At 69.3% G+C, this 88,370-nt stretch carries 80 protein-coding genes and 1 pseudogene (1 of these 81 cut by a window edge); 29 read left to right on the top strand and 52 right to left on the bottom strand.

Annotation, left to right across the window (positions count from 1 at the left end):
• Nucleotides 1–313 (top strand): hypothetical protein (locus tag Q9G87_RS23150; protein WP_305918514.1); only part of this gene is annotated, 313 nt, incomplete at its 5' end.
• Between the two features lie 14 nt (nucleotides 314–327).
• Nucleotides 328–540, top strand: a complete 213-nt coding sequence (locus Q9G87_RS23145; RefSeq protein WP_305918513.1) for a M15 family metallopeptidase — start codon at nucleotides 328–330, stop codon at nucleotides 538–540.
• Here the strand turns inward: Q9G87_RS23145 and Q9G87_RS23140 are convergent.
• The 13 genes from Q9G87_RS23140 to Q9G87_RS23080 form a co-directional block, all read right to left on the bottom strand.
• Nucleotides 498–1,367: an STM4011 family radical SAM protein gene (locus tag Q9G87_RS23140; protein ID WP_305918512.1), complete on the bottom strand. Its 870-nt coding sequence runs from the start codon at nucleotides 1,365–1,367 to the stop codon at nucleotides 498–500. The two genes, Q9G87_RS23145 and Q9G87_RS23140, sit on opposite strands and share 43 nt — an antisense overlap.
• Nucleotides 1,361–2,629 (bottom strand): STM4012 family radical SAM protein, encoded by a 1,269-nt coding sequence (locus Q9G87_RS23135; protein ID WP_305918511.1) that lies wholly within the window; start codon nucleotides 2,627–2,629, stop codon nucleotides 1,361–1,363. Before Q9G87_RS23135 ends, Q9G87_RS23140 begins: the two co-directional genes overlap by 7 nt.
• Nucleotides 2,616–3,401: an STM4013/SEN3800 family hydrolase gene (locus tag Q9G87_RS23130; protein WP_305918531.1), complete on the bottom strand. Its 786-nt coding sequence runs from the start codon at nucleotides 3,399–3,401 to the stop codon at nucleotides 2,616–2,618. The genes Q9G87_RS23135 and Q9G87_RS23130 overlap by 14 nt, the downstream gene beginning before the upstream one ends.
• Before the next feature lie 68 nt (nucleotides 3,402–3,469).
• Nucleotides 3,470–4,561, bottom strand: a complete 1,092-nt coding sequence (locus Q9G87_RS23125; RefSeq protein WP_305918510.1) for an STM4014 family protein — start codon at nucleotides 4,559–4,561, stop codon at nucleotides 3,470–3,472.
• Between the two features lies 1 nt (nucleotide 4,562).
• Nucleotides 4,563–5,549 (bottom strand): STM4015 family protein, encoded by a 987-nt coding sequence (locus Q9G87_RS23120; RefSeq protein ID WP_305918509.1) that lies wholly within the window; start codon nucleotides 5,547–5,549, stop codon nucleotides 4,563–4,565.
• The gene (locus Q9G87_RS23115) at nucleotides 5,546–6,532 is read right to left on the bottom strand and encodes an STM4015 family protein (RefSeq protein WP_305918508.1); all 987 of its coding nucleotides are present in this window, start codon (nucleotides 6,530–6,532) and stop codon (nucleotides 5,546–5,548) included. Before Q9G87_RS23115 ends, Q9G87_RS23120 begins: the two co-directional genes overlap by 4 nt.
• Nucleotides 6,533–6,594: 62 nt before the next feature.
• A complete protein-coding gene (efeB, locus tag Q9G87_RS23110) occupies nucleotides 6,595–7,875 on the bottom strand; it encodes an iron uptake transporter deferrochelatase/peroxidase subunit (protein ID WP_305918507.1) in 1,281 nt (426 codons plus the stop codon).
• Nucleotides 7,876–7,891: 16 nt separating this feature from the next.
• Nucleotides 7,892–9,031, bottom strand: coding sequence for an iron uptake system protein EfeO (efeO, locus tag Q9G87_RS23105; protein WP_305918506.1), 1,140 nt, complete (start codon nucleotides 9,029–9,031; stop codon nucleotides 7,892–7,894).
• An 11-nt stretch (nucleotides 9,032–9,042) separates the two neighbouring features.
• On the bottom strand, nucleotides 9,043–9,876 hold the full coding sequence (gene efeU / locus Q9G87_RS23100) for an iron uptake transporter permease EfeU (protein WP_305918505.1): 834 nt from the start codon (nucleotides 9,874–9,876) through the stop codon (nucleotides 9,043–9,045).
• 103 nt (nucleotides 9,877–9,979) lie between these two features.
• On the bottom strand, nucleotides 9,980–11,347 hold the full coding sequence (locus Q9G87_RS23095) for a glycoside hydrolase family 5 protein (protein ID WP_305918504.1): 1,368 nt from the start codon (nucleotides 11,345–11,347) through the stop codon (nucleotides 9,980–9,982).
• 9 nt (nucleotides 11,348–11,356) lie between these two features.
• The gene (locus tag Q9G87_RS23090; RefSeq protein WP_305918503.1) at nucleotides 11,357–12,199 is read right to left on the bottom strand and encodes a carbohydrate ABC transporter permease; all 843 of its coding nucleotides are present in this window, start codon (nucleotides 12,197–12,199) and stop codon (nucleotides 11,357–11,359) included.
• Nucleotides 12,196–13,155 (bottom strand): carbohydrate ABC transporter permease, encoded by a 960-nt coding sequence (locus Q9G87_RS23085; protein ID WP_305918502.1) that lies wholly within the window; start codon nucleotides 13,153–13,155, stop codon nucleotides 12,196–12,198. Before Q9G87_RS23085 ends, Q9G87_RS23090 begins: the two co-directional genes overlap by 4 nt.
• On the bottom strand, nucleotides 13,152–14,438 hold the full coding sequence (locus tag Q9G87_RS23080) for an extracellular solute-binding protein (RefSeq protein ID WP_305918501.1): 1,287 nt from the start codon (nucleotides 14,436–14,438) through the stop codon (nucleotides 13,152–13,154). The genes Q9G87_RS23085 and Q9G87_RS23080 overlap by 4 nt, the downstream gene beginning before the upstream one ends.
• 146 nt (nucleotides 14,439–14,584) lie before the next feature.
• Here Q9G87_RS23080 and Q9G87_RS23075 point away from each other — a divergent pair, with 146 nt between their 5' ends.
• Nucleotides 14,585–15,595 carry a LacI family DNA-binding transcriptional regulator gene (locus Q9G87_RS23075; protein ID WP_305918500.1) on the top strand — a complete coding sequence of 337 codons (1,011 nt, stop codon included), beginning with the start codon at nucleotides 14,585–14,587 and terminating at the stop codon, nucleotides 15,593–15,595.
• Between the two features lie 1,649 nt (nucleotides 15,596–17,244).
• On the opposite strand, the gene Q9G87_RS23070 is transcribed toward Q9G87_RS23075, so the two are convergent.
• Nucleotides 17,245–18,825, bottom strand: coding sequence for a serine/threonine-protein kinase (locus Q9G87_RS23070; RefSeq protein ID WP_305918499.1), 1,581 nt, complete (start codon nucleotides 18,823–18,825; stop codon nucleotides 17,245–17,247).
• 107 nt (nucleotides 18,826–18,932) lie between these two features.
• Between Q9G87_RS23070 and Q9G87_RS23065 the strand changes: the two genes are divergently transcribed.
• Nucleotides 18,933–19,295 (top strand): nucleotide pyrophosphohydrolase, encoded by a 363-nt coding sequence (locus tag Q9G87_RS23065; protein WP_305918498.1) that lies wholly within the window; start codon nucleotides 18,933–18,935, stop codon nucleotides 19,293–19,295.
• A gap of 21 nt (nucleotides 19,296–19,316) precedes the next feature.
• Here the strand turns inward: Q9G87_RS23065 and Q9G87_RS23060 are convergent, their stop codons facing one another.
• The gene (locus Q9G87_RS23060; protein ID WP_305918497.1) at nucleotides 19,317–20,804 is read right to left on the bottom strand and encodes an MFS transporter; all 1,488 of its coding nucleotides are present in this window, start codon (nucleotides 20,802–20,804) and stop codon (nucleotides 19,317–19,319) included.
• Between the two features lie 89 nt (nucleotides 20,805–20,893).
• Between Q9G87_RS23060 and Q9G87_RS23055 the strand changes: the two genes are divergently transcribed.
• Nucleotides 20,894–24,043, top strand: a complete 3,150-nt coding sequence (locus Q9G87_RS23055) for a BTAD domain-containing putative transcriptional regulator (protein ID WP_305918496.1) — start codon at nucleotides 20,894–20,896, stop codon at nucleotides 24,041–24,043.
• Here Q9G87_RS23055 and Q9G87_RS23050 read toward each other — a convergent pair.
• The gene (locus Q9G87_RS23050) at nucleotides 24,012–24,458 is read right to left on the bottom strand and encodes an SRPBCC family protein (protein ID WP_305918495.1); all 447 of its coding nucleotides are present in this window, start codon (nucleotides 24,456–24,458) and stop codon (nucleotides 24,012–24,014) included. The two genes, Q9G87_RS23055 and Q9G87_RS23050, sit on opposite strands and share 32 nt — an antisense overlap.
• A gap of 126 nt (nucleotides 24,459–24,584) precedes the next feature.
• On the opposite strand from Q9G87_RS23050, the gene Q9G87_RS23045 reads away from it, so the two are divergent.
• From Q9G87_RS23045 to Q9G87_RS23035, 3 genes are read left to right on the top strand one after another with little or no spacing between them, the layout of a single operon-like run.
• Nucleotides 24,585–25,844, top strand: coding sequence for a metal-dependent hydrolase family protein (locus Q9G87_RS23045; RefSeq protein ID WP_305918494.1), 1,260 nt, complete (start codon nucleotides 24,585–24,587; stop codon nucleotides 25,842–25,844).
• Between the two features lie 17 nt (nucleotides 25,845–25,861).
• Nucleotides 25,862–26,905, top strand: a complete 1,044-nt coding sequence (locus Q9G87_RS23040; protein WP_305918493.1) for an alpha/beta hydrolase — start codon at nucleotides 25,862–25,864, stop codon at nucleotides 26,903–26,905.
• 9 nt (nucleotides 26,906–26,914) lie between these two features.
• Complete coding sequence (locus tag Q9G87_RS23035) at nucleotides 26,915–27,604, top strand: helix-turn-helix domain-containing protein (protein ID WP_305918492.1); 690 nt, start codon at nucleotides 26,915–26,917, stop codon at nucleotides 27,602–27,604.
• On the opposite strand, the gene Q9G87_RS23030 is transcribed toward Q9G87_RS23035, so the two are convergent.
• Nucleotides 27,588–28,229: an alpha-ketoglutarate-dependent dioxygenase AlkB family protein gene (locus Q9G87_RS23030; RefSeq protein ID WP_305918530.1), complete on the bottom strand. Its 642-nt coding sequence runs from the start codon at nucleotides 28,227–28,229 to the stop codon at nucleotides 27,588–27,590. The two genes, Q9G87_RS23035 and Q9G87_RS23030, sit on opposite strands and share 17 nt — an antisense overlap.
• Before the next feature lie 21 nt (nucleotides 28,230–28,250).
• Complete coding sequence (locus Q9G87_RS23025) at nucleotides 28,251–28,685, bottom strand: hypothetical protein (RefSeq protein ID WP_305918491.1); 435 nt, start codon at nucleotides 28,683–28,685, stop codon at nucleotides 28,251–28,253.
• Nucleotides 28,686–28,849: 164 nt separating this feature from the next.
• Here Q9G87_RS23025 and Q9G87_RS23020 point away from each other — a divergent pair, with 164 nt between their 5' ends.
• Nucleotides 28,850–29,461 (top strand): TIGR03086 family metal-binding protein, encoded by a 612-nt coding sequence (locus Q9G87_RS23020; RefSeq protein ID WP_305918490.1) that lies wholly within the window; start codon nucleotides 28,850–28,852, stop codon nucleotides 29,459–29,461.
• A 179-nt stretch (nucleotides 29,462–29,640) separates the two neighbouring features.
• On the opposite strand, the gene recQ is transcribed toward Q9G87_RS23020, so the two are convergent.
• Together recQ and Q9G87_RS23010 are read right to left on the bottom strand one after the other, a co-directional pair.
• Complete coding sequence (gene recQ, locus Q9G87_RS23015; RefSeq protein WP_305918489.1) at nucleotides 29,641–31,458, bottom strand: DNA helicase RecQ; 1,818 nt, start codon at nucleotides 31,456–31,458, stop codon at nucleotides 29,641–29,643.
• 176 nt (nucleotides 31,459–31,634) lie between these two features.
• Nucleotides 31,635–32,393: an SDR family NAD(P)-dependent oxidoreductase gene (locus Q9G87_RS23010; RefSeq protein WP_305918488.1), complete on the bottom strand. Its 759-nt coding sequence runs from the start codon at nucleotides 32,391–32,393 to the stop codon at nucleotides 31,635–31,637.
• 81 nt (nucleotides 32,394–32,474) lie between these two features.
• Here Q9G87_RS23010 and Q9G87_RS23005 point away from each other — a divergent pair, with 81 nt between their 5' ends.
• The 4 genes from Q9G87_RS23005 to Q9G87_RS22990 all read left to right on the top strand — a co-directional run bounded on the left by Q9G87_RS23005 (nucleotide 32,475) and on the right by Q9G87_RS22990 (nucleotide 35,226).
• Entirely contained in the window at nucleotides 32,475–33,659 is a 1,185-nt protein-coding gene (locus tag Q9G87_RS23005; RefSeq protein ID WP_305918487.1) for an MFS transporter, read from the top strand.
• 56 nt (nucleotides 33,660–33,715) lie between these two features.
• A complete protein-coding gene (locus Q9G87_RS23000) occupies nucleotides 33,716–33,961 on the top strand; it encodes a type B 50S ribosomal protein L31 (RefSeq protein WP_305918486.1) in 246 nt (81 codons plus the stop codon).
• A gap of 3 nt (nucleotides 33,962–33,964) precedes the next feature.
• Nucleotides 33,965–34,912, top strand: coding sequence for a DUF1152 domain-containing protein (locus tag Q9G87_RS22995; RefSeq protein ID WP_305918485.1), 948 nt, complete (start codon nucleotides 33,965–33,967; stop codon nucleotides 34,910–34,912).
• A gap of 74 nt (nucleotides 34,913–34,986) precedes the next feature.
• Nucleotides 34,987–35,226: a DUF3040 domain-containing protein gene (locus Q9G87_RS22990; RefSeq protein WP_305918484.1), complete on the top strand. Its 240-nt coding sequence runs from the start codon at nucleotides 34,987–34,989 to the stop codon at nucleotides 35,224–35,226.
• On the opposite strand, the gene Q9G87_RS22985 is transcribed toward Q9G87_RS22990, so the two are convergent.
• From Q9G87_RS22985 to Q9G87_RS22970, 4 genes are all read right to left on the bottom strand, one after another.
• Nucleotides 35,200–35,454 (bottom strand): DUF6343 family protein, encoded by a 255-nt coding sequence (locus tag Q9G87_RS22985; protein WP_305918483.1) that lies wholly within the window; start codon nucleotides 35,452–35,454, stop codon nucleotides 35,200–35,202. The two genes, Q9G87_RS22990 and Q9G87_RS22985, sit on opposite strands and share 27 nt — an antisense overlap.
• A 13-nt stretch (nucleotides 35,455–35,467) precedes the next feature.
• Nucleotides 35,468–36,172, bottom strand: coding sequence for a maleylpyruvate isomerase family mycothiol-dependent enzyme (locus tag Q9G87_RS22980; protein ID WP_305918482.1), 705 nt, complete (start codon nucleotides 36,170–36,172; stop codon nucleotides 35,468–35,470).
• Between the two features lie 29 nt (nucleotides 36,173–36,201).
• Nucleotides 36,202–36,876: a DUF4344 domain-containing metallopeptidase gene (locus tag Q9G87_RS22975; protein WP_305918481.1), complete on the bottom strand. Its 675-nt coding sequence runs from the start codon at nucleotides 36,874–36,876 to the stop codon at nucleotides 36,202–36,204.
• A gap of 145 nt (nucleotides 36,877–37,021) precedes the next feature.
• Nucleotides 37,022–37,759 carry a hypothetical protein gene (locus tag Q9G87_RS22970; RefSeq protein WP_305918480.1) on the bottom strand — a complete coding sequence of 246 codons (738 nt, stop codon included), beginning with the start codon at nucleotides 37,757–37,759 and terminating at the stop codon, nucleotides 37,022–37,024.
• A 191-nt stretch (nucleotides 37,760–37,950) separates the two neighbouring features.
• Here Q9G87_RS22970 and Q9G87_RS22965 point away from each other — a divergent pair, with 191 nt between their 5' ends.
• Nucleotides 37,951–38,823: a sugar kinase gene (locus Q9G87_RS22965; protein WP_305918479.1), complete on the top strand. Its 873-nt coding sequence runs from the start codon at nucleotides 37,951–37,953 to the stop codon at nucleotides 38,821–38,823.
• A 14-nt stretch (nucleotides 38,824–38,837) separates the two neighbouring features.
• Here the strand turns inward: Q9G87_RS22965 and Q9G87_RS22960 are convergent, their stop codons facing one another.
• The 3 genes from Q9G87_RS22960 to Q9G87_RS22950 all read right to left on the bottom strand — a co-directional run bounded on the left by Q9G87_RS22960 (nucleotide 38,838) and on the right by Q9G87_RS22950 (nucleotide 45,828).
• Nucleotides 38,838–41,492 carry a molybdopterin-dependent oxidoreductase gene (locus Q9G87_RS22960; RefSeq protein ID WP_305918478.1) on the bottom strand — a complete coding sequence of 885 codons (2,655 nt, stop codon included), beginning with the start codon at nucleotides 41,490–41,492 and terminating at the stop codon, nucleotides 38,838–38,840.
• A 5-nt stretch (nucleotides 41,493–41,497) separates the two neighbouring features.
• Nucleotides 41,498–42,343 carry an FAD binding domain-containing protein gene (locus Q9G87_RS22955; protein ID WP_305918477.1) on the bottom strand — a complete coding sequence of 282 codons (846 nt, stop codon included), beginning with the start codon at nucleotides 42,341–42,343 and terminating at the stop codon, nucleotides 41,498–41,500.
• Nucleotides 42,344–42,591: 248 nt separating this feature from the next.
• A complete protein-coding gene (locus Q9G87_RS22950; RefSeq protein WP_305918476.1) occupies nucleotides 42,592–45,828 on the bottom strand; it encodes a discoidin domain-containing protein in 3,237 nt (1,078 codons plus the stop codon).
• A 280-nt stretch (nucleotides 45,829–46,108) separates the two neighbouring features.
• Here Q9G87_RS22950 and Q9G87_RS22945 point away from each other — a divergent pair, with 280 nt between their 5' ends.
• The 5 genes from Q9G87_RS22945 to Q9G87_RS22925 all read left to right on the top strand — a co-directional run bounded on the left by Q9G87_RS22945 (nucleotide 46,109) and on the right by Q9G87_RS22925 (nucleotide 51,882).
• Nucleotides 46,109–47,098, top strand: coding sequence for a LacI family DNA-binding transcriptional regulator (locus Q9G87_RS22945; protein ID WP_305918475.1), 990 nt, complete (start codon nucleotides 46,109–46,111; stop codon nucleotides 47,096–47,098).
• 216 nt (nucleotides 47,099–47,314) lie between these two features.
• Nucleotides 47,315–48,559: an extracellular solute-binding protein gene (locus tag Q9G87_RS22940; RefSeq protein ID WP_305918474.1), complete on the top strand. Its 1,245-nt coding sequence runs from the start codon at nucleotides 47,315–47,317 to the stop codon at nucleotides 48,557–48,559.
• Nucleotides 48,560–48,564: 5 nt separating this feature from the next.
• Nucleotides 48,565–49,431 carry a carbohydrate ABC transporter permease gene (locus Q9G87_RS22935; protein WP_305918473.1) on the top strand — a complete coding sequence of 289 codons (867 nt, stop codon included), beginning with the start codon at nucleotides 48,565–48,567 and terminating at the stop codon, nucleotides 49,429–49,431.
• A complete protein-coding gene (locus tag Q9G87_RS22930; RefSeq protein ID WP_305918472.1) occupies nucleotides 49,428–50,354 on the top strand; it encodes a carbohydrate ABC transporter permease in 927 nt (308 codons plus the stop codon). The genes Q9G87_RS22935 and Q9G87_RS22930 overlap by 4 nt, the downstream gene beginning before the upstream one ends.
• 4 nt (nucleotides 50,355–50,358) lie before the next feature.
• Nucleotides 50,359–51,882 (top strand): glycoside hydrolase family 13 protein, encoded by a 1,524-nt coding sequence (locus Q9G87_RS22925; RefSeq protein WP_305918471.1) that lies wholly within the window; start codon nucleotides 50,359–50,361, stop codon nucleotides 51,880–51,882.
• Here the strand turns inward: Q9G87_RS22925 and Q9G87_RS22920 are convergent.
• The gene (locus Q9G87_RS22920; RefSeq protein ID WP_305918470.1) at nucleotides 51,879–52,757 is read right to left on the bottom strand and encodes a LysR family transcriptional regulator; all 879 of its coding nucleotides are present in this window, start codon (nucleotides 52,755–52,757) and stop codon (nucleotides 51,879–51,881) included. The two genes, Q9G87_RS22925 and Q9G87_RS22920, sit on opposite strands and share 4 nt — an antisense overlap.
• Nucleotides 52,758–52,818: 61 nt before the next feature.
• On the opposite strand from Q9G87_RS22920, the gene Q9G87_RS22915 reads away from it, so the two are divergent.
• The gene (locus Q9G87_RS22915) at nucleotides 52,819–53,580 is read left to right on the top strand and encodes an SDR family NAD(P)-dependent oxidoreductase (RefSeq protein WP_305918469.1); all 762 of its coding nucleotides are present in this window, start codon (nucleotides 52,819–52,821) and stop codon (nucleotides 53,578–53,580) included.
• Here the strand turns inward: Q9G87_RS22915 and Q9G87_RS22910 are convergent, their stop codons facing one another.
• The 9 genes from Q9G87_RS22910 to Q9G87_RS22870 all read right to left on the bottom strand — a co-directional run bounded on the left by Q9G87_RS22910 (nucleotide 53,581) and on the right by Q9G87_RS22870 (nucleotide 64,129).
• Complete coding sequence (locus Q9G87_RS22910) at nucleotides 53,581–54,447, bottom strand: phosphotransferase (protein ID WP_305918468.1); 867 nt, start codon at nucleotides 54,445–54,447, stop codon at nucleotides 53,581–53,583. It abuts the gene before it with no gap.
• Entirely contained in the window at nucleotides 54,444–55,688 is a 1,245-nt protein-coding gene (locus Q9G87_RS22905) for a phospholipase D-like domain-containing protein (RefSeq protein WP_305918467.1), read from the bottom strand. Before Q9G87_RS22905 ends, Q9G87_RS22910 begins: the two co-directional genes overlap by 4 nt.
• 70 nt (nucleotides 55,689–55,758) lie before the next feature.
• Nucleotides 55,759–56,754, bottom strand: a complete 996-nt coding sequence (locus Q9G87_RS22900) for a LacI family DNA-binding transcriptional regulator (protein ID WP_305918466.1) — start codon at nucleotides 56,752–56,754, stop codon at nucleotides 55,759–55,761.
• Between the two features lie 21 nt (nucleotides 56,755–56,775).
• Nucleotides 56,776–58,137 (bottom strand): GH1 family beta-glucosidase, encoded by a 1,362-nt coding sequence (locus tag Q9G87_RS22895; protein WP_305918465.1) that lies wholly within the window; start codon nucleotides 58,135–58,137, stop codon nucleotides 56,776–56,778.
• Nucleotides 58,134–58,937 carry a carbohydrate ABC transporter permease gene (locus Q9G87_RS22890; RefSeq protein WP_305918464.1) on the bottom strand — a complete coding sequence of 268 codons (804 nt, stop codon included), beginning with the start codon at nucleotides 58,935–58,937 and terminating at the stop codon, nucleotides 58,134–58,136. Before Q9G87_RS22890 ends, Q9G87_RS22895 begins: the two co-directional genes overlap by 4 nt.
• Entirely contained in the window at nucleotides 58,934–59,896 is a 963-nt protein-coding gene (locus Q9G87_RS22885; protein ID WP_305918463.1) for a carbohydrate ABC transporter permease, read from the bottom strand. The genes Q9G87_RS22890 and Q9G87_RS22885 overlap by 4 nt, the downstream gene beginning before the upstream one ends.
• Nucleotides 59,893–61,176, bottom strand: a complete 1,284-nt coding sequence (locus Q9G87_RS22880; RefSeq protein WP_305918462.1) for an ABC transporter substrate-binding protein — start codon at nucleotides 61,174–61,176, stop codon at nucleotides 59,893–59,895. The genes Q9G87_RS22885 and Q9G87_RS22880 overlap by 4 nt, the downstream gene beginning before the upstream one ends.
• A gap of 170 nt (nucleotides 61,177–61,346) precedes the next feature.
• Entirely contained in the window at nucleotides 61,347–62,237 is an 891-nt protein-coding gene (locus Q9G87_RS22875) for a serine/threonine-protein kinase (RefSeq protein ID WP_305918461.1), read from the bottom strand.
• A gap of 38 nt (nucleotides 62,238–62,275) precedes the next feature.
• A complete protein-coding gene (locus Q9G87_RS22870) occupies nucleotides 62,276–64,129 on the bottom strand; it encodes an N-6 DNA methylase (RefSeq protein WP_305918460.1) in 1,854 nt (617 codons plus the stop codon).
• A gap of 76 nt (nucleotides 64,130–64,205) precedes the next feature.
• On the opposite strand from Q9G87_RS22870, the gene Q9G87_RS22865 reads away from it, so the two are divergent.
• Together Q9G87_RS22865 and Q9G87_RS22860 are read left to right on the top strand one after the other, a co-directional pair.
• The gene (locus tag Q9G87_RS22865; protein ID WP_305918459.1) at nucleotides 64,206–64,976 is read left to right on the top strand and encodes a PP2C family protein-serine/threonine phosphatase; all 771 of its coding nucleotides are present in this window, start codon (nucleotides 64,206–64,208) and stop codon (nucleotides 64,974–64,976) included.
• A gap of 133 nt (nucleotides 64,977–65,109) precedes the next feature.
• On the top strand, nucleotides 65,110–66,063 hold the full coding sequence (locus Q9G87_RS22860; protein WP_371825810.1) for a CHAP domain-containing protein: 954 nt from the start codon (nucleotides 65,110–65,112) through the stop codon (nucleotides 66,061–66,063).
• Between the two features lie 49 nt (nucleotides 66,064–66,112).
• On the opposite strand, the gene Q9G87_RS22855 is transcribed toward Q9G87_RS22860, so the two are convergent.
• Nucleotides 66,113–67,165: a glucose 1-dehydrogenase gene (locus Q9G87_RS22855; protein ID WP_305918458.1), complete on the bottom strand. Its 1,053-nt coding sequence runs from the start codon at nucleotides 67,163–67,165 to the stop codon at nucleotides 66,113–66,115.
• A gap of 105 nt (nucleotides 67,166–67,270) precedes the next feature.
• Between Q9G87_RS22855 and icmF the strand changes: the two genes are divergently transcribed.
• The 4 genes from icmF to tpx all read left to right on the top strand — a co-directional run bounded on the left by icmF (nucleotide 67,271) and on the right by tpx (nucleotide 75,709).
• The gene (icmF, locus tag Q9G87_RS22850; protein ID WP_305918457.1) at nucleotides 67,271–70,444 is read left to right on the top strand and encodes a fused isobutyryl-CoA mutase/GTPase IcmF; all 3,174 of its coding nucleotides are present in this window, start codon (nucleotides 67,271–67,273) and stop codon (nucleotides 70,442–70,444) included.
• Between the two features lie 77 nt (nucleotides 70,445–70,521).
• The gene (locus Q9G87_RS22845) at nucleotides 70,522–74,073 is read left to right on the top strand and encodes a S8 family peptidase (RefSeq protein WP_305918456.1); all 3,552 of its coding nucleotides are present in this window, start codon (nucleotides 70,522–70,524) and stop codon (nucleotides 74,071–74,073) included.
• 72 nt (nucleotides 74,074–74,145) lie between these two features.
• Nucleotides 74,146–75,156 (top strand): hypothetical protein, encoded by a 1,011-nt coding sequence (locus Q9G87_RS22840; protein ID WP_305918455.1) that lies wholly within the window; start codon nucleotides 74,146–74,148, stop codon nucleotides 75,154–75,156.
• A gap of 52 nt (nucleotides 75,157–75,208) precedes the next feature.
• Nucleotides 75,209–75,709: a thiol peroxidase gene (tpx, locus tag Q9G87_RS22835; RefSeq protein WP_305918454.1), complete on the top strand. Its 501-nt coding sequence runs from the start codon at nucleotides 75,209–75,211 to the stop codon at nucleotides 75,707–75,709.
• A gap of 39 nt (nucleotides 75,710–75,748) precedes the next feature.
• Here tpx and Q9G87_RS22830 read toward each other — a convergent pair whose 3' ends face one another.
• Both Q9G87_RS22830 and Q9G87_RS22825 read right to left on the bottom strand, forming a co-directional pair.
• Nucleotides 75,749–76,636 carry a TIGR03619 family F420-dependent LLM class oxidoreductase gene (locus Q9G87_RS22830; protein WP_305918453.1) on the bottom strand — a complete coding sequence of 296 codons (888 nt, stop codon included), beginning with the start codon at nucleotides 76,634–76,636 and terminating at the stop codon, nucleotides 75,749–75,751.
• Between the two features lie 3 nt (nucleotides 76,637–76,639).
• Nucleotides 76,640–77,434: an SAM-dependent methyltransferase gene (locus tag Q9G87_RS22825; RefSeq protein WP_305918452.1), complete on the bottom strand. Its 795-nt coding sequence runs from the start codon at nucleotides 77,432–77,434 to the stop codon at nucleotides 76,640–76,642.
• Between the two features lie 96 nt (nucleotides 77,435–77,530).
• Between Q9G87_RS22825 and Q9G87_RS22820 the strand changes: the two genes are divergently transcribed.
• A complete protein-coding gene (locus Q9G87_RS22820; protein ID WP_305918451.1) occupies nucleotides 77,531–78,283 on the top strand; it encodes a helical backbone metal receptor in 753 nt (250 codons plus the stop codon).
• 416 nt (nucleotides 78,284–78,699) lie between these two features.
• On the opposite strand, the gene Q9G87_RS22810 is transcribed toward Q9G87_RS22820, so the two are convergent.
• From Q9G87_RS22810 to Q9G87_RS22775, 8 genes are all read right to left on the bottom strand, one after another.
• Nucleotides 78,700–79,230 (bottom strand): hypothetical protein, encoded by a 531-nt coding sequence (locus Q9G87_RS22810; RefSeq protein ID WP_305918450.1) that lies wholly within the window; start codon nucleotides 79,228–79,230, stop codon nucleotides 78,700–78,702.
• Nucleotides 79,227–79,763 carry a MauE/DoxX family redox-associated membrane protein gene (locus tag Q9G87_RS22805; protein ID WP_305918449.1) on the bottom strand — a complete coding sequence of 179 codons (537 nt, stop codon included), beginning with the start codon at nucleotides 79,761–79,763 and terminating at the stop codon, nucleotides 79,227–79,229. Before Q9G87_RS22805 ends, Q9G87_RS22810 begins: the two co-directional genes overlap by 4 nt.
• On the bottom strand, nucleotides 79,754–80,272 hold the full coding sequence (locus tag Q9G87_RS22800; RefSeq protein WP_305918448.1) for a hypothetical protein: 519 nt from the start codon (nucleotides 80,270–80,272) through the stop codon (nucleotides 79,754–79,756). Before Q9G87_RS22800 ends, Q9G87_RS22805 begins: the two co-directional genes overlap by 10 nt.
• 48 nt (nucleotides 80,273–80,320) lie before the next feature.
• Nucleotides 80,321–80,476, bottom strand: coding sequence for a hypothetical protein (locus Q9G87_RS22795; RefSeq protein ID WP_305918447.1), 156 nt, complete (start codon nucleotides 80,474–80,476; stop codon nucleotides 80,321–80,323).
• Nucleotides 80,473–80,949: a hypothetical protein gene (locus Q9G87_RS22790; RefSeq protein WP_305918446.1), complete on the bottom strand. Its 477-nt coding sequence runs from the start codon at nucleotides 80,947–80,949 to the stop codon at nucleotides 80,473–80,475. The genes Q9G87_RS22795 and Q9G87_RS22790 overlap by 4 nt, the downstream gene beginning before the upstream one ends.
• A 5-nt stretch (nucleotides 80,950–80,954) precedes the next feature.
• Entirely contained in the window at nucleotides 80,955–81,482 is a 528-nt protein-coding gene (locus Q9G87_RS22785) for a hypothetical protein (RefSeq protein ID WP_305918445.1), read from the bottom strand.
• A complete protein-coding gene (locus Q9G87_RS22780) occupies nucleotides 81,467–82,144 on the bottom strand; it encodes a hypothetical protein (RefSeq protein WP_305918444.1) in 678 nt (225 codons plus the stop codon). The genes Q9G87_RS22785 and Q9G87_RS22780 overlap by 16 nt, the downstream gene beginning before the upstream one ends.
• Nucleotides 82,145–82,230: 86 nt before the next feature.
• Complete coding sequence (locus Q9G87_RS22775) at nucleotides 82,231–82,968, bottom strand: AfsR/SARP family transcriptional regulator (protein ID WP_305918528.1); 738 nt, start codon at nucleotides 82,966–82,968, stop codon at nucleotides 82,231–82,233.
• Nucleotides 82,969–83,126: 158 nt separating this feature from the next.
• On the opposite strand from Q9G87_RS22775, the pseudogene Q9G87_RS22770 reads away from it, so the two are divergent.
• Nucleotides 83,127–83,276 (top strand): annotated as a pseudogene (locus tag Q9G87_RS22770) (helical backbone metal receptor); the annotation flags it as partial.
• 4 nt (nucleotides 83,277–83,280) lie between these two features.
• Here the strand turns inward: Q9G87_RS22770 and Q9G87_RS22765 are convergent.
• The 4 genes from Q9G87_RS22765 to Q9G87_RS22750 are packed head-to-tail and all read right to left on the bottom strand — an operon-like array spanning nucleotide 83,281 to nucleotide 87,591.
• Nucleotides 83,281–84,429, bottom strand: a complete 1,149-nt coding sequence (locus tag Q9G87_RS22765) for an ROK family transcriptional regulator (RefSeq protein ID WP_305918443.1) — start codon at nucleotides 84,427–84,429, stop codon at nucleotides 83,281–83,283.
• A 3-nt stretch (nucleotides 84,430–84,432) separates the two neighbouring features.
• Complete coding sequence (locus Q9G87_RS22760; RefSeq protein WP_305918442.1) at nucleotides 84,433–85,278, bottom strand: carbohydrate ABC transporter permease; 846 nt, start codon at nucleotides 85,276–85,278, stop codon at nucleotides 84,433–84,435.
• Nucleotides 85,265–86,221, bottom strand: coding sequence for a carbohydrate ABC transporter permease (locus tag Q9G87_RS22755; protein WP_305918441.1), 957 nt, complete (start codon nucleotides 86,219–86,221; stop codon nucleotides 85,265–85,267). The genes Q9G87_RS22760 and Q9G87_RS22755 overlap by 14 nt, the downstream gene beginning before the upstream one ends.
• Nucleotides 86,218–87,591, bottom strand: a complete 1,374-nt coding sequence (locus Q9G87_RS22750) for an ABC transporter substrate-binding protein (RefSeq protein WP_305918440.1) — start codon at nucleotides 87,589–87,591, stop codon at nucleotides 86,218–86,220. Before Q9G87_RS22750 ends, Q9G87_RS22755 begins: the two co-directional genes overlap by 4 nt.
• Before the next feature lie 588 nt (nucleotides 87,592–88,179).
• On the opposite strand from Q9G87_RS22750, the gene Q9G87_RS22745 reads away from it, so the two are divergent.
• On the top strand, nucleotides 88,180–88,370 hold the 5' end (the start) of the coding sequence (locus Q9G87_RS22745; protein WP_305918439.1) for a zinc-binding dehydrogenase. The gene runs 838 nt beyond the window's last position; only the first 191 of its 1,029 coding nucleotides appear in the window; its start codon is at nucleotides 88,180–88,182; its stop codon lies beyond the right edge, outside the window.

Genomic DNA, 88,370 nt, shown 5'->3' with positions numbered 1-88,370 from the left:
GTTCACTGACCTGCTGGCTGTGGATGCCGCGGGCAAGATGCTGCTCTACAGCAACAACTTCGTGCGTGACGATGGTCAGCCGTATACGGGCAGCGCGCCGCGTGAGGTCGGGCATGGTTGGAGTAGTACGACGAGGATCATTCCGGCTGATGTGACCGGTGATGGGTTCACTGACCTGCTGGCTGTGGATGCCGCGGGCAAGATGCTGCTCTACAGCAACAACTTCGTGCGTGACGATGGTCAGCCGTATACGGGCAGCACGCCACGCGAAGTCGGCCACGGCTGGGCCGGCAGCACCCGCATCCTGACCTGACCCCATCCCCGCCTGTGCCGGCCGCCCACCACCCCAGGCGGCCGACACGGGCGGGAGCGGCCAACCGCTGCATCCTGGGTAACGCCCTGGCCTCGGCCGGCTTCGTCAACTACCCCACGGAGTGGTGGCACTGGTCCTTCGGAGAGCGCTACTGGGCGTACATCACCCAGGCCCGCTACGCCCGCTACGGCATCGCGGAGGACCTGACGCTCGCGGCGTCGCGGTGACCCGGGTGCGGGACGCGCTCCAGGATGCCGCCGGCGAAGACGTCGTAGAGCCCGAGCGGCTCTAGGTGGACATATCCGATATGGCAGTCGCAAGCTGCAGCCGGGCAGGGCGGCCGGGGCCGCAACGCCGCGCGGTACGAGCCGTCGTACAGGTTGCCCAGCACCTCCGGGATGAAATGGCAGCGGCGGACCGTGCCGTCGCCGCTGACCGAGATCACGTCGTCCCCTGTGCGGCACGGCAGGCCCGCACTGGGGTGCGCGAACCGGCTGTAGTGGAAGAGGGGGTCGATCTCCGACCAGTCGGCCGCCTCGGCGTCGGTGTAGAGACGGCCCTCCTCGGCGTTGACCCAGAGGTAGGTCTCCGCGGGCAGGTCGGCCCTGAGCCGCCGCGCGTGCGTCAGGTGCGCGGGGTCGCCGACGATGCCCACGCTGTGGCGTACCGGCAGCGAGCGGATCTTGCCGAGGAACCGGTCGTAGGCGACCTGCGTCGGATGGTACGTCACCCACAGGGCCGCCCGGTCCGACGCCTCGGACAACCATGCGGTACGGCAGCTGAGATTCGTCTGAATGGCGACTCTCGTGACGTTCGGCAACCAGGAGAGCTCGACGAGCGCCCGCCTGTACCACGACCTGACCAGCCCTTCGCCCCACGGCGTGAACAGCACCGACACCTCGAACGGCTGCGCGGTCACCCACCCCGCGAACCGCTCCAGCGCCGCCCGGTCGGCCCGCAACTGCTCGGGGGCGTCGCGCCGTTTGGCGAACGGGCAGTAAGCACAGTCGTAGTCGCAGCTGGACAGGGGGCCGCGGTAGAGGATGGTCAGCATGGGGCGTACTCGTCCATGAGCCGCCTCACCTGCGGCGAGAAGAGCGCGGGCCCGATCGCGTCCGAGAAGGCCAGCCCCTCCGCCGTCAGCCGCACCGCGCCCGGATCCACCCGCAGCCACTCCGCGAACCCTTCCAGCGGGAAGTCGGCCAGGACGTCGGTGCAGAACCGGTTCAGGTAGAGCCCCCGCGACAGGCCCTCTGCCTGTAACAACGACTGGATGAGGTGCCGTCGTTTGCGCTCGTCGAGCGACAGCTCGAAGCCCACGTTGGCCACGCCGAACTCCGTCCGTCCCACGTAGTCGTCGATGATGGACCGCACGTGCCGCGCCTCCACGGCGTACTCGAACGAGTAGTGCAGCCGGCTCGTGTACGACCTCGCGCCGCACCCGAGCCCCACCATGCCGTCGGTCTGGCAGCAGTATTCCGTGGCCGTCCCGGCGCTGCCGGGCAAGCGGAACATGCGCATCGACACCTGCTCGTATCCGGCCGCCGCCAGCCGGTCGCGCCCCGCCCGGTAGAGCTCCAGCCGCTGGTCGTCCCAGGCCCGCCCCTGTTTGCCCAGCCCAGTGAGCGGGCGGACGTAGAGGGGGTAGAGGTAGAGCTCCTCGGGCCGCCACGTCAGCGCCGCCTCGATTGAGGCGAGCCACGAGTCCACCGTCTGCCCGTCGATGCCGTAGATCAGGTCGATGTTGAGCACCGGCACACCCGCCGCCCGGATGGTGTCCAGCGCACTCTCCACCTCGGCCCGCTTCTGCGGGCGTACGGCGGCGCGGGCCTCGGCGTCGATGAAGCTCTGCACACCGATGGACACGCGCGTGGTCCCGCGCTCGACCAGTACGGTCAGGCGGTCCGGGGTGGCGGTGGCGGGGGAGGTCTCCACCGACAAGGGGATCCGGGCGAGATCGACGCCCATCGCCCGCTCGGTCAGGTCGAACAGCCGGACCAGCTCGCCCGCGCTGAGGTAGGTCGGTGTTCCGCCGCCGAACGCGGCCGTGGCGAAACCGGTCTGCTCCAGAGCGTCCCGCACCTGCACCGCCTGGCGTTCCAGCGTGTCGAGGTAGGCCGTGACCAGCTCCTCCGGGGCGCCCGTCCGCGTGAACAGGTTGCAGAAGCCGCACCGCATCTCGCAGAACGGGATGTGCACGTAGAGCGCACCCGGCCGTTCGCCCGCCCACACCTCCTTCAGCGGCGGCCGCGGGTCGAGTGGCCGGTATGCGGTCTTGTGCGGATAGGCGTAGACATAGCCCTCATACGGCCGCATGATCCTCCAGTACGAACTGCGCATACGGAACCGTCCAGACCACCTCGTGGCCGATCCGGTGGCCGGTGTGCCCGCCCTCGCCGTACGCCGTGCCGTGGTCCGAGCAGACGATCACCAGGCAAGGGCGGCGCATCAGTCCGTAGAGCCGCCCGATGTGCCGGTCCACGTAGCGCAGGGCCGCGGCGTGGCTCTCCAACGAGTCGCCGGTCGCGCCGGGCAGGTAGAAATGGTTGGGCTGGTGCAGGGCCGACACGTTGACGAACAGGAAGACCTGCTCGTGTACGCGGCGCAGCACCTCGGCGGCCCGGTCGATCTGGTGCTCCAGAGATGCCGGATTCGTCACGCCGAACTCCGGCTCCCAATGGCTCTCGGCGAACAGGCTCGGAAGCGCGGACCCGAGCGGCGTCAGCTTGTTGAAGAAGCCCACGCCGCCCACGCACACCGTGTGGTAACCGGCCCGGGCCAGGCCCGTGGGCAGGTCGGGCGCGTCGAACACCCACGTGCCCGCGGCCGTGGTCTCGCTCCCGGGGAACGTGGCCGCGAACAACCGCGGATGCGGTCCCGGCGTCACCGGCGTCGGCAGGAAACCGGCGAACATGGCGGCGTGCGCGGCGTAGGTGAAGCTTCCCGGGCTGTGCCTGCGCTCCCACGACACGCCCGGCGGCAGGAGGCCGGTCAGCTGACCGGCGGCCGCGAGCTCGGCGGCGACGTCGTAGCGCAGCGTGTCGAGCGTCACCAACAGGATGTCGTGGCTGCCCACAATGGCGTTCATGTAGAGCGGGCCTGTCCGGGAGGACACTGTCGTCCTGTCGAGCGGGCCGGCCTCTTGCCGCGTGCCGGTCATGAGACCCCTGCCGCCGCGGTCGTCGCGTCGGGGGTTGTCGCCCCCGGCAGGATCGCCCGGACCTGCTCGGCATAGGTGTCCCGCCCATTTCCTGAAATATCACCCAAACCAGGCAGCAGGTCCCCGAACGCATTCACCTCCGCCACCATCACCGAGCGCCAATCCGCCCCCACCATGACATCCACTCCCGTGGCGAGGCTGCCGGGAAAACACGCGGCCACCCGCGAACAGACCTCCAGCACCCGCTCCCACAACGCCGGCCGGGCCCGCACCACTTCGAGGTCGCCGCGCTGCCCGCCGAGGTGCAGGTTCGTCATGGGAATGCGGCTCATCCGCACCACCGCGTGGGTCGGAACCCCGGCGACGGTCACCACCCGCAGGTCGAACACCTTCCCGCCGAACGACGCCTTCGGGAACCACCGCTCCACATGCAGTCCGTCCCCGGCCAGGAGGTCGACGACTTGCCGCACCTCGTCATGGGAGGTGTAAGTGCGCACGCGCAGCGAGTTGAACAGCCCGCCCTCTGCCCCCCAGGCCGCCGACGTGACGGCCTGGACGCGGTCACCACGCGCATGAAGCGCGATCACGCCCGACGCCGACGACCCGTGCGCGGGCTTGACGAACACCCGCGCCCACCCCCTCCGTGCCATCTCCGCACGCAGCTCGGCGTACGAGGAGATCGCGAGGGCCGGCGGGACCGGCACTCCCGCGGCCGACAACACGGCGTGGCAGCGCCGTTTGTCGAACATCACGGCGATCTCCCGGACGTCGCCGAGCAGGCGCACGCCCCCGATCGCGGCGACCCGTTCCAGCCCGGCGGTGAAGGCGGCGTACCAGGACGCGCCTCCGCCGACCCGCGCAGGATCCCCGGGCCCGCGCAGCAGCGCGTCGGTCTCGGCGTCCTCGCCCGGCGAGTCCAGCCGCAGCAGCGACCCCTCGGGCACGTGGAGCTCCCGCCCGGTCAGCACGTCCCGCCAGGAGACCACGTATGGCTCAGCCAGCCCCGCGGCCAGCACGGCGTCGCGGAACATCGTCACGCGCCGATGCCCAGGGATCCCCACCACGGCGAGGCGCACACCGCTCAGCACGTCACTCGCTCACCGCGACGAACCGCCACGCACGATCGAAGCTCTCGTTACCGGAGAGCACGACGTCGACTCCCGGAAGGGCCTTGGCCATGCGTTCGATCATGGTGGCCGACAGGTAGTTGTGGTCGAGGTTGAGCCACCGCAGGTGGGTGAGCGGCTGGCCGCTCAGCAGCGACTCGGCCCCGGCGTCGGTGAGCGAGCCCATCGACAGGCTCAGCGACTCCAGCCTGGCCACGATGGGCGCGGGGCCCACGGCGGCGGCAATCTCGTCCTGGAACTCGGCGTTCTGCAGCCGCAGGTGGCGCAGCGCGGGCAGCCGTTCGCCGCTCATGATCGGTGCGAGATCGCCGACGGTCGCATCCCCGCCGTACTGGTCAGAACCGAACCACAGCTCCAACAGCTCCAGCGCGGGCAGATCGCTTCCGGCCACCGCCCGGACGACGTCGCCGCCGAGCCCGCCGGTCTCCATCCGCAACATCCGCAGCGATCCGTGCCGCACCGGATGGAGCCTGAGATCGCTCCCGCCCCGCACTTCCAGACGTTCGAGATTCGGGAACGCCTCCAGAAGCGGCGTGATATCCGCCTGCTGGATCCACGAGATCTCGGACTCCTCCGGAGAGATCGCACCGAGGAAGATCGAGCGCAGCGCGGGCAACCGTGCCGCCTCGGCGGCCAGCCGGGCCACGATGTGGTCGGCGGGGGTCTCGTAGCAATCTTCCCACTGGCCGATGACGAGGGCGGTGACCTGTGTGGTGTCGACGTTGTCGAAGAGCCAGTCGAGGGTCTCGCCGATCTCGTCAGGGGCGTCGTCGTCCCATTCGTTGCCGGTGAGCCGCCACGCCACGGAGCCGCCCGCCGGCTGAGGGCCGTCTTCCTCCTGCCAGGGCGCGTGGGCGATGGGCAACCCGGCGTATTCCTCGTAGTAGCGCTCGTAGTGGCTGGGCAGCTCAGTGAAGTGGATCACGGTCGTCGGTCCGTCGTGCGTCACTCGTCCACCGCCACGTAGCGCCATACCTCGTCGTCGTCCTCGTCTTCGTCGGGCTCCTTTTGATCGGACAGGTCGACCTGCACGCCGGGCAGGGCCTCGGTCACCCGCCGCATCATCTCGTCGCCGAGGTAGTGGTGGTGCAGGTCGAGCCGGCGCAGGTGGGTGAGGGGCTGGCCGGTGAGCAGCGCCTCGGCACCCTGGTCGGTGAGCACGCCCATCGACAGGGCGAGCGTCTCCAGCCTGGCCACGACCGGCGCCGACGCCACGGCGGCGGCGATGTCGTCCTGGATCTCGCTGTCCTGCAGCCCCAGGTGGCGCAGCGCGGGCAGGCGCTCGCCCCGGAGGATCGGGTCGAGGTCGGAGACCGTCGTGGTGCCGCTGTATTCCTCGACGCCGAGCCACAACTCCAGGTGATCGAGCGTGGGCAGGTCACTGCCGGCCACGGCCCGCACGACCGAGCCGTCGAGCCCGCCGGTCTCGACCCGCAACATCCGCAGCGCCGCATGCCGGACGGGGCTCAGACGCAGCCCTGTGCCGCCGCGCACCTCGAAGCGCTCCAGCAGCGGGTATGCCTCCAGGATCGGCGTGACGTCGCTCTGCTGGATCCACGAGATCTCGGAGTAGTCGCTGCTGATCGCGCCGAGGAAGAGTGCGCGCAGCGCCGGCAACCGGGGAGCCTCCCGGACCAGCCGCTCAACGATGGGGGCGGAGGTCTCCGTGTAGCAGTCCGGCCATTCGCCGATGACGATGGTGGTGACACGGGAGGCGTCGGCCCGCTCGAAGAAGGCGTCGAAGGCGTCGAAGGCGTCGCCGACGTTGTCGTAGCTGTCGTCGGGCCACGAGCTCGCGCTGATCCGCCATGCGACCGCGCCGCTGTCGGGCGGCGGCTCACCGGGAGACGAGATGATCTGAGCCACCGGCAGCCCGGCGTAGCGTTCGGCATAGCGGTGCTGATAGCCGAAATATTGGTCGTACTCGATCATGGGTACGTCCTCGGTCGGGGGGTTGACTGTCCTGTCCTACCAGACCCCGCCGACATCTTCGTTCACTCGAAGAGCGTTCTTCCCCAGTAGTCTCCGGCGTCGCGGACGCCGGGCGGGACTGCGAACAATCCGCTCGAAACATGCTTGATGTATTCGTTCAGCGGGTCGATCTTGGCCAGCTTCATCTGCACCGGCACGAACTGCTTACGCGGATCGCGCTGGTAGGCGATGAAGAACAATCCGGCGTCCAGCCGGCCGAGCCCGTCGGAGCCGTCCACAAAGTTGTAGCCGCGCCGCAGCAGGTGGGCGTTGCCGTGGAAGCTCGGATGGGCCAGACGGACGTGGGCGTCGGCCGCGATGACCGGCTGGCCGTCGGGGCCCTTGGCGGCGAAATCCAGGGTGTCGAACTCGGCCTTCCTGCCCAGCGGCGCGCCCTCACCCTTGTCCCTGCCGATGATCTGCTCCTGCTCCAGGAGCGAGGTGCGGTCCCAGGTCTCGATCATCATGCGGATCTTCCTGGTGACCATGTACGTGCCGCCCGCCATCCAGGCGCTGCCGTCCTGCGTGCCCGCCCACAGCTGGTCGCGCAGCAGGTCGGCGTCCTCGAGCTTCAAGTTGTTCGTGCCGTCCTTGAAGCCCATCAGGTTGCGGGGCGTGGTCTGGGCCCGCGAGGTCGACGACGTACGGCCGAAGCCGAGTTGCGACCAGCGGACGGAGACGCGGCCGAAGCCGATCCTGGCCAGGTTGCGGATGGCGTGCACGGCGACCTGGGGGTCGTGGGCGCACGCCTGCACGCAGATGTCGCCGCCGGATATTTCCGGAATGAGCTGCTCTCCCGGAAATTTCGGCAGGTCGGCCAACGCCGCGGGCCGCTTGGCCGCCAAGCCGAAGCGGTCGTCGAAGAGCGACGGTCCGAAACCGATCGTCAGGGTCAGCCCCGACGCCGGCAGCCCGAGGGCTTCGCCCGTGTCGTCGGGCGCGGCCTCCGGCGCGCCGCCCACCGCGCCGAACGAGCCCGCCTCCTTGCCCTGCGTCAGCCGCGCCGCCGCGGCCGTCCACTCCTGCAGCAGGTCGACCAGCTCGGCCCGCTTCTCGGTGGTGACGTCGAACGCCACGAAGTGGAGCCGGTCCTGGGCCGGCGTGACGATGCCCGCCTGGTGCTGCCCATAGAAGGGGTACGGGTCGGAGGTCGAGGAGGCGTGCGCGACGGGCTGTTCGTCGAACAGCGTGCCCGCCGCCACCGCCCCGGCCCCCACGACGGCGGCGCCTGCCGCGCCCAGCCCGAACAGCCCCCTGCGGCTCATCCGCCGCCTGACGGTCTCGTCTTCCGTGGCTTCCGACATCGCGTCCTGCCTCCCGCTACTTCGCGACCACCGGAGCGATCTTGCTGATCGGCTCGCCCAGCGCGTTGATCGCGTCCGACAGCGTCTTCAGCTCGGCCTTGGACAGCTCGTTGTGCAGCTGCCACCCGTCGCCCTTCCGGTGCACCTCGAGTGCCGCCTCCGCCGCCGCGAACTGCTCATCCAGCGTCTTGACCAGGTCAGGAGCCCGCTCCTCGAGCACCGGCCGCAGCGACTGCACGGCCGCCTTGGAGCCCTGGAGGTTGGCCGCGAAGTCCCACAGGTCGGTGTGCGACCAGATGTCCTCCTCGCCGGTGATCTTCCCGGTTGCGACCTCGTCCAGCAGCTCCTTGGCGCCGTTGGCCAGGTTGAGCGGGGTCAGCTCGGCGGCGTTCGCCTTCTCGACGATGGTCTTGACGTCGGCCATCAGCTTGTCGGCCATCGGCCCGGACTTGCTGACGTCCTTGTGGATCCACAGGTCCTTCTCGATCTTGTGGAATCCGGTCCACTCCTCGCCCTCGGCCAGGTCCGCCTCGCGGCCGTCGATGGCGGGGTCGAGGTCGCCGAAGATCTCCGCGACCGGCTCGATGCGCTCCCAGTACGTCCGCGACACCGGGAACAGCGCCTTGGCTTCGTCGATCTTGCCGGCCTTGACCGCGTCCACGAACTCCTGCGTCTTGACCAGCAGCGTGTCACTCTGTGACTTGACGTAGCGCTTGTAGCTGGCCACGGCCTCGGCCAGCTTGGCGTCCGCGGTGAGCTTCTTGTGCTCGCCGGTCACCTTGAGCGGGTTGCGGATGCCCTTGCCGACCATGCCGGGCTTGCACGCGGTCTCGTACGCCCCCGCAGGCAGCTCGGCGATGAGCTCCCTGGTCAGCCCGGGGACGATGTTCTCGACCTCGGCCATGACCCGATCGCCCGGGGCGTAGACGTAGAACTCGGTCACCTTGGCGCCGCCGTTGGTGATCGCGAACGTCGTGGTGCCCGCCGCGACCTCGGAGGCGGCGACCTTGCACTCGGTGTCGGTCGCGGCCACGGCGATCTTCCCGGGCTTGGCGGGCGCCGACGACGAGGCGGGAGCGGGAGCGGCGCCCGAGCCGCAGGCGGTCAGACCGGCCAGGGCGAGCGCGCCGAAGGTGAGCTGGATGACGGTACGCATGATGCTCCTGTTCAGGCCGCGGAGGACGCGGGAGCCGGGGTGCTCTTGCTCCGCTGCGGTCGGAGGAAGAGGAAGAGGGTGGGAACGAGGTACGCGGCCCAGGCCACGACCTCCACGACGCTCGGCTGCGGGGTGATGTTCAACATGCCCGTCAGCAGGGCGGCGTACCAGGAGTCGGCGGGGAGCACGCCGCTGATGTCGAAGGCGTAGGTGCTCAGGCCCGGCAGTACGCCGGCTTCCTGCAGGTCGTGCACGCCGTACTTGAGAATGCCCGCGGCCACCAGGATGAGCAGCAGCCCGGTCCAGGTGAAGAACCGGGTGAGGTTGATCTTGATGGCGCTGACGTAGAGGCCCCAGCCGATGAGGACTGCGGTGATCACCCCCAGCGTGATGCCGATCAACGGCGTCGCGGACGTGGCCGCACCCTGGGCGGAGGCGAAGAAGAGCAGCGCGGTCTCCAGCCCTTCCCTGGCGACGGCCAGGAACGCCATGACGACCACGGCGAACGAGCCCACCTTGAGCGCCTCGGAGAGCTTGCCCCGCAGCTCCCCGGAGAGCGCGCGGGCCGCCCGCCGCATCCAGAAGATCATCCAGGTGACGAACACGACCGCCAGCAGCGAGGTGATCGCCTCGAACAGCTCCTGCCCGGTGTAGTCCAGGCGCGCGGCCGTGAACGTCAGCAGCGCCCCGAACCCGACGGACAACGCGACGGCCACGCCGACGCCGGCCCATACCTGGGGGAGCTTGTCCTTGCGGTCGCTCTTGACGAGAAAAGCGACGAGGACCGAGACGACGAGCGTCGCCTCGAGCCCTTCGCGCAGTCCTATGAGGTAACTGGCGAACACCGTCACTCCCGGATCGCAGAGGTAAGCCTAACCTTAATTAGGGCAGGCGAAGCTTACTCTGAGAACGCGCCCGGAAGCGATAGGCGTGACGGTGTGGGCCTCGTCACCGTGCCAGGTTGTCGGCCAGGAGTTCGAGCAGTGGCTCGCGGCGTATGCACTGCTCCAGCAGGAACGAGTCGGCCAGCGCGATCAGCTCGTCGTCGCCGAGGCCCCGGAAAAGCTCGGCGTACTCGGGCAGCAGCGCCTGCGCGATCAGGATGTGCCTGATCAGGTCGTCGCTCTGGTAGCGAGCACCCCATGGGTACGGATCCCAGCCGGGGAACTCGGTCTCGATCAACTGGTGCAGCGGGGCCAGCACGTCCGCGGACTCCTCCATCGTGGAGCCCCAGCGGTCCGCGCCGAGCCGATGCTTCTTGGCGATGAAGCCGCCGAACCGGTGCACGTACGGCCCCAAGGCGTGCACCAGCCCCTGCAATCCCACGTCCTTGTACGTCCACAACGACCACCCCACGTCCTGGCCGTCGTAGATCTCCAGCTGGTCGCGGAGAATCTGGAGCCGCTGCGTGTCCACCGCCGGGTCCCCGGTGTAGACGGGCCCGAACTCGCCCACCCAGAGCGGCGTGCCGGTCTCGCGCTGGAAGCGGGAGCGCTTGGCGAAGGTCTTCTCCAGCTCCGCCTTGTCGCACCACTCGCCACGCGTGTAGCCGGGGTAGGGGCCGCCGTGGGCGAACCCGGCCAGCGCATAGTCGTGCATGACGAACACCGTGTTCTCGTACATCTCGCGAAATATCGAGAAATCGGTGGAGTACGTGTTGCCGTCCAGGAACAGGATGTGACGCGGGTCCGCGGCCCGGATGGCCTTCACCAGGCGATCGTAGAAAGGCCCGATCACCTTGCCGGACACATCGCCCGGCTCGTTGACCGGGTTGTAGCCGGCCACCCAGTGATTGTCGCGGTAGTGGTCGGCGAGCGCCTCCCACAGGTGCACCGCCCGGTCCTGGAATTGGCGGTGCTGCCAGAACGCGGCCACGTGCGTCGGGTTGTCGGAGTGCCAGTGCTGGTTCTGCGAGCCGGGCAGCGCGTGCAGGTCGATCACGCTGTAGATGCCGTGCGCGCCGAGCAGCCCGATCACGCGGTCCAGGTGGCGGAAGCCGCGCGGGTCGATCTCGAAGGGCCGGTCGTCGGCCTCCCAGTGGTGGTAGTTGACCGGGATGCGCACGCAGTTCATGCCCAGCCCGGCCAGCAGCGCCGCGTCCTGCTCGGTGAAGAAGGAGGTCAGCAGCCGGTCGAAGAACAACTCCGCCCGCTCGTCACCGAGGACGGAGCGTACGGCCTGCCGCATCGAGCTCTCGTTGGCCGGGTAGCCGGTGATGAAGTTCTCCATGTTCATCCAGCCCCCGAGGCCCACCCCGCGAAGCCGTACCGGCGTGTTGTCGTCCGTGACGAGATGGGATCCGGATACGTGAAGCATGTAAAGAGGTCATCCCTTCGTGGCGCCGGCGGTGAGCCCGCCGACCAGGTGACGTTCCGCGAGGGCGTAGAACCCGAGCGCCGGAACCATGGCCAGGACGAGGTAGGCGAGGATGCGGGCGGTGTCGGAGGCGTACTGGCCCTGGAACTGCTGGATGCCGAGCGGGAGCGTCCAGCTGGCCTCCTCGCTGAAGACCACCAGCGGCAGCATGAAGTTGTTCCAGCTGCCCACGATGGCCAGCACGGAGACCGTGGCGATGGCGGGCCGGGCCATCGGCAGCAGGATCCGCCAGAAGAACCCGAAGGGCGTGCAGCCGTCGATGATGGCCGCCTCCTCGATCTCGCCCGGGATGCTCCTGAAGAAGCCGCGCAGGATGATGATGGTCAGCGGCAGGCCGAACGCCGCCTGCGTCAGGATGACGCCGAGCGGGTTGTCCAGCAGGCCGAACGTGCGCAGCAGCACGAAGATCGGCAGGATGGCCACCGCGAACGGGAACATCAGCCCTGCCGTGAACACGGTGAACAGCAGCTCCCTGCCGCGGAAGGCATACCTGGCGAAGATGAATCCCGCCAGCGCCGCCAGCGCGACCGTCAGGACGGTCGTCGCGACCGCGATGAACGTGCTGTTCCACATCTGCAGCCAGAATGAGCCGGAGCCGAGTACGTCGGTGTAGTTGGCGGTCACCCACGTCTCCGGCAGCCCGAACGGGTTGCCCGACAACTCGCTGTTGGCCTTGAACCCGCCGAGGAACGCGTAGATCACTGGGATGAGGATGAACGCGCCCACGACCCACGCGATCGCGTGCATGGGCAGCGTGCCGGTCCTGGCGGGGGCCTTCTTCCGATGGATCATCGGCGGCCTCCGATGTTGGTGGTGGCGCCCTCGAGGTCGCGGCGCATCACGAAACGCTGGTAAATGAGGGCGAAGACGAGGCTGAGCACGAACATCACGACGCTGATCGCGCTCGCGTAGCCGACCTGGGAGCGTTTGAAGCCGTACTCCATCATGGTCACGGCCATCGTCTCGGACGAGTGCGAAGGTCCGCCCCCGGTGAGGATCCAGACGAGGTCGAACAGCTGGATGGTGTAGATGACCGACAGGAAGATGCTGATCCTGATCGTCGGACCGAGCAGCGGCAACGTGATGTGCCTGAACGTCTTCCAGGTGCTCGCGCCGTCGATCTGGGCGGCCTCGATGAGCTCGTTCGGGATGTTCTGCCGGCCCGCCAGATAGATCATCATGTGGAAGCCGAAATATTTCCACGTCATGACCAGGAACAGCGAAGGCATCACGGTGTTGGGGTCGGCCAGCCACTCCGACTCGATCCCGAACACCGACAGCAGCCGGTTCGCCATGCCGGTCCCGGGCGAGAGGATCAGCGAGAACAGCACGCCGGTGATCACTTCGGAGAGCACGTACGGCGCGAAGAACACCACCCGGTACAACGCCCGCCCGCGAATGCGCTGGTTCAGCAGCATCGCGATGGCCAGCGAGAACGGCAGCTGGACGCACACCGAGAACAGCACCAGCACCAGCAGGTGCCACAGGTCCTGAGCGAAAATTTCGGTGCCGAACAACCGGGTGAAGTTGTCGAAGCCGATGAAGTTGGTCGGCAGCCCGCCGAACCCGTTCCACCGGAACGCGCTGGAGTAGCCGGCCACCAGGATCGGGGCCACCACCAGCAGGAGGAACAGCACGAACGCGGGCAGCAGGAACAGGGTGATCGTCAGCCACCTGCCGCGTTTCTTGACGGCAGGGGCGGGGACCGGAAGCTTGACCGCTTCCGGCCCTCGGGTGAGTATCGTCATTCTTCGCTCTTGGCCACTTCGGTGATGTCGGCGCCCACTTCCTCCGGCGTCTTGGTGCCGGCGATCAGTTCGGCCACGCTGTCATTGACCTGCTGGCCGACGGCCGGCGGGTACGCCTGGTCGAGGTAGAGCTGGTAGCCGCCGGCGCTCGCCAGCATGGTCGCCACCTGCTTGAGGTTCGGGTCCTTGACCGCGCTCTCCTCGCCCTTGAGCACCGGCAGCACGCCGCCGGCCTCCACGGCCTTGGAGTGGTTGCCCATCTCGGTCATGAACTTCACGAAGTCCAGGGCCTCCTTGGGGGCGTCCGCCCCCACGACCAGGCCGCCGCCTCCGCCGAACGCGTCCGTGGCCGACCCCTTGCCGCCCTCGACGGCGGGGAAGGGGAAGAAGCCGAGGTCGTCGCCGAGACCCTTGCCGGAGTCCTTCTGAACGGCCGGCGCCCACTGACCCATCAACTCCATGGCGGCCTTGCCGTTGCTCACCGTGGCCGACTGACCGTCAGGGGTCGAGTAGGCCGCGCCGAGGAAGCCCTTCTGGAACGGCTGCAGGTCGGCCAGCGCCTTCACCTGCTGCCCCGCGGCGATGAAGTCGGGCTTGGTGAAGTCCTTGTCCACCGCGGCCTGCTTGAGCGCGTCGAGTCCGGCGATGCGCATGGCGAGGTAGGCCCAGTAGTAGTGCCCGGGCCACTTCTCCTTGCCGGCCAGGGCGATCGGGGTGACGCCCGCCGCCTTGAGCTTCTTGACGTCCTCGAGGAACGCCGCCCAGGTGGCCGGCGGCTCGGTGATGCCAGCCTTCTCGAAAAGTTTCTTGTTGTACCAGAAACCCACCATGCCGATGTCGGTGGGCAGACCGTACGTCTTACCGTCGAGCTGGTACGCGCTGAGTGCCGCGGGCGTGAAGTTCGGCAGGACGTCGGCGACGTCGCCGGTGATGTCCTTGACGAGCCCCGCGTCGATCTGCTGCTTCAACACGCCGCCGCCCCACGAGGCGAAGATGTCGGGCGCCTTGCCCGACTGGGTGAGCGTGGTGAGCTTGGCCTTGTAGGCGTCGTTCTCCAGGACCGTGGCCTTGATGGTGACGTTCGGGTTCTTGGCCTCGAATTCCTTGGCCCGCTGCGCCCACAGCGTCTTGAGGGGCTCGGCGGTCGAGAGGTGCCACCACTCGAGCGTGACCTTCGCCGGCGATCCGCCGCCCTGGCTCGGGGAGGTCGCGGTTCCCCCACCGCCACCACCACAACCGGCTACGAGCACGGCGGTCGCGATCAACACCACACTGCGTTTCATAGGGGTCCTTTCCTCAAGTGACCGGCGAAAGTTTCGTGAACCCCCCGATAATTTCTTTGTCCGGAGCTTAAGTAAACGCCACGTAAAGCGTCAACACCTCGGCCCTGAGCGACGCCAAACCGAAACTTTCGGCTACACTCCCGATCGTGTCAGCGAAGAGGCGGGTCACGATCGCACTGATCGCGGAAGAGGCCGGAGTGTCCATCCCCACGGTCTCCAAGGTCATCAACGGGCGCCCGGAGGTCGCCCCGGCGACCCGCCACAGGGTCGAACGACTACTCCAAGAACACGGCTACCAACGCCGCGTAAGCCAGGACGACACCCCTGCCGGCCTGGTCGACCTGGTCTTCGCCGAGATCGAGTCACCCTGGGCCATGGAGATCGTGCGCGGCGCGGAAAGCGCCGCCCACGAGGCCGGCGCCAGTGTGGTCATCTCGGTCCTGCACACCCACGCCGGTCCGGGACGAGACTGGCTGGAACGGCTGGCCGCCCGCAGGACGGACGGCGTGGTGATCGTCGCCTCCCGCCTGTCCACCGGCATCCAGTCCCAGCTGAGCGCCCGCTCCCTGCCGTTCGCGGTAGTGGACCCGGAAGGCGAGCCGGCCCCGGGCGTGGTCTCGGTGGGGGCGACGAACTGGAACGGCGGCCTGGCCGCCACCCGGCACCTCCTCGAGCTGGGCCACCGCAGAATCGGCATGATCAGCGGCCCCGCCGACATGCTCTGCAGCCAGGCCCGCATCGACGGCTATCGCGCGGCGTTGGAAACGGCCGGCGTGCCCGTCGTCCCCGAGTTGATAAGACGCGGAACGTTCCTGGTGGACTCGGGCCACGATGAAGGCCACGCCCTGCTGTCCCTGCCATCCCCTCCGACGGCCATCTTCGCCGGCAGCGACCTGATGGCGTTCGGCGTCTTCGAGGCGGCCCGGCAGCGAGGGTTGCGCGTGCCCGAGGACCTGAGCGTGGTCGGCTTCGACGACCTGCCCTTGGCGAAGTCGGCCTGGCCGCCTCTGACCACGGTGCGCCAACCGCTGCAGGAGATGGCGGCGCTGGCCACCCGTACGGTGCTGGCGATGGGTCGGGGCGAGGTCCCGGAGACCAAGCGGGTGGAACTGGCCACCGAACTGATCGTCCGCGAGAGCACCGCCAGATACGAGTAGGTTCCCCGCCCTCACCCGCCCGTTGCCCAATTACCACCTCGTGGAGGTACGACGGGTACGCGATGAGGCCCTGATGCTCCTGGAAGGGCATCAGTCTCCGTGTCACCGCCGGGACCTGTACCTGATCGCCGGATGGGCGATGACCTTCATAGCGTGGGCCAGCACAGATCTCGGGCGTGTGGACGCGACCGCCGAGCATGCCCGGGCTGCCTGGCATTTGCAGGTGCGCGCGGTTTTCCCGAGCGCACCCATTGCTCAGCGAGAGCTGGATCCAGCCCAGGTCCTCCCGCGCTCGACGAGAATCAGCTTCCGATCTTCCAACGTGCTCCGTAACAGATCGGCGGGCCGTAACTGTAGATCCTGCCCTTGCTCGAACGAGCAATCAGCGTGTCTCCGGGCTGGGGCTCCGCGCATCGACCAGCGGGAATACTCAAGCTGATTCCTTCACCGGGAGGGAAAGTCGCGAAGGGCTTGACGTCACGGGACCAGCTCACGGTGACAGCGTCCTGCGTGGCGTTGGTGATGTGGAACTGTTCTGCGTCCCTCGATGAACAGGCGGCGGTGATAAGAGTCATGGCGGTGATCAACATGGTCGGCGTACGTCGATGACCACGGGCAGGTGGCACGCACACTGCCGAGTTGCGATCGTTCACGCCGACCTGCCGCACAAGCCAGAGAATCAAGACGGAGGCGCCAACGTGCACACGGTCTAGGGCTTCGTGTTTTGTCGCCCATGTTATCCGCGGTAATTTGGAAGCAGTAATCCTGTGTCTCGAATCCGGTCCAGTAGTAGAAATAGCAAAAGACGCCGCTGTGTCAGGCGCCATGCTTGACAATGAGGTCTGTGAACGCGTCATAACATTGGCAGGTTTCTCTTCGTTCCATCGGCGGGTATTCGGGGAAGGTTGCCTGTCCACGTCCCACCACCCGCCCTTCGCTGTCTCGAACCGTTGCGGTGACCGTCTGCCGCGAGTAGTGGTCGGCGTCTCCCGCAAGGGAGACGACGAGAACCGGGAAGGGAGCGCCGGTAGCGTGGTTTTCGCTGGGAATGACCCAGGAGCCTCGCTGGCAAGATCTGTGCGCGTCGCACAGCTCGTATGTCCTTCCAGCCGCCAGGACCGGCTGGTCTGCCTGCAACTGCACGCGACTTCCTGGGCACGGCCCGCATTCGACCCTGGTTCCGCATGTGGTGAGCAGCACTACCACCCCTAAAATGGAGAGCAGGGAATGCGGACGTGGTGACCGTGCGGCATTCATGGCTTGCTCCCGGCGAGCAATGGGGTTGGCATGCGGATCGACGGTCGTTCCGGACGAGGACGAGCGGATCTCTTGGCTCCACGGGCACGACCGTTGAGAGCACCGTGAGGCTCACGCTACCTGAGGGATGCCGCGTATGCCGAGGCGAACGCGCTCGGCGTGCTCACCGTGACGGACACAGGCCTTGTCCGCATTGTTGTCTTTGGCGGGGGCCCGGACCTGGTGGCCACGTTCGGCCTCCCACCCGTCCACCGGGGCGCTCGCACAGGACCGGCGCCCGGCGCACCGCGTCGGTGTCCAGCGGCGTAGTCATTCGAGAATGAGCCGGATACCGCGACCTCACCGCCGACTGCCGCCGTGAAAACAGTTGAGTCATCTCCGTCGGTGGAAGGTCAGTGGAAGAAGGACCTGCGGGGTTCCTGGCCGTTCACGCGGCCGACGCAACGATAGAAGCGGACCCCGTCCTCGAACTGAGCCTGAGACGGTGGCATGACGTCGGACGACCACCGGGCGGTGGCGATGGTCCTTGCCGTGCCGACCCTGCTGGCGAGCAGGACAGCGCGGCTGCAGACGCGCTTCACCGTCGGATGTTTGGCGAGGTCCTGCTGCACGTAGGTCTCGGCGTCCTTGGGGATGGGGGCGACGGCGAAGGTCTCCCAAGAGTGGGTCTCCTCGCAGCCGAGCCGCCTGGCCTTCGTGTCGCCCACGATGATGACCATGCCGCCCCAGCACTCCGACTCCCGTACGCAAGCCGCGCCGGCGCCGCGCACCTTGGCGGCGGGGCAGTTCTCCGTGTACGTGTCCAGGCCGGTGAAGACGCTGGCCGGCTCCTGCGTGGGCTTTTTGGTCTTTTGCGTGGTCGCAGCCGTGCTGCTGGGCTGGGCCTGTGGGGTCCCGTCCGGCTGCTCGAAGATCTGCGTGTAGATGACTGCTCCGCCGCCTACCACGATGACCAGGGTCAGGGCGGCGGTGATCGCGACCAGGGCCTTGTTGATGCCATGGGGTGCGGGTGGCCGGGTGTCCGGCTGGCTGCCCACAGGCGGGTTGGTGTGCTGGTGCGCGACCCCCGGCCCCTGTGGGGGCATCGGCCGGTTGACGGGCGATGGTACGGAGGGTGTGAACGGCACGGCGGCGTGGGAGCCCGGCGGAGGGGCGGCGTGGCGGCCTGACGACGGGCCCAGCGGGACGGCGGCCAGCGCGTCGCGGAAGGCGGCGGCGCTGGGCGTGCGCTGGCGGGGGTCGCTCGCCAGGGCCTGACGCAGCACGGCGGTCAGTTCGAGTGGTACGCCGGGGATGTCGGGGACCGGGAGGCGGTGCAGGGCCAGGATCATGGCCAGGTTCGGCACACCGCTCTCCGGGAAGCGCGGCGGGCGGCCGGACAGCAGGGCGTAGATGGTGGCCGCCAGGGCGTACACGTCACCGGCCGGGCTCGGCTCGGCCAGTTCGAAAGCTTCGGGCGGCGCGTAGGACGGGGTCAGCGACTCGCGGGTCACGGACGCTTCGGGGCCGGAGGCGGGCATGGTGGCCAGGCCGAAGTCCGACAGGGCCACCTGGCCGTACCGATTGATGAGGATGTTGCCGGGCTTGACGTCGCGGTGCAGGACGCCTTGCGCGTGTGCGGCGGCCAGGGCGTCGGCGATGCGTACGCCGACGTCGCGGGCCTCGGCAGGGCTGAGGCGGCGGCCGGCCAGTGAGCCGCCGGGGCACAGCTCCAGCACCATGTAGGGCCGCCCGTCGGGCAGCAGTCCGGCGTCGTAGACCGGGACGACGTGGGGGTGGCCGGACAGGGCGCCGGCCGACGTGACCTCGCGGAGGAAGCGGCGCCGGTCGCGGTCGGACAGCAGGACCCGGTTGTCGACCTTGAGCGCGACCTCACGGCCCACGGCCGACTGCAGGGCGAGGTACACGACGCCGAAGCCTCCCTGCCCCAGTACGCCCTTGATTTCGTAGCCAGGCACCGATAATTCCGACACGCGCGGAAGCGTACACGCTGTGACTTCCATCGATCTTGTGTTTGAACCGCCCGAGCCGGGAGTGCCCGGGCGGTCGACGTAGGCGGGTCTGGGTAAGGTCGTGCGTCGTGACGACGGAGTTGGAGCACCTTGCCGTACGGTTGCGCGAGTTCGCCCGGGTCAGGGACTGGGAGCAGTTCCACACACCCAAGAACCTCGTGATGGCGCTGGCGGGTGAGGTGGGGGAGCTGGTGGCGGAGTTCCAGTGGCTCACCGCCGACGAGTCGCGGAGTCCGGATCCCGATGCGCTCGCCAGGATGCGTACCGAACTGGGCGATGTGACGCTTTACCTGGTACGGCTGGCCGACGTGCTGGGCGTGGACCTGGTGGAGGCGGCGAAGGCGAAACTCGACGACAACGACCGTCGCTACGATGCCGAGCTCTTCCGGGGGTCGGCAAGGAAGGCACCGCCCTCGGCACGGGATGACTGAGTCCGGCGATGGGCTCAAGGGTCACGCGGCGGTGTCGTGCCGCCGCAGGACCGCGATCGTGGCGACGGCCAGGGCGGCAAAGATGATCGTGCCGACCGCGGCCACCGTGTTGAGTCCGGTGGTGAAGGCGGCGCGGGCCAGGTCGAGCACCTCCGGCAGGTCCCTGGCGGCGGTCACCGCGGCGGTGATGCTCTCGCGGGCCGCCTCCACCGGCAACCGGTCGGGGAGCTCGGCCCGGTAGACGGCGGTGCCCAGGCTGCCCATCGCTGCCACGCCCACCGCGACGCCGAACTCGCCGCTCGTCTCCGACAGCGACGCCGCCGACCCGGCCTTCTCCGGGGGCGCAGCCGTCATCATCACCCCGCTGCCCACGCCCATCGGCAGCGCGATGCCCGCGGAGGCCAGGACGAGGCCGGTCACGACCAGCCCGAGGCCGCCGGAGCTCGCGAGCTCCGGCACCTGCGTGTGCAGGAACAACCCCACGGCGCTCACCGCCAGACCGGCCGCCATCACGTACGCGGCGCCGACGCGGCGCGCGATCGCCGGAGCCAGCGTCAGGGCCACGATCATGGCGATGTTCTGCGGCAGCAGCCACAACCCTGCCTCAAGCGGGGACAGCGCCTGGACGGTCTGCAGGTACTGGGTGGTCATCAGCGTCGTGCCGGCCATGACGATGCCGCTGAGCAGCATGATCCCGAGAGTGGCGGCGAACGGGCGGTTGGCGAACAGGCGCAGGTCGAGCAGCGGGTCCGCGAGGCGGCGCTGGCGGCGGAGGAACATCACGCCGAATGCCGCCCCGGCCGCGATCGCCACCACGGACGTCGGTTGCCAGCCGCTCCTGGCGGCCTCCTTGAGCCCGTACACGACCGGCAGGATCGTCGCCAGCGACAACGCGACGCTGGCCAGGTCGAGACGGCCGGCGTTGGGGTCGCGGTACTCCGGCAGCAGCGTCCGGCCCGCCACCAGCACCAGCACCATGAACGGCACCCCCATCAGGAACGCCGAGCCCCACCAGAAGTGCTCCAGCAGCAGCCCGCCCACCAGCGGGCCGACCGCCATGCCCAGCATGAAGCAGCCGTACCAGAGCCCGATCGCGGTCCCCATTTGCTTGCCGTCCCTGAACATGTTCCTGATCAGCGCCAGCGACGACGGCAGCAGCGTCGCCCCGGCGATCCCGAGCAACGCCCTGGCGGCGATCAGCATCTCGGCGCTCACCGCGTACGCGGCCGGCACCGACGCCGCGCCGAAGGCCGCCGCGCCGATCACGAGAAGCCTGCGGCGGCCGATCCTGTCGCCCAGCGTCCCCATGGTCACCAAGAAGCCGGCCAAAAAGAACGAGTACACGTCCATGATCCACAGTTGCTGCGAGGCGGTGGCGCCGAGGTCGGCGCTGAGGTGCGGAAGTGCCAGGTACAGGACGCTGACGTCGATGGAGAGCAGGAGGGCCACGGAGGCCAGGATGGCCAGGCCGGTCCATTCGCGCCGCCCGGCGAGCGTGGAGGTGTTCATCGGGTTCCCCTTTCCGTTGCCTCCACGGTCCGGTACGGGTCTTCCGATGTTCTTTTCGTGGACTTAAAGCCGCGCATAGGGTGACGAGCATGCGTTTTGGGGTGCTGGGACCGCTGGGTGTGTGGACCGATGCCGGGGAGGTCGTCACGATCCCCGGGCTCAAGGTCCGGGCGCTGCTCGTGGACCTGCTCGTCCACGAAGGTCACCCGGTGTCCGTGGACCGGCTGGTCGACGACCTGTGGGGCGAGGAGCCGCCGGGCAACCCGGCGGGCGCGCTGCAGGTACGCGTTTCGCAGCTGCGCAAGGCGCTCGAGGACGCCGAGCCCGGAGGCAAGAACCTCGTGGTCTCCCGCGCCCCCGGCTACCTGCTGCGCCCCGACCCCGGCGCCCTGGACGCCGAGCGCTTCGCGCATCTGCTGACGCAGGCCGAGGCCGCCGACAGTCCGCGGACGAGGGCCAAGCTGCTGGGCGAGGCGCTGGGCCTGTGGCGGGGACCGGCGTACGCCGACTTCGCCGATGAGGAATACACCAGGTCGGCCATCGTCCGGTTGGAGGAGCAGCGGCTGTCGGCGCTGGAGCAGCACGCCGAGGCGCGGCTGGAGCTGGGCGAGCACGGGTTGCTGGTGGGGGAGCTCGGCGATCTGGTGGCCCGCCATCCGCTCAGGGAGCGGCTGCGTGCCGTGCACATGCGGGCGCTGTACCGGGCGGGACGCCAGAGCGAGGCGCTGGCGAGCTACGGCGAGCTGCGCGAGCGGCTGGCCGACGAGCTCGGCCTCGACCCCGGGCCTGACCTGGTCGCGCTCCACCAGGCGATACTCGGGCAGGATCCGTCGCTCAGCGTGCCCGCCGACCGGCCGCTGACGAACCTGCCCGCCGCGCTCAGCAAGCTGATCGGCAGGGATGAGGCCCTGGCCGAGGTGTGCGCGCTGGTCGGGGAGGAGCGGTTGGTGACGCTCACCGGCAGCGGTGGGGTCGGCAAGACCCGGCTCGCGCTGGAGTCGGCGAACCAGCTGCTGGACGCCTTCGCGGACGGCGCCTGGCTGGTCGAGCTCGACCAGGGGGTTCAGGCAGGGCTGGAGCAGGCGGCGCGCGCCCCGGCGGAGGCGGTCATGACGGCGCTGGACATCAGGGAGGGAGCCGACGCGGCCGACGTGGCGGGTCAGCTCGTCGGCGCGCTCAGGCAGCGCCGCATGCTGCTCGTCCTCGACAACTGCGAGCACGTGGTCGAGGAGGTCGCCGAGCTGGCCGAGCTGCTCCTTCGGGCCTGCCCTGGGCTCCGGATCCTGGCCACCAGCAGGGAGCCGCTGGCCGTGGACGGTGAGGTGTTGTGGAGCGTGCCGCCGCTCGACGTGCCCGCGAGCGCCGACCTGACGGTCATGGCGCGTTCGGAGGCCGTCCGGCTGTTCGTGACCCGCGCCGCGGCCGCCGCCCGCGGCTTCGCGCTGGACGCCGGCAACGCCCAGGCCGTCGCCCAGCTGTGCCGGCGGCTGGACGGCATCCCGCTGGCGCTGGAGCTGGCCGCGACCCGGGTGCGCGCGCTCGGCGTGCACGGCGTGGTGGCCAGGCTGGACGACAGGTTCCGGCTGCTGGCCTCCGGGCAGCGTGGCGCCCCGGCCCGCCAGCAGACGCTGACCGCGGTGATCGACTGGAGCTGGGACCTGCTGTCCGACGAGGAGCGCCGCGTTCTGCGCCGCCTGGCCGCGCACGCCGAGGGGTGCACGCTGGAGGCGGCCGAGTCCGTCTGCGGGGAGCTGGGGCTCGACGTGCTCGACCTGCTGGCCAGGCTCGTCGACCGCTCCCTCGTGGTCGTGGTGGACACCCCCTCGGGGGTCAGGTACCGGCTGCTGGAGTCGGTGTCGGCGTACAGTCTCGCCCGGTTGTCCGACGCGGGCGAGCTCGACCGGGTACGCCTCGCGCACCTGCGTCACTACCTGGCGCTCGCCGAACAGGCCGAGCCGAAGCTGTACGGGCACGAGCAGCGGGGCTGGCTGCTGCGCCTGGACGCCGAGGCGGCCAACATGCGGACCGCGCTCGACACGGCCATCGCCATGAAGGACGCCGACGGTGCGGCCCGGCTGGTGAACGCGCTGACCTGGTACTGGTTCCTGCGCGGCAGGCTGGCCGAGGGCAGACGGTCGCTGGCGGCGGCCCTGTCCGTCGTGGCCGAGCCCTCCGCGCCCAGGGCCAGGGCGGCGGCCTGGCACGCCGGGTTCGCGGTCACGCTCGGCGAGCAGGTCGCGTGGGGGCCCGCGCTGGAGGCCGTCGCGGATCCGGGCGAGCGGGCCAGGGCCGAGATGTTCCTCAGCCTGCACGTCGGGGACATGGCGACGGGGCAGGAGCTGATGCGCCGGGCGCTGACCACGTTCCGGGCGGTCGGCGACCGGTGGGGCGTGGCCGTCGCGCTCACCAGGCAGGCCATGGACGCCTTCACCCAGCGGGACGTCGAGGCGCTGGAACGCCTCGCAGGGGAGAGCGTCCAGTTGTTCACCGAGCTCGGCGACCGCTGGGGCCTGCTGCAGGCCACGGAATGGCAGGCGTCGGTGGCCGAGATGGCCCACGACACCGAGCGGGCCAACCGGCTGTTCGGCGAGGGGCTGCGGATGGCGGAGGACCTCGGCCTGTGGCCCGAGGTCGCCACGCGCACCGCCTGGCTCGGCTGGATCGCGATGCAGAGCGGCGACTACGACCGTGCCATCGAGATCAGCGAGCGGGCCATGAAGCTGGCCGCCGACCAGGGCTACAAGGACGGCGAGACGCAGGCGGAGCTGGGCCTGGCCTACGCCGCGCGCCGGGCGGGGCGGCTGGAGCTGGCCGAGGAACACCTGCTCCGCCTGCTGGAAGGGGTGCCACGCGGCCCGGAGGTCGAGCCCGTCATGTTCCTGCCGGACGTGCTCCTCGAGCTGGGCCACCTGGCGGAGCTGCGCGGCGATCCGGCCGAGGCCCTGGCGCTGCACGCGGAGGCGCTGGCAGCCTCCCAGAAGATCGGCGACCCCAGGTCTGCCGTGTCCGTGGTGGAGGGCGCGGCCTCGGCTTCGGGGGCGACCGAGAAGGCCGCCAGGTTGCTGGGTCTGGCGGCCGCGGCCAGGGAGCATCATCAGACGCCCGCGGGGCCGTGGGAGCTGTCCGAGATCGAGCGGATCTCGGCGCGGGTGCGCGACGCGCTCGGGGCGGAGGCGTTCGAGGCCGCGTACGCCGACGGCGCCGCGCTCAAGCTGGAGGACGCTCCGAAGCTGCTGTGAGGTGCTCGGCCAGGCGGTCGAAGAACTCCATCCAGCCCGTCGGCTCGACGTGCACACCGTGCTGGCGGAAGCGCATCTCGGTCTTGCCGCCCACGTCCGCGAGGTCGATCGTCACCACGGACGCGGGCCCGTCGCCCGGGTCGTCCGGGTCGCCGGTCGTGAACACCAGCCGCACGGGTTTGCGCACCTCGCGGTAGGTGCCGTCCACCGTCACCTCGAACCCCTCGTCGCCGGCCAACGTGGCCCGCCAGAGCCCGCCGGGCCAGGCGTCCAGGGTCAGCCGGCCGACCGGCGTGGCCATCATCCGGGGCCCGAACCATTGGGAGAAGCGCTCCGGCTCGGTCCACGCGGCCCACACCAGGCCGAGCGGCGCGTCGAACACACGCGTGATGACGTGGTCGGCGGTCTGGCTCATCGCTGCCGTCCCTCGTAGAACTGAAATGTCGACGCTCCCAAGGTGCCGGGCCGCCCTTACGATCGCCTTGCCACGGCCTTAAGACTGGGGGCCGGGGGCCGGAGCCCGTGTGGCAGGCTGGGATGCATGCGGATCATTCGCGCCGACAGGGTGCTCACCGGGCGTCCGGGTGAGGTGATCCGGGACGGCGAGGTCGCCGTGGACGGCGCCGAGATCGTCTCCGTGGGACCGCGTGGCAGCGCCGGCGACGCCGGCGAGGTCGTCTCCGTGGGATCGCGCGGCAGCGCCGGCGAGGCCGTCGAGGTCCTCGACCTGCCCGGCCACACGGTGCTTCCCGGCCTGATCGACGCGCACGTGCACCTCGGGTTCGACGCCACTGTCGACCCGGTGACGCGGCACAGCGCCGAGAGCGACCATCACCTGCTGCTGCGCATGGCCGAGAACGCGCGCAAGCTCGTCTCCGCAGGCGTCACCACGGCCCGCGACCTCGGCGGGCGCGGCTTTCTCGACCTGGCGTTACGTGACGCGATCGAGGAGGGCCTGGCCGTCGGCCCGCACCTCCTGGCCGCGACCAGGCCGATCACGATCACCGGCGGCCACTGCTGGTACATGGGCGGCGAGGCCGACGACATGCCCGCCATCCGCCGCGTCGCCAGGGAAAACCTGCGCGCCGGTGCCGACTGCCTGAAGGTGATGGTCTCGGGCGGCCAGATGACACCGGGCGCGCCACCCAGCTGGGTGTGCCAATACAGCACCGAGCACATCCGCGCGATCGTCGAGGAGGCCGCCACGCGCGGCAAGGGCGTCGCCGCGCACGCCCACGCGCACGCCGCGATCCGCAGCGCGGTCGAGGCCGGCGTGGCCACCATCGAGCACTGCTCGTTCTTCACCCCCTCCGGCCACCGCTACGACCCCGAGCTGGCCGACCTGGTCGCGGCCGGCGGCACATACGTCTGCCCCACCGTGCACGGCGTGGTCTGGCGGCTGCGCGACAAATTCGGCTCCGAGATGCTCGACGCCTGGCTGGACGGCGTCGTGGCCATGCGGGCGGCCGGGGTGCGGCTCATCGCGGGCACCGACTCCGGATTCGCCGCGGCGGACGTGGCCAACGACACCGATGCGTACGTGGCCGGGTTGGAGGTGTTCGAGCAGGCCGGATTCGGCACCGCGGAGATCGTCGAGATGGCCACCGTGCGGGCCGCCGACGCCTGCGGGGTCGGCGCGGTGACCGGCACGCTGGAGGCCGGAAAGCGGGCCGACCTCATCGCGGTGCGCGGTGACCCGCTCGAGCGCATCGCCGACCTGCGTAACCTCACACTCGTCCTCGTGTCCGGACGGGCCGTCACCCAGGCGGGCGTGGACACGGTGACCTCGTCCGTCGGCTGAGCCCTGGAGGAAATCCCATGTTGCCCTGGTCCGCCGAGCTGGCCGGCCGTCTCGACCACCACGTGATCGACAGCGCCCTGCTGCGTGACAACCCTCTGGGCGATCCGCACGAGCGGCCGCTGCTGGTGTACGTGCCACCGGGCTACGACGACGCGCCCGAGCGCCGCTACCCCTCCGTCTACGTGCTGCTCGGCTACACCGGCCACGTCACGATGTGGCTGAACCGGGCGCCGTTCCGCCGGCCGTACCCGGAGCTGGCCGACGCCGTGTTCGCGAACGGCGAGGCGCCGCCGGTGATCGTCGTGTACGTGGACGCGTGGACCGCCCTCGGCGGCAGCCAATACGTGGACTCGCCCGCCACCGGCCGCTACCACTCCTACCTGCGTGACGAGGTCGTCCCGTGGGTGGACACGCACTACCGCACGATCCCCGATCGCGCTCATCGCGCGGTCACCGGCAAGTCGAGCGGCGGGTACGGCGCCATGGTGACCGCCATGCTGGCGCCGGACGTGTTCGGCGCCCTCGCCACGCACGCGGGTGACGCATTGTTCGAGGTCAGCTCGCTACCGTCGTTCCCCGGGCTGGCGCGCAGGCTCCGGGACATGTACGACGGCTCGTACGTCAAGTTCCTCGCCGACTTCCGCGGCCGGCTGGCCGGCACCAAGGACGGCGACCTGGAGTTGCTGGAGATGTACGCCTACGCGGCTGCGTATTCGGCCGACGAGGACGGGGCCGTGCACCTGCCCTTCGACGACACCGGCGCGATCGTGCCGGACGTCTGGCGGCGCTGGCTGGACCATGATCCCGTCGTGATGGCCCGCGAGCCGAAGTACGCCGAGGCGTTGCGGTCCATGCGGGCCATCTGGGTGGACGCCGGCAACAAGGACGAATACTTCCTGGACTTCGGCGCGGTCGCGTTCCGCCGGGCGCTCGAGGCGGCCGGCGTACCGGACGAGCGGGTCTATTTCGAGCTCTTCGACGCCGGCCACGGCGGCATCGAATACCGCTACCCGCTCGCCCTCGCCTGGCTCGCCCGCCGCCTGACCCCCTCAGCGGGTTAGGCTTCCCCGGTGGACACAGCGGAATTGAAGAAGCAGGTACGCGAGCTACGCGCCCAGGGCCGCTCCCCGAAGGAGATCGCCCGCGCGCTCAAGGTGCCGCCGTCCGTCGTGGCGCCGCTGGTACGGGAGATCGCCGCGGAGATCACCGAAACCGGCGAACGCGAGGTGGTCGGCTGCTGGATCAACGTCGGCTGGAGCGCCGGGCTCGGCATCGACGAGACACGCGGGTGGGCCGACGAGGCGCCGGAGGCGGGCACGGAAGGCATGGTGAGCGTGCTGGTCGCCCGGCGGCACACCTGGGACAGGGTGACGGTCTGCGGCTACCTGGCCGACGTCTTCTGCCTGGGCGTGAAGAACGCCATCGGCCCCGACGTGATGGACGACCGCGAGCTGCGGCGCTTCCGCGAGTTCTTCTTCGGCGAATACGCCGGCTGGCAGGAGGTGCCGATCGAGCTGGCCAGGCACCTGGTGTACGGGTCCGTGGACTACGCCCGCTCGCTCGGCTTCGAGCCGCACGACGACTTCGCGCCGGCGGCCGACGCGCTGGGCAAGTGGGAGGGCGGCTCGGCGATCACGTTCGGGCGCGACGGCAAACCCTTCTACATGGAGGGGCCGTACGACGATGCCGCCAAGGTGCTGCGGACCCTGCGGCGCAACCTCTCCGACGACGACTTCGACTACGTCACCGGAGGCCGGTGACCCGCATCGTGATGTTGAGCCGGCCGGAGACCAGACCGGTGGCGGGGTCGCCGGTCCCCGGATAGACCTTGGGCACGCCGTGGTAGGCCAGGCGCGAGGGGCCGCCGAACACGAACAGGTCCCCTGAGGCCAACTCCACGTCCCTGTACGGCTTGCCGCGCGTCTCGGTGTTGCCGAAGCGGAACAGGCAGGTGTCGCCGATGCTCAGCGACACCACCGGTGCGTCGGACTTCTCGTCCTTGTCCTGGTGCATGCCCATCTTGGCCTGGCCGTCGTAGAAGTTGATCAACGCGGTGTCGGGCGCGTAGTCGTCGCCGGGCCTGCCGTACGCGTCGGCCAGGGCCCGCCGGCCGAACTCGCCCAGCCAGTCGGGGAAGTCGGCCACCTTGCGGCCGTTCACGTCGTGGGCCAGGCGCGTATAGCGGTACGGCTGCCAGTGCCAGCCCACACATACCGTCTGCACGGACATGACGCCGCCCCCGGGCAGCACCGTGTGGCGGATCGGCACCGGCCCCTTGGCCCATTCCCGGCAAGCCCGGACCAGGCGTTGCTGCTCCTCCAGCGTGAGCCAGCCGGGCAGGTGCACCGCTCCGGGCGCGATCTCCCTCATCGGCAACGGGATCATCACCACCTCAGCGTACGAGGTTCAGCGCACGGGGATCCAGGCGTGCCCGGAGCCGCGCGTGCGGGTCAGCTCGATCTTCCAGCAGCCGCTTTTCGGGAAGACGAAACCCGTGCCCCACTCCTGGCCGGGCCGTTGCCAGGTCGACCCGTCGTGCTGTTGCGGCCCCCACGCGAGCTTGGCCTGCGTGCCGTCCGGGAGCGTGGCTTTGACCTTCAGAGGCCCTTCGCCGGTCATCCGCCACACGATCTTGATCTCCTCGCCGTGGGGGAGCGGCGGCGGGGCCTTGGCGAACAGCAACCCCCACAGCTCGGCGTCCGTGGCCGTCCCCTGCACCTCAGGGAAGCCTTGGCCCAGAAACACCGGGGCCCCGTTGCACCCGGCACCCTGTTCGCCACCGGCGCCGCACCCGGCGACCGTCACCCCGGCCAGGAGCGCCGCCACCACCATCCGTCTCATCGAACCTCCTCTCCCGTACGTACTCCGCACGACCGAAGGAGGTTCCGCCGGAACCGATCGCCGGCAACCGAGGATCGGGCGAGTCGATGGCCGAGGGCCGAAGAAGTCCCAAACGGGCGATGATTTTCCGTCTCCATCGGGGTCTGCACTTTCAAGGAGGCGATATGGACGGGGAGCCGAGACGGGCGCTGGCGGCGGGCGTGGCGCTGCTGGAGCGGGCGATCAACTACACGTTGGGCAGCCTCCGCGTCGTGACCCCGGCCACCCTGTGCCGTGCCACCCCATGCACCGGGTGGAACCTGGAGGCGCTCCTCGATCACGTGAACGACTCCCTCCGCGCCCTGAACGAGGCCGCCACCGGGCACATCGTCCCGTACGCCAGGAGAGCCGGCCGCCTGCGCCCCGCCGGGGACGCGGGCAACCCGGCTCTCCTCCTCAGAGACGACGCCACCGAGGTCCTCGGCACGTGGGCGGGCACGCTCACCAGCGACCTGATCTCCGTTCACGACCGTCACCTGACGGCCCCGATGGTGGCGGCCGTCGGGGCGATCGAGATCGCCGTGCACGGCTGGGACGTGGCCAGAACCTGCGGCGAGCACCGCCCGATCCCGCCCCTCATGGCGGAGGAGCTGCTCGACCTCGTCCCGCTCTTCGTCACTCAGGCCGACCGGCCGGACCGTTTCGCCGCCCAGGTGCCCGTCCCCGCGTACGCGCCGGCGCAGGACCACCTGCTCGCCTATCTCGGCCGCGACCCGAACTGGCCGCCCCGGACCTAACCAAACCGGTCAGTACGCCTAACCTGGTCCGGCACTTCCCGCGCGGACACCGTACGATGATCGTGTGCGTCCCGGCCGGTCGATCGGCGGCGCGGGGCATCCGCCCGCCGCGGCCAGGCCGACCAACGTGGTGGCGACGACCGTTCTTCGTGCGGCCGTCGCCATCACCACGCCGCGCGTCAGGCGCCGGAGGCGGCCAGCGTCTGGAGGACTTGCTCTCCGTATTTCGCCAGTTTGTTGTCCCCGACCCCGTTGACCGTGCTCAGCTCCTCCAGCGTCGACGGCGACAGGGTGGCGATCTCGCGCAGCGTGGCGTCGTGGAAGACGACGTAGGCCGGAACCCCCTGCTCTTTCGCGACGCCGGCGCGCCACGCGCGGAGGCGTTCGAAGACGGGGGCGGCCTCCGCAGGAAGGTCGGCGGCGACAGCTCGCTCCTTGGGGGAAGCGGCCACCTTGGCGCGGGCCGCGCGCAGGGTGTCGCGGCGCAGCAGGACCTCGCGCTGCCCGCGCAGCACCGCCGCGCTGTCGTCCGTGAGCACCAGCGCACCGTGGTGAGGCTCCACCGCCAGCAATCCCTGCGCCAGCAGCTGCCGCACCACCCCGTGCCACTCGGCGTTGCCCAGGTCGGCCCCCACCCCGAACACGCTCAGTGTGTCGTGCCCGTGCTGCAGCACCTTGGCGGTCTTCTTGCCGAGCAGGATGTCCACCACCTGCCCCACCCCGAACTTCTGCCGCCGCTCACGAGCCAGCCGGAGCACCGTCGAGAGCACCTTCTGGGCGGGGACCGTGCCGTCCCACGACTCGGGCGCCGTCTGGCAGGTGTCGCAGTTGCCGCACGGCTCGGAGCCCTTCTGCCCGAAGTAGTCGAGCAGCATCACGCGGCGGCACCCCACGGTCTCGCACAGCGCCAGCATGGCGTCCAGGTGCAGGACCTGGCGGCGGCGGTGCGCGTCGTCGCCTTCCATGGCCATCCGCCGGTGCTGGACGACGTCGTGCAGCCCGTAAGCCATCCACGCGGTCGCCGGCAACCCGTCGCGTCCCGCCCGCCCGGTCTCCTGGTAGTAACCCTCCACCGACTTGGGCAGGTCGAGGTGGGCGACGAAGCGAACGTCCGGCTTGTCGATGCCCATGCCGAACGCGATCGTGGCCACCACGATCAGCCCGTCCTCCCGCAGGAATCGGGCCTGGTGCGCGGCCCGGGTGCGAGCGTCGAGCCCCGCGTGGTAGGGCACCGCCGCGATGCCGTTGTCCACCAGGAACTCCGCGATCTTCTCGACCGAGGAGCGGGACAGGCAGTAGACGATGCCGGACTCGTCGGGATGCTCGGTGCGCAGGAACTCCAGCAGCTGCCGTTTGGGCTCGCTCTTGGACGTGATGCGGTAGTGGATGTTGGGCCGGTCGAAGCCGGCCACGAAGTGGCGGGCCTGGTCGAGGCCGAGCCTGGAGGAGATCTCCGCGTGGGTGGCCGGGGTGGCGGTCGCGGTCAGCGCGATGCGCGGCACCTCCGGCCAGCGCTCGCGCAGCTCGGAGAGCGCGAGGTAGTCGGGGCGGAAGTCGTGCCCCCACTGCGACACGCAGTGTGCCTCGTCGATGGCGAACACTGAGATGTCGCCCTTGGCCAGCAGCCGCATGGTGGCCTCCACGCGCAGCCGCTCGGGGGCGAGGTAGAGCAGGTCGAGCTCGCCGGCCAGGAACTCGGCCTCCACCAGCTGGCGCTCGCCGAAGTCCTGCGTCGAGTTGAGGAACCCGGCCCGCACGCCGAGCGCCCGCAGCGCGTCGACCTGGTCCTGCATCAGCGCGATCAGGGGCGAGATGACCACCCCCACGCCGGGGCGCACCAGGGCCGGGATCTGATAGCAGAGCGATTTGCCGCCGCCGGTGGGCATGAGGACGAGCGCGTCGCCGCCGGCCACGACATGATCGATGATCTCCTGCTGTCCCGGCCGGAACGAGTCGTAGCCGAACACGCGGTGCAGAGCCTCGGTGGGGGTATCCATGCGGCTACCTTACGTGTTCGCGAGAGAGCGGATTGTAAGTTCGCGGAGGGCGATCGAGAGCGGACAAGCGCCTGCGTGGGATGGACCGCATTCAGAGCACGCTACCTGCGGCAGGTCGCTGGACGCGACATGGCCCGGTCACCTGCCTTCGGGATCGAGCCCGAGCACCGTACGGCTCACCTGCCTTCGGGGTCGAGCCCGAGCACCGTACGGCCACCGTCCACGGGAACCGTGGCGCCGTTGACGAACGCGGCGTCGTCCGACAGCAGGTACGCCACGACGGCGGCCACCTCCGCCGGAGTGGCCACGCGGCCCAGGGGGTGCAGCGTGGCCAGCTGCTCTTCGACGGCCGCGGCCTCCTGCGGGGTGCGAGAGGCCAGGAAGGCCTCGTAACGCTCGGTGGCCACCGAGCCAGGGGCGACGGCGTTGACCCGGATGCCGCTCCTGCCGTACTCGACGGCCAGCGCCCTGGTCAGGCCCTCGGTGGCGGCCTTGGCCGTCGCGTAAGGGAGACTGCCCGGCACCGCCCTGGTGGCCTGGTGCGAGGTGACGTTGACGATCGCGCCCGGAGTGCCGGCGTCGAGGAAGCAGCGCACGGCGGTGGCGCAGCCCACGACCGCCAGGTCCAGGTTGGCCGCGATCAGCGCCCTGACCTCGGCGATCGGCGACGTGTGGACGGAGGCGTCGCGGAACACGGCGGCGTTGTTGACCCAGCCTCTCAGCGTGCCGGACTCCTGTGCCAGGTCGGCGGCCCAGGCGGCGATCTCCTCATCGGCCGCGTCGCCGATCACGGGCAGCACCCTGGAGCCGGCCCAGGCGAGCGTGTCGGGTTCGCGTTCGATGGCGACCACGGTGTTCTTCTCGCCGAGGAGCCTTTCGACCACGGCCTTGCCGATGCCGCGCCCGCCGCCGGTGACCACATAGGAAGAACTCATACGTCGATGGTCGCGCTCGGCCGGCGGTGGCGTGACCTTTCTCACCGTATTTCAGGCTGGTGAACGGGAACGATCCGTACCGTGATCGCCGATTCCGGTCCGAAGTCGCCCGCGCGCATGATCGGCGCACTCGCGATCACCCAGACCGCCGGATATGGCGTGCTCTATTACGCGTTCTCGGTGTTCATTCCGCCGATGTCCCGTGACCTCGGAGCCGGGATCGCGCAGCTCACCGGGGCGATCACCCTGGCCGTCCTGGTGTCGGGCGTGGTGGCGCCGATCATCGGACGCTGGCTGGACCGGCACGGTGGGCGCGGACTGATGACGGTGGGCTCCGCGCTGGGCGCGGGCGCGCTGCTGGCGTGGTCGCAGGTTCAGTCGGTGGCGCAGTTGTACCTCGTCTGCGGGGTGCTGGGCGTGGCGTCGGCGATGGTCCTGTACGAGGCCGCGTTCGCGGTGATCGTGGCGTGGTTCGACGCGGCGCGGCGGGCCGGGGCGCTGCTGGCGGTCACCGTGGTCGCGGGGTTCGCCTCCACCATCTTCCTGCCGCTGACCGGGATCCTCGTCGACTGGTACGGGTGGCGGCAGGCGCTGGTCATCCTCGCCGTCGGGTATGCGGTGACCGCCGTCCCCCTGCACGGGCTGGCGGTACGCGGCCACCGGGCGCCACCCCACGTGAACCGAAGCGAGATCGTCGGCGCCGCGCTACGGGAGCGGTCCTTCTGGCTGCTGGCCGCCGGGTTCCTGACCCATACCGGGGCGGTGGGGGTCATGGGGGTGCTGCTGGTCACGTACTTGATCGCGCTGGGGCATCCGCCGGTGTTCGCGGCGAGCGTGGCGGGACTGCTGGGCGTGTTGTCGGTGACGGGCCGGCTGGTCACCACGGGGCTGCAGGCACGCTGGCCGGTGGCGCTGATCACGGCGGTGATGTTCGGACTGCAGGGGCTGGCGGCGGTGCTGCTGCCGCTGATCGGGCGGAGCGCGGCGGGGGCCGTGGCGGCGGTCGTGCTGTTCGGGCTGGGGTTCGGGGTGGCGACGATCGCCCGGCCCGCGTTGATCGCCGATCGGTACGGCACCGCGGCGTACGCCTCGCTGAGCGGGGCGCTCACGTTGCCGATCACCGTGGCCAAGGCGGTCGCGCCGTTGATTGCGGCCGGGATCGCACAGGTCGCCGGATACCCGGCGGTCATGGCTGCGGTGGCAGCCGCGTGTGCGCTCGGCGCCCTGGCCCTGGTGGCCTACGACAGGTCGCCGTCAGCGGCCTGAGGTAGGCGACCTTCCTGTCAGGGAATGAAAACCGTTGTCGTCTGGTTGAGCGGGGCATGAAAGAGAACCTGCACCCCGCGTACGGTCCCGTGGTCTTCCGCGACCCCAGCGCCGGCTTCGCCTTCCTCACCCGCTCGACCCTGACCACCGACAGGACGATCGAGTGGGAGGACGGCAAGACCTATCCGGTCGTCGACGTGGACGTGTCGTCGGCGAGCCATCCCTTCTACACCGGCAAGGGCCGCATCCTCGATTCGGCCGGCCGCGTCGAACGCTTCAAGCAGCGTTACGGCAGAATCTGACGCATGCTCGACTCGCCCCTGTCCGCCCGCCTCAAGGCGTCCGAAAGGATCCTCGTCGCGGGGGCGGGCGGGGGGTTCGACGTCTACGCCGGGTTACCGCTCGCCCTCGCGCTGCGCGAGCAGGGCAAGGAGGTCCACCTGGCCAACCTGTCGTTCAGCCGTCTGGAGTCGCTGGACCTCGACGCCTGGTTGGAGGAGGACGTCGCCGCCATAGGCCCGGACACGGCCTCACGCGACTGGTATCTCCCCGAGCGCGCCCTTGCCCGCTGGCTGGACGCGCAGGGCATGCCCGCGACCGTCTACGCCTTCCCCAAGGTCGGCGTGCGACCGCTGCGCGCCGCCTACGCACGGCTGATCGGCCATCTCGGCGTCGACTCGATCGTCCTGGTGGACGGCGGCACCGACATCCTCATGCGTGGTGACGAGGCCGGCCTCGGCACGCCGGTCGAGGACATGGCCAGCCTCGCCGCCGTGCACGGCTTGGACCTGCGGGAGAAGGTCGTCGCCTGCCTCGGGTTCGGCGTCGACGCCTATCACGGCGTCAACCACGCGCAGGTCCTGGAGAACCTCGCGGCGCTGGAGCACGACGGCGCCTACCTGGGCGCGTTCTCGTTGTCCAGGGCCACGAAGCCGGGCGCGCTCTACCTCGACGCGGTGGCCCACGCGCAGTCCGAGATGCCGGACTACCTCAGCATCGTCAACGGCTCGATCGCGGCCGCCGTCCGCGGCGAGTTCGGCGACGTGCGCTTCACCGCGCGGACGCGTGGCAGCGAGTTGTTCATCAATCCACTCATGGCCATCTATTTCGCGGTAGATCTTGATGGGCTGGCCCGGCGGTCGCTCTATCTGGATCGCATCGAGGACACCGTGTTGGCCAGACAGATTGCCGCGCTCATCGAGGCGTTCCGGGCCGAGATCAGGCTCCGCCCGCCCAAGGCGTTCCCCCACTAGAGAGCCGGTGGGCATGCTGGCCCTACTCGTGGGTACATGGCTTGCACCGGCGTGAGAGCAGCAGTGGTGGTGTCATGGGTCTCTCTGGAAGGGAACGCCGTATTCTCGCTCAGATCGAGTACGCGCTCGAGCGAGAAGATCCCGAGCTGGCCAAGCGTGTCGAGGCCATCAACAGGATCGAAGCGGGCGGGGACCTCTTCCCGCAGGCGTACGGTGACCGGCTGCGCATGTGGGCGCTGGCCCACGTCTGGATGATCTTCGCAGTCGGCGCTCTGGTGATCCTGCTGCTAATTATCGCGGTGCTGACCACCTGAACGGCGGTGCCGCAGCACCGCCAGATCCACGGCGGCGATGACGGCCACCGCGGCCGCGATCGCGGCCTCCCAGCGCCAGACCTGCTCTCCCGTGCTCATGGCGCGGGTCACGAAGAACACCGCCGCCACGACACCGAACACCAGTGCCACCCAGGACAGGATCCGCCGGGCACGCACCGGGCTGCGCGCGCTCACTGGCTCCGTGCCCTCGCGGTTACGCAGCCACATGACCGAACTCCTCTCAGGCCAGGCACCTCAGGGCCGCGGCGATGCGCGGGTCGAGCCCGTGCGAGTCCGGCAGCCGGCCGACCGTGGCCTCCACGAACTCCGGGCACGACAGCGTCGCGGTGATGCCGTCCAGTGCCACCCACATGTACTCGGCCGTCTGCTCGACCTGCACCTTGGCGTCCTGCTCCGCCAGCACGAACCGCCCCACCGCCACCCGCCAGAACGTCCTGTCGTCGGCCTCGTCCTCGGACACGGGCGCGCCGACGTCGTCGGCGTGGGTGGCGTACTCGGAGTCGTAGTGGAAGGCCTGCAACCCGTTGGGGTACGGTCCCGCCATCGTGTCCAGGAGGGCGTCGCGGCCGAGCTCCCGCATGCGCCGCCGGGTCTCGCCGTTCTTGATCCGCCACTCCTCCAGCACCTCGTCGACGGGCAGGTCGCGGCGCTCCCGCACGGACCACGCGTTGAAGTCGTTGAACCCGTTCACGCCCTCGTCGGCCAGCCGGTCCATCAGCCCGTCCACGGTCCCGTCCAGGCACGCGTGGTTGTACTCCTCCTCGCCCGCCAGGTGCGCCAGCACGTCGCGCACCGACCAGCCCGCACAGCGGGAGGGCCGCAGCCAGCCGCTCTCGTCGAGTTCGTCGAAGAACCGGTCCAGTCTGGTGGCCTCGGTGTCGAAGATGTCGAACGGGTCGAAGTCTCTGAGCAGGTCCTCAGCCATACTTCGCACGCTACCCCCGATGTGCCGGCTTATCCGATGGCCGACTTGACCCGGTTGTACTCATCGGCGCAGGTGGGGGCCCGCTCGGCGGGAACCCAGCCGCCCTGGGCGATGCGGACGTGCTTGGCGGGGTCGGCGCCATACAGCAGGCAGGCGAATGTGGCGGCCTCCTCCGGCCCCGAAAGGTCGTCCAGGCCGGTGTGCTCGGCGAGCAGGTGGCGGGCCTCGGCGGCGGCCGCCACGCGCTTGGGCGGCTCGGAGGCGAGCGTCAGCGCGGCGAACTGGTCGGCCCGGCTCGCGCCGCCGGGCAGGCCCTTCATGGCGCCCTGAGCGTGCCCGAGCTCATGGTGGAAGAGCGCGGTCAGCGCGCCGTCGACGCGGCGGTTCGTGGTGCGGGCGTCGGCCTCCTCGGTCTGGGCGATCCCGGTCAGCGTGCGGCGGATCTTGCCGACCAGGGAGTAGCAGATCGTGATCCGGCGGTCCTCGCCGTCCCACGTGGCCGACGGCTCGTCACAGTCGCGGGCGACCACCTCGACCGGTTTGGGCAGCTTGATACCGATCTTCAGCGCCCCACTGTCCTTCAGCACCTGTCTGGCGTGCTCGGCGCGGGGCGAGCCGGCGGGCTCGTACCGCACGGTCAGCTCGGGTGAAGGGGCCGCTCCCAGCGTGCTCGTCAGGACGAGGGCGAGGAGGGAATGCGGCATGCGGGGGCTCCTTCCAGGTCGATCAGGGCAATGGGACTGTCCATGCGGCGATCGGATGATCGATAAACCTGGGGAGAAGGTAAAGGATCCGAGCAAAGCCGAAGGCCCGGCCCCCGAGCGGGGACCGGGCCTCAGCGTGCTGAAATTAGCGACGCCACCAGGGGCCGTAGACCTTCACGTAGTCCGTGCGGCTCGTGGCGGGCTCGAGCTCGTCGTCGCCCGCGTACACGGCACGGAACGTGCCGCTGCGGTACGCCTTGGCCTTGGCGTAGAACTTGCCGCCTCGACCGGTCCAGTCGGAGGCGACCCACTTCCAGGCGCTGGAGCCGTTGGCGCGGTGGTAGATGTTCACCTTCTCGCCGCGGACGCCCTCCCAGCCGTCGTCGTTGACCACGAGACGACCGGAGAAGTAGATCGACTTGCCCTTGCGGACCTTGTACGGGTCGGCACGGAAGTTCCAGATGGCCGTGTCGGCCTTGCCCTTGTGGATCTCGACCGCGAAGAACGCCTCGTCCTTGGCGAGCTCCTTACCGGCGCTGTCGAAGGCCACAGCCGTGGCCTTCCACTTGCCGTCAGGGTCGTTCTCGTTGAAGCCGATCGCGAAGCGCCAGCCCTCGAGGTCCTTGACGTCCTTGGTCCGCATGGTGCGGAACCCGTTGTCGGCGGGAGCGACGCTCAGCTCGACCTTCTGGACGTCGGAGCTGGCCCCGATGTCGAAGTAAGCAGTGGTCTCCGCGCCGGCCTTCACCACGACCGGGTTCGGCGTGATGTCGCGGATCTTGAGCTGCGTGTCTGTCTTGGTGGCGGAGGCGGCCCCCGCCCCCGACACCAGCATGGCCCCGCCCACCAGGGCGGAGACGATACCTAGTGCGATTCTTCTCATGAGGGTGCTGATTCCTCTCCCCGTATCGCGGTTGAAGCCGGCCCCGGGGTGGCCGACTTCCCTTACTACTTTGAGGCACGGAATGGGGAAAAGGTTGGCTAAAGTTACAGAAAAAATTTGATCACGGCCTTAACCAGGCCTTATGCGGAAAAATCCGTTTTGGGTTGACTTGACCTACTAAAGTCTGGCCCATGACCGACGTCTACACGCTCGGCGAGCCACTCGGCGTCGTCTCCAGCGGCCGGGTCCGCCACGAGAGCGAGGCCAGGCTGGATGTGTGCGGGCCGGAGTTCACGCTGGCCGTGGCGCTGGCCCGGCTCGGTCACCGGTGCGCGTACCTGGGCAAGGTCGGCGATGACGAGCTCGGCGCCAGAGCGCTCACCGTACTCAAGGGCGAGGGCGTGGACGTGGCGGACATGCGGGTGTCCGAGGGGCTGCGCACGGGGCTGCTGCTCCGGGAGAGCCGCGTGGCCCGCGACCTCAAGGTCACGCACTACCGCACCGGCTCGGCCGGATCGCGGCTCGCGCCCGGCAACGTGCCCGTCGACCGGATAGCCGCGTCGAAGATGTTGCACGTCACCGGCCTTACGGCCGGCCTCGGCATCGACGCGCTCGACGCCGTGCGCACCGCCATCAGCGCGGCCAGGAACGCCGAGGTGATGATCTCCTTCTCTGTCGAGTACGTCCCCGACCTGTGGCCGTCGGTACGCGAGGCCGAGGAGGTGCTCGGCGAGCTGGCCTGCGCCGCGCACCTGCTCTTCCTCCGCCAGGACGAGCTCGACCTGGTCAAGCCCGCCCTCACGCCCGAGCGGGAGGTCGTCGTGGACCGCGGCGCGAAGGGGGCCAGCGTGCGGGCGGATCGCATGCGGTACGACGTACAGGGCTGGCAGGTGCCGATCGTGGACACGGCGGGCGCGGGGGAGGCGTTCGCGGCGGGCTACATCAGCGCCGCCCTGGACGGCCTCACCCCGCAGGAGCGCCTGCACCGCGGGGCGCTGCTGAGCGCCGCCGCGGTGACCAGCGTGAGTGACTGGCAGGGGTTGCCCACCAGGGCCGAGCTCTAAGCCGGCCATCAGGTTCACCGAGGGTTCGCGCTGGTTCCGAGACCGGCGGCCGTCGCCGCGTGGACGCGATCGCGGGCCAGGGGAAGCGTTCCGAAGCGGATGCCGGTGGCGTCCCGGACCGCGTTGGCCAGCGCGGGAGCCACCGGGTTGAACGGACTTTCGCTCATCGACTTGGCGCCCAGAGGGCCGAGGACGTCGGAGGTCTCGGCGAAGTACACCTCGGTTCGCGGCACGTCGCCGAAGGACGGGATGTGGTAGTTGCGGAAGGTCGCCGTGGTGACGTGGCCGGCCTCGTCGACGACGAACGACTCGTACAGCGCGGCGCCCAGGGCCTGTGCTACACCGCCCTCGATCTGCCCACGGCATTGCATCGGATTGATGACGCGCCCGGCGTCCGCCCCGTGGACGCTCTGCAGAATCCTGATCTCACCGGTCCCGGCACACACCGCGACCCGGAAGCCGTGGACATTGAACGCCACCGAACAGGGTGCGCCGTCGGATGTGCCGACCGCGTGCAGCTCCTTGTCGGCGGCCTGCGCCGCCCGCTGCCCGCCGACGGCGGCGATGCGGTCACGCAGCGCCTCTGCCGCGCGTGTGACGGCCAGGCCCGTGACCGTTGTCCCGGTCGAGCCGAAGGCGCCGGTGTCGTGGCCGACGTGATCCGTGTCCGCCTGCTCGATCCGGATCCGGTCGACAGTCGTGCCGAGCACGGCGGCGGCGAGCTGCTGGTGCACGGTCGTCGTGCCGTTCCCGAACTCGGCCATGCCGACCGCGAGCCGGTATCCGCCGTCGGTCGACAGCCGGATCCGTGCCTCGGCCCGGTGTCCGCGCGGTGGAATCGTGTCGATCATCGACAGCGCGACGCCCTTGCCCACGGACCACCCGTCCTCCGCGGGCGGTTGTGCCCCATTGCCGCGGTTCAGTGCCTCGTCGACCAGGGCCAGGCACTGGTCCAGGCCGTAGCTGCCGATCCTGGCCTCATCCGCCGACGGGGTGTGGAAGCTCACCATGTCGTCGCCGGGCCGGATGATGTTGCGTTCCCGGAAGGCGACCGGGTCCATGCCGATCGCATGGGCGAGCTCGTCGATCGCCGACTCGACGGCGAAGACCCCCTGGCTGAGCCCGTAGCCGCGGAAGGCGCCGGCGGGGACGGTGTTGGTGTAGACGGCGTATCCGTCCACCTTCTTGTTCGCGCAACGGTAGACGCCGATCGACTCGTTGCAGGTGTGGAACACGATGCACGCGTGGTTGCCGTACGCGCCGGTGTTGGCCACGACCCGCAGTCGCAGCGCCGTGAGTGTGCCGTCGCTCCGCGCGCCGGCCTTGACGTCCACGGAGACCGGATGCCGGGTCACGGTGGCCTCGAACTCCTCCTGGCGCGTGAACTCCAGCTGCACCGGCCGTCCGGTCCGCAGGGCCGCGAGAGCGACGACATCCTCGGTCAGCATTTCCTGTTTGGCCCCGAACCCGCCGCCCACCCGGCCGCACACCACGCGCACCTTCTCCTCCGGAAGATCGAAGAGGCTGCACAGCGCGCGCTTGGTGAGGAACGGCACCTGGCTGCTCGTGCGGACCACCAGCCGACCGGACCCGTCGACCCAGGCGATCGAGGCGTGCGTCTCGAGGTGCGCGTGCTGGACCCGATGGCTGACGTAGGTGTGCTCGTGAATGGCGTCGGCCTGCTCGAACGCCGCCTCGACGTCGCCGACGTCCCCGTGCACTTCGGCCGCGATGTTGCGCTCTGGACGGGCGATGTGCCTGCCGGCGCCCTTGTCGCCATGCAGGAGGGGGGAGCCGGGCGCCATCGCCTCTTCGGGGTCGAAGACACCCGGCAGCACCTCGTAGTCGACGACGAGCCGGCGACAGCCCTCCTCGGCGGCCGCCACACTGTCGGCCACCACGGCTGCGACCCGCTGCCCGGTGAAGCGGACGACGTCGTCGAACAGCAGCGTGTCGGAGGGATCGTCGTCGGGGTTCTCGTGCCGCCCGCTCGAGTAGAGCCGCTTCGGCGCGTCCTCGTGCGTGAACACTGCCCGCACGCCGGGAACCGCGCGGGCGGCGCTCGTGTCGATCGCGACGATCCGGGCGTGCGCATGCGGCGAGCGCAGCAGTTTGAGGTGCAACAGGCCCTCCATGGCGACGTCCAGGGTGTAGCGGGCCGCGCCCGTCACGATGTCGGGACCTGCCGGCGCCGGCAGATTCCGTCCGCAGGATTCACCCGGGTCCGTTGTGTCCTCGGCATGAGCGATCCCATGGATGGCGTCGTCGATCGCGCGGTAGCCGCTGCACCGGCACAGATTCCCCTTGAGCGACCGCGGGAGATCCTGCTGCTGGCCGGGATCGAGAGCGGCAACCGTCATGATCATTCCTGCGGTGCAGAAGCCGCACTGGAATCCCTGCGCCGCCAGGAAGTCGCGCTGCAGTGGATGCGGTCGCGCGCCGGACGAGAGCCCCTCGATCGTCGTCACCTGGTGCCCGGCCGCGCGGAAGGCGGGGAACAGGCAACTGTGCACCGGCCGGCCGTCGATGTGCACGGTGCACGCACCGCAGTCGCCCGCGTCGCAGCCCTTCTTCACGCCGAAGAGGCCCAATTCCCTCAGCAGGGTGCGCAGGCACTGCCCAGGACGAGGCTGAGCGGTGAAGACCTGACCGTTGACCTCGATCCGCATCCGAGTCACCTCCCGGCGTCCGCCGACAGTTCCTGCCGGATCTCCTCGGCGAAACGGAGCGTCATGTGCCGGCGCCATTCCGGCGTTCCGTGCACGTCGTCGTAGTAGGAGTCCGGCGGGATTTCGTGGTCGAGGGCGCCGAGGAGCTCCGCGGAACCGGGTGTCCGCGGAAAGGACAGCTGGACCGGCCGGACGGTCGAGGCCGTCACGGTCAACACGAAGGAGCCGTCGTCGGGTGACCTCCTGCCGATGAGCAGTGCCGCGGAGCGGCCCAGCGGGGTCAGTGAGATCCAGCGGAAGGCGGTACGGCAGCGCAGCGCGGACTCCGGCAGGGTGATCGAGCGCAGCACTTCACCCGGGGCCAGGACGTTGCGGCCGGGTCCGGTGACGAAGTCAACCGCCGCCACCCGCCGTTCGCCCCCGTCGGCCGTCCAGATCGTGCAGCTCGCGTCGAGGGCCGCGGTCAGTGAGATCATGGGGCCCGCGGGCAGCGACATGCAGAGATTGCCGCCCACGGTGGCCTCGTTCCACACCTTGAAGGAGCCCAGCAGGGCCTGGCGACATTGGTCGATCAGCGGTCTCGCGGTCCACGCCGCGGGCATGCCTGCGCTGGACAGTTCCGCGAAGGTGCACGTGGCGCCGATCTCCAGGCCGTCCGCCTCGACCCGCAGCGACTCCCAGCCGAAGCCCTTGAGATCGATGAGCCGGTTGAGCTGCGGCTGAGGCTCGGAGAACAGCCAGGTCCCGCCGCCGAGCCACGCGTCGCCCGGCTGCCACGCCGCCTGCAACGCACGGCTGGGTGTGTCGACTACCGAGGTGATCCCGTTGAGGTCCATGGTAGGTACGTTCACGGCTAGTAGGCGGTTTGCCGGTTATGTCCGTTTTCACTAGCCTACATGGCTCAGGTGATCAAGCCGAAGAGCACGATGAGCAGCACATAACACGCCGGCACCAGGACTGTGCCCGCCGCGCTGACGCGGCGCGTGCTGGACGTGAGCCATGCTCTCAGCTGGAACGCCTGCACCGCGGGGCGCAGTTGAGCGCCGCCGCGGTGACCAGCGTCAGGGACTGGCGGGGGTTTGCCCACCAGGTCAGAGCTCTAGTTCGTGGTCAGGGTGAAGGTCGTCGTCGTGTTCTTGATGTTCTGGTAGTTGCCGGCGAACCTCAGGTTGTTGATCGTGGCCGATCCGACGGCCGGGCCCTGTCCCGGCTCGGGCATCTCGTTCACCCAGATGCCGAACCCGGACTTCGCGTCGAAGGCGTCGCCGCTCTTCTGCGCCCCGCTGATCGACACGTTCGTCAGGATCGTGTCCCTGATCGGGTTCAGCGGCGCGCCGCCGGAGTAGCCGGTCTGGAACATGATCCCGCTGTACGTCGGATCCACGATGTCCAGGTTGTTGACGCGGATGCCCTGGAACACCTTGGACGAGGAGAACAGCCACAGCGCAGGGAACGTCTGCTGCCCCCAGAAGTGCCCGCCGGCCCGGACCAGTGAGATGTTCTCGAACGTCGTCGGCGGGCTGGCGCCGAACCCGTGCATGGGGATCCCGAAGTCCAGCGAGCTGATCGTGACACCCGGGTACGTCAGCGTGTCCGCGACGTAGATGTTCCTGAACATGTTGTCGTAGCCGCCGTACACGGCCACGCCCGCGGCCCGCCAGGTGAGCAGCGAGGTCAGGTTCTCGTAGACGTTGCCGGTCTGCTCGCCGGGGTTGTTGTCGGTGGCCGAGAACAGCGCGAAGCTGTCGTCGCCCGTGGACCTGGTCTCGATGTTGGTGACGTGGTTGCCGGTGCTGCCGTTGGTCATATTCAGGCCGTCGGCGAACACGTTCCGGATCCGGGAGTTCTTGATCGTGATGTTGTCCGTGTTCGAGCCCCAGTACAGGCAGATCTGGTGCTCGGCCCAGACGTTGTCAATCGTCATGTTCGCCACGTTCGAAAAGTCGAAGACCTTGCCGGGGCCATCGATGCGTGAGGTGTAGTTGCCGAAGTAGGCGAAGTTCGCGAACGTCGAGCCGTTGGCCGAGGCCTCCGTGCGGAAGCCCACGTCGGTGTTGTCCTGCGCGGCCGGGGAGTGGAACCTGGTGAACCAAGGGCCGGCGCCGACGATCTTGACGGCCTTGCCGTAGACCTGGAACTTGCTCGAGGTCTGGTAGTCACCCTGCGGCAGGTAGACGCCGACCAGGTTGGCGTCCATGCGGGCCCGGTCGAGCGCGTTCTGCACGTCCTGGTGCGTGAAACCGGTCGGTACGGCGTACGTCGCGGGGTCGGGATTCGCGATCGGGGTCACCTGCTCGAAGTCCACGAAGTCGATCGCGTACGTCTGGCCGTTGGCCGCGTCCTTCTGCAGCCTGATCTTGCTGCCGGCCCGCACGGTGGTGCCGAGCAGCAGGTTCGCCTCGTCGTAGATGTGCCTGGGCGGCCCCGAACTGGGCGAGTTGTTCGGGCTGGCCTCGGCGCCGTAGAGCCAGGCGTAGCGGGAGGTCAGGTCGACGGCCTTGAGGAAGGTGCCGTCGACGTAGACGTTCAAGGTCGAATTGAGACCGCCGCCACCCGCGGCATCGGGCATCGAGAAACGGGTGACCAGGGTGTTCGTGTCGGCCCGGTTCGTGAACTCGACGTACGCGCCGGTCTGGTTGAGCGTCACCGCGCGCCGCCCCGAGGCCTCGCCGGCGATCGTGCCGATATCCCTGCTCGGGCCCACGCGCGTGGCGCCGCCGCCGATGACGGCGTCCTCGGCCTCGTAGGTGTCGTACGGCATGTTGGCGCCGCGCCCCACGAACAGCGGCAGCTCGCTGGTGTTGTTGGCGCGCTTGACCGGCAGCTCGTTGGCGTCGTCGGCGAGCACCGTCTTCACCGTGTACTCGCCGTTGGCCGCGGTCCACGTGCCCAGGCTCACCGCGCTCGTGGTGGCGCCGGGCGCGATGGCGCCGCTGGCCGAACCGGTCAGGGTCCTGACGACGGTGCCGGAATCGTTCGTGACGGTGAGCGTGATGCCGTGGGAGCCGCTGCTGGACGCGACAGTGCCCTGGTTCTTGATCGCCACCGAGAACGTCACCGTGGTGCCCGCGGCGGGGTTGCCCGGCGTCCAGGCGACAGGGGAGGCGATCAGGTCGGCCGTGTCGACGGGCCTGACGGTCAACGTGCCGGTGGCGGTGTTGTTCGCCTCGTTCAGCTCGATGACCTGGTTGTCCTCGTCCACCTTGGCGGAGAGCTGGTAGGTCCCGGCGTCCCTGGCGCCGATGTTCGCGGACACGGTGGCCGACGCCCCTGCGGCCAGCGCTCCCACACCGGCGCTGCCGACCTTGGTGGTGCCCGCGTAGAAGTTCACGGAGGTCGCGGTGGAGGCAGCGGTGCCGGCGTTCCTGACCGTGGCCGAGAGCGTGACCGCGTCGGTCTCGACCGGCGCGGCCGGGGACGACGCGAGGTTGCTCACGGTGAGGTCGGGATTGGCCGACGAGGTGCCGAAGATCTGGAACTCGGCCACCTGGCCGCCCGGCGCGCCGGAGTTGGCGGTGATCTGCAGCCGGACGTCCGCCACCTTGGCGGTCACGGGGATCGTCACGGAGTTCCCGGTGGCCGGGTCGAACGTGTACGTGGCCGAGGAGACGAGGTTGCTGAAGCCGGTGGCGCTCTGCTCACGGCCGAGGACCTGGATGGCCTGGGTACGCCTGGCCCAGACGGGGTCCGGGTTGAGCTGGAGCGTGATCGAGGTCAGGTCGGCGTTGCTGCCGAGCTGCACGGTCAGCGTGTTGGGATAAGCGGCGCCCTCCCAGTAGGTCTGGAGGTCGTCGTCGTTGGCGTTGGTGGCCACGTACGTGTGGGTGTGCGAGGACTCGGTGATGGGCTTGCCGAGGGCCAGGTTGGCGCCGCCGCCCGGCGGCGGGTCGTCCGGCGCGCTGCCCCACACCTCGAACTCGGAGACCTGGCCGGCAGGCCAGCCGGTGTTCGCGGTGATCTGCAGCCGGACGTAGCGGGCGGTCGCGGCGGCGAAGGTGATCGTGCCGGTCGGGTTGAACGTGTACGTCGCCGATGCGGCGATCGTGCTGAAGGCGGAGCCGTTTGTGCTGCCCTGGACGGTCAGCGTCTGGGTCCGGCTCGGCCACCCGGACGGGAGCTTGAGCACGAGCTTGTTGACGCTCGCGCTGACGCCGAGATCGACCTGGATCCACTGCGGGAAGGCGTTGTTGGCCGACTCCCAGTAGGTGGCCTGGTTGCCGTCGGTGGCGTTGGCGGCGGGATAGACGTCGTTGAAGCTGCTCGCGGTGGCCGTCTTGCCGGCCGCGAGATTCGTGTCGGCCGCGGCCTGTGCAGGCGCGGCCCAGGGCGCGGTCATGAGTCCGATGGCTAACGAAAGGGCGGCTAACAGAGCTCTCATGGGGGATGGCCCTTCGGACGAGGCGGATGGCCGAACCATAGGATGTTGAGTAGATGGCCGCAATATTTCGACGAAATTTCGCAAGGTTTGGACTGACTATCGCTGTCTTCATCTGTCCATCTCCGCTGGTCAAGAAGTAGGAAGAAGCAGGAAGACTGCTGTAGAGGGGCGCAAGGCGTGACGTTCGCTCCACGCAAGCCATTGCAAGCGCTTGCGTTCCAGGCCATATAGTTTGCGCATGACACGACGACTCGCAGAGGTGGCGAAGAAGGTCGGGGTGAGCGAGGCGACCGTGAGTCGCGTGCTCAACGGCAAGCCCGGGGTCTCCGACGCGACCCGCGAGGCCGTGCTGACCGCGCTCGACGTGCTCGGCTACGAACGACCCACCCAGCTGCGCGGCGATCGTGCCAGGCTGGTCGGCCTGGTGCTCCCCGAGCTGCAGAATCCGATCTTCCCCGCCTTCGCGGAAGTGGTCGGCGGCGCCCTGGCGCAGCAGGGATTCACCTCGGTGCTCTGCACGCGCACGGTCGGCGGTGTCTCCGAGGCCGACTATGTCGACCTGCTGCTCGGGCAGCAGGTCAGCGGCGTGGTCTTCGCCGGCGGGCTCTATGCGCAGGCCGACGCCGCGCACGGGCACTACGAGCTGCTGCACGAGCGCAAGCTGCCCACGGTCCTGGTCAACGCGGCCGTCCAGCACCTCGACTTCCCGCAAGTGTCGTGCGACGATGCGGTCGCCGCCGAGATGGCCGTCGCGCATCTGCGTGCGCTCGGCCACGAGCGGATCGGCATGGTGCTCGGGCCGAAGGACCACATGCCGTCACGGCGCAAGCTGGAGACGTTCCTTGCCGAGGGTGGCGACCCGGGGCTGGTCGAGCACACGATGTTCTCGCTGGAAGGCGGGCACGCGGCCGCGGCCAGGCTCGTCAAGCGGGGGGTGACCGGTGTGGTGTGCGCCAGCGACCTGCTCGCGCTCGGCACCGTGCGTGCGGCCCGGCGCGCAGGGCTGACCGTGCCCGGCGACATCTCGGTCATCGGCTTCGACGACTCGGCGCTGATGAACTGCACTGAGCCGCCGCTGACCACGGTCCGCCAGCCCATCGACGCGATGGGCAGGGCCGCGGTGGACCTGCTGGTGGCCCAGATCGACAAGGCGGAGGTGCCGGCGGACGAGCTGCTGTTCGAGCCCGAGCTGGTAGTCCGCGCCTCCACGGCCCGAGCCGTCACCTGACGCACACCCGGGCCAGACACGTAACTCAGTCGTTATCTTGCAATAGTCCGTCGAAATATTGCGCACTTCGGTCGGCGATCCTATGGTGTGGGCACCTCGCATCAGAAGGGTCACACCATGCGGAGATCCACCGGCCTCTTACTCGCATCCGTGCTCGGCGTCTCGGCCACCGCTTGCGGCTCCAGTGAAGCGCCTTCGTCATCGGCCTCGAACTCCGTGACGATCACGGTGGCCTGCCAGCCCGCCAAATCCGCGCCCAAGGAGCGGCAGGCTTGGAACGCCGACGTGGCCGAGTTCATGAAGGCGCACCCCGGCGTGACGGTCAAGAGCACGGATCAGCAGCCGTGCTTCGACCCCAAGACATTCGGTCCCAAGCTGGCGGGCGGCCAGATGGAGACCGTCTTCGTGATCCCCGTCACCAACTACAACGACGTCATCGCCCAAGGCCAGGCACTGGACATCACCCCGTACACCAGCACGATCAAGAACTGGAACGACCTGCGCCCCGACGTACGCGAACTGGTCACCAAGGACGGCAAGATCTACGGCGTCCCCAACGTGCACTACAGCGTCGGCCTGGTCTACAACCGTGCCCTGTTCACCAAGGCCGGCCTCGACCCGAACACCCCGCCCAAGACGTGGGCCGAAGTTCGCGAGGCGGCCAAGAAGATCGCCGCGCTCGGTCCCGGCCACGTCGGCTACGGCGAGTACTCCGGCGGCAACACCGGCGGCTGGCACTTCACCCAGGCCATCTACGGCCGCGGCGGAAGCATCCTCACACCGGACGACAAGAAGGCCGCCTTCAACTCCCCCGAGGGCAAGGCCGTGCTGCAGAACCTGCACGACATGCGCTGGACCGACAACAGCATGGGCAGCAAGCTCCTGGTCGGCTGGGAGTCGCTGATGATGGCGATGGGTAGCGGGAAGGTCGGCATGATGCTCGGCGCCCCGGATGTGGTCACCGACGTGGTCAACAAGTTCAAGGGCAACGTCGCCGACTACGGCATCACCGGCTTCCCTGAGGCCAAGGCTTCGCTGAGCGGCGGCGAGGCGTACATGATCAACCCGAAGGCCACGCCCGAGCAGGCCAAGGCGGGCATGGCGTGGATCGACTTCCGCTTCAACACCGTCGGCAAGGGCCGCTTCGACTTCGCCCGTGGCAAGGCCAACGGCAACCCGGTCGGCGTGCCCGACAACGACGTATATGGCGACTCGGCCACCGGCAAGGCCATCCAGGCAGAGCGGGTCAAGAACGCCTCGCTGCCGGTCGCGAACTACGAGCCGTACGTGCAGGCCGCGGCCGCCATCCCGCCGAAGGCCGAGCCCGTGCACGCCCAGGAGCTGTACGCCATCCTCGACGTGGTCATGTCCGGCGTGCTCAGTCGCAAGGACGCGAACATCGACCAGTTGCTGGCCGACGCCGAGACGAAGGCCAACACGATGCTGGCGGCCAAGGGCTGACCTTGATGGGAATCGTGAGGCGCAACCTGACGGCCTACGGGTTCCTCTGCGCGGCGCTGCTCTGCTTCACGGTGTTCGCCTGGTATCCGATGGTCAGGGAGTTCATTCTGAGCTTCCAGAAGACCGACCTGATCAACCCGCCGACCTGGGTCGGACTGGACAACTTCAAGGCAGCGGTCCAGGACCCCGCCTTCGGCGAGGCCTGGCTGAACACCGTGGAGTTCACGGTGCTCGCGCTGCTGTGCGGCTACGCCGTGCCGTTCGTCGTCGCGCTCGTGCTCAACGAGCTGCGCCACGCCCGGGCCTACCTCAGGTTCGTGGTCTACCTGCCGGTCATGCTGCCGCCGATCGTGGCGGTGCTGTTGTTCCAGTGGTTCTACGATCCAGGGCCCGGGCTGTTCAATCAGATACTCGGCTTCCTCCACCTGCCGCCGCTGGCCTGGCTGGACAGTTCCTCGACCGCGCTGATCTCGCTCGTCCTCGTCTCGACCTGGATGAACATGGGCAGCGCAACGCTGATCTATCTCGCCGCGCTGCAGAACATCCCGTCCGAGCTGTACGAGGCCGCCGAGCTCGACGGGGCCGGGATACTCAAGCGCGTCAGGCATGTCACGATCCCGCAGACGCGGCTGATTCTGCTGCTCATGCTCATGCTGCAGATCGTGGCGACCATGCAGGTGTTCATCGAGCCGTACATGCTCACCGGCGGCGGCCCGGAGAACGCGACCGTGAGCGTGGCGTACCTGATGTACCAGTTCGCCTTCTCGCAGATGAACTACGGCCAGGCCGGGGCGCTCGGCATGCTCCTCATGCTCGCGCTGCTCGTCTTCGCCGTCGTCCAGCTCCGTACGACACGGGAGGACAAGGCGTGATCGCCATCGATACCCGCGTGGCGGCCGGGCGGCGCCGCAAGAGGGCGCCTAAGCCCATCCACGTCCAGTTCCGCACGATCGTCTCACCGCACCAGCTCAACAGCCGGTGGGGACGGCGGATCTACTGGCTCGTCCTGGTCGCGGTCGTGGTCCTGTGCACCCTGGCCTTCGTCTTCCCGCTCTACTGGATGGTCTCCGGCGCCATGAAGACGCCGGAGGAGATCGCCCAGATGCCGCCGACGCTCTTCCCCGAGGATCCGGCGTTCGGCAACTTCTTCGAGGCGTGGGAGCTGTTCGACATCGGCACGCTGCTGGCGAACACCGCCTACTACTCGCTGGGAGCCTGGCTGTTCTGCATGGCGGTGGACGTCACGGCCGCGTACGCGTTGTCGAAGCTGCGGCCTATGTTCGGCAACGTCATCCTCGGCGCGATGCTGGCCACGCTGATGATCCCGCCGATGGTGATCCTCATCCCGCTCTATGTGACGATCGTGGATCTGGGATTGCTCAACAATCCGTGGGGGCTGTGGTTGCCCGCGGCGGCCAACGGCTTCAACATCTTCCTGCTCAAGCGCTTCTTCGACTCCATACCGCGGGAGTTGATCGAGGCGGCGCAGATCGACGGCGCGGGGCCGCTCAGGGTCCTGCGGTCGGTCGTGCTGCCGGTCTCCAGGCCGATTCTCGGCGTGGTGTCCATCTTCACGATCGTCACCTCGTTCAAGGATTTCGTCCTGCCGCTGCTGGTCATGACCGACAGCGAGAAGATGACGATCAGCGTGGGCCTGTCGCAGACGGCCGGGGCGGTAACCCAGAACCAGGTCATGGGCGGTCTGGTCATCGCCAGTATCCCCATGATCATCGTTTTCTTCGTCTTCCAACGGCACATCATGGCGGGCCTGACCGCCGGAAGCATCAAGGGATGAGCGCATGTCGCAAACGTGGTGGCGGGGGGCCGCGATCTACCAGGTCTACCTGCGGAGCTTCGCAGACGGGAACGGAGACGGCGTGGGCGACCTCGCCGGCCTGCGCTCCCGTCTGCCCTACCTGAAGGACCTCGGGATCGACGCGATCTGGCTCAACCCGTGGTATCCGTCGCCGATGGCCGACGGCGGTTACGACGTGGCCGACTACCGGGACATCGAGCCGGTCTTCGGCACGCTGGCCGAGGCCGAGCGGTTCATCGAGGAGGCGCACGAGCTCGACATCAAGGTCATCATCGACGTGGTGCCGAATCACAGCTCGACGCGGAGCGCCTGGTTCCAAGAGGCGCTGGCGAACCCGGCGGCCAGAGACCGGTTCTGGTTCGCCGACGAGCCGCTGAACGACTGGCAGTCGATCTTCGGCGGCTCGGCGTGGACGCGGGTGCCCGACGGGCAGTGGTACCTGCACCTGTTCGCCCCCGAACAGCCGGACTTCAACTGGGCCAACCCGGACGTGCACCGGGAGTTCGAGGACGTGCTGCGGTTCTGGTTCGACCGCGGTGTGGACGGCTTCCGCATCGACTCGGCGGCCCTGCTGTTCAAGTCCGACAGCGCGTACGAAGACCTCGACGAGGTTCACGACGTCTACCGCCGGTGGCGCGAGGTGGCCGACGAGTACGGCGAGCGGGTCCTGATCGGCGAGCTCTGGCTCCCCGACCAGGAGCGTTTCGCCCGCTATCTGCATCCCGACGAGCTGCACACGGCGTTCAACTTCGACTTCCTGTCCTGCCCGTGGGAGGCGGCCGAGCTGCGCCGCGTGATCGACCTGACCCTGGCCACCCACACCCCCATCGGCGCCCCGCCGACCTGGGTGTTGTCCAACCACGACGTGACCAGGCCGGTCACCCGCTACGGGCGCGCCGACACCGCGTTCGCCCACGGCGGCCGGCTCCACGGCGCCCCGTCCGATCTGGAGCTGGGCTACCGCCGCGCCCGCGCGGCCGCGTTGTTGTCGATGGCGCTGCCCGGCTCGGTCTACGTCTACCAGGGGGAGGAGCTGGGGCTACCGGAGGTGGAGGACCTTCCGGACGAGCTGCGCCAGGACCCGATGTACGCCAGGTCCGGCGGGACCAACCCCGGCCGGGACGGCTGCCGGGTCCCGCTGCCCTGGTCGGGAGAGGAGCCGCCGTTCGGCTTCGGCGCCGGCACGCCCTGGCTCCCGCAACCCGAGGGCTGGCGCAAGCTGACGGCCGAGGCCCAGCGTACGGACCTGGGCTCGATGCTCAACCTGTACCGCGCGGCGTTGCGCATCCGCCGGGAGTCGGCAGGGGACGGGACCATGAGCTGGCTCCCGATGGGCGAGCAGGTCCTGGCCTTCCGCCGCGACTCGGACCTCACCTGCGTCGTCAACCTGGGTCCAGACCCGGTTCGCCTGCCGCCGGGCCAGGTCGTCTTGGCCAGCGGCCCGCTGGAGGACGGTGCCCTCCCCAGTGACACCACGGTCTGGCTCGCCGGCGATGACGGGTGCTAAGGCGACACGCACATGCAGCTGACGAATTTCTCCACCAACGCCCGCACGGCCCGCCGCCGATCGTCGCGCCGCCAGACAACGGCCAACGTGCTCGGCGGCAGCCCGGCGACCGGCCGACAGACCACGTCGTCCCGGCGGTACAGCTCCGCGTTCCCTGCCGACACCAGCGCCACGGCCCGCCCCGAGGCGACGAGCTCGAACGCCTCCTCGGCCGTCTCCGCCTCCGCCCCCACCACGGCCGGCGCGGAGCGCTGATCGTTGGCCAGCCAGAAGTCCCGCATGGGCCCGGCCGAGACCGGCAGCGCTACGAAAGGCTCCCCGGCGAGCTCGGCGAACCCGACCACGGTGTGGGAGGCGAGCCGATGCCCGGCCGGTAGCGCCACCCACCGGTCCTCGGTGCTCACGACCGTCCAGGAGTAGTCTCCGTCGCCGGGCATAGGCAGCCAGGCGACGGCCACGTCGACCTGCCCGTCACCCAGGCCCACCGTGGGGTCGCGCCACGGCACCTGGCGGAAGCGCAGATCCCACTCGGGCAGGGCGGCCGTGATGGACGGCACGAGCCCGCGCCCGATCCGCGTCTGGAACCCCACCACCAGGATCCGGTCCTCGCGTGCCGCCACCACGGCACGCTGCGCGCCCTCCCACTGCTCGATGATCTGGCGGGCCAGCGGCAGCAGCGCAGCTCCTGCGGCGGTCAGCGCCACCGTACGCCGGTCGCGCTGGAACAACTTCGCCCGCATGGACAGCTCCAGCTGCCTGATCTGCCTGCTCAACGAGGGTTGCGAGATGAACAGCCGCTCGGCGGCCGCCCGCGTGAAGCTCAGCTCCTCCGCGACCGCCACGAAATACCGCAGATCCCGGATATGGGCATCCATAGCAAAAAGCTATAACAGCCGGTCTTGGACGGGTACGCGAGTCGCGCCCCACGATGAAGTCATGAGTGATCTGTCAGGAAAGACCGCACTGGTAACCGGGGCCTCGCGCGGAATCGGACGTGCCATCGCCCTACGCCTCGCCGCCGACGGCGCCCGCGTGATCGTCCATTACGCACGCAACGACGACCTCGCCAAGGAGACGGTGGCGGCGATCGAGCGGGCGGGCGGGGAGGCGTACGCGGTGCGGGCCGCCTTCGAGGACGGCGTCGACGCCTTGTTCGAGGGGATCAGGGAAGACCGCCTGGACATCGTGGTGAACAACGCGGCCATCCTGGCCGGGACCCTGGGCACGGTGACGGAGGAGCGTTTCGACCAGGTCTTCGCCGTGAACGTGCGGGCGCCGTACTTCATCATCGAACGCTCCCTGCCGCTGCTGAACGACGGCGGCCGGATCATCAACATCTCCTCGGCCGTCGTCCGCATCGCCCTGCCCGACCTCGTCTACTCCATGACCAAGGGCGCACTCGACACCCTCGGCTTCAGCCTGGCTCCTATCCTCGGCGCCAGGAACATCACCGTGAACACCGTCTCGCCGGGCGTCACGGAGACCGACATGAACGCCTGGCTCCGCGACGACCACGACGGCGTGGCCGAGCGGCAGGTCACCGACGTCACCGCGCTGGGCCGCATCGGCCGCCCCGAGGACATCGCCGACGCCGTGGCCCTGCTCGCCGGGGAGGACTCCCGCTGGATCACCGGCCACGTCCTGGACGTCACCGGCGGCTACTTCCTCGGCCCTCAAGGCGGCGTGGTCCCCGTCTGATCAACGGGTGGCGCCGCTTGGGTCGCGGAGCCAGGCCTCCAGCGCCGCGCGTGCCGTACCGGCCTCCGAGGGGAACCGCAGCGCCCTGACCAGCATCCACAGCGTGCCCTGCAGCCCGCGTGCCGCAAGGAAGGCCCGCAACCCCGGATCGTCGGGGTCGGCACCGTAGGCCCGCACGGCCGCCCGCCCGTCGAGCCTGGTCGTGCGGAGCAGGCACGCCAGATCCCACGCGACGGGCGCGGCCATGGTCTCCTCGAAGTCGTTCCACAGCAGCCCGTGGGGGGTGGCGAGCAGATTCCCCGGGTGCGCGTCTCCGTGGACGGCCTGCACCGCATCGCCGTCCAGCCGCGCCGCCAGCCCCGCGTGCGCCTCCCGCAGCCGCACCAGCACGTCCGCCTCGACGTTGCCACCGAGCAGCTCCAGCAGCCGCGCGGGCTCGTCGAGCACCGGCCCGAGGTACGGCAACCGGCCGGGAAAGCGGCGCATGGCTTCGTGGAGCCCGGCCAGGCCGCGCCCGGCCTGCTGCGGGGTGACCGCGTAGTCCGGATCGTGCTCGACATGGGTCCAGAACGACACCGCAACCCCGTCGCGCACATGCGGCCCGGCCGGCAGCAGGTCGCTCGGCGGCACCACAGGCGCGCCCACCCCGCGCAGGTAGGAGACGACCTCCAGCTCGCGCCGCAGCACGTCCGCGGGCCGCGGCCGGCCGAGTGCCGTGACCGTCGGCACCCGCGCCACGATCGGCGCGGGTCGCATATGGATCCGCAGGTTGAAGGAGTCCGTGAGCACCACGGGCTCCCGCACCCGCACGCCGTGCTCGGCGGCCACAGCGACGGCGGCGGCCACGGCCGAGCTGCGGGAGATCACGCCTGGCAGGCCGTTCGGAGACCGTAGAACCACGACAGGTATTGGCTGTGGATGCCGCGGCCAGAGATCCGTACGAAGGAGTCGTCAGAGTTCTCCATGTACGTGAAGTTAGCGCTTCCCGTGTAGACCCGGGGTGTGATGTCGTCGTCGTAGAAGCCGTCGATCATCATGACCTTGTTGTGCGTCACCACGTCCCGCGTCCCCACCCGGAACCGGCACGGGGTGACCTGGATGGTCCTGCCGTTGACGGACTTCGCGAGCGTCTGCCGGATCGTGTCATCGACGTTCTTGGACGTGGCCCCGGCGGCGTTCTCGTAGTAGACGATGTCGATCCAGCAGTTTTCGCCGCGCAGCCGGACCAGCTCGTTCGCGATCGCCACGCGGTTCTTGTTGAACGCGGTCAGCGCCATGCGGATGTCGGTCTGCCGGGTGACGCCGTCGGTGTCGCGGTAGCTGCACTCGATCAGCTTCAGGATGGAGACGATGGGATCCGGATCCGTGACCGGCCTGGGCATGAACGTGGCCCGGTTGGTGGTCCCCGTGGGTGTGGTCCAGTAGTAGCCGGGGTTCACGGCCTTGCGCCGGCCGGACTGGAGGTCCGCGAAGTACGTGCGGTAGGCGTTGTAGACGGTCGCGTCCGTGAACGTGTACGCGTCGTTGAAGGAGTTGTACAGATACCAGTCGGACAGGTTCGAGGAGGTCTGGAAGACCATGTTGGCGTGGGACGTGCCGTTGACCACGACGCTGGAGAACAACGCGAACTTGCTGTGCATGTAGTTCCTGGCGATGCAGCCGCGGTCGACGGCGGACTCGTCAGGATATTCGCAGCGGATCACCCACGACCCGGCCGCCTCCGAGCTGCCGAGCGCCGCACGCAACGTGGTGGTCACCGCGTCGTTGACGCCGTTCTCCAGGCTGTCGAGGATCACTTTCACCTGCACGCCCCGCCCATGCGCGGCGATCAGCGCGTCGGCCACGTCACTGGAGCGGTGCCCCGGGGCGAACTCGTGCATCACGAAGCGGATCTCCCCGCCGCCCGGCACCGCCTTGATCAGCCTGATCAGCTGGTCCATGACGGCCGACTGCCGCGCGCTCGGGACACCGGCCGCGCCCGAGTCGGCGGTCGGGTCGTTGAACACCGGCGCGTTGAGCACGGGCGGCCCCGTGACGTCGGCCGACGCCGGCCGCGTGCCGATCAGCAGGCCCGTGAGCAGGCATAACGCGAGAACGATCCGGCGCATGTGGGGGTGTCCCTTCGGGCAGGCAGCGCTCCCCGACAAGATCGCGTCAACAGCCGGATTTGTCAATGAGTCAAGCCGACTCGCGGATCACCAGCTCCGTCGGCAGGATCACCGGGTCCGCAGGACCGTCCTCGAACAGGCCGAGCAGCAGCCGGACCATGGCCGCCGCCTGCTCGATCACCGGGTGCCTGAGCGTCGTCAGCGGCGGCTCGGTGTATTTCGCCGCCTCGATGTCGTCGAAGCCCACCACGGCCACGTCGTCGGGCACCCGGCGGCCCGCCTGGCGCAACGACTGCAGGGCGCCGACCGCCATCAGGTCGTTGGCCGCGAAGACGGCGTCCAGCGACGGGTCGTCGCCGAGCAACTGGCGCATCGCGACCGCGCCCGACTCGCGGGTGAAGTCGCCGACCGCCACGATCGAGCGGAGGTCGGAGTCGCGCAGCACGTTGCGGTAGCCGGCCAGCCGGTCCTGGCCGGCGATCATGTCCTGGGGCCCCGCGATCGTCGCGATCCTGCGCCGCCCCTGCTCCACCAGGTGCCTGACGCCCGCCTCCGCGCCGCCCAGGTTGTCGTTGTCGACGTAGGGGATGTTCACGGGGACGGCGGGCCGCCCGTAGGAGACGACGGGGACGCGCAGGCGCGACAGCGCCGACGGCAGCGGGTCGGCGCCGTGCATGGAGATCAGCATGACCCCGTCCACGTGCCCGCCCGCGATGTAGCGCTCCACCCGGGCATGGCTCCTGGCGTTGGACGCCAGCATCAGCACGACCTGCTTGTTGGCCTCCTCCAGCTCCACCGACGCCGACCTGATCGCCATGGAGAACCACGGGTCGTCGGAGAAGACCCTGGTGCCGGGCTCGCTGATGACCAGCGCGATGGAGTCGGTGCGCTGGGTGACCAGGCTGCGCGCGGCCGAGTTGGGCACGTAGCCCAGCTCGTCGATCGCGCGCAGCACCGCGTCGCGGATGTCCGGCGCCACCGTCGTCTGCCCGTTGACCACGCGGGAGGCGGTGGCACGCGAGACCCCCGCCCGGGCGGCGACCGCCTCCAGGGTCGGGCGTCTCATGAGGGGATTCACATGAAAAATCTACAGGCCGTTCCTGCCTATGACGTCGCGGTACCACAGAGCGCTGTCCTTGAGCACCCTGGTCTGCGTCGCGTAGTCCACGTGCACGATGCCGAACCGCCGCCGGTACCCCTCGGCCCACTCGAAGTTGTCCAGCAGCGACCAGACCAGATAGCCGCGTAGATGCGCGCCCGCCTCGATGGCCCGCCACACCTCGCGCAGGTGCCCGTCCAGGTACGCCAGCCGGTCCGCGTCGTGCACCCGCCCGTCCTCCACGACGTCGTCGAAGGCCGCGCCGTTCTCGGTGACCATGAGGCCGACCTGGGGATAGTCCCGGGAAAGCCGGACCAGCAGCCGGGACAGGCCGTCGGGGACGATCGGCCAGCCCATGGCGGTCGTCGGCGCGTCCGCGGCGGCGAAGCGCAGGCCCTCAGAGCCGGGCCAGGCCGCGTCGGCGGGCAGGCCGGGCCCGGACTCGACGACGCACGGGTTGTAGTAGTTGATGCCGATCAGGTCGATCGGCGCGTTGATGAGCGCCAGGTCGCCGTCCAGGATGTGGCCGGTGCCACCGTTGCACGCCGCCGCCTCCAGGACCTCAGGCGGGTACGTGCCGTGCACGGCCGGGTCCAGGAACTGCCTGGTCAGCAGTGCGTGGATGCGGTGGACCGCGGCCGCGTCCGCCTCGCTCGGCACCGCGGAAGGGTCGTTGACCTGGGCGGGCGTCAGCACCGGCGCGGAATTGACCACCAGCATGACGCTGCCGGGGCGCAGTCGGCGCGCGGCGAGCCCGTGGCCGAGCAGCAGGTGGTGCGCCGAGCGCAGGGCGTCGGCCGGGTCGCGGCGCCCCGGTGCGTGCACGCCGTTGCCGTAGCCGAGGTACGCCGCGACCCACGGCTCGTTCAGCGTGGCCCAGTCGCGGACGCGGTCGCCGAGCCGGTCGTGCACGGCCGAGGCATAGTCGGCGAACCGATAGGCCGTATCCCGATTTGTCCAACCACCGCGGTCTTCGAGGGCTTGAGGAAGATCCCAGTGATAAAGCGTGACATAGGGCGTAATCTCTGCGGCAAGCAGCTCATCGACGAGCTTGTCGTAGAACGCCAACCCGCGCGGGTTGATCGACCCCGCACCGTCGGGCTGGATGCGCGGCCACGCGATCGAGAACCGGTAGGCGGCCAGCCGCAGCTCGCGCATCAGCCCGATGTCGTCCTTGTAGCGGTGGTAGTGGTCGCACGCCACGTCACCCGTGTCGCCGTCGGCCACGTTCCCGGGGGTGTGGGAGAAGGTGTCCCAGATCGACTGGCCCCGCCCGTCCTCCTTGACCGCCCCCTCGATCTGATAGGAGGCCGTCGCGGCTCCCCAGACGAAGTCCTCGGGAAAGATCATCCCTTTACCGCTCCTTGCATGATTCCGCCGATGATGTGCTTGCCGAACAGGGCGAAGACGGCCACGAGCGGGAGGGTCCCGATCGCGGTGCCGGCCAGCCCCAGCACGTAGTCGTTGACGTACCCGCTGGCCAGCGTCGACAAGGCCACCTGGACCGTAGGGTTGTCCGGGTTCAGCACGACCAGCGGCCAGAAGTAGTCGTTCCAGGCCGACATGAACGTCAGCATGCCGAGCACCGCCGCCGCCGGCCGCGCGGCGGGCAACACAACGTGCCAGAAGAGTCCCCACGTCGAGCATCCGTCCACCCGCCCGGCCTCCAGCAGCTCGGTGGGCAGCGCGCGCGACAGGTACTGCGTCATGAAGAACACGCCGAACGCGTTGACCAGCGCGGGCACGATCAACGCGTAGTTGGTGCCGGTCCACTCCAGCTTCACCATGAGCATGTACAGCGGGATGATGCCGAGCTGCGCCGGGACCATCATGGTGGCGACCGTGATCACCAGCATGATGTTCCTGCCCCTGAACGTCAGCTTGGCGAAGGCGAACCCCGCCAGCGTCGAGAAGAACATCACGGCGATCGAGATCGACCCCGCCACGATGACGGAGTTGACCAGCGCGAGGCCGAACGGGACGGTGTCGAAGACACGGGAGACGTTGGCGAAGAAGTTCCCGCCGGGGATCAGCGGCGGCGGCACCTGAGCCAGTGCCGAGTTGTGCCTGGAGGCCACCACGACGCTGTAGTACAGCGGGAAGGCCGAGAAGAACGCCACAGCGGTCAGGGTCAGATAACGCAACCTCATACCAGCCCGCCCCTCACCCGGCGGGTGATCAGGAAGTTGATCCCGGCGACGACCACCACGGCCAGGAACATCAGCCACGAGGCGGCCGAGGCGTAGCCGAAGTCGAACGTCGAGTTCGCGAAGCCCTGCTCGTAGACGAACAACGCGAGGGTCTGGAACTGCCGGTCGGGGCCGCCGGTGGCGATGCCGCCCCCGCCGCCGCTGCTCTGCCCGAACAACATGGGCTCGGCGATGATCTGCATGGCGCCGATCGTGGAGACGATGACGACGAAGACGATCGTCGGCCGGATCATCGGGATCGTGATGCTGCGCAGCTGCTTGAAGGTGCTCGCGCCGTCCAGCGTGGCGGCCTCGTACAGCTCGCGCGGGACGGCCTGCATGGCGGCCAGGAAGATCAGCGCGTTGTAGCCGGTCCAGCGCCACATGATCATCACGGACAGGGCGAGGTGCGAGGTCGCGGTGCCCGCCGCCCAGTCGATGTTCCCGACGCCGAACCACGACAGCACCCAGTTGATCATTCCGAAGTCGCGACCGAACAGCTGGCTGAAGATCACCACGACTGCCACGACGCTGGTGACGTTCGGCAGCAGCAACGACACGCGGAACAACGTCTGGAAGCGCAGCCGCCGGTTGAGCAGGTGCGCCAGCCAGATGGCCAGCGCCAGCTGCGGCACGGTCGACAGCACGCCGATGGACAGCGTGTTGAAGGTGGCGTTCCAGAAGTACGCGTCGGCCAGCAGAGTCGAGAAGTTGCCCAGCCCGACGAACTCCTGCGTCTCCGACAGTAGCGTCCACTCGTGCAGACTCACCCAGGCCGTGTAGACCAGCGGGAACAGCCCGAAGGCGCAGAACAGCAGGAAGAACGGCGCCACGTAGGCGTACGGCGACACCCTCACGTCGAGGGTGCGCCGCACGCTGCGCCTACGCCGTCGCGTGAGAGCGAGGGGAAGGGTGCTCATTTGATCTTCTTGACGTCCTCGAGCACCTGCGCCCACGCCTCGTCGGGGGTCTGCTTGCCCTGCTCGACGCGGCCGAGCCCGTTGCCGATGGCCACGCGGACGTCGCCTTCCTTGGGACCGAGGTGCTGCGGCTTGAGCGCCTTGGCGGCCTCGGAGTAGATCTTGCCGATGGGGGCGTCGCCGAAGAACGGCTTGGTGAAGTTCTGGATCGACGGGTCGTCGTACAGGGCCGGGATGGACGGGAACGTTCCTTCCTCCTTGAACACCTTGGCCTGGTTCTCCTTGGAGGTCAGGAAGTTGATCAGCTCGGCCGCCTCCTTCGGGTGCTTGCTCTGCTTGGGCACCATCAGGTGCGAGCCGCCGCTGTTGCCCGAGCCGCCGGGCACGGTCGCGATGTCCCACTTGCCGGAGGCGTCCTTGGCCTGCTCCTGGATGAAGCCGGTCATCCAGGCCGGGCAGATGATCGTGGCGAACGAGCCCTTGGCGAAGCCGGTGTTCCACGGCGGTGAGAAGGCCGCGAGCTTGGCGGTCAGGCCCTCCTGGGTGAGCTGGTTGGACAGGTCCCAGGCCTTCTTCACGTCAGGGTTGGAGGCCACGATGATGTTGTCCTGGGCGTCGTACAGGCCGATCGGGGCCTGGTTGACCATGGCGCGGAAGATCTCACCGGGGGAGTCCACGAACTTCGCGCCGGCCACGTCGGCCGCCGCGAACTTCTTGCCGGTCGCGATGTACTGCTCCCACGTCGGCCAGAGCGCCGCCACCTCGGTCCGGTCCGTCGGCAGCCCGGCCTTGTCGAACAGGTCCTTGCGGTAGCACATGGCCAGTCCGCCGACGTCGGTGCCGAGTCCGAGTACCTGCGTGCCGTCCTTGCTCAGGCCCTGCTGCCACTTCCAGTCCAGGTAGTCGGCCTTGCGCTGGTCGAGCCCGTACTGCTGGAGATCGACGAACTTGCCGGGCTGCGCCGTGAACGTGCTGATGTAGCCGACCTCGACCGCCTCGACGTCCCCCGCGCCCGCGTTCGTGGCCAGCCGCTTGACCAGGTTGGTGTGGTGATCGTTGAACTGGGTGACGTTCTCGACGATCTCGATGTTGGGGTGGGTCTTCTTGTACTCCTCATAGAGCGGCTTGAAGCCGAAGTCGCCGAAGAGGCCGACGGTCAGCTTGATCTTCTCTCCCGGCTTGGAGCTCGTCTGGGTGGCGGTGTTCCCTCCGCCGCCGCACGCGGCCGTGAGCAGGGCGGCGGCGAGCAGGGGCACGGCGAGCCGGATCCGAGGGGTCATGGAACCCTCCTGTGCAGGAGTCTGAGGTTTCTAGGTGAGAGAGCGCTCTCTCAAGAGATTCGTAGCACGCACACACCTCTGTCAAGGGAGTTAGATAACGATCGGTGTTACGTGAGAGAGCGTGTTCACGCCTGGGTCCCAGGCATGCGTCGAGGAACGCGCGGCGTGGTTCAGCCGCTGAGGGCGCGGCCCGCCATGCGGGCGTACATGCGGCCGGGGCTCGGCGCCTTGGTCAAGAAGCCGGGCAGCATAGGCAGCTCGACGGCGAACGGGTCGAGCCGCTGGTACAGCTCGTTCGCGTCCGCGGGCCGGTCGTCCGGCTGCTTCTCCAGCAGTTGCGCCAGCAGCGTGCTCAGCTCGGCGGGAATGCCGGGAACGGCCGGCGGGCGCTCCTTGACCTGCTTCTCGAAGACCACGTAGTCGGTGGGACCGGTGAACAACTGGTGGCCCGTCAGCATCTCGTGCAGGACGCAGCCGAGCGAGTAGAGGTCGCTGCGCGGCTCGGCGACGCCGTGCTGGATCTGCTCGGGCGCCATGTACGCCGGCGTCCCGAGGATCTGCCCGATCCTGGTGAACGTGGTGACGTCCGCGTCCCGCAGCATGGCCAGGCCGAAGTCCAGCACCTTCACGCTGCCGTCCGGGCAGAGCATGAGGTTCGTCGGCTTGAGGTCGCGATGGCAGATCGCCAGGGCGTGCGCCGCCGAGAGCACCGCGCACGCCTGGGCCGCGATGGCGGCCGCCCACGGCACGGGCAGCGGGCCGTGCTCGCTGACCACGTCGGCCACCGTCACACCCTCGATGAACTGCATCACCTGGTAGAGCCGCTGCTCGTGGGTGCCGAAGTCGTAAAGCACGGGCGCGCCGGGATGCTCCAGCCTGGCCAGGATGCGGGCCTCACGGATGAACCGGCTCTCCAGCTCGTGATCAGGGCCGCCGGGCAGCCTGAGCAGCTTCACCGCCACCCGGCGGTCCAGGTGGCGGTCGTGGCCGGCGTAGACGGCACCCATGCCGCCTTGACCTAGAGGGAGGTCGTCGAGCTCATATCGGTCGCCGATGACCATTCGCCCCTCCCCGCAGCCTTTCGGGAAAAACTACACCGTTAGGACTGCGGGTGCAGGTGGCCGTCGGCCAGGCCGTCGAGACCCAGTCTGATCAGCGTCTGCCCCAGCGTCGAGGTCTCGCGGATGGCGTCTTCGAGCACGGCGAGCTGGCGGAAGGCCTCGCCGTACGCCTTCTGCTCCTTGAGCGACAGCCGCGGCAGGCGAGTGCGGCGCACGTCGAACCTGCTGGAGCCGGTCGTGGCCCGGCCGCCGGCAGCCCGCAGGTAGCCGGCCAGGAAGTCCGGATCCAGCCGGCGGGAGTCCACCCGGTAGAGCGTCAGGTGTGCGCCCAGCACCGCGCCGCCGTCGGCCATCACACGCACGCTGGAGTAGGAGGCCACCACGTCGCCGGGGCGGATCGTGATCAGGCCCTGCTGCGTGGTCGTGGAGCCGGACGGCGGCGTGCCGTTGAGCACGTCGTCCGCGGTGAGGACCGGGACGTCGCCGCCGTCGGCGGTCATCTTGGGCGGGGCCTGCGACGTGGTCACCAGGCCCTCCTTGATCAGGTCGCCCAGCGTCGTGGCGGGCTGGTCCAGCGGCTGCTCCAGGACCTTCAGGTCGGGCGGCACGGCGGCAGCCGCGAGGAAGCGGTCACGTGCCTCGGCGAAGGCCCGGCCGACGTCGTCGCGGCGCTGGTGCCGGGCCGGGGTCATGTCGACCTCGTCGGCCAGCAGGTCGATGATGCGCACGGTCTGGTCGGAACGGTCCTCCAGGTAAGCCTGCCAGGCCGGCTCCACGCTCCCGAGGTCGGCGGTGGCGTCGAGGATGAGCACTTCGGACGGCGGCCGCTCGCCCGCGGCCGGACGGCGCAGCAGCCACAGGTCCGAGCCCGGCAGCGCCACGACGGCACGCAACGCGCCGGCGCGCAGCAGGTTGGCGCGGATGCGGCGGCCGGCCTTGCGGCTCGCGGCGGCCGGGGGCATCAGGATGGCGACCAGGCCGCCGGGCTTGACGTGCGTGAGGCAGTGTTGCACCCAGGCCAGCTCGGGCTCGCCGCGTGGCGGCAGTCCGTACTCCCAGCGCGGGTCGCCGGTCAGCTCCTCGTAGCCCCAGGCCCGCTCATTGAACGGCGGGTCGCACACCACCGCGTCGGCCCGCTCACCGGCGAAGCCGTCGTGGCGCATCGCGTCGCCGGCCACGATCTCGGCGTCGATGCCGCGCAGCCTGAGCCTGGAGGCGGCGATGGCGGCCGAGGTCTCGCTGAGCTCCTGTCCCAGCACGCGCGCCGGGTCGGCGGGGGTCAGCAGCAGCGTGCCGACCCCGCAGGCGGGGTCGAGGACCGTCGAGCCCTCCGCGTGCACGAGCCGGACCATCAGCTCGGCCACGTCCTCGCGGGTGACCGAGAGCTGCCGGGAGTGGGACTCGAGGTAACGCTCGCACAGGAACTCGTACGCGGTCAGCGGGTCGTGCCGGTCGGCCAGCTCCATCACGAGCCCGGCCGACTCGGGATCCAGGTCCCCCTTGACACCGGCCGGCCGCGGCCCGGTGCCGGCCTGCGCCGGATCACCACCGGACTCCTGAGGGGCGCCCCCAACCTGCGCCGGGCCGTCGCCGAGGGCTCCTTGATGACCGGTCAGCAGGGCTCCTGCCTGGGCCACCAACTCGCCCAGCCGCAAATCGCCGGTGGCTTTCAGGCGTTGCCACACCCGATCTCCCAGTGAGACCTGGTAGGACTTCCCATAGCGGCGCAGCCAGGACTCGACCTGGCGCAGTGAGAACAGCGGCTGGTTGGCGGTGCCGCCGATGGGCTGGGGAAAGTCGTCGTGGCGGCGGCGCCAGTTGCTCACCGCGGCCCGCCCGACACCGGCGAGCCGGGCGATGTCCCCGGCGTTGACGGTCGGGTCGTGGCTCATGGAGCCCACAGTAGTTCACAAGAGTCTTCAGCGCATCTGCTTGTGAAGTCTTTCAACCAATGATTTACTGCAAGGTATGAAGCACAACATCCGCTATGCCGCCGGATCAGACGTGGGCCGCCGCAGGGAGCAGAACGAGGATTCCGGCTATGCGAGCGGCCGGTTGCTCGTGGTGGCCGACGGAATGGGCGGGCACGCGGCCGGCGAGCTGGCGAGCTCGGCCGCCATCTCCGTCATGCGCGAGCTGGATGCCACGCTTCCCGAGACCGGCGCCGACCTGGAGGTGGCGCTGGAGGGCGCCGTGCAGGAGGCTGGGCGCCGGTTGGTCGAGCTGGCCGACATCGACCCCGCGCGCCGGGGGATGGGGACCACGGTGACCGCCATGTTGTGGGACGGCTACCGGTTCGCCCTGGCTCATCTTGGTGACTCCCGCGGATACCTGTTGCGTGATGGTGCTCTCTACCAGATGACCAAGGATCACACACTGGTGCAGTCGATGGTGGACGAAGGGCGGATCACGGAGGATCAAGCCGCCGTGCATCCCCGGCGTTCGATGGTGTTGCGGGTGCTGGGCAGCGAGGGCAGGGCCGAGCCTGACATGGCGCTGCGCGAGGCCGAGCCTGATGATCGCTACCTCCTCTGCTCCGACGGGCTGACGACGGTCCTCGGGCCCGAGGTCCTGCACGAGGTGCTGACCACGGTGGCAGACCCGGCGGCGGCCGTCCAGCGGCTGATCGATCTGGCCAACGAAGGCGGGTCGCCCGACAACGTCACCGTGATCGTGGCCGACGTGGTCGCGCCGGGCGCGGGGGACGTGTCCGTCTATCGCGTTGGCGCCGGCTCCTAACGTGAGTCGTCGATAGTCCCAGCTGTCTCATCAGTCACTTAGCCGATATTTCAACTCATTTCAAGACACTTTCCCGGTCAGCTGCGCAATTTCTTGACGGCGCTATTACAGTCCATCGTGATTTGCCGGTTTTCTGGGAGGAGTCACCCTGGACCCGATCGCTGACGAGCTGCTGGAAACGGTACGGCAGGAACTCGGCTATAAGGAGAAAGGCGGCCAGTTCACCAAGTTCGGCCAGTGGTACGCGGATCGCGTCCAAGACACCCAGTACCGCAATGCGCCGTGGTGTGACATGTTCCTGGCCTGGGCGGCCGACAAGGCGGGCCTGACCCAATATGTCGGCGGGTTCGCCTGGACGCCGTCGCATGCCGCCTGGTTCATCAAGCAGGGCGCCTGGACGCAGCAGCCCGAGCCCGGCGCCCTTGTCTTCTTCGACTGGCGCGGCGGCAAGAGTTACAAGGGCATCGACCACGTCGGGGTCGTGGAGCGCGTCGAGGGCAAGAAGATCCACACGATCGAGGCCAACGTCGACCGCGTCTGGCTCAAGCGCAAGACCCGGGAGACCGACAAGGTGGTCGGGTACGGCGTGCCGCGGCTGGTCAAGGCCGCTGCCGCCGAGAGACCCGACGAGATCCGCACCACGGAGCGGCCCTTCATCTCGACGCCGCGGGCCGAACCCGGGCCGGGTTCGCCACTGGATGTGTTAGGCACGCCGCCCGCGCTGCTGGCCGCCATGGTGCTCATGACCATCGTGCTCTCCTTACGCGTCACCGGCCGCCGCCGCGGCACGCACCGCCGCCTCACCTGGCTCCGGCCATGGAACGCGCCAACCGGCCGGCGCACGGAGAAGCCGGCGACCCGCCCCTCGTCCCACGGCATGCTCTCTCTGCCTGATGAGGACAAGCCTCGCGAGAAGGCTTCGGTGGGAGCGTCGAAGGCGCTGGCGGGCGCCGCCAAGACACGCGCCGCCACCACGCAGTCCCCCCAACCTGGCCGATCCACCAAAGCCCGCGTCACGGCCGGCTCGGGCCATGCGGCCACCCGGCACTCCACCCCCACCCGGCGCAAGCCCTACGACCCCACCTAGGCCACCCGGCTGGGGTCTTACACGGGGAGGCGCTGGGAGCGTCGCCGGGCTACGAAGCGAGGTCGATGACGACCTTGACGTCGTCTCCTCCGGGCTCGAAGGCGTCCAGGGCGTGCTCCAGCGGCACCCGCCGCGTGATGAGCCGCTCCAACCAGCCAGGATCCGCCTTGGCCAGCGCCGCGGCCGCATCCCTGTAGTGCCGCTGGTTGGCGTTGACGGTGCCGAAGACCACGTCGTTCTCCAGCACGATGTCCCGGTTGATGACACCGGCGTCCACCCGGTGCGTACGGCCGCCGGGCGAGAGGCCGCACAAGCAGAGGATGCCCGCCGGGGCCGTGGTGATCATGGCGTCCATGACGAGCTGCCCCACCCCGGTGCACTCGATGATGATGTCCGGTTTGTCAGAGGCGAACGCCGCCAGCGACGCCGCCGAGTGGTACGTCCCGCCCAGATCGTTCACCAGCTGCGACTTGAGCCCTTCCGGAGCCCGGTCGAGCACGTGCACCTCGAGCCCCCGCTGCTGCCCTATCAGCGCGGCCAGCAGCCCGATCGGCCCCGCCCCGGTCACGAGCAGCGTGCGTGGTTCGAACCAGGTTCGAGAGCCGATCCGCTCGATCTGCTCCCACGCCTTGGCCACGATCGACGCCGGCTCCATCAGCATGCCGACGCGCTCTAGCGACGGGTCCAGGCGCACCGCGTACGCGGCCTCGATGGTCCAGAGCTCGCTGGCGTACCCGTCGATCTCCTTGATGCCGCGCTCGGTGTAGCGGCCGTTGCGGCACATGTCGAACTCGCCGCGCCGGCATGCCCCGCACGGCACGGGATCGGGCCGGCGTACGACGCCGACCACCAGGTCGCCGGGGGAGAACGCGGACCCTTCCGGCACTTCCAGCACCCGGCCGAGCGACTCGTGCCCGATGATCATTCGCTCCTCGCCCGGCGGCGGCCAGCCGTACTCGGCATCCGCCAGCTCCCGGTCGGTCCCGCAGATGCCCAGCGCGAGCCCTTGGACGAGCAACTCGCCCTTGCCGGGCTCGGGATCGGGCACGTCTCGCACGTCGAGCGTTCCCTTGTGGCCTGGCGCAAACGTCAGTGCACGCATCCGGCGTCACCCCCTCGGCGGGTCCCCTACCCCGGACGTCCTTGGGAAATAGTAGGACGTCCTAGTATCTTCGAAGAGAGAGCCCTCACGAAGGAGTGATCAGGCGTGCACGTCCCGGTACACCCCGTCCGTTTCGTGACCGCCGCGGCCCTGTTCGACGGGCACGACGCGGCGATCAACATCATGCGGCGCATTCTCCAGTCGCAGGGCGCCGAGGTGATCCACCTCGGGCACAACCGCTCGGTCGAGGAGATCGTCACGGCCGCCATCCAGGAGGACGTCCAGGGTGTGGCGATCAGCTCCTACCAGGGCGGGCACGTCGAGTTCTTCACCTATCTGGTGGAGCTGCTGCGTGAGCGCGGCGCGGGGCACGTGAAGGTCTATGGCGGCGGCGGGGGCGTGATCGTGCCCGAGGAGATCGAGCTGCTGCACGAGCGCGGCGTCACCCGCATCTTCTCGCCCGAGGACGGCCAGCGGTACGGCCTGCCCGGCATGATCAACAAGCTGATCGAGGACTGCGACGTCGAGCTGGGCGACCCGCCCGCGGCGGAGGCGGTGGTCGCCGGCGACCAGGCGGCGCTGGCCCGGGCGATCACGCTCATCGAGAGCGGCCGGGCGATCGAAGGGCTGACGGCGGACAAGCGCGCGCCGGTGCTGGGCATCACGGGCACGGGCGGGTCGGGCAAGTCCTCGCTCACCGACGAGCTCGTCCGCAGGTTCCGCGTCGACAACGACGACAAGCTGCGCATCGCCGTCATCGCCATCGACCCCACCCGCAGGCGCGGCGGCGGGGCGCTGCTCGGCGACCGCATCCGCATGAACAGCCTGGGCCCCCAGGTCTACTTCCGCTCCCTCGCCACCAGGGGCGCCGCCAACGAGGTGCCCGCCTGCCTCGACGAGGTGATCAACGCCTGCCGGGCGGCCGGCTACGACCTCGTGATCGTCGAGACGCCGGGCATCGGCCAGGGTGACGCCGGCATCGTTCCCCACGTGGACGTGCCCATTTACGTGATGACCCCCGAGTTCGGCGCGGCCTCCCAGCTCGAGAAGATCGACATGCTGGACTTCGCCGAGGCCGTCGTGATCAACAAGTACGAGCGCCGCGGCGCGGAGGACGCCCTGCGCGACGTGCGCCGCCAGCTCGTACGCAACCGCGAGGCGTTCGGCGCCCGGCCCGAGGACATGCCCGTCTTCGGCACCATCGCCGCCCGCTACAACGACGCCGGCGTCACGGCCCTCTACCACCACCTCAAGGGTCTCCTGCTGGAGGACGCGGGCCCCGGCCTGCTGCCGCAGGTGTCCGGGCGCACCTCCCAGGTCTCTGCGGCGATCGTGCCGCCCGCCAGGTCCCGCTACCTGGCCGAGATCGCCGAGGCCGTCCGCGCGTACCACGCCGAGACCCTGGCCCAGGCGGAGGTGGCGCGCCGTCGCCAGCAGCTGGCCGCCGTCCAGCAGCTCATGAACGACGACCGGCTCAAGGATCTGCACGCCCAAGCCGACCGCGAGCTCACCGACGAGAGCCGCACCCTGATCGACACCTGGCCGGCCGTCAAGGAGCGCTACACCGCCGACGAGCTGGTCGTGAAGGTACGCGACCGCGAGATCCACACCCCGCTCTGGCGCGAAACGCTTTCGGGCAACCGCGTGCCCCGCGTGGCCCTGCCCCGCTATACCGACCACGGCGACCTGCTGCGTTTCCTGCGGGGCGAGAACCTTCCAGGAACGTTCCCGTTCACGGCCGGCGTGTTCCCGTTCAAGCGTGAGGACGAGGATCCGACCAGGATGTTCGCGGGCGAGGGCGACCCGTTCCGCACCAACCGCCGCTTCAAGCTGCTGTCGCGGGGCCAGCCCGCGACTCGGCTGTCGACGGCGTTCGACTCGGTGACGTTGTACGGCCACGACCCCGACCCCCGTCCCGACATTTACGGAAAAGTCGGCACCTCGGGTGTCTCCATTGCAACCCTCGACGACATGAAGGTGCTCTACGACGGGTTCGATCTGTCGGCGCCCAACACGTCGGTGTCCATGACGATCAACGGCCCCGCGCCCACGATCCTGGCCTTCTACCTCAACACCGCCATCGACCAGGCACTCGATCGTTTCCGCGGCGAGCACGACGGCCGGGAGCCCACGCCTGAGGAGGCCGCGGAGCTCCGGGCCCGCACGCTGGCCACCGTCCGCGGCACCGTCCAGGCCGACATCCTCAAGGAGGACCAGGGCCAGAACACCTGCATCTTCTCCACCGAGTTCAGCCTGCGGATGATGGCCGACATCCAGGAGTGGTTCATCCAGAACGGCGTGCGTAACTTCTACTCGGTCTCGATCTCCGGCTACCACATCGCCGAGGCCGGCGCGAACCCGATCAGCCAGCTCGCCTTCACCCTGGCCAACGGGTTCACGTACGTGGAGGCGTATCTGGCCCGCGGCATGAACATCGACGACTTCGCGCCGAACCTGTCGTTCTTCTTCTCCAACGGCATGGACCCCGAGTACAGCGTGCTCGGCCGGGTGGCCCGCCGCATCTGGGCGGTGGCCATGCGGGAGCGCTACGGCGCCGCCGAGCGCTCGCAGAAGCTGAAGTACCACATCCAGACCTCGGGCCGGTCCCTGCACGCCCAGGAAATGAACTTCAACGACATCCGCACCACCCTGCAGGCCCTGATCGCCATCTACGACAACTGCAACAGCCTGCACACCAACGCCTTCGACGAGGCCGTCACCACCCCGTCGGCCGACTCGGTCCGCCGTGCCATGGCGATCCAGCTCATCATCAACCGCGAATGGGGCCTGGCCAGGAACGAGAACCCGCTGCAGGGCTCGTTCATCATCGAGGAGCTGACGGACCTGGTGGAGGAGGCGGTGCTCGCCGAGTTCGAGCGCCTGTCGGACCGGGGCGGCGTGCTGGGCGCGATGGAGACCGGCTACCAGCGCGGCAAGATCCAGGACGAGTCCATGCTGTACGAGATGCGCAAGCACGACGGCTCGCTGCCGATCATCGGCGTGAACACGTTCACGAAGGAGCTCGACGAACCGGCGCCGCACACGCTGGAGCTGGCCAGGGGCACCGAGGAGGAGAAGCGCTCGCAGCTCGACCGGCTCCAGGCCTTCCACGAGCGCAACCTCTCGGAGACCCCCGCACAGCTGGCACGGCTGCGCGAGGTGGCGATGTCGGAAGGCAACGCGTTCGAGGTGCTGATGGAGGCCGCCCGCCACTGCTCGCTCGGTCAGATCACCGACGCCCTGTTCGAAGCGGGAGGCCAGTACCGCCGCAACGTCTGACGGGCTCCCGCCAGGGCGGGTTCCCGCCACGTGAATGACCTTCCCCGGGGCATGGCGGGAGGAGTGGAATCCACCGCATGCCCCTCAATTTCCCCGCCAGAACGCTGGCCGCCGCGGCGCTCGCGGCGACGGCGTTAGCCGCACCGACGGCCGCGCACGCGGACTCCCGGGAGCCGACACCCCGGGAGCCCGCGCCCCAAGAGACGGAGATCACCCTCATCACCGGCGACCGGGTCCATTACGTGGACGGCCCGGGCGACCGGGACACCGTCACCGTGGACCGGCCGGACGGCGCGCAGGGCGGCGTCCAGGTCCTCCAGACCGACGGGAAGGTCTACGTGCTGCCCGACGAGGCCGTGCCGCTGATCGCGGCCGAGCGGCTCGACCGGCGGTTGTTCGACATCGCGGGCCTGGCGGCCATGGGCTACCAGGGCACGCCGCCGATGATCGTCACCTACTCGGGCCCCACGCCCCGCTCGATGACCGGCGCCGAGGTCGTCAGGCCGCTGCCCAGCGTCAAGGGCGCGGCGCTTCAGGTCGGAGCCGATCCGCGCCCGTTCTGGAACACGATCGCCGCCCCCGCGGCCAGATCGGGCGGCATTGCCAAGGTCTGGCTCGACGGCAAGGCCAGGGTCTCGCTGAAGGAGAGCGTGCCGCAGGTCGGCGCCCCGCAGGCATGGGCCGCCGGCTACGACGGCAAGGGCGTCAAGGTCGCCGTGCTCGACACCGGCGTTGACGGCACCCATCCCGATCTCCAGGGCCGCATCACGGAGTCCGCCAGCTTCGTGCCCGGCGAGGAGGTCAAGGACGTCAACGGCCACGGCACCCACGTCGCCTCCACGGTCGCGGGCACCGGCGCCGCCTCGGCCGGCGCGAACAAGGGCGTCGCCCCCGGTGCGGACCTGCTCATCGGCAAGGTGCTCGCGGACAACGGCTATGGCCAGGACTCGTGGATCATCGCGGGCATGGAGTGGGCCGCGGCCCGGGCGAAGGTCGTCAGCATGAGCCTGGGCAGTGACGTGCCCGACGGCGGCGCCGACCCGATGGCCCAGGCGGTGGACAACCTGTCGAAGCAGCACGGCACGCTGTTCGTGATCGCGGCGGGCAACAGCTACGGCGCGGGCACGATCGGCGCGCCCGGCTCCGCGGCCTCGGCGCTGACCGTGGGCGCGGTGGACAAGGCAGACGAACGGGCCGCCTTCTCCAGCATGGGGCCGCTGGACCGGACGTACGGGCTCAAGCCGGATATCTCGGCTCCCGGCGTGGGGATCAACGCGGCGCACTCGTCGTACAACGACGAGGCGAGCGGGCCGTACTGGCAGCTGGACGGCACCTCCATGGCCACCCCGCACGTCGCGGGCGCGGCGGCCATCCTGGCCCAGCGGCATCCGGACTGGACCGGGCAGCAGGTCAAGGACGCCCTGATGAGCTCGGCGAAGGCGCTGCCGTACACGCCGTTCGAGCAGGGGACCGGGCGGCTCGACGTGGCCGCGGCCCTCGGCGCGGCGGTCACCGCGACAGGCTCGCTGCCCACCGCCTTCTACGACTGGCCGCACGCCGCCGAGGACCCCAAGACAGCCAGAACGATCGCCTACCGCAACGACGGCGACTCCGAGATCACCCTCGACCTGGCCGTCACCGGCTCCGACGCGGCCGGCCTGTCCCCGGCGAAGCTCACCGTCCCCGCGCACGGCACCGCCGAGGCCACGCTCACCATCGACCCGGCGAAGCTCGACCCCGGCACGAATGTCTCCGGCCTGGTGACCGCCACCTCGGGGCAGACCGTCGTCCGCACGTCGTTCGGCGCGGCCAAGGAGCGCGAGCTGTATGACCTGACGCTCAAGCTGCGTGACAGGGGCGGCAGGCCCGCCTCAGGACACATCGTGCTGGCCGGATTCGACGGCAGCATGGTGGCCTACGCGGTGGACGGGGAGCGCACGCTGCGCCTGCCGCCCTCCACGTACACGGCGTACTCGCTGCTGGAGGTGGCGGGCGAGCGGGCCGACACGCGCGGCATGGCGCTGCTCACCGACCCGGAGATCACGCTCGACCGGGACACGGAGGTCGCGCTCGACGCGAGCCGGGCCAGGCGGACCAGCGTCACCACCCCCAAGATCGGCGAGCGTCGGCAGATGCAGCTCGACTTCCTCAGGACCATCCCCGACATGAGGCCGGTCAGGCTCGGCTACATCCTGCCCATCTGGTACGAGAGCGTGTACGTCTCCCCGACCGAGAAGGTGACCAAGGGCTCGTTCGACTACCTGACCCGCTGGCGAATGGGCGAGCCCTCGCTGACCATCGACTCGCTGATCACGACCGTGCAGGGCGGCGGCACGCTCACCGACGGCCGCACGACGCTCACGACGGTCGCCGCCGGAAAGGGCGCGGCTCAGGACTACGCGGGCGTCGACGCCAAGGGCAAGGCCGTCATCGTCACGCGCAGCGCCGAGGTGAGCCCCGAGGAGCGGGCCCAGCAGGCGATCGCCGCAGGCGCCAAGCTGCTGGTCGTCGCGAACGACCAGCCGGGACTCCTCTACGAGTGGTACGGCGAGGAGCTCCCCATCCCGGTCGTGCTGATCCCGCGCGACAGCGCCGCCGGGCTGGCGGGCAAGACGGTCGAGGTCACGCAGAAGCGCTACGCGTCCTACCTGTACGACCTGGTGGACCTGCACAAGGGCGGCGTCCCCGACCGGGAGCTGACCTACCGCCCGCGACACCTGGCACAGGTACGCGGCGTCTACCACGGCGCCACCACCGGCCAGGAGGGCGGCGGCTTCCGCTACAATCTCCAGGATGGCTGGGGCCCGGCCATCGGGTTCAGGGAGCGCGAGTACTTCCCCGCCGAGCGCACCGAATGGGTGACGACCGGCAGCGGCTACCGCTGGTACGAGACCCACTTCATCGGCGGGGACGACGACTGGGAGATGCGCCAGCAGCCTCAGGTCTACCGGCCGGAGCAGAGGGTCACGCACGAATGGTTCGCGCCCGTGGTGCGGCCCAGGCTGGGCACGGAGTACTGGGGGCCGTTCCGCGAGGACGACGGCGGGATGCAGCTCAACATCCCACCGCTGAGCGACGGCACGCCCGGGCACTCGGGTGGCGGCGGGGACGAGTACGCCACCATGTCGATCGCGCTCTACCAGGGTGACAAGCTGATCAAGCAGTCGAAGGGTCGTGCGCTGACGGTCTGGACCGCCCTGCCCGACGAGGCGGCGCCCTACCGTGTCACGCTCGACGTGAACCGGGACGCGCAGCGCTGGCGCACGTCCACGCGCACCCACACCGAGTGGGGCTTCGTGTCGGCCAAGCCTCCGGCCGGCAGCGACTACCGCACCGACATCCCCATGATGCAGCTGGACTACGACGTCAAGGCGGCCGGACCGCTCGTCAAGATCGGCTTGTCGGCGACCACGCAGGAGTGGCTGGACGGAGCGAGCAAGGCCACGAAGGCCACGCTGTCAGTCTCCTACGACGACGGCGCCTCCTGGCAGCCGGCCAAGCTCGTGCCGGACGGCGCGGGCGGGTGGGCCACTGTCGTGAAGGGCGGCTCGCTGTCGCTCAAGGCCACCGCGGCGGACACCAAGGGCAACACGGTGAGCCAGGAGATCATCCGGGCGGTCGTGAGCTAAATAACCGTGCAGTCACGATTCGGGGCCGAAGGGGCATTTGTCGCCTTCGGCCCTACCTTCTCTCCCATACTGATGGGCGTTTCCGGCGAGCAGAGGGAGACGGAAAGCGTGCTCGAGGCGCTGGGCCTCACCGTGGGCGAGGACGCGGTCTACCGCTTCCTCATCGACGGGCCGCGCGCCCTGCCCGACCTCGCGGCCGCTCTCGACCGGCCGCTCGCCTCCGTGGAGAAGGACGTCGTCACGCTGATCGGCCGGGGCCTGGTCTCGCGCTTGCCGGACCCGTCCCTCCAGTACGTCGCCGCACCACCCGCGGTCGCGCTCGGCGGCCTGCTGACGGCACGCAGGGAGGAGCTCCGGACGGCGGAGCTGGCCATCGCGGCGCTTGCCGAACAGCACCGGATGGCCGCCACCGACCGCGCCGTCGGCGACCTCATCGAGGTGGTGACGGGCGTGGAGGCGGTACGGCAGCGCTTCCTGCAGATCCAGGCGGCGGCGAGGAAGCGGGTGCGCTCGTTCTCCACCGCGCCCTTCGTGGCGGTGCCCCCGGGGGCCAACCCGGCCGAGAACCAGGCCGTGGATCGCGGGGTGGAGTATCTCGTCGTGGTGGAGCGCGAGGTCATGGCCGGCCCCGGGGCGGTGGCCGAGACGATCGACTCCCTGCGCAGGGGCGTGCAGGTCAGAGTGACGGACAAGCTGCCCATCAAGCTGATGATGGCCGACAGCGAGCTCGCCCTGGTGCCGCTGACCACCGAGCCCGGCGGGGAGCCCGCCGCAGTGCTCCTGCACCGCAGTGGGCTGCTGGCCGCCGTGGAAGCCCTGTTCGACGCGGTGTGGCAGCAGGCGTACCCCTTGCTCCTGGACGCCGCGGGAGCGATCGACGAGCAGCGGGAGTCCTCGGTCACCGAGCTGGACAGGAAGATCCTCGGGCTGCTGCTGTCGGGGCTGACCGACGAGGCGGTGGCGGGACAGCTGGACCTGTCGCTGCGCACGCTCCAGCGGCGGCTGCGGGCGCTGATGGACCTGGCGGGGGTGCGAACGCGCGCCCAGCTCGGCTGGCACGCGGCCCGCAACGACTGGGCGTGATCCTGCCCTGGATAGGATCCGGGTCGAGCACATCGCTAACGAGGAGGCTTTCATGTCCGACGTCACCCTCAGGGGCAATCCCATCACCGTGGGCGGCACCTTCCCGCAGGCTGGCGACAGCGCGCCCGCGTTCCGCCTGGTGGGCAACGATCTGGCGGAGCGCTCCCTGGAGGACTTCGGCCAGGCGACCAAGGTGCTCAACATCTTCCCGAGCGTCGACACCGGCGTCTGCGCGGCCTCGGTGCGGCGCTTCAACCAGGTGGCCGCCGAGCACCCCGGCGTCGAGGTGCTCTGCGTGTCCGCCGACCTGCCGTTCGCGCAGAAGCGGTTCTGCGGCGCGGAGGGGCTCGACAACGTGACCATGTTGTCGCTCATGCGGGGCCGCGAGTTCCTGACCAACTACGGCGTGGCGCTGGAGTCCGGGCCGATGGCGGGGCTGGCCGCGCGGGCGGTCGTGGTGCTCGACGGCGACAACAAGGTGATCTACTCCGAGCTGGTGCCGGAGATCGCGCAGGAGCCCGACTACGAGGGTGCGCTGAGCGCACTCAAGTAGGCCTCGCGGGAGGCCGCAGTCAGCGCACTCAAGTAGGCCTCACAGGCGGGATCTGATGTCCGCGGCCAGCTCCAGCAGGTGCTGGTCGCTCGTGGCGGTGAGCTGGAGGTCCAGGATCAGCTCGTGGACCCCGGCCTCCGCCGCGGTGGCCAGATAGGCCGCGAGCTCGGCCACGGTGCCGCTCCTCGGCGGGCGGCCCTGATCGGTCACGACGGGGTTGCAGCGCATGACCATGCGCAGCGTCCCTGGGTCGCGGCCGGCCTGCTCGGCACTCACGCACACCGTCCGCCACATTGCCGTGAGCATGGAGATGGGCAGCGGGCCGGTCAGCCAGCCGTCGGCCCGGCGGCCGATGCGGCGTAGCGCGGGCTCGGAGAAACCGGCCAGGTAGAGCGGCAGGCGGTGGGCCGGCTTGGGCTCGATGTGGCTGGGCACGATCGTCCACAACTCGTGCTCGAACGAGACCGGGTCCGTGCCCCAGATCGCCTCCAGTGCGTCCAGGGTGGCCTCGTACCGCTTCCCCCGGTCTTTCCACGGCACGCCGTTGGCGGCGTACTCGTCGGAGGACCAGCCGAGCCCGAGGCCGGCGGCGAGCCGGCCGCCGCTGAGGTGGTCGATCGTGGCGAGGGAGCGGGCCAGGACGGGCGGCGGATACCAGCAGGCGTTCAGCGCGCTGGTGCCCAGCCGCATGGTGGAGGTGGCCGAGGCGGCCACCGACAACACCGCGAACGGGTCCAGGAACACCCGATGCGCCTCCGGGATGCCGTCTCCGCCCGGATAGCGGTCCCTCGGCCGCAGCGGCGTCATCAGCCGGTCGCCTGCCCACAGCCCGGCGAACCCCATCTCCTCGGCCGCCCGCGCCACGTCGAGCACGCTGCACAGTGCGGCGAACCTGCCGTACTGCGGCACCGCCAGCCCGACCTCCACGCCTCAGCCCTTCCGGCCCACGCCGCACAGGATCAGTGACGACTCAGGTCCGTCGGTGAAGTCGACGGTGTCGCCCGGCTCGGGATGCCACTCGGGCAACCAGACCAGGCCCGGGTCCACCAGCTCGAACCCGTCGAAGAGCTCCATGATCCGCTTCCTGCCACGCAGCGTGAGCGGCGCGCTGGCCGTCCGGTAGACCGCGGTCGCCGTGCTCACGGCGGCGGCGCGGGCGTCGCTGGTGCCGTGGGACAGGACGAGGTAGCTGCCGGGCGCCACGGCCTGGCGCAGGGTCGCGATGATCTCCTGCGGCCGCTCGGAGTCGGTGACGAAATGCATGACCGCCGCCAGCAGCACACCCACGGGACGGCCGAAGTCGATCGCCCGCGCGACCTCGGGATCGTCCAGGATGTCGCCGGGCTTGCGGAGGTCGCCCTGGACCACTGTCGTGCCGCCCTGACCGGCCAGCAACGCCCGCGCGTGCACCATGACCACCGGGTCCACGTCGGCGTAGACGACCTGGGAGCCGCCGCCGGCGATCTGGTGCACGTTCTCCCGCCGCGGCAGCCCCGTGCCGATGTCGAGGAACTGCCGCACCCCGGCCGCGGCGAGGTGACGCACGGCGCGGGTGAGGAACGCCCGGTTCGCGCGGGCGGCGGCCCGCACTTCCGGCGCCACTCTCAAGATCCGCTCCGCCGCCTCCCTGTCCACAGGGAAGTGGTCCTTGCCCCCGAGAAAGTAGTCATAGAGCCGGGCAACGTTGGGCGTGTCCGGATCGAAGCCGCGTGACTCTCGCTCCACCGCATCCCCCCGATCACGTGGTAACGATCTTTCGGGTGATTCTACGGATCTATACCGACATCAGGCCGCACTTATCCATAGATCTAGGGTGTGGATATGGATGACCTCGGTATGGCGGTGGCCGTTCCGGAGACGGTGCGGCGGATCGTGTCCCTGGTGCCGTCGCTGACCGAGTCCGTGGCGGCGACCGTGCCGGAGGCGTTGGTGGGAGCGACCGACTGGTGCTCGCACCCGGCCGACCTCGACGTGGCCAGGGTCAAGGGCACCAAGAATCCCGACCTGGAAGCGATCAGGAAGCTCCGGCCCGACGTGGTCCTGGCCAACGCCGAGGAGAACCGCCTGGCCGACCTCGATGCCCTGCGTGCGGCGGGGATCGCGGTCTGGGTCACCAAGATCGAGACCCTGGAGGAGGCCTTCGTTTCGCTGGATCGGATGTTCACGTACGCATGCCGTACCAACCGCCCGGCCTGGCTGGACGCGGCGGAGGCGGCGTGGCGGACGGCCACGTGGGACGGCCCGAGGAGGACGGCGATCATCCCGATCTGGCGCCGGCCGTGGATGGTCGTCGGTCGCGCCACCTTCACCGGGGACGTGCTGAAGCACCTCGGCGTCGACAATCTGTATGTCGGCCACGCCGAGCGTTACCCCAAGATCCCGCTCCCCGAGCTGGTGGGGCGCCGGCCCGACCTGGTGGTCCTGCCCGACGAGCCCTACGCGTTCTCGGCGACGGACGGCCCGGAGTGTTTCCCCGGCCGCACATGCGCTCTGGTCAGCGGGCGGCTGTTGACCTGGTATGGTCCGTCGCTGGTCGAAGCGCCCGAGTTGTTGCGCCGCGACCTCGGAGGCTGAGGGGTCAGTTAACTGGTTCGGCCAGGCGGCGTCCACGGAGGCGGGGGAGATCACGTGCTCCAGACGAATATGTGGGGCTGCTCCCGGAACACGCCGCTGCGCTCGGCGAGCCCTACGCCCGCCACCTGGGCGACGGAGTCCGGGAGTTTCACCGAGCCGGAGGACGTAGCCGAAGCCCGTCGCGAGATCCGCCCGGATCGAAGGCTCCGACACCGTGCCCACACTGCCCCTCCTCGCCAAGCTGGCCGAGGCCCTGGACGCCACCCTCAACATCGCCCTCGATAGCGACGACACCCAGGTGAACTTCACAGGACACGCTCCGACGTGGCCTGAGCAGCCCCAAGCACTCCGCGGTACCCAGCGCACTTCGCGAGATTCGGTGCTTGACGTCGGCTGGCCGCTGATGGCCAGGGCCGTCAGGAGAAGGGAGAACTCCTGTCGGACTTCGTCGCTGCTTGTAGTGGATGATTGAGGGCCAGCCGGGCGATCTCGGCGATCTCCGGGAGTTCGCCGACCGACTCGGGCCCGCTGACGACCGCGAACCGGTTCCCGCCGAACACGGCGATCTCCAGCTCGCCCGCGTGCCGGGCCTCGTACCGAGGGCCGGGCGCGCTCTCCACGTCCCTCACGGTCCCGCACTCGGCATAGAACCGCTTGAACGTGTCCATGCCGTCCACACCGGACACCACCAGCTGGGACACCGACGCCCCGCCGGAAGACCGGAACACCCGGACCCGCACGTCCGAGTCCCCGGAAACGATCTTCTCCTGCCCGCAGGGCACGAGATCGTCCTCCAGGTCCGCCCAGGTGCCTTCCGAGGTCCTCACCTCACTCCAGCCTCCGGGCAGCCTGCCCGGATCCAGGAGCACGTCCGGTGGTGGCGCCTGTCCACCCGGCGTCGCGCCACACCCGGCCACCAACATGACGATCAACCAGATCCGTCTCATGTGTCCCCTTTCCGATGCATGTACTCCTGAGGGGCCCGAGAGGTTCCCAGGAGATCCACGACCAGACCGGCCACCACCGCCAGCCCCGCGACGAACGCCGCGGGCAGCAGGTGGGCCGACCGGGGAACGAGGTCCGCCGGCGGCGGGGCGAGCCCGGCGGCCAGGGCCGCGCTCGCCATGGCCCACAGCAGGCCCATGCCCACCTTCACCCCGGACACCCTGCTCGTGTCGTCGAGACACCCGCAGGGCACCCGCCCCCGGGTCCGCCACACCACGACCAGGTAGCCCACGAGCAGCAGGTGCCATACCGCGGCCAGCGCGCCCGCGGCCCGGACGGCGGGGTGCGCTCCGCTAAGCCAGGCGGCCGCCAGCGACAGTCCGACGACGGGCTCCACCCTGCTGCCCTGGCGGGCCAGCCACCCGGGCAGCAGGGCGTGCGACGTGATCACTCCGATGCCGTGCCTGAGGTGCCGTACCCCGGCCACGACCAGCAGGAGGGCTCCCGCCAGCGCCACGTCGGCGATCAGAGCCATCCTTCTCCCAGGATGACGATCAGAGGCAGGACGAAGCCCGCGGCGCAGAACCGGCCGATCCAGGCCATCCGGCGCAGCAGCACCCGGTCCCATTGCTGAGGGTCGCCACTGACCGAGCGGGCGAGCGGCATCAGCACCCGGCCGAGGCCGAACCCCAGCCCGGCGAGCACGCCGGGGAGGACTCCGCCGATCAGTACGACGGTGAGGACCAGCGCGTGCGGCAGCGCCGTCGGGGTGAACGTGCGGACCCCGGTGCCCATCTCGAACCCGAATTGGAACGGGCCCTCGAAGTCACGGCGCGGGATGACGTCCTGCGGCACGAGCCGGCGGTTCTGCGGCAGTTGCAGCGGCCGCCCCGCGAACTCGAACACCATGATCACACTGATGAGCGCGATGAGCGCCCATACCCTGCCTGCGGCAGGCACCACTGAGACGAGGCCGCCGAGGGCTCCCACCACCGTTCCCGACACCATCCCGCCCACGATGAGACCGGAGGAGAACGAGGTCAACTGTCCTCGCCAGACCGACGAGGTGAGCAGATCCGCCGAGTTGAGGCTTCAAACGGAGCCGGACAACGAGTAACCGGCGGTGACGCCCATCAGCGTCCAGGCCAGCAGCTCCGCCTGGCCCAGGCGCGCCCAGTGGGCGAGTGCCAGCGCGAGCGCCGCGAGCAGCAGCCCGGCGGCGGCTCGCGGCGCGGACAGCAGCCTCACGGCCTCGCCTTGGAGCAGATGTAGAAGGTGTCGCCCACGCCGTAGACGCGGTAGTAGCCGTCGGCACAGCGGTAGGGCACCCCGCTGTGCGTCCAGCGCCAGGCGTTCCGATTGGCGAGGCTACCGGCCCCGCACGCCTTGATCGGGATGTACGCCGAGTACGCGTTGCCGTCCGTGCGGAACCAGCCGTCGCTCCCGCAGTACGAGCTGGCGTAGGGCGCGCCGACGCACACCTTGGTGTTGTTGCTGTAACCGGCCCAGGAGCCGTACCCGGCGCAGTCGGTGTATTCGGTGCCGACCGTCGCGGAGGCGCTCTTGCTCCTCCCACCCGGCAGCGCGCTCACGATGTTGATCGCGAGTGCGCCGCCCAGCACGCCCAGCGTCTGGAACACGGCGCGGCGCGACACCCGGCTCTGGCGCGGGGCCTCGGAGTCCAGCACGGAGGGCACGCTCGCCCAGTAGTCAGTGGTCATGTCACTCACCTCACGTTCGCAGAGGAGCGGACCTCGAGATGCCGGTCCAGGTCGTCGTCGGAGCCCACGGCCCGGCGCCAGATCTCGGCGCCGTCGGGGGCGTACTTCACCAGGGACGGGGTGACGCCGACCGCCACCGCTCCCAGCAGGTCCGCGTTCACGATGGATTCGATGTCCGTCCCCGCCGTCCACTCGGCGCAGGCGTCCGCCGCGCTCAGCAGCTTCAGATGGCCGCCGACGCGGCCGTCGGAGACGGCGGCGAGACGGGCGGCGCGCTCGCGGCAACTCTGGCAGTGCTCCGTGACGACCAGGACGAACGTGGGGCGCTCGTCCGGAGAGGCGAAGCGGGGGACGGTGCGGGCGGCCGCCACGGCGGAGGGAGCCGGAGCCCCGGTCGCCAGCGCCGCCTGCTGGAGGTCGCGCACCATCCTGAGCAGCGCGGACAACGCGAAGAGTGCGATGACCATACCGAGGAAGGACAGCACGGCGAGGGAGTTGACGATGTTCTGCATGGGCGTCAGCTCAGCGTGCACACGAGGGAGTCGGCCACGGCCGCGAACCTCGGGTCATCAGGATTTATCGCGATGAGAGAGGTGGCGGTGGACTCGTTCACCAGCATCGCGGTGCGGCGCAGCCTGCCGTCGGCGCCGGGTTCGTCCAGCTTCCAGAGCTCTCCTCCCCGCACCCGCTTGCCGACCCGGGCCGGCACCTCGGACTCGGCCTGCCCACGGGGCTTGACCTGGACCGAGCAGACCCCGTCGAGGGTGTTGACGGCGATCACGTTGCCCAACCGGACCTGCGATCCGGGACGGGGCTTCAGCACGAGGCCGTCCGGGGAGTCCTGCATGTCGAACTTGTTCAGCTCGTCCATGAAGACCTCGAAGGGCACCGCGGTGCCCGGGATGAAGCTGTAGAGCTCGTGGTACGGGCCGATCCACACCATCGTGGTTCCGCCGATCTCCGGGTCCTCGTACGAGACCAGCCTGGCCCCGTTCCACGACACCTCTCTGACCACGAACCGTTCGTACTCGCCCAGATGGCGGGCGACGAGTTCCCTGGCGCCGGCCGCACCGGTGTGCAGCCGGTATCCACCGGCGGGCGAGTGGGTCCACAGGACGCTGCTCCACCTGGTCGTAAAGGGCGCGGGCAAGCCCTCGACGGTCAGTGTCCGGCCGTCGGGAGTCCGTATGGGCATGGGCATACCTCCTGCATGATCGGTTGCCTGCCTCCATGATCGTGGCGGCCTGTCCACGATCGCCACATTTCCGCCACACACCCGCCTCACCCGTCCATGAGGATCTTGTGGTGGAGCAGCGCCAAGGTCTGCGAGGGACCTATGCCGAGCCGTTGCACCAGCGTGGCCCGGCACTCGTGGTAGGCGAGCAGCGCGTCCGCCCGCCGTCCGCTCAGGTGGTAGGCCAGCATGAGCCGCGCGCGCAGATCCTCCCTGAGCGGGTCCCAGGAGATCGCCTCCCGCAGGCGGTCGATGGCCGTCTCGTACGCGCCCATCCGGATGCATCCGTCGGCGAAGTCGCCCACCACGGCCGTGCGCCACCCGTTGAGCCGGGTCGCGGCGTTCGCCAGCACCTCGGAGGTCCCCGCGAGATCCTGCAGCGCGGTCCCCCGCCACAGGCCCAGCGCCGCCCCGAGCATCTCCGTCGCGTCCTGCTCTGACGTGAGAGCCAGCGCCGCCTGTCTGCGTAAGGACTCGAAGGCCGCCACGTCCAGCCCGTCGCAGCCGAGCCCCGTGATCCGGTAGCCGCCGGGCACGGTCTCGATCCGCACCTGCGACCCCACCAGCGCCTGGCGCAGCCCCACGATATAGGTCTGCAGGTTACGCCGCGCCGACGCCGGGCTCCGCTCTCCCCACAGTCCGCGGATGCACCGTTCGGTGCTGACCACCTGTGGCGCGTCGAGCAGCAGCAGAGCGAGCAGCTGCCGGTGCTTGACCCTGGTGATTCCCACGGTCCGGCCGTCCGGCTTCTCGATCTCGAAGTGCCCGAGCAGCAGGAATCTCATCTCCAACTTCCCCCACCTTGAACGGATCGACGAGTCGTGATCCCGTCATCGATCGCCTACTGCTCATGGGGGCGGCGCCACGCTGCGAGCCCTCACACGAGACGAATTCTGACTTGATTTCCGGACAGGTATCAAGAAGGAGATTCGGACATCGACCGCCCGACGAGCCGTATGCGTTCTGCGCGACGGACGGCCCGGAGTGTTTCCCCGGCAGCACGTGCGCCCTGGTCAGTGGGCGGCTGCTCACCTGGTACGGTCCCTCGCTGGTCGAGGCGCACGAGCGGTTGCGCCGCGATCTCGGCGGCTGAGAGGTCAGCTGACCGGCTCGGCCAGGGCGGCGTCCACGGACGCGGGGGAGAGCACGTGCTCCATGACGATGACCGCCATGCCCACGATCCCCGCCCGGTCGCCCAGCGATGAGGTGACGATCTCCAGGTTCCTGGTCGTGTACGGCAGGCTGCGCCGGTAGACGATCTCCCTGATCCCGGTCAGGTAGTGCTCCCTGGTCTCCGCCATGTCCCCGGCCAGCACCAGCACGCCGGGGTTGAGCAGGCTGACAGCGGTGGCCAGCACGATTCCCAAGGTCCGCCCCGCCTCCTGGGTACGGGCGATGGCCGTGGGATCGCCGGCCTGTACGAGCCGGACCACGTCCCGGCTGAACTCCTGGCCCAGGTCGGTGGCGAGGGCGTGGCCGCTGGCCAGCGAGGCGACGCAACCGCGCGAGCCGCAGGTGCAGACCCGGTCGTCGCTCTCGCGGATGCGTACATGACCGATGTTTCCGGCGGCTTCCTCGACGCCGCGATAAATCTGGCCATCGAGGATGATGCCGGTGCCTATCCCGGTCGAGACCTTGATGAGGATCAGCGAGTCGGTCTCCCGCCAGGACGACCACCACTCGCCCAGAGCCATCGCGTTGGCATCGTTCTCCACCAGGATCGGCACGTCGTACTCCGCCCCGATGGCCGCGCCTACCGGATGGTCGTCCCACCCCGGCATGAGGAACGACCTGATCACCCGCCCGTTGGTGTGATCCACCGAGCCCGGCAGGTCCAGCCCGATGCCGCACACCTCGGCGGCGGGCCGGCCGTGCCGGTCCAGCATGCGCTGGAAGGCCTGCCGCACCCACGACAGCACGGCCTCGGGCCCGCGGTCGATGCGCATCTCGGTGCTCTCCTCGGCCAGCGGCCGGGCGGCCAGGTCGGTCAGCGCCGCCCGGACGTGCGTGGCGCCCAGGTCGGCGACCAGCATCAGCCGCTTGGTCGCGTCCACCTCGAGCACCGAGGGCGGTCGCCCGCCCCCGGATGCCCCGACGCCGGACTCGTGGATGTATCCGGCGTCGATGAGCCGGTCCACCCGGTCAGTGATCGTCGACCGGGACAGGCCGGTGTACTCGATGAGTTCCTTGCGTGTACGGCAGGTGCCATTGCGGATGAGCTGGAGGATCTGCCCTGCCGTCAGCATGGTTCATCCCTTCTCGGCTCCTGCCGTCAGCCCTTCCGTCAGCAGGCGCTCACTGGCGAAGAACACGATCACGATCGGCAGCGTGAGCACCACCGACCCGGCCATCAGGACCGTCGTCGGGATCTCGATGCTTCCCGCGAGCTGCGAAAGCCCCAGGGAAACGGTCCAGCTGTCCCGCCGCTCCACCAGGAAGAGCAGGGCGAACAGGAACTCGTTCCATGCGATCATGAAGGCGTAGAGGCCGGTGGCCATCAGCGCGGGCTTGGAGAGCGGCAGCACCACCCGCCAGATGGTCGACAGTCTCGTGCACCCGTCGATCGCGGCCGCTTCCTCCACGCTCTGCGGCACGGTCTCGAAGTAGTTGCGGAGCATGTATACCGTGACAGGCACCGTTTGCGCGATATACACGAGGATCAGGCCGATCAGGGATCCTCGGAGCCCCAGCATCGTGAAGAGCACGAACAGCGGGATGGCCAGCACGATCGCCGGGAACAGGTACACCGCCAGGAACAGGAAGTGCACCTGCCGCCGCCCGAAGAAGCGCAGCCGCGCCACCGCGTACGCGCCCGGGATCGAGATCAGCAGCGTGAACGCCACCGACGCGACCGCGATGATCGCGCTGTTGCGCATGAACGTCAGGAAGCCCTGCCTGGTCAGGACGTTCACGTAGGTGTCGAGGGTGAAGCTGGCCGGCCAGAGCGAGCCGGGATCCAGGATGAGCTCCTGGATGTCGCGGACCGACAACATCACCATGTAGAAGAACGGAAACGCGGTGACCAGGAAGAGCACCAGGATCACCAGCGGCTTCAGATACCTGAACAGGGTCCGTTCGACGTTATCTCTGCTCATCGCGCTCACCCCCGCCGAAGAATCGCAGGTAGACGACGAGGAACACGACGAGCACGACCGCCAGCACGATCGCCTGCGCGGCCGAGGCGCCGATGTCGTCGCGGGCGGTCAGGAAGTTGTAGACCCGCACGCTGACGACCTCGGTGCCGGCCCCGCCGCCGGTCAGCAGATAGACGTCGTCGAACTTGGTGAACGTGAACACGAACCGCAGCACCGACAGCAACGCGATGATGCGCCACAGCTGCGGCATGATCACGTACCGGAAGCGCTGGGTGGGCGTGGCCCCGTCCACCACCGCGGCCTCGTCCAGTTCGGCGGGCAGTGCCTGCAGCCTGGCCAGGATGAACAGGAACGCGAACGGGAAATACCGCCAGGCCTCGAAGGCGATCACCGTCAGCAGCGCCACGGGCACCTGGATGCCCAGGAACTCGCCGTTGGCCTGGGTGAGGAAGGCGATGGGCTCGCGCAGCCAGGTGTTGACGATGCCGTACTGCGGGTTGAGCATCGTCTCCCACAGGAACGCCACCGCCACGACCGGCGCCACGTACGGGATCAGGATCGAGGCCCTGACCAGGGTCCGGCCGACGAACCTGTCCCGCAGCGCCAGCGCCGCCACCAGCCCGATCACGATCGACAACGCCGTTCCCGCGACCGTGTAGACGAGGGTGTTGACCAGGGACGTCCAGAAGCCCGGCTCGGAGATCACGTACGTGAAGTTCTCCAGCGTGTAGTTGCCGAAGATCCCCACCCGCCGGATGTTGATCAGCCGCGCGTCCTGGAACGCCAGCATGATCGCCCACAGCAGCGGCACCACCACCACGACCAGCGTGATGATCAGCGTCGGCGAGATCAGGACGAGCCCGGCGCGGCCCTCCTGCTGCCGAAGCGTGCGGCCTTTGGGTTTACCGGGCGCCGCCGCGGGTCTCTCACGCGTCGTCGTCACTGCCGGATCCCGCGCTTGATCGTCTCCACGTCCGCCTTGGCCTGGGCGGCCGCGGCCTGGGGGGTGAGGGACCCGTCGACGACCCCGCTCAGCGCCTTGGGCACCGGCAGCTCGCCCATGGTGGCGCCGACCAGCTTGCCCTGCCCCTGCGCGATGCCCCAGCGGGCGAACGTGTCCGGGCTCTTGCGCAGGGACTCCAGCACGTCGGCCGGGTAGATGTCGGCCAGCGGCTTCTTGGAGTCGACCCCGGCGGGCAGCTTGTTCCACTGCTCGGCGAAGGTGGTGCGGGTGGGGAACTTGCCCTCGGGCGCCATGCCGATCCAACGCTCGTAGCCCTCGTTCATCATGTACGCGACGAACTTGGACGCCGGGTCCTTGGCCGCGTCACGGGTGATCGCCCACGAGACGATCTCGCCGTACTGGGCGGGTGCGCTTCCGTCCGGTCCCTTCAGCGCCGTCACCACGCCGGTGTTCTTGGCCAGCCACTCGGGGTCCTCGCGGCACTCCTGGCAGCTCGGCAGCGCGTCCTTCCGCAGCCCCGCCATCTCGTCCAGGATGAACGACGACCAGATCATCATGGCCGCCTTGCCCGAGAAGTACGTGGCCCGGGTGGTGTCGACGTCCTGCTTGCCCTTGACCGAGTAGTTCTTGGCCAGGTTCGAGTAGAACTCGAAGGCCCGTACGCACGCCGGCGAGTCCAGGGCGACATTTCCGGAATTGTCGACCAGCTGGCACCCGTTCGCCTGCGCCACGTGCTCGAAGCTCTGCGCGGTGAACGAGTCCTTCGGTGCGATCGCCAGCGTGATGCCCGCGACCCCGCCCGTGTTGAGCTTCTGAGCCGCCGCCTGCAGCGCCTCGTACGTGTCCGGCGGCTGCAGCCCGGCCTTGTCGAACAGGTCCTTGCGGTAGAGGATCAGCTGCGCCCACCCGTCGCTGGGCACCGCGAGCAGCTGGCCTTCTGAGGTGTTGAGCTCCAGGGCCCGCGGGGAGAAGGAGTCCCTGCCGAGCTGGTCCACGACCCTGCCCGGCGTCTCGGTGTCGAGCAGCTCGTTGGTCTCCAGCTCGCGGACCGCGGACAGGGGCAGCGCGCCGATCACGTCGGGCAGGTCATCCGCGGCGGCGGCGGCCGTGATCGCCTGGCTGAACTGGTCCTCGGCCATGGCGACCAGCTCCACCTGGACGCCGGTCTTCTGGGTGAACTCGGTGACGATCTGCTTCTGCACGGCCATCCGGTCCTCGAGGTTCTCCTCGGTCCAAACCGTGATCTTGTTGGCTGCGGTCGGCTGCTCGCCGCCGCCGTCACCGCAGGCCGCCACCGTGGCGGCCGTCAGCAGTGCGACGGAGAGGACGGCGGTTACCTTCTTCGGCATGGCGCGCTCCTCTGGTTGGGGATATGCCCGCCCTTACCCCGGGATCAGATGGCGCAACGTGCGGGAGGCGATACCGAGACCGGTCTGTACCCTCTCCGTGCCTCCGCTCCACACGGTGTGGTGTCCGTGGTCAAGAGGTGGGCTATGTCCGGAAATGTACGGTCGCGGCCATCGTGGTGCCAGCTCTTCATCAGGCGGTTCTCAATGACGATCTCCACGTCCGGACCTTCCTGGTCATGTCCGTACTTCTCGTAGGATGCGATCGAGAAAAGCGCTGGTCCGGCTTCGGGGAAGATGCCCTGGATTAGAGCACGTTCAGCCTCGGTCAAAACGATCTACCTGAATGTGACGTCCGCCATCCGAAGCGAGGCGACCAGCCACTTCCGGTGCCTCGAAGCCCTGCTGAACGGCCCACTCGAGCGACGTCGGTAAGGTCACTTTCCACAAGACACGCGCCAGAAACCCCAATTGCATCAGCAGCCTCCGGCGGAAGACGTAGACTTAAGTGTGTTACGGGCGCAAGTATCGTGTGCAAACAAGCAATAAAGCTTTGTCTTTTGATTGATCATTAAGCGTAAGTGTTGGGGAATGCGCGTCATCACCTTTGAAGAGCCAGGCCAAGTCCGCGTCGGCCTGGAGTCGCCCGCCGATCTCGTTCCGGGCTCCGTACGCGTGAAAACGCTCTACTCCGGAGTCTCGGCAGGCACCGAACTCACCGCCTATCGCGGGACGAACCCTTATCTCAGCCGCAAGTGGGACACCGAGCGCCGGCTGTTCGT

It is taken from the genome of Nonomuraea turcica (genome assembly GCF_030718205.1).
GTDB lineage: Bacteria > Actinomycetota > Actinomycetes > Streptosporangiales > Streptosporangiaceae > Nonomuraea.
Note: the sequence above shows the minus strand (reverse complement) of the source record. Positions and strands in the feature narration are given on the sequence as shown.

Coding starts and splice junctions, on each gene's coding strand:
- Q9G87_RS22775 (WP_305918528.1), bottom strand. CDS start 82,968: ATGAGATTCCTGCTGCTCGGGCACTTCGAGATCGAGAAGCCGGACGGC.
- Q9G87_RS23135 (WP_305918511.1), bottom strand. CDS start 2,629: ATGCGGCCGTATGAGGGCTATGTCTACGCCTATCCGCACAAGACCGCA.
- Q9G87_RS22880 (WP_305918462.1), bottom strand. CDS start 61,176: ATGACCCCTCGGATCCGGCTCGCCGTGCCCCTGCTCGCCGCCGCCCTG.
- Q9G87_RS22780 (WP_305918444.1), bottom strand. CDS start 82,144: ATGCCCATACGGACTCCCGACGGCCGGACACTGACCGTCGAGGGCTTG.
- Q9G87_RS22885 (WP_305918463.1), bottom strand. CDS start 59,896: ATGAGCACCCTTCCCCTCGCTCTCACGCGACGGCGTAGGCGCAGCGTG.
- Q9G87_RS22895 (WP_305918465.1), bottom strand. CDS start 58,137: ATGATCTTTCCCGAGGACTTCGTCTGGGGAGCCGCGACGGCCTCCTAT.
- Q9G87_RS23115 (WP_305918508.1), bottom strand. CDS start 6,532: ATGATCGAGTACGACCAATATTTCGGCTATCAGCACCGCTATGCCGAA.
- Q9G87_RS22750 (WP_305918440.1), bottom strand. CDS start 87,591: ATGCCGAAGAAGGTAACCGCCGTCCTCTCCGTCGCACTGCTGACGGCC.
- Q9G87_RS22900 (WP_305918466.1), bottom strand. CDS start 56,754: ATGAGACGCCCGACCCTGGAGGCGGTCGCCGCCCGGGCGGGGGTCTCG.
- Q9G87_RS22920 (WP_305918470.1), bottom strand. CDS start 52,757: ATGGATGCCCATATCCGGGATCTGCGGTATTTCGTGGCGGTCGCGGAG.
- Q9G87_RS23040 (WP_305918493.1), top strand. CDS start 25,862: ATGTTGCCCTGGTCCGCCGAGCTGGCCGGCCGTCTCGACCACCACGTG.
- Q9G87_RS22765 (WP_305918443.1), bottom strand. CDS start 84,429: ATGCTGACGGCAGGGCAGATCCTCCAGCTCATCCGCAATGGCACCTGC.
- Q9G87_RS22950 (WP_305918476.1), bottom strand. CDS start 45,828: ATGACCGCGCCCTGGGCCGCGCCTGCACAGGCCGCGGCCGACACGAAT.
- Q9G87_RS23130 (WP_305918531.1), bottom strand. CDS start 3,401: ATGAACGCCATTGTGGGCAGCCACGACATCCTGTTGGTGACGCTCGAC.
- Q9G87_RS23045 (WP_305918494.1), top strand. CDS start 24,585: ATGCGGATCATTCGCGCCGACAGGGTGCTCACCGGGCGTCCGGGTGAG.
- Q9G87_RS23020 (WP_305918490.1), top strand. CDS start 28,850: ATGGACGGGGAGCCGAGACGGGCGCTGGCGGCGGGCGTGGCGCTGCTG.
- Q9G87_RS22975 (WP_305918481.1), bottom strand. CDS start 36,876: ATGCCGCATTCCCTCCTCGCCCTCGTCCTGACGAGCACGCTGGGAGCG.
- Q9G87_RS22945 (WP_305918475.1), top strand. CDS start 46,109: ATGACACGACGACTCGCAGAGGTGGCGAAGAAGGTCGGGGTGAGCGAG.
- recQ (WP_305918489.1), bottom strand. CDS start 31,458: ATGGATACCCCCACCGAGGCTCTGCACCGCGTGTTCGGCTACGACTCG.
- Q9G87_RS23095 (WP_305918504.1), bottom strand. CDS start 11,347: ATGCTTCACGTATCCGGATCCCATCTCGTCACGGACGACAACACGCCG.
- Q9G87_RS22870 (WP_305918460.1), bottom strand. CDS start 64,129: ATGAGCCACGACCCGACCGTCAACGCCGGGGACATCGCCCGGCTCGCC.
- Q9G87_RS23060 (WP_305918497.1), bottom strand. CDS start 20,804: ATGAACACCTCCACGCTCGCCGGGCGGCGCGAATGGACCGGCCTGGCC.
- Q9G87_RS22995 (WP_305918485.1), top strand. CDS start 33,965: ATGCTCGACTCGCCCCTGTCCGCCCGCCTCAAGGCGTCCGAAAGGATC.
- Q9G87_RS22810 (WP_305918450.1), bottom strand. CDS start 79,230: ATGAGACGGATCTGGTTGATCGTCATGTTGGTGGCCGGGTGTGGCGCG.
- Q9G87_RS22865 (WP_305918459.1), top strand. CDS start 64,206: ATGAAGCACAACATCCGCTATGCCGCCGGATCAGACGTGGGCCGCCGC.
- efeB (WP_305918507.1), bottom strand. CDS start 7,875: ATGTCGGAAGCCACGGAAGACGAGACCGTCAGGCGGCGGATGAGCCGC.
- tpx (WP_305918454.1), top strand. CDS start 75,209: ATGTCCGACGTCACCCTCAGGGGCAATCCCATCACCGTGGGCGGCACC.
- Q9G87_RS22760 (WP_305918442.1), bottom strand. CDS start 85,278: ATGAGCAGAGATAACGTCGAACGGACCCTGTTCAGGTATCTGAAGCCG.
- Q9G87_RS23050 (WP_305918495.1), bottom strand. CDS start 24,458: ATGAGCCAGACCGCCGACCACGTCATCACGCGTGTGTTCGACGCGCCG.
- Q9G87_RS23000 (WP_305918486.1), top strand. CDS start 33,716: ATGAAAGAGAACCTGCACCCCGCGTACGGTCCCGTGGTCTTCCGCGAC.
- Q9G87_RS22845 (WP_305918456.1), top strand. CDS start 70,522: ATGCCCCTCAATTTCCCCGCCAGAACGCTGGCCGCCGCGGCGCTCGCG.
- Q9G87_RS23010 (WP_305918488.1), bottom strand. CDS start 32,393: ATGAGTTCTTCCTATGTGGTCACCGGCGGCGGGCGCGGCATCGGCAAG.
- Q9G87_RS23140 (WP_305918512.1), bottom strand. CDS start 1,367: ATGCTGACCATCCTCTACCGCGGCCCCCTGTCCAGCTGCGACTACGAC.
- Q9G87_RS23025 (WP_305918491.1), bottom strand. CDS start 28,685: ATGAGACGGATGGTGGTGGCGGCGCTCCTGGCCGGGGTGACGGTCGCC.
- Q9G87_RS23085 (WP_305918502.1), bottom strand. CDS start 13,155: ATGACGATACTCACCCGAGGGCCGGAAGCGGTCAAGCTTCCGGTCCCC.
- Q9G87_RS23030 (WP_305918530.1), bottom strand. CDS start 28,229: ATGATCCCGTTGCCGATGAGGGAGATCGCGCCCGGAGCGGTGCACCTG.
- Q9G87_RS23055 (WP_305918496.1), top strand. CDS start 20,894: ATGCGTTTTGGGGTGCTGGGACCGCTGGGTGTGTGGACCGATGCCGGG.
- Q9G87_RS22855 (WP_305918458.1), bottom strand. CDS start 67,165: ATGCGTGCACTGACGTTTGCGCCAGGCCACAAGGGAACGCTCGACGTG.
- Q9G87_RS22985 (WP_305918483.1), bottom strand. CDS start 35,454: ATGTGGCTGCGTAACCGCGAGGGCACGGAGCCAGTGAGCGCGCGCAGC.
- Q9G87_RS23090 (WP_305918503.1), bottom strand. CDS start 12,199: ATGATCCATCGGAAGAAGGCCCCCGCCAGGACCGGCACGCTGCCCATG.
- Q9G87_RS22805 (WP_305918449.1), bottom strand. CDS start 79,763: ATGGCTCTGATCGCCGACGTGGCGCTGGCGGGAGCCCTCCTGCTGGTC.
- Q9G87_RS22890 (WP_305918464.1), bottom strand. CDS start 58,937: ATGAGGTTGCGTTATCTGACCCTGACCGCTGTGGCGTTCTTCTCGGCC.
- Q9G87_RS22935 (WP_305918473.1), top strand. CDS start 48,565: ATGGGAATCGTGAGGCGCAACCTGACGGCCTACGGGTTCCTCTGCGCG.
- Q9G87_RS22925 (WP_305918471.1), top strand. CDS start 50,359: ATGTCGCAAACGTGGTGGCGGGGGGCCGCGATCTACCAGGTCTACCTG.
- Q9G87_RS22990 (WP_305918484.1), top strand. CDS start 34,987: ATGGGTCTCTCTGGAAGGGAACGCCGTATTCTCGCTCAGATCGAGTAC.
- Q9G87_RS22980 (WP_305918482.1), bottom strand. CDS start 36,172: ATGGCTGAGGACCTGCTCAGAGACTTCGACCCGTTCGACATCTTCGAC.
- Q9G87_RS22915 (WP_305918469.1), top strand. CDS start 52,819: ATGAGTGATCTGTCAGGAAAGACCGCACTGGTAACCGGGGCCTCGCGC.
- Q9G87_RS22790 (WP_305918446.1), bottom strand. CDS start 80,949: ATGACCACTGACTACTGGGCGAGCGTGCCCTCCGTGCTGGACTCCGAG.
- Q9G87_RS22965 (WP_305918479.1), top strand. CDS start 37,951: ATGACCGACGTCTACACGCTCGGCGAGCCACTCGGCGTCGTCTCCAGC.
- Q9G87_RS22960 (WP_305918478.1), bottom strand. CDS start 41,492: ATGCGGATCGAGGTCAACGGTCAGGTCTTCACCGCTCAGCCTCGTCCT.
- Q9G87_RS22970 (WP_305918480.1), bottom strand. CDS start 37,759: ATGAGAAGAATCGCACTAGGTATCGTCTCCGCCCTGGTGGGCGGGGCC.
- Q9G87_RS23080 (WP_305918501.1), bottom strand. CDS start 14,438: ATGAAACGCAGTGTGGTGTTGATCGCGACCGCCGTGCTCGTAGCCGGT.
- Q9G87_RS22820 (WP_305918451.1), top strand. CDS start 77,531: ATGGATGACCTCGGTATGGCGGTGGCCGTTCCGGAGACGGTGCGGCGG.
- Q9G87_RS22840 (WP_305918455.1), top strand. CDS start 74,146: ATGGGCGTTTCCGGCGAGCAGAGGGAGACGGAAAGCGTGCTCGAGGCG.
- efeO (WP_305918506.1), bottom strand. CDS start 9,031: ATGCGTACCGTCATCCAGCTCACCTTCGGCGCGCTCGCCCTGGCCGGT.
- Q9G87_RS22875 (WP_305918461.1), bottom strand. CDS start 62,237: ATGGTCATCGGCGACCGATATGAGCTCGACGACCTCCCTCTAGGTCAA.
- Q9G87_RS22905 (WP_305918467.1), bottom strand. CDS start 55,688: ATGCGCCGGATCGTTCTCGCGTTATGCCTGCTCACGGGCCTGCTGATC.